The organism is Bifidobacterium felsineum, assembly GCF_002802915.1.
Lineage (GTDB): Bacteria > Actinomycetota > Actinomycetes > Actinomycetales > Bifidobacteriaceae > Bifidobacterium > Bifidobacterium felsineum.
On the sequence record NZ_PEBJ01000002.1, the window covers coordinates 57,672 to 173,014 of the forward strand.

Annotated in this window: 86 protein-coding genes, 1 other RNA gene and 3 pseudogenes (1 of these 90 only partly in view); 65 read left to right on the forward strand and 25 right to left on the reverse strand. The window is 57.1% G+C overall.

Translation table 11 applies throughout. The features are described 5' to 3' along the window. Positions 1 to 777: the 3' portion of a glucosamine-6-phosphate deaminase gene (gene nagB, locus CSQ86_RS03845; protein ID WP_100493818.1), read on the forward strand. Its footprint begins 36 nt before the window's first position; 777 of the gene's 813 nt are visible here — the last part of the coding sequence; its start codon lies off the left edge, out of view; it ends in the stop codon at positions 775 to 777. 114 nt (positions 778 to 891) lie between these two features. Continuing rightward, positions 892 to 2,172, forward strand: coding sequence for an N-acetylglucosamine-6-phosphate deacetylase (locus CSQ86_RS03850; RefSeq protein WP_100493819.1), 1,281 nt, complete (start codon positions 892 to 894; stop codon positions 2,170 to 2,172). Between the two features lie 92 nt (positions 2,173 to 2,264). Here the strand turns inward: CSQ86_RS03850 and CSQ86_RS03855 are convergent, their stop codons facing one another. Further along, entirely contained in the window at positions 2,265 to 2,786 is a 522-nt protein-coding gene (locus CSQ86_RS03855; protein WP_100493820.1) for an NUDIX hydrolase, read from the reverse strand. A gap of 56 nt (positions 2,787 to 2,842) precedes the next feature. Continuing rightward, positions 2,843 to 4,438: an aminopeptidase P family protein gene (locus CSQ86_RS03860; protein WP_100493821.1), complete on the reverse strand. Its 1,596-nt coding sequence runs from the start codon at positions 4,436 to 4,438 to the stop codon at positions 2,843 to 2,845. A gap of 633 nt (positions 4,439 to 5,071) precedes the next feature. Between CSQ86_RS03860 and CSQ86_RS03865 the strand changes: the two genes are divergently transcribed. Next, positions 5,072 to 6,673 carry a bifunctional folylpolyglutamate synthase/dihydrofolate synthase gene (locus CSQ86_RS03865; RefSeq protein ID WP_240542287.1) on the forward strand — a complete coding sequence of 534 codons (1,602 nt, stop codon included), beginning with the start codon at positions 5,072 to 5,074 and terminating at the stop codon, positions 6,671 to 6,673. 12 nt (positions 6,674 to 6,685) lie between these two features. Next, entirely contained in the window at positions 6,686 to 10,351 is a 3,666-nt protein-coding gene (gene smc, locus CSQ86_RS03870; RefSeq protein WP_100493822.1) for a chromosome segregation protein SMC, read from the forward strand. 54 nt (positions 10,352 to 10,405) lie between these two features. On the opposite strand, the gene CSQ86_RS03875 is transcribed toward smc, so the two are convergent. Both CSQ86_RS03875 and CSQ86_RS03880 read right to left on the reverse strand, forming a co-directional pair. Then, a complete protein-coding gene (locus CSQ86_RS03875; RefSeq protein ID WP_100493823.1) occupies positions 10,406 to 11,404 on the reverse strand; it encodes a lipid II:glycine glycyltransferase FemX in 999 nt (332 codons plus the stop codon). A 72-nt stretch (positions 11,405 to 11,476) separates the two neighbouring features. Continuing rightward, the gene (locus CSQ86_RS03880) at positions 11,477 to 13,045 is read right to left on the reverse strand and encodes a UDP-N-acetylmuramoyl-L-alanyl-D-glutamate--2,6-diaminopimelate ligase (protein ID WP_100493824.1); all 1,569 of its coding nucleotides are present in this window, start codon (positions 13,043 to 13,045) and stop codon (positions 11,477 to 11,479) included. 197 nt (positions 13,046 to 13,242) lie between these two features. Here CSQ86_RS03880 and CSQ86_RS03885 point away from each other — a divergent pair, with 197 nt between their 5' ends. Next, positions 13,243 to 13,908 (forward strand): sigma-70 family RNA polymerase sigma factor, encoded by a 666-nt coding sequence (locus CSQ86_RS03885; RefSeq protein ID WP_165773762.1) that lies wholly within the window; start codon positions 13,243 to 13,245, stop codon positions 13,906 to 13,908. 158 nt (positions 13,909 to 14,066) lie between these two features. Continuing rightward, complete coding sequence (locus tag CSQ86_RS10080) at positions 14,067 to 14,261, forward strand: hypothetical protein (protein ID WP_420838151.1); 195 nt, start codon at positions 14,067 to 14,069, stop codon at positions 14,259 to 14,261. Between the two features lie 130 nt (positions 14,262 to 14,391). Here the strand turns inward: CSQ86_RS10080 and CSQ86_RS10085 are convergent, their stop codons facing one another. Both CSQ86_RS10085 and CSQ86_RS03895 read right to left on the reverse strand, forming a co-directional pair. Beyond that, positions 14,392 to 14,466: a 50S ribosomal protein bL37 gene (locus tag CSQ86_RS10085; protein WP_003817083.1), complete on the reverse strand. Its 75-nt coding sequence runs from the start codon at positions 14,464 to 14,466 to the stop codon at positions 14,392 to 14,394. Positions 14,467 to 14,600: 134 nt separating this feature from the next. Next, the gene (locus tag CSQ86_RS03895) at positions 14,601 to 15,548 is read right to left on the reverse strand and encodes an aldose 1-epimerase family protein (RefSeq protein ID WP_100493825.1); all 948 of its coding nucleotides are present in this window, start codon (positions 15,546 to 15,548) and stop codon (positions 14,601 to 14,603) included. A 146-nt stretch (positions 15,549 to 15,694) separates the two neighbouring features. On the opposite strand from CSQ86_RS03895, the pseudogene CSQ86_RS03900 reads away from it, so the two are divergent. After that, a pseudogene (locus CSQ86_RS03900) lies at positions 15,695 to 16,708 on the forward strand (4-hydroxy-3-methylbut-2-enyl diphosphate reductase); the annotation flags it as partial. A 153-nt stretch (positions 16,709 to 16,861) separates the two neighbouring features. Here the strand turns inward: CSQ86_RS03900 and ybaK are convergent. From ybaK to CSQ86_RS03920, 3 genes are all read right to left on the reverse strand, one after another. After that, positions 16,862 to 17,371 carry a Cys-tRNA(Pro) deacylase gene (ybaK, locus tag CSQ86_RS03905; protein WP_100493827.1) on the reverse strand — a complete coding sequence of 170 codons (510 nt, stop codon included), beginning with the start codon at positions 17,369 to 17,371 and terminating at the stop codon, positions 16,862 to 16,864. A 94-nt stretch (positions 17,372 to 17,465) separates the two neighbouring features. Continuing rightward, positions 17,466 to 18,524 (reverse strand): type I glyceraldehyde-3-phosphate dehydrogenase, encoded by a 1,059-nt coding sequence (gap, locus tag CSQ86_RS03910; RefSeq protein WP_100493828.1) that lies wholly within the window; start codon positions 18,522 to 18,524, stop codon positions 17,466 to 17,468. A gap of 287 nt (positions 18,525 to 18,811) precedes the next feature. Then, positions 18,812 to 19,552, reverse strand: a complete 741-nt coding sequence (locus tag CSQ86_RS03920; protein ID WP_100493830.1) for a thiamine diphosphokinase — start codon at positions 19,550 to 19,552, stop codon at positions 18,812 to 18,814. 77 nt (positions 19,553 to 19,629) lie between these two features. Between CSQ86_RS03920 and CSQ86_RS03925 the strand changes: the two genes are divergently transcribed. The 16 genes from CSQ86_RS03925 to CSQ86_RS04000 all read left to right on the forward strand — a co-directional run bounded on the left by CSQ86_RS03925 (position 19,630) and on the right by CSQ86_RS04000 (position 34,990). Further along, positions 19,630 to 21,291 carry a spermidine synthase gene (locus CSQ86_RS03925; protein ID WP_117434549.1) on the forward strand — a complete coding sequence of 554 codons (1,662 nt, stop codon included), beginning with the start codon at positions 19,630 to 19,632 and terminating at the stop codon, positions 21,289 to 21,291. Between the two features lie 288 nt (positions 21,292 to 21,579). Next, on the forward strand, positions 21,580 to 22,314 hold the full coding sequence (infC, locus tag CSQ86_RS03930) for a translation initiation factor IF-3 (RefSeq protein ID WP_100493831.1): 735 nt from the start codon (positions 21,580 to 21,582) through the stop codon (positions 22,312 to 22,314). Further along, on the forward strand, positions 22,295 to 22,489 hold the full coding sequence (gene rpmI, locus CSQ86_RS03935) for a 50S ribosomal protein L35 (RefSeq protein WP_033890065.1): 195 nt from the start codon (positions 22,295 to 22,297) through the stop codon (positions 22,487 to 22,489). Before infC ends, rpmI begins: the two co-directional genes overlap by 20 nt. A gap of 54 nt (positions 22,490 to 22,543) precedes the next feature. After that, a complete protein-coding gene (rplT, locus tag CSQ86_RS03940) occupies positions 22,544 to 22,927 on the forward strand; it encodes a 50S ribosomal protein L20 (RefSeq protein WP_100493832.1) in 384 nt (127 codons plus the stop codon). 226 nt (positions 22,928 to 23,153) lie between these two features. Continuing rightward, positions 23,154 to 24,080, forward strand: a complete 927-nt coding sequence (xerD, locus tag CSQ86_RS03945) for a site-specific tyrosine recombinase XerD (RefSeq protein WP_100493833.1) — start codon at positions 23,154 to 23,156, stop codon at positions 24,078 to 24,080. A 184-nt stretch (positions 24,081 to 24,264) separates the two neighbouring features. After that, a complete protein-coding gene (locus CSQ86_RS03950; RefSeq protein WP_165773733.1) occupies positions 24,265 to 25,104 on the forward strand; it encodes a ParA family protein in 840 nt (279 codons plus the stop codon). Positions 25,105 to 25,133: 29 nt separating this feature from the next. Continuing rightward, positions 25,134 to 26,012 (forward strand): segregation and condensation protein A, encoded by an 879-nt coding sequence (locus CSQ86_RS03955; RefSeq protein WP_165773763.1) that lies wholly within the window; start codon positions 25,134 to 25,136, stop codon positions 26,010 to 26,012. Further along, a complete protein-coding gene (gene scpB / locus CSQ86_RS03960) occupies positions 26,012 to 26,647 on the forward strand; it encodes an SMC-Scp complex subunit ScpB (RefSeq protein WP_100493836.1) in 636 nt (211 codons plus the stop codon). The genes CSQ86_RS03955 and scpB overlap by 1 nt, the downstream gene beginning before the upstream one ends. Positions 26,648 to 26,769: 122 nt before the next feature. Further along, positions 26,770 to 27,609, forward strand: coding sequence for an NUDIX hydrolase (locus CSQ86_RS03965; protein WP_165773734.1), 840 nt, complete (start codon positions 26,770 to 26,772; stop codon positions 27,607 to 27,609). Between the two features lie 76 nt (positions 27,610 to 27,685). Continuing rightward, positions 27,686 to 29,140, forward strand: coding sequence for a purine-cytosine permease family protein (locus CSQ86_RS03970; protein WP_100493837.1), 1,455 nt, complete (start codon positions 27,686 to 27,688; stop codon positions 29,138 to 29,140). 2 nt (positions 29,141 to 29,142) lie between these two features. Continuing rightward, positions 29,143 to 29,706 (forward strand): isochorismatase family protein, encoded by a 564-nt coding sequence (locus tag CSQ86_RS03975; protein ID WP_100493838.1) that lies wholly within the window; start codon positions 29,143 to 29,145, stop codon positions 29,704 to 29,706. Positions 29,707 to 29,966: 260 nt separating this feature from the next. Beyond that, positions 29,967 to 31,892 carry a translational GTPase TypA gene (gene typA / locus CSQ86_RS03980; RefSeq protein ID WP_100493839.1) on the forward strand — a complete coding sequence of 642 codons (1,926 nt, stop codon included), beginning with the start codon at positions 29,967 to 29,969 and terminating at the stop codon, positions 31,890 to 31,892. A gap of 247 nt (positions 31,893 to 32,139) precedes the next feature. Further along, on the forward strand, positions 32,140 to 32,556 hold the full coding sequence (locus CSQ86_RS03985) for an alcohol dehydrogenase (protein WP_100493840.1): 417 nt from the start codon (positions 32,140 to 32,142) through the stop codon (positions 32,554 to 32,556). A 100-nt stretch (positions 32,557 to 32,656) separates the two neighbouring features. Then, on the forward strand, positions 32,657 to 33,637 hold the full coding sequence (locus CSQ86_RS03990) for a prephenate dehydratase (protein WP_100493841.1): 981 nt from the start codon (positions 32,657 to 32,659) through the stop codon (positions 33,635 to 33,637). After that, complete coding sequence (locus tag CSQ86_RS03995; protein ID WP_100493842.1) at positions 33,631 to 34,632, forward strand: prephenate dehydrogenase; 1,002 nt, start codon at positions 33,631 to 33,633, stop codon at positions 34,630 to 34,632. The genes CSQ86_RS03990 and CSQ86_RS03995 overlap by 7 nt, the downstream gene beginning before the upstream one ends. A gap of 100 nt (positions 34,633 to 34,732) precedes the next feature. Further along, positions 34,733 to 34,990 carry a DUF6725 family protein gene (locus CSQ86_RS04000; RefSeq protein WP_100494252.1) on the forward strand — a complete coding sequence of 86 codons (258 nt, stop codon included), beginning with the start codon at positions 34,733 to 34,735 and terminating at the stop codon, positions 34,988 to 34,990. Positions 34,991 to 35,021: 31 nt separating this feature from the next. Here CSQ86_RS04000 and CSQ86_RS04005 read toward each other — a convergent pair whose 3' ends face one another. Continuing rightward, positions 35,022 to 37,916, reverse strand: a complete 2,895-nt coding sequence (locus CSQ86_RS04005; protein WP_100493843.1) for an ABC transporter permease — start codon at positions 37,914 to 37,916, stop codon at positions 35,022 to 35,024. Next, complete coding sequence (locus tag CSQ86_RS04010; RefSeq protein WP_100493844.1) at positions 37,913 to 38,740, reverse strand: ABC transporter ATP-binding protein; 828 nt, start codon at positions 38,738 to 38,740, stop codon at positions 37,913 to 37,915. The genes CSQ86_RS04005 and CSQ86_RS04010 overlap by 4 nt, the downstream gene beginning before the upstream one ends. A 104-nt stretch (positions 38,741 to 38,844) precedes the next feature. On the opposite strand from CSQ86_RS04010, the gene CSQ86_RS04015 reads away from it, so the two are divergent. From CSQ86_RS04015 to CSQ86_RS04035, 5 genes are all read left to right on the forward strand, one after another. Further along, positions 38,845 to 39,858 (forward strand): tyrosine recombinase XerC, encoded by a 1,014-nt coding sequence (locus CSQ86_RS04015; protein ID WP_100493845.1) that lies wholly within the window; start codon positions 38,845 to 38,847, stop codon positions 39,856 to 39,858. A gap of 241 nt (positions 39,859 to 40,099) precedes the next feature. Beyond that, positions 40,100 to 41,737, forward strand: a complete 1,638-nt coding sequence (locus CSQ86_RS04020) for a peptide ABC transporter substrate-binding protein (RefSeq protein ID WP_100493846.1) — start codon at positions 40,100 to 40,102, stop codon at positions 41,735 to 41,737. 326 nt (positions 41,738 to 42,063) lie between these two features. Continuing rightward, a complete protein-coding gene (locus tag CSQ86_RS04025) occupies positions 42,064 to 42,990 on the forward strand; it encodes an ABC transporter permease (protein ID WP_100493847.1) in 927 nt (308 codons plus the stop codon). A 19-nt stretch (positions 42,991 to 43,009) separates the two neighbouring features. Continuing rightward, a complete protein-coding gene (locus CSQ86_RS04030; protein WP_100493848.1) occupies positions 43,010 to 44,014 on the forward strand; it encodes an ABC transporter permease in 1,005 nt (334 codons plus the stop codon). A 21-nt stretch (positions 44,015 to 44,035) separates the two neighbouring features. Further along, complete coding sequence (locus CSQ86_RS04035) at positions 44,036 to 46,051, forward strand: dipeptide ABC transporter ATP-binding protein (protein WP_100493849.1); 2,016 nt, start codon at positions 44,036 to 44,038, stop codon at positions 46,049 to 46,051. A 269-nt stretch (positions 46,052 to 46,320) separates the two neighbouring features. Here the strand turns inward: CSQ86_RS04035 and CSQ86_RS04040 are convergent, their stop codons facing one another. Next, on the reverse strand, positions 46,321 to 47,181 hold the full coding sequence (locus CSQ86_RS04040; RefSeq protein ID WP_100493850.1) for an exodeoxyribonuclease III: 861 nt from the start codon (positions 47,179 to 47,181) through the stop codon (positions 46,321 to 46,323). Between the two features lie 148 nt (positions 47,182 to 47,329). Between CSQ86_RS04040 and CSQ86_RS04045 the strand changes: the two genes are divergently transcribed. The 7 genes and pseudogenes from CSQ86_RS04045 (at position 47,330) to acnA (ending at position 56,163) form a co-directional block, all read left to right on the forward strand. Further along, positions 47,330 to 48,181: a DUF3710 domain-containing protein gene (locus CSQ86_RS04045; RefSeq protein WP_100493851.1), complete on the forward strand. Its 852-nt coding sequence runs from the start codon at positions 47,330 to 47,332 to the stop codon at positions 48,179 to 48,181. Then, entirely contained in the window at positions 48,178 to 48,891 is a 714-nt protein-coding gene (locus CSQ86_RS04050; RefSeq protein ID WP_100493852.1) for a DUF3159 domain-containing protein, read from the forward strand. The genes CSQ86_RS04045 and CSQ86_RS04050 overlap by 4 nt, the downstream gene beginning before the upstream one ends. Next, a complete protein-coding gene (locus CSQ86_RS04055) occupies positions 48,881 to 50,137 on the forward strand; it encodes a class I SAM-dependent RNA methyltransferase (RefSeq protein WP_100493853.1) in 1,257 nt (418 codons plus the stop codon). The genes CSQ86_RS04050 and CSQ86_RS04055 overlap by 11 nt, the downstream gene beginning before the upstream one ends. Positions 50,138 to 50,147: 10 nt before the next feature. Further along, positions 50,148 to 50,726, forward strand: a complete 579-nt coding sequence (locus CSQ86_RS04060) for a type 1 periplasmic-binding domain-containing protein (protein ID WP_240542284.1) — start codon at positions 50,148 to 50,150, stop codon at positions 50,724 to 50,726. 243 nt (positions 50,727 to 50,969) lie between these two features. Beyond that, positions 50,970 to 51,749: pseudogene (locus CSQ86_RS10090) on the forward strand (HAD-IC family P-type ATPase); the annotation flags it as partial. Positions 51,750 to 51,770: 21 nt separating this feature from the next. Continuing rightward, positions 51,771 to 53,339: an HAD-IC family P-type ATPase gene (locus CSQ86_RS10095; RefSeq protein WP_423734808.1), complete on the forward strand. Its 1,569-nt coding sequence runs from the start codon at positions 51,771 to 51,773 to the stop codon at positions 53,337 to 53,339. Between the two features lie 118 nt (positions 53,340 to 53,457). Next, a complete protein-coding gene (acnA, locus tag CSQ86_RS04070) occupies positions 53,458 to 56,163 on the forward strand; it encodes an aconitate hydratase AcnA (RefSeq protein ID WP_100493856.1) in 2,706 nt (901 codons plus the stop codon). 73 nt (positions 56,164 to 56,236) lie between these two features. Here the strand turns inward: acnA and CSQ86_RS04075 are convergent, their stop codons facing one another. The 4 genes from CSQ86_RS04075 to CSQ86_RS04090 are packed head-to-tail and all read right to left on the reverse strand — an operon-like array spanning position 56,237 to position 61,025. After that, on the reverse strand, positions 56,237 to 58,345 hold the full coding sequence (locus CSQ86_RS04075; protein WP_100493857.1) for a GmrSD restriction endonuclease domain-containing protein: 2,109 nt from the start codon (positions 58,343 to 58,345) through the stop codon (positions 56,237 to 56,239). Between the two features lie 59 nt (positions 58,346 to 58,404). Next, on the reverse strand, positions 58,405 to 59,061 hold the full coding sequence (locus tag CSQ86_RS04080) for a GNAT family N-acetyltransferase (protein ID WP_100493858.1): 657 nt from the start codon (positions 59,059 to 59,061) through the stop codon (positions 58,405 to 58,407). A 31-nt stretch (positions 59,062 to 59,092) separates the two neighbouring features. Continuing rightward, positions 59,093 to 59,797: a response regulator transcription factor gene (locus tag CSQ86_RS04085; RefSeq protein WP_100493859.1), complete on the reverse strand. Its 705-nt coding sequence runs from the start codon at positions 59,795 to 59,797 to the stop codon at positions 59,093 to 59,095. A gap of 1 nt (position 59,798) precedes the next feature. Further along, positions 59,799 to 61,025: a sensor histidine kinase gene (locus CSQ86_RS04090; protein WP_165773765.1), complete on the reverse strand. Its 1,227-nt coding sequence runs from the start codon at positions 61,023 to 61,025 to the stop codon at positions 59,799 to 59,801. 311 nt (positions 61,026 to 61,336) lie between these two features. On the opposite strand from CSQ86_RS04090, the gene CSQ86_RS04095 reads away from it, so the two are divergent. The 3 genes from CSQ86_RS04095 (at position 61,337) to CSQ86_RS04105 (ending at position 64,080) form a co-directional block, all read left to right on the forward strand. Then, the gene (locus CSQ86_RS04095; protein WP_100493860.1) at positions 61,337 to 61,939 is read left to right on the forward strand and encodes an Ltp family lipoprotein; all 603 of its coding nucleotides are present in this window, start codon (positions 61,337 to 61,339) and stop codon (positions 61,937 to 61,939) included. A 139-nt stretch (positions 61,940 to 62,078) separates the two neighbouring features. Then, positions 62,079 to 62,993 (forward strand): Bax inhibitor-1/YccA family protein, encoded by a 915-nt coding sequence (locus tag CSQ86_RS04100; protein ID WP_100493861.1) that lies wholly within the window; start codon positions 62,079 to 62,081, stop codon positions 62,991 to 62,993. Positions 62,994 to 63,108: 115 nt separating this feature from the next. Next, on the forward strand, positions 63,109 to 64,080 hold the full coding sequence (locus CSQ86_RS04105) for a DMT family transporter (protein WP_100493862.1): 972 nt from the start codon (positions 63,109 to 63,111) through the stop codon (positions 64,078 to 64,080). A 109-nt stretch (positions 64,081 to 64,189) separates the two neighbouring features. On the opposite strand, the gene CSQ86_RS04110 is transcribed toward CSQ86_RS04105, so the two are convergent. After that, positions 64,190 to 64,990 (reverse strand): GTP pyrophosphokinase, encoded by an 801-nt coding sequence (locus CSQ86_RS04110; protein ID WP_100493863.1) that lies wholly within the window; start codon positions 64,988 to 64,990, stop codon positions 64,190 to 64,192. Positions 64,991 to 65,085: 95 nt separating this feature from the next. Between CSQ86_RS04110 and miaB the strand changes: the two genes are divergently transcribed. Continuing rightward, the gene (gene miaB, locus CSQ86_RS04115; protein ID WP_165773736.1) at positions 65,086 to 66,540 is read left to right on the forward strand and encodes a tRNA (N6-isopentenyl adenosine(37)-C2)-methylthiotransferase MiaB; all 1,455 of its coding nucleotides are present in this window, start codon (positions 65,086 to 65,088) and stop codon (positions 66,538 to 66,540) included. 11 nt (positions 66,541 to 66,551) lie between these two features. Beyond that, the gene (miaA, locus tag CSQ86_RS04120) at positions 66,552 to 67,541 is read left to right on the forward strand and encodes a tRNA (adenosine(37)-N6)-dimethylallyltransferase MiaA (RefSeq protein WP_100493865.1); all 990 of its coding nucleotides are present in this window, start codon (positions 66,552 to 66,554) and stop codon (positions 67,539 to 67,541) included. Between the two features lies 1 nt (position 67,542). Here the strand turns inward: miaA and CSQ86_RS04125 are convergent, their stop codons facing one another. Continuing rightward, a complete protein-coding gene (locus CSQ86_RS04125) occupies positions 67,543 to 68,289 on the reverse strand; it encodes a Fic/DOC family protein (RefSeq protein WP_240542291.1) in 747 nt (248 codons plus the stop codon). Positions 68,290 to 68,391: 102 nt separating this feature from the next. Here CSQ86_RS04125 and CSQ86_RS04130 point away from each other — a divergent pair, with 102 nt between their 5' ends. The 10 genes from CSQ86_RS04130 (at position 68,392) to secA (ending at position 80,480) form a co-directional block, all read left to right on the forward strand. After that, a complete protein-coding gene (locus CSQ86_RS04130) occupies positions 68,392 to 71,400 on the forward strand; it encodes an FtsK/SpoIIIE family DNA translocase (protein ID WP_423734804.1) in 3,009 nt (1,002 codons plus the stop codon). 66 nt (positions 71,401 to 71,466) lie between these two features. Next, positions 71,467 to 72,135, forward strand: coding sequence for a CDP-diacylglycerol--glycerol-3-phosphate 3-phosphatidyltransferase (gene pgsA, locus CSQ86_RS04135; protein ID WP_165773737.1), 669 nt, complete (start codon positions 71,467 to 71,469; stop codon positions 72,133 to 72,135). A 194-nt stretch (positions 72,136 to 72,329) separates the two neighbouring features. Then, entirely contained in the window at positions 72,330 to 72,866 is a 537-nt protein-coding gene (locus CSQ86_RS04140) for a CinA family protein (RefSeq protein WP_165773738.1), read from the forward strand. 112 nt (positions 72,867 to 72,978) lie between these two features. Then, entirely contained in the window at positions 72,979 to 73,491 is a 513-nt protein-coding gene (locus tag CSQ86_RS04145; protein ID WP_100493868.1) for a helix-turn-helix domain-containing protein, read from the forward strand. A 115-nt stretch (positions 73,492 to 73,606) separates the two neighbouring features. Next, a complete protein-coding gene (locus CSQ86_RS04150) occupies positions 73,607 to 73,840 on the forward strand; it encodes a DUF3046 domain-containing protein (RefSeq protein ID WP_100493869.1) in 234 nt (77 codons plus the stop codon). Positions 73,841 to 74,130: 290 nt separating this feature from the next. Next, positions 74,131 to 75,333 (forward strand): recombinase RecA, encoded by a 1,203-nt coding sequence (recA, locus tag CSQ86_RS04155; protein ID WP_100493870.1) that lies wholly within the window; start codon positions 74,131 to 74,133, stop codon positions 75,331 to 75,333. A gap of 2 nt (positions 75,334 to 75,335) precedes the next feature. Beyond that, positions 75,336 to 76,028, forward strand: a complete 693-nt coding sequence (locus CSQ86_RS04160) for a regulatory protein RecX (RefSeq protein WP_100493871.1) — start codon at positions 75,336 to 75,338, stop codon at positions 76,026 to 76,028. 54 nt (positions 76,029 to 76,082) lie between these two features. After that, an RNA gene (gene rnpB / locus CSQ86_RS04165) (RNase P RNA component class A) lies at positions 76,083 to 76,457 on the forward strand. A 202-nt stretch (positions 76,458 to 76,659) separates the two neighbouring features. Then, positions 76,660 to 77,322, forward strand: a complete 663-nt coding sequence (gene hpf, locus CSQ86_RS04170) for a ribosome hibernation-promoting factor, HPF/YfiA family (protein ID WP_033890100.1) — start codon at positions 76,660 to 76,662, stop codon at positions 77,320 to 77,322. Positions 77,323 to 77,534: 212 nt separating this feature from the next. After that, on the forward strand, positions 77,535 to 80,480 hold the full coding sequence (gene secA / locus CSQ86_RS04175) for a preprotein translocase subunit SecA (protein ID WP_100493872.1): 2,946 nt from the start codon (positions 77,535 to 77,537) through the stop codon (positions 80,478 to 80,480). Between the two features lie 90 nt (positions 80,481 to 80,570). On the opposite strand, the gene CSQ86_RS04180 is transcribed toward secA, so the two are convergent. Then, positions 80,571 to 82,826 (reverse strand): extracellular solute-binding protein, encoded by a 2,256-nt coding sequence (locus CSQ86_RS04180; RefSeq protein WP_165773739.1) that lies wholly within the window; start codon positions 82,824 to 82,826, stop codon positions 80,571 to 80,573. A 189-nt stretch (positions 82,827 to 83,015) separates the two neighbouring features. Here CSQ86_RS04180 and CSQ86_RS04185 point away from each other — a divergent pair, with 189 nt between their 5' ends. The 3 genes from CSQ86_RS04185 (at position 83,016) to trpD (ending at position 88,038) form a co-directional block, all read left to right on the forward strand. After that, positions 83,016 to 85,031, forward strand: coding sequence for a glycosyl hydrolase 115 family protein (locus CSQ86_RS04185; protein WP_165773740.1), 2,016 nt, complete (start codon positions 83,016 to 83,018; stop codon positions 85,029 to 85,031). Between the two features lie 190 nt (positions 85,032 to 85,221). After that, the gene (locus tag CSQ86_RS04190) at positions 85,222 to 86,802 is read left to right on the forward strand and encodes an MFS transporter (protein WP_165773741.1); all 1,581 of its coding nucleotides are present in this window, start codon (positions 85,222 to 85,224) and stop codon (positions 86,800 to 86,802) included. A gap of 189 nt (positions 86,803 to 86,991) precedes the next feature. Continuing rightward, on the forward strand, positions 86,992 to 88,038 hold the full coding sequence (gene trpD / locus CSQ86_RS04195) for an anthranilate phosphoribosyltransferase (protein WP_100493876.1): 1,047 nt from the start codon (positions 86,992 to 86,994) through the stop codon (positions 88,036 to 88,038). A gap of 124 nt (positions 88,039 to 88,162) precedes the next feature. On the opposite strand, the gene CSQ86_RS04200 is transcribed toward trpD, so the two are convergent. Continuing rightward, positions 88,163 to 89,032 carry a LacI family DNA-binding transcriptional regulator gene (locus CSQ86_RS04200; protein ID WP_243387609.1) on the reverse strand — a complete coding sequence of 290 codons (870 nt, stop codon included), beginning with the start codon at positions 89,030 to 89,032 and terminating at the stop codon, positions 88,163 to 88,165. Between the two features lie 15 nt (positions 89,033 to 89,047). Beyond that, positions 89,048 to 89,179 (reverse strand): annotated as a pseudogene (locus CSQ86_RS10100) (LacI family DNA-binding transcriptional regulator); the annotation flags it as partial. A gap of 147 nt (positions 89,180 to 89,326) precedes the next feature. Here CSQ86_RS10100 and CSQ86_RS09895 point away from each other — a divergent pair. From CSQ86_RS09895 to CSQ86_RS04225, 5 genes are all read left to right on the forward strand, one after another. After that, on the forward strand, positions 89,327 to 90,874 hold the full coding sequence (locus CSQ86_RS09895) for an MFS transporter (protein ID WP_100493878.1): 1,548 nt from the start codon (positions 89,327 to 89,329) through the stop codon (positions 90,872 to 90,874). A gap of 110 nt (positions 90,875 to 90,984) precedes the next feature. After that, the gene (locus tag CSQ86_RS04210) at positions 90,985 to 92,538 is read left to right on the forward strand and encodes a glycosyl hydrolase family 28 protein (protein ID WP_100493879.1); all 1,554 of its coding nucleotides are present in this window, start codon (positions 90,985 to 90,987) and stop codon (positions 92,536 to 92,538) included. A 186-nt stretch (positions 92,539 to 92,724) separates the two neighbouring features. Beyond that, complete coding sequence (locus tag CSQ86_RS04215; RefSeq protein ID WP_100493880.1) at positions 92,725 to 93,657, forward strand: carbohydrate ABC transporter permease; 933 nt, start codon at positions 92,725 to 92,727, stop codon at positions 93,655 to 93,657. 7 nt (positions 93,658 to 93,664) lie between these two features. Beyond that, entirely contained in the window at positions 93,665 to 94,630 is a 966-nt protein-coding gene (locus CSQ86_RS04220) for a carbohydrate ABC transporter permease (protein ID WP_100493881.1), read from the forward strand. Positions 94,631 to 94,684: 54 nt separating this feature from the next. Then, positions 94,685 to 95,998: an ABC transporter substrate-binding protein gene (locus CSQ86_RS04225; RefSeq protein ID WP_165773742.1), complete on the forward strand. Its 1,314-nt coding sequence runs from the start codon at positions 94,685 to 94,687 to the stop codon at positions 95,996 to 95,998. A 40-nt stretch (positions 95,999 to 96,038) separates the two neighbouring features. Here CSQ86_RS04225 and CSQ86_RS04230 read toward each other — a convergent pair whose 3' ends face one another. Beyond that, positions 96,039 to 96,650, reverse strand: a complete 612-nt coding sequence (locus CSQ86_RS04230; RefSeq protein ID WP_100493883.1) for a hypothetical protein — start codon at positions 96,648 to 96,650, stop codon at positions 96,039 to 96,041. Positions 96,651 to 96,701: 51 nt separating this feature from the next. Here CSQ86_RS04230 and CSQ86_RS04235 point away from each other — a divergent pair, with 51 nt between their 5' ends. Continuing rightward, positions 96,702 to 97,412 carry a lysophospholipid acyltransferase family protein gene (locus tag CSQ86_RS04235; protein ID WP_100493884.1) on the forward strand — a complete coding sequence of 237 codons (711 nt, stop codon included), beginning with the start codon at positions 96,702 to 96,704 and terminating at the stop codon, positions 97,410 to 97,412. A 95-nt stretch (positions 97,413 to 97,507) separates the two neighbouring features. Here CSQ86_RS04235 and CSQ86_RS04240 read toward each other — a convergent pair whose 3' ends face one another. Both CSQ86_RS04240 and CSQ86_RS04245 read right to left on the reverse strand, forming a co-directional pair. Then, positions 97,508 to 99,766: a Stk1 family PASTA domain-containing Ser/Thr kinase gene (locus tag CSQ86_RS04240; protein ID WP_100493885.1), complete on the reverse strand. Its 2,259-nt coding sequence runs from the start codon at positions 99,764 to 99,766 to the stop codon at positions 97,508 to 97,510. Positions 99,767 to 99,852: 86 nt separating this feature from the next. Beyond that, positions 99,853 to 100,938, reverse strand: a complete 1,086-nt coding sequence (locus tag CSQ86_RS04245; protein WP_100493886.1) for a polyprenyl synthetase family protein — start codon at positions 100,936 to 100,938, stop codon at positions 99,853 to 99,855. A gap of 471 nt (positions 100,939 to 101,409) precedes the next feature. Here CSQ86_RS04245 and CSQ86_RS04250 point away from each other — a divergent pair, with 471 nt between their 5' ends. From CSQ86_RS04250 to CSQ86_RS04260, 3 genes are all read left to right on the forward strand, one after another. Further along, positions 101,410 to 102,012 carry a DUF4192 family protein gene (locus tag CSQ86_RS04250; protein ID WP_100494256.1) on the forward strand — a complete coding sequence of 201 codons (603 nt, stop codon included), beginning with the start codon at positions 101,410 to 101,412 and terminating at the stop codon, positions 102,010 to 102,012. Positions 102,013 to 102,212: 200 nt separating this feature from the next. Continuing rightward, entirely contained in the window at positions 102,213 to 103,667 is a 1,455-nt protein-coding gene (locus tag CSQ86_RS04255; protein WP_100493887.1) for an RNA polymerase sigma factor, read from the forward strand. A gap of 62 nt (positions 103,668 to 103,729) precedes the next feature. After that, entirely contained in the window at positions 103,730 to 106,069 is a 2,340-nt protein-coding gene (locus CSQ86_RS04260) for a DNA gyrase/topoisomerase IV subunit B (RefSeq protein WP_100493888.1), read from the forward strand. A 92-nt stretch (positions 106,070 to 106,161) separates the two neighbouring features. Here the strand turns inward: CSQ86_RS04260 and CSQ86_RS04265 are convergent, their stop codons facing one another. Then, positions 106,162 to 107,589: a DUF4153 domain-containing protein gene (locus CSQ86_RS04265; RefSeq protein WP_100493889.1), complete on the reverse strand. Its 1,428-nt coding sequence runs from the start codon at positions 107,587 to 107,589 to the stop codon at positions 106,162 to 106,164. A gap of 207 nt (positions 107,590 to 107,796) precedes the next feature. On the opposite strand from CSQ86_RS04265, the gene CSQ86_RS04270 reads away from it, so the two are divergent. The 3 genes from CSQ86_RS04270 (at position 107,797) to CSQ86_RS04280 (ending at position 115,289) form a co-directional block, all read left to right on the forward strand. Beyond that, positions 107,797 to 108,987: an MFS transporter gene (locus CSQ86_RS04270; RefSeq protein ID WP_165773743.1), complete on the forward strand. Its 1,191-nt coding sequence runs from the start codon at positions 107,797 to 107,799 to the stop codon at positions 108,985 to 108,987. A gap of 160 nt (positions 108,988 to 109,147) precedes the next feature. After that, positions 109,148 to 110,110 carry a ribokinase gene (locus CSQ86_RS04275; protein WP_100493890.1) on the forward strand — a complete coding sequence of 321 codons (963 nt, stop codon included), beginning with the start codon at positions 109,148 to 109,150 and terminating at the stop codon, positions 110,108 to 110,110. Positions 110,111 to 110,426: 316 nt separating this feature from the next. Beyond that, on the forward strand, positions 110,427 to 115,289 hold the full coding sequence (locus tag CSQ86_RS04280; protein WP_100493891.1) for a DEAD/DEAH box helicase: 4,863 nt from the start codon (positions 110,427 to 110,429) through the stop codon (positions 115,287 to 115,289). Positions 115,290 to 115,343: the final 54 nt, after the last annotated feature.

Below are 115,343 nucleotides of genomic sequence, written 5' to 3' on the forward strand. Positions count from 1 at the left end.
GCTGGCGACATCTACGGGCGCTGCGTGGCTGATCTTATCAAGGCCAAGCCGAATGCGGTGTTGGGCCTGGCCACCGGTTCCAGTCCTCTGGCTGCGTACCGTTCACTGGCCCGCATCGTCAAGGACGAATCCATCGACGTTTCCCAGGTTCAAGGCTTTGCGCTGGATGAATACATCGGCCTGCCGCTGACCCATCCCGAGTCCTACCATGCGACCATTCACCGCACCGTGGTGGAGCCACTTGGCCTTGATCCGGCGAAAGTGCATGTTCCCGGCGATGTGTTGAACGGTGCTCCGCTGGAGGATGGCGATAAGGTCGCCGCCGCTGGTCCGGCCTATGATGCTGCCATCGAGGCTGCGGGCGGCATCGACGTGCAGATTCTGGGTATCGGTACGGATGGCCATGTGGGCTTCAACGAGCCGGGTTCTTCGCTGGCTTCCGGTACCCGTGTGAAGACCTTGGCGGAGCAGACCCGCATCGATAACGCGCGCTTCTTCGACAACGACATCAACCAGGTGCCGACTCACTGCATCACGCAGGGCATCGGCACGATCATGAAGGCACGTCATCTGGTGTTGCTGGCGTTTGGCTCAGGCAAGGCCGAGGCCATCGAGGAGACCGTGGAAGGCGGCGTGTCCGCGTTCTGCCCGGCTTCCACATTGCAGATGCACCCGCATGCCACGATTATCGTGGATGAGGAGGCGGCAAGCCGTCTGCGTCACAAGGACTACTACCGTTATGCATACACGCACAAGCCGGCTTGGCAGGGCATCTGATTCGACTGTTGAAGTTCGAGCTCCCCGCATGGAGGCCATGGAGGGGAGCTCTATTATTCGGTGGAACATTGGATCTGCAAGATAATCTGCAGGGATGAATCGAGGAAAGCATACATGGCTGATAGGCAGGAGATCGTATCGCGTGTGACCAAGGCTCTGAAAGGTGAGCCGTCGCCGGTGGCGATTCACAATGCGCGCAAGGTGGACGCACGAGGCGAACAGTCCGGTTATTGGATTGTTTCCGATGCGAATGGTGTTATCACCGCAGCCGGAACCGATGAGCAGGCGTTCGCTAAGGCCTGCGCTGCGGCAGGCATCGCATCGGATAGTGAAGCGGTGCTGGACGCAGCAGGAAGAATCCTCGTTCCAGGCTATGTGGATATTCATGCCCATGGCGCTTGGGAGAAAAGCTTCGACGATGGTCCCGATGGCATCGATGTGGCTCGAGCCGGTCATGCAGTGCATGGCACCACGCGTCAGGTGCTGTCGCTGATCACCAATCCGCTCGACGTGATCTGCCGCAATATCCGTACGGTTCGAGACAAGATGGCTTCCGGCCGGCCGGACATCCTCGGATGCCATTTGGAAGGGCCGTTCCTGGCGCTGGCCCGTAAAGGCGCGCATGACCCGAATTGCCTTAAGGATCCGGTGCCTGAAATCGTCGATGAGATGCTTGAGGCTTCAGACGCCGATGTTGCGCATGGCAAGCGCGGATGCATTCGCCAGATTACGATCGCTCCTGAACTGCCGCATGGTTTGAGCGCGATCAGTCAATTTGCAGATGCCGGTGTGGTGCCGGCGGTCGGTCATTGCGATGCCGATTATGAGACCGCAAAAGCTGGATTCAATGCAGGTGCCGGCATTATGACCCACATGTTCAATGCGATGAACGGTCTGCACCACCGCAACCCGGGTCCGATTCCGGCTGCCGTGGAGGATCCACGCGTCACCATCGAGCTGATCAACGACGGCTTCCACGTGCAGAACCCGATGGTCAAGCTTGGCTTCGGTTTCGCTCCGCATCGCATCGCCTTCGTCACCGATGCCATGGCGGCCACCGATTGCCCGGATGGTGCCTACAAGCTGGGTGCGTTGGATGTGAACGTGATCGACGGCCATGCGCGACTCGTCTCCAATGGGGCTATCGCGGGTTCGACGTTGTTGCTGGAAGTCGCCGTGAGCCGTGCCGTGAACGAGCTTGGCATCAGTCCGGTGGCCGCGGTCGAAGCCGCCACGTTGACGCCGGCCAAGGCGTTCGGCTTCGATAAGCCCAACGAGGTGACCGGCGCGCCTATCGGATTGCTTGCCCCGGGATTCGCCGCTGACCTCAACCTGATCGACCCGGTGAGCTGGAAGGTTGAACGGGTCTGGTGTGCAGGCCGCAATATCAAGTAATGATTGAGCCTATTTGATATGAGGAAGCCTCGGTATGGTCCTTTCCGATGGAGGAGCATACCGAGGCTTTATCATCACATGGAATGCGTTAATCAGTGTTGCACGCCGTCGAAGACGAAGAGCGCGTGTGAATCGCCGTGTTTCTTGTTCTCGAAATAACGGTTGAACAACTGCAGACGCTCGACGGTGCTTGCGGCCAACGGCTGGGGGAGCGCGTCCAAGTCAAACCAACCGACGTTGAGGCTTTCCTCGTCGCCGACGAATGGCTGATCATTGCCGCCAGGTTTCACCTTGCAGAGGAAGGAATGATCCATATACATGGTGTTATCGCCATTGGCGTAGGCCAGGACCTTGTTCGAAGAGGTCACGGCCACCAGGTCGGTGACGATGGCATCCACCCCGGTCTCCTCCTTGATTTCTCGTACCACGGTATCCGCAGGCTGTTCGCCCGGCTCATTGATGCCATAGACCATGGCCCATTCGCCGGTATCCGAGCGCCGGCCTAGCAGCAACTGGCCCTTGTCGTTCAGCACATATCCGGTTACGCCGTTGAGCCACAACAAATCATGGCCAATCTTTTTACGTAGTTCGAGCACGAATTCTGGTGTTGGCATGAAGTCTCCTTTATAAAACAATACGGCTCCCCTCCACGCGGAGAGGAGCCGAAACATCACTTGCCGGCGGCGGCGCGATCGGCCATCCACTGCTCGACTTCGTCGATTTGCTTCGGAATGCCGGCGGAAATCCATTCCGGACCGTTCTCGGTCATCAGCACATCATCCTCGATACGGATGCCGATGCCGCGGTACTCCGGCGGAATCAGCAGATCATCCTCGCGGAAGTACAGGCCGGGCTCAATGGTGAAGATCATGCCCGGGCGAATCGGAGCGCCCTGGTACGCCTCGAATCGAGCCTGGGCGCAATCGTGCACATCAAGACCAAGATGATGGGCAACGCCGCAAGCCAGCCAACGGCGATGCTGCTGGCCTTCGGGAGAGAGCGATTCCTCAACACTTACCGGCAGCAGGCCCCAATCATGCAGACGTTCGGCGATCACGCGCATGCAGGCATGATGGATATCGGAATAGGTGGCACCCGGCTTGGCGGCTTCAAAGCCGGCCTGCTGGGAATCCAGAACTGCCTGGTACAGACGCTTCTGCAGATCGGTGAACTTGCCGTTGGTCGGGAACGTGCGGGTGATATCAGCCGTGTAGAGGGAATCGACTTCCACGCCGGCATCCACAAGCAGCATATCGCCGGTCTTCACCACACCGGTGTTGCGCATCCAGTGCAGAATCGGGGCGTGAGGGCCGGAGGCCACGATGGAGTCATAACCGACAGCGTTGCCGAGCTCACGGGACACCGCGTTGAAAGCGCCTTCGAGAATACGCTCGGAACGCGGCTTATCAATGGCGGCCGGCAGCGTGCTCAGCAGACGGTCGAATCCGTGCTTGGTGGCATCCACAGCCTTGCGCATTTCATTGATTTCATAGGAATCCTTGACCATGCGGGCCTCGGACGTGAACTCATGCAGTTTGTCATCGTTCGCGGCGTTCTTATCGGGGTCCGAGGCGCCATTGGCTTCGCGGATGGATTCGACCAGCGAAGTGATCTGCGGGTCGGTCTCACGCATCACGCGAACGCGAACGGCACCGGCCTCGGAGCCGACATCCTTGCTCAGCGCATCGGCGAGTTGTGCGATGTCATGCGTCTCGATGCCGGTCATGGCCGTCATTTCCTTCAAACCGGCACGCGGACCAACCCAGTACTCGCCGTAATGCGGGTTCATGAAGAAATCGGTGGTGGAGTTATCGGCACGCGGGGCCACGAACAGCTCCGGCGTATGGGTCTTGCCTGCCTTGGCTTCTTCGGAATCCGGGTCGACCGGGTTCAGCACCAGCACGGCGCCGGCCTCGTAATCCACGCCAAGACCGGTGTAGTACGCGAAAGCGGTATCCGGACGGAACATGTAATCGCAGTCATTGTTGCGAACCTTCGGCTGACCGGCCGGAATCACCAGGCGCTCGCCGGGGAAGGCCTTGCCCAAAGCGGCGAGACGTGCCGGAGTGAACTTGGAGGATTCGAGCGGCTTGATTTCCGGCTCATCGTCGGCCCAACCGGACTTCATGAAGTCCTTGAACGCTTCGGAACGCGGGCGTAGCGAACGGTTGTTCACGCGGTCGCTCATGGCCTGATCATTGCCCGGAGCGTTCTTGCGTTCCTCGGCCTCATATTCCTTATCTTTCTCGGTGACTACCTCACCCATCGATACTCCTTATAAATGAAGGCTCATGTTACCGCTCCCATACTAGTCGTTCGAATTCATTTGATGCATGCCGTTCGTGGTTTTGCGGATTTGCAAGTCTGGTGAGAGTTCGCATGTTGCAACAGGCGGAAAATAGGTGTGCAGTCAGTGCGTAGCGTACTGCATGCGATGAGGACTTGCTCGGCTGAGATTCCTTGTGCAAACGCGGAATCGAAGAATGGCAAAGCAAAACGAAAATTGTAGGTACGCGCGCATTCGATGAGTGTGTGAGCTGGAGGTGTGAGCAATAATTCGGTATCTCTACCATTGCATAATGGCATATATCGTGACAGCACACCGTCCTTTGGGCATATCGACATGGCCAGCGAATCCGCTTTTTAGAGGAATTGCGGCAGGCAACAAGCATGCTGTGATTCACCGAGTGCAGAATGAGAGCATGATGGCTGAGTCCTATAGACCCCGGCGATTACTATGGTGGAAGTTTTCGCTTGAAAGTTCATATTCGGCACGGCGGCTGCAGATTATGCTCCTGCTGGTGCCGAAGATGGAACGGGGTAACGCTTCACAAGCCCGGCGGCGGTCAGTACCGAGTCGGGAGTGCAATGCGTCAAAGAATTGAGATGGAGGATGGGTATGTCATTCGAGCATCCGAATAGGAACAACGAGACGATGAGGGACGTCGAGCTGGATATCATGAGCCGGCCTCCTGAGCACAACACCACGAACCTTGATCTGGATCGTATGAATCTGATGCTCGATTTGCTCGGACACCCCGAACAGTCCTTCCGCGTGATTCATGTGACCGGCACCAACGGCAAGGGCTCCACCGCTCGTATGGCCGAGGCCATTTGCCGTGCATACGGCATGCGCACGGGTCTCTACACATCTCCGCATCTGGAGCGCATCAACGAACGCATCTGCATCGATGGCCAGCAGCTTTCCGATGATGATTTCATCGATATTTGGGATCAGACCAAGGACTTGGTGGCTTTGGTTGACGCCAAGATGGAGGAGCAGGGCAAGCCGAAGATGAGCTTCTTCGAAGTGCTCACCGCCATGGCCATTTGGAAGTTCGCCGATGCCCCGGTGGATGTGGCCATCGTGGAGGTTGGTATGGGTGGCGCATGGGATGCCACAAATGTGATTAACGCCGATGCCGCAATCATCGGTCCGGTGGACATGGACCACATGCAGTGGCTGGGGGACACGGTCGAGAAGATCGCCGGTGAGAAGGTCGGCATCATCAAGCCCGGTTGCACCGCGATCATCGGCCCGCAGCCTCATGAGGAAGCAGTCATGCCGATCATCGAGGATGCTGCAGCGCGCAACCACGCCACGCTGGTGCGTGATGGCTATGAGATGACGGTGTCCGACCGTATGCCGGCCGTCGGCGGTCAGGTCGCCACGCTGACCACGCCGAACGGCACATACGAAGGTGTGCCAATCGCCAAGTTTGGCGAACATCAGGCGCATAACGCGCTGGCTGCGCTCGCCGCCGCCGAAGTGGTGATTCCGGTCAATGGACCGTTGGATGGTGATCTGGTGGCCGAGGCGTTGAGCTCGGTTAAGATTCCCGGCCGCATCGAGCAGATCCGCACCTCGCCGACCATCATTCTGGACGGCGGGCACAATGTGAACGCCGCCGAAGCGTTGCGCAAGGCCATCGAGGAAAGCTACGACTTCAAGCAGCTGGTTGGTGTGGTGGCCATGATGCGCGACAAGCAGGTTGAGGAATACCTCGGCGTGCTGGAACCGATCCTGAGCTCCGTGGTGGTCACCGAAAACTCCTGGCGTGACCGTGTGATGTCCGCCGACGATCTTGAGAAGATTGCCGTGGATGTATTCGGCCGTGACCGTGTGATCAAGGAACCGAATCTGCCGGATGCCATTCAGACCGCCGTCAACATGGTCGATGCCGAAGATGAACTGGGCGTTGGCTATGGCCATGGTGTGCTGATCTGCGGCAGCTTTGTCACCGCCGGTGACGCCCGCACGATGCTTGAGGAGCATGCGAGCCCGACCATGAAGCAGGCCATGAACATCCATCAGCCGGTGGTCGATCCTGATGATTCTGATGATTCGAATGCCGATGATGATGCCGCCGATACGCTCGACGACCAGATCAGCCCTGACGACTTCGACGTATTCGATGTGCTTGGCCTTGGCAAATCCGGTCTCGGCGGCAACGCGAACGATACGGATGCTGACGGCACCGATCAGGCTGCAGGTCAGTGACGGGCCTACTCCATGTATCTCAAAGAGCTCACCCTACGCGGCTTCAAATCCTTCGCTTCGGCCACCACCTTGCGGTTCGAGCCTGGGATTACCGCGGTCGTAGGCCCGAACGGGTCAGGTAAGTCGAATATCGTCGACGCGCTGACCTGGGTCATGGGTGAGCAGGGTGCCAAGAACCTGAGGGGCACATCCATGGAGGACGTGATCTTCGCGGGCACGTCCTCCAGACCTCCACTTGGCCGCGCACAGGTGAGCCTGACCATCGATAACTCCGATCACACATTGGATATCGATTACACGGAAGTCACCATCTCCCGCACGATATTCCGCAATGGCGGTTCGGAATACGCCATCAACGGGTCGACATGCCGCCTGCTGGATATCCAGGAGCTGCTTTCAGACACGGGTCTTGGCCAACAAATGCATGTGATTGTCGGCCAAGGACGATTGGACGCGATTCTCAAAGCCGATCCGTCCGGACATCGCGCATTCATCGAGGAAGCCGCAGGCATTCTCAAACATCGCAAGCGCAAGGAACGCGCCTTGCGCAAACTGGCCAATACCGAGACGAATCTGAACCGTTTGGATGACTTGCTCCGAGAATTGCATCGCCAGTTAGGTCCTCTCGGTAGACAGGCCCGCATTTCTCGCAGAGCGGACGCCATTCAGATATCGGTGCGAGACGCGCAGGCCCGACTGTATGCCGAAGATGCGCAGCAGTCGATGACCCGCCGGGAAACCGTGCGCAAGGAACTGGGCGAAGTGCGAATTGATTTGGCTGCCGCCCAACGTGAGCTGGCGCAAGTGAAGGTGCGCATCGAGCAGGTGGAATCCCTGACCTCCCAATCGAGTCCCGCCATCGCGCAAGCCAATCAATACTGGCATGATTTCGCCCAAACCCGGGAACGGCTGCTTGCTCTGGCGCAACTTGCCGACGAACGTGCACAATCGACGGCTCACGGCATCGTCAGCAATATGGGCGAGGATCCCGACTTGCTGCATGCGCGTGCCGATGAGCTTGAGCAACAGGCCGGTGTGCAGAGCCGCATGGTGAGCGATGCCCGACTGGCTTTCGACAAGGCCACGGAACAGCGAGCCGATAATGAAAGACAGTTGGCTTCGGTACGCCAGACGCTGACTGAATTGCGCAAAACCGCGCAGGAGCGCGACTCCGCAATCACCAGGCTTCGTGAATTGATTGCTCGCGAGGAATCCGCAGTGCAATTAGCCCAAAGCAGGGCCAAGGATTATACAGGCCAGCGCAAAACGGCAGTCGAGCAGCGTGACGGCGTACAGCTCCAACTTGATGCCTTGCATAAGGAATCCGAAGCGGTTTCGGACGACAATGGTGCGGCGTTGGATGCCGCCCGTGCAACATTGTCGGAATGCCGCGATGCGCTGAATGATCTGACGGGCACGCAGCGCAATCTGCAATCGCAGATCATCTCCCTGAACGCCAAGGCCGATGCGCTCGCCGACACATTGGCCAGTCGTAACGCATCCGGCGCGTTGGAACATGACGAAGCCGCGCACGTTTTAGGGCGACTCACCGATTTCATCCATGTCGCTGAAGGATGGGAAGAAGCGGTGGCCCATGTGCTCGGCCAATTTTCCAGTGCCATCGTGGTCGCCGAGTCGAGCAACATGCTCCATGCGTTGGAACGTGCCCGCGAAGACAAGCTGGGGAAGGCCGTGATGATTGCGGCAGCGCATGGCTCGACCGCGCGAATGGAACAACATCCGCCAGTGACAGATGCCGACGATGCGGACAGGGGAACCGTTCGTCGGCTTGATTCGCTGGTCACCATCAATCCTCAGGCTGCCAACAACGTTGCGGCACAGGATGTGGTAGCTGCTGTGCGACTGCTGCTGAACGATACGATTGCGGCGGATAGCCTCGAACAGGCACAACATCTGGTGGAATCCGGACAAGCGGAACAGGCAGTGACAGCCCAAGGCGAAATGCTGTGCAGGGGAGTGGCGGCGGTTGGTGGCTCATCGCTCTCCCAATCCGATTTGGCTCTTGCCGCCAAACGCGATAAGGCATTGGCACAGGCATCGCAACTCGAAGTTCAGGAGCAACAGGTTGCCGAACAGGTAGCCCACGCCAAACGGCAGCGGGATGAGGCTGCGCGAGCCGTCGATCAGGAATCCTCCAAGCGCACTGAGCTCAGGCTCAAGATACAGCAAGCGCAGAGAACATTGCAGGCGACGCAACAGCGACTTGCCTCATTGAACAAGCAGGTCGCGCAATTCGATCATCGTATTGCCGAGACGAAATCGCAGGAGCATGACCATCAGCTCAAGCTCGATGATCTCAAGCGTGCTTTGGAATCCGCTCAGCAGTCCGGCGGCACACAGGAACAATGGGATGATCTCGAGGAACGGGAACATGAACTTGAACAGGCATTGTCCCGTGCTCGGGAGCATGAGGTCGAGGCCAAAATCGCTTGGAATGATGCCTCCCGTAAGGCCGAATCATTGCGCAGGCAGGTGGAATTGCTTCGCGATAACGCCAAGGAGGCGACGGAACGACGCATCCGTATCGAAGCATTGAATGCCAAGCGCAGGGTGCAAGTCACACATTTGGAAGGTGTGGCCCAAGATGCGCGCAGTGTGGCTGCGATGGTGGCGGAGACGCTGCAAGGCATAGCAGGCGAGCGTGACCGTCTGCAGGCTGAAGCGTCCAGCCATGATGAAGAGCTGAAGACGTTGCGCGCGCAACGCAATGCCATTGAGCCCCAGGTCACTGATCTGACCGCTCGTGAACACACGTTGGATGTGAATCGTGAACGACTCGCCATGGAGACTGGCCAGCTTACGCAGAAAGTTTCCGACGAACTCGGATTGACGTTGGAGGAATTGGTCCAGGAATATGGTCCTGACCAGCCCGTGCCGGTTCTCGATGATGACGGCAACCCAGTGCCGCTCGACGAGTCGTCGGATGACGATGTTTCACCATCCGGTGACGAGACGGCTTCCGAAGATGAAGCACCGTCGCAACGCTTCCAGACCGTGCCCTATAACCGCGCCGAGCAGAGGAAACGATTGGACAAAGCCCGGCGCGATCTGGCAGCCCTCGGCAAGATCAATCCATTGGCCATGGAAGAATATGAAGCCTTGGAGGAGCGCAATAAATATCTTAACGATCAGCGTAACGATGTGGCGAAGTCCCGTGATGATCTCATGCAATTGATCAAGGACCTTGATTCCACCATGGTCACGGTGTTCAAAGCGGCGTTTGATGATACCGCCAAGGCTTTCGAACAAGTATTCGCGACGTTGTTCCCCGGAGGCACAGGGCGGCTTCGTTTGGAAAACCCGGATGATCTGCTGACCACTGGCGTATTGGTGGAGGCAAGCCCTGCCGGCAAACGCGTCAAACAGCTGAGTCTGCTTTCCGGCGGGGAACGCTCGTTGACGGCATTGGCGCTACTGTTCGCCATCTTCACCGCACGTCCCAGCCCGTTCTATGTGATGGACGAGGTGGAGGCCGCGCTCGATGATGTGAATCTCACCAGATTGATCAATGCGTTGAATGAGCTGCGTGAACATGCGCAGCTCATCATCATCACCCATCAGCAGCGCACGATGAGCATCGCCGATGCGCTCTACGGTGTAACCATGCGCGCCGATGGCGTGACCGCCGTTATCAGCCAGAAACTGAATCGCAAATAAAAATGGCGGGAGACTCGTATGAAGAGCGCTCCCGCCACCGGTATTGTTGCCTTGCTACTTTCGCAGGGACTTGCGCAAATGCTGCAGCATCTGCAGTGCCCAGTAGAAGCTCCTCTTAATCGGAATATCACGAGCTGGAGCTACTGGGGTGATTTCTTCGGTGAACTTGGTCTTGAATTCGTTCAGTCCTTTCAACGAGGGAGCGAAATCCGATCCAATGCCCATCAAATCGTAATCCGTGATGCCCTGTGTGCCGAGGATGCAGCATTCGGAATACAGCAGTTTATCGGTAACATGGAGACGCATAACCTCACTGCGCATTCCCGCATAGTAGCGTACGGCGCGTGAACCATTCACCGTGACGATAGACCAGGCTACGACCTTACCCTCGATGCGTGCGGCAAAGACACGGCAATGATTGGCCCCAAGGGCCTTGATCATATCGGAATAATCGCTCATCGGTGCGGGAGCGAAACCGTCACGTTTGCCGGTCTCGACCATAACGTCGTAGTACTCGGAAAAATCTTTTAGCGCCTGCTGCGTTTCGTCTGCTACCTCAGCCGGGCACTCTCGGAGGGACTTGCGCACATCGCGGCGGCCACGGCGCTTCATGCGGGACAGAATCGCATCATCGCCACCTGTCACGTCAATGACCACAGTAGCATCGTAAGGCACAGTGGACAGCACTGGCTTGGTGCCGGTGCTATACCAAGTGTCTATACGGATGAAGGCTATGTTGCGATCGGTGCGCTTAACCATATCCACGATGGCGGCGATCACCTTCTGTTCATCGGATTCACTTGGTTTGGCAAGCCAAGTCGGGCCGTGAACGGATCGGAGATAGTGATATCCGTGAGTTTCATAATCAATGAACGAAATCACCGCTATGACTGCATCATCTTGAGTGATGAGATAGCTGCCCCACGGTGTGCGGCCATCAATATCCGCCTGATAGTCCGACCAGACTGCCGTCTGCTCAATAGGCAAGGCGATGCCCGCCCGCGCTGCTTCGGATTCGAGTGTGGCTCCATCGACTTTCTTTAAAGTAATCATTGTGATAATCCTATGTTCTCTTGTGCACAAACTGTTGGCGATAAATCAATTGATTGTTGTTCTGATTGCTGATTACTGCGCGATGCCGAGCAGACGGCGTACAACATGCCCGTCTCCTTCGTAGGGAGCGTGCTTGCCTTCCACTTTGATCCACTGCTCCTCGCCCTTGCCGATGACCAGCAGCACGGTCATGCGACCCTCCGCCGCCGTCTGTTCGGCCTCCCGAACGGCCTGTTCGATGGCCTTGGCACGGTCGAGAATGATTTCGCTGGACACATTGGGATTGGTGATGTATCCGCGCATCTCGTTCAAGATATCGAGCATCGGCTCCTTAACGGTGTCTTCCGAGGTTAGGATGATGCGATCGGCTTTTTCCTGAGCTCCGTTGATAATACCCTCGCGACGATCCACGGCTTTGTCTCCGACGGAACCGGTGACCACGATGATGCGGGGATTGCGTTCAGCATACTTATGCGACACGAAATCGATCAGCGTGCGAGTGCTGACGAAATTATGCGCATAATCCACATACGCCACAATCGTGCCATCCTGATTGGCGAAATGCTCCATGCGCCCGGAAATACGGACATGTTCCAGCGCGGCGAATGCGGAGGAATCCTCAGGCACTCCTGCCGCACGGGAAAGCGCGATGGCCGTGGCCGCATTGGCGGCATTGAATCCGCCCTCAAGTTCCAGAGAGAAGTCGCCGATGGCTTGGCCATGTTCTCGGAATATGTATCGCGATGCATTATTCGGGTCAGGCAACGCAATGAAATCGCTGTCTTGCGCGACGCTGCCTGTATCTCCATCACGGAGCGCGAATGTGACGACCGGCACTTGAGCGTTATGGGCGTCTTCGCGAATCAGATCGGCGTGATCGCAATCGGTGCCGAGCACCAGCAACTTGCAGTTATTGGTAATCTGACGCTTGCAGTACAGGTAGTCCTCGAACGTTGGGTGCTCGATGGGGCTGATGTGATCGGGAGAGATGTTCAGGAACGCCGCCACATCGAATGTGAGTCCATAGACTCGGTTGACCTTGTAAGCCTGGGAAGACACCTCCATGACGAGGTATCGCATGCCATTGCTCACGGCCTCATGCATCATGCGGAAGGCGTCGAGGCTTTCCGGGGTGGTCAGGGCCGATTCGACGTAGGTGTGGCCATCGAGACAGTTGTCCACCGAGGAGAACAACGCGCATTTGCCATCGGAATAGGCGTTGAGTACGGCCTGCGTGAAATAGGCGGTCGTGGTCTTGCCTTTGGTGCCGGTGATGCCGATTACCGTGAGCTTGTCTTGCGGGCGGCCGAAGAACTCGGCGGATAGCAGGCTCATGGCCTTGCGCACATCGGTCACGATCAGGCCGGGAGCGGAGGTCTCCTGGCTGTAATCCGTCTGGGCGACGTATGCGGCCAGACCGCGTTCGTCGATGTTCCGAAGGAATGAAGACTTGAAATTGCCTTTGCAGAACAGCAAGGTGCCATCGGCTACTTCACGTGTGTCATAGGTGATGTTGCCGAACGGATGATCGTGTTCGGCGATTCTCCCGGCATCAAGAGTCCAGCAATCGCCTGCGATGATTTCGCGTAACAGATGATGGTGTTCAAGCAGCTGTGCCGCCGAGGCCAAAGTCAAAGCCATAAATCGTTTCTCCCTGTTTCTTACCGAAAGATATTCTACAGTCCGTTTGCGCCACGGCATGGCAGCGGTGGCATCGGCCACGATATGAGCACACGAGTTGGCTACAATGAGCAATCGTGACCACAACGAACCAAGTACCAGATCAAATCGCTCCAGGCGATACGAACACGGGCAAGCACATGGTTTTGGGGGAGACCATGGCGTCCAAACGCGCCCGGTTCGAGCAGCTGGCCATGCCTGCTGTCAATGCGCTGTATCGGCAGGCGATGCGTTTGACCAACAATCCCGAGGATGCCCAGGATTTGGTTCAGGATACCTTCGAGCGTGGTTTCAAGGCCTTCGACACCTTCCAGCCCGGCTCCAATTTCGAGGCGTGGATGACCACCATCGAACGCAATGCCTACTTCAACCAGTACGCCAAAGCCAAGCGTCGCCCTCAGCGCGCCAATGATTCAACCGGCGAATATGATGACTGGGATATCTATGACGCCGCGGAGCATTCATCGGATGGGCTGAAATCCGCTGAAGAGGAATATCTGGACGCTTTCGCTCCTGAAGAGATTATGCAGGCGCTTGCCAAGCTTTCCCCCGAGCGCCGCCAGGTGTTTATCGATGCTGCTATCGATGGCAAGTCATACCAGCAGGTGGCGGATGAGCAGGGGGTAAAAATCGGTACGGTGATGAGTCGTTTGAACCGTGCGCGAGCCCAGCTCAAACGTGAATTGGCAGCATATGCGCGCGAACGTGGGTATGTAGCAGATGAAACGGCGAAATCAGCCGGTTCACCATCCGCGAAGTTGCGGAAAAACGCGAGTGAGCGCCACGAAACCGTTCATAATGGAAATGATGGAAAGGAGATGTGATGATGAACGATCATAGCGTTGAACAGACACGTCATATCTCCATTACCAGTGCGACATCCGATGGTGTGGTGAGCAGAACCGAAGTGCATATCACCACCCGGCAGTGCTGCTCGGGCGATGGGTCTGCGGCATGCAACTGCCAGTCTGAACAAGGCGGGATTGCGCAGGATGCTCAGGAATACGGCCAGTATGGGCGGCCGGAGGATTGCTTTGATCCCTCAACATGCTGCGATGCGCGTGAACAGGCGTTGATTGCGGCGCTACGTGCCTATCTGCGCCCGGATGTTGCTCCGGAATGCCTCATGGCAAAGCTTAAGGCCACGCTCGATCATTGTTGTGGCGAAGATCAGTGACCACGTGACGTGTAGCTCCGGAAACTGAATAGCTACTCTATTGCCGCTGCCGGAATGAGAAGAAAAACAATGAAGCCCGTCTGATTGCTCAGGCGGGCTTCATGCATATTCCAATGGAATACGTCAAGAATCAGGCGTTAGGACGCTTGCCGTGGTTAGCGGCCTTCTTACGACGATCCTTACGCTTACGTCCGCGCATGCCCATGATGGACTCCTTTACTTAAAGAAAAAATAAGCCTTCGGAATTATGCCACATCGCTCCGACGACATGCAACACGTGTGTCATTGTCGTGCATCGCGACGTGGCGTGATTCCGAAGACCTCTGTGACTGATTGGACTCAGTGCTGTTCGGCCTTGATGAACAGCTTCGTGGTGCTGGATTCACCAGGCTTGATCACGATGAGATCCTTACCGGTGTTGAATGCGTTGGCATACGCGGTCTGCGGTTCCACAGCGGTGCCGGCCGGATGCTGGAAGGCAGGGAAGCCGGTGCCGGTGCACACCTGGAAGGAGGTGACGGTTTCGTCGCCGCCGACCTTGATGACCAGGCCATCGGGGCGGGTGAAGATGGCGGTGACGGAGCCGTCGGCGTCGCGCTTCAGGTCGGTCCATGCGTCATCGAACGGCTGGTTGACCAGCAGCGGGTTGTCGTTGAGGTCGTACTTGGTGCCCTCCACCGGCTCGGTGCCGGTTGGAATCAGATTGTCATCCACGGTGACGTGGGTGGCGGCCGGGACGGTCAGACGGCACTGTGCGTTGTGGCCGTCGATTTCGTCGCCGTAGCCGTTGAAGCCATTGTCCAGCCATGGGTGGATGGCCAGGGCCCACGGGGCGTCCACATCGCCATAGTTTTCGGCCTTGACGGTGATTTTCATGCCGTCCTCGGTCAGTTCGTGAGTGGCGTACACCTTGATGGCGAACGGGTAGCCGAGCAGGAACGGAGAGCGCCAGGACTGGGTGACGGAGCTTTCGGTCAAGGACTCGAGCTTCCAGAAGGAGCGGTAGCCATAGCCGTGGATGGCGGTGTTGCGGTCATGCTCATCAATCGGCAGCGTGTAGGTCTTGCCTTCGAACTCGTAAGTGCCTGCGGCGATACGGTTCGGGAACGGGATGAGCAGCTGGCCGTGGCAGCAGGTGATGGGGTCATCGGCGCCGAGCGGCACAATTACATTCTTGCCCTTGTAGGTGATCTTGCGCATATTGGCGCCAAGTTCGGTAATCACGGCTTTGTAATCGCCATAAGAAATGCTGTACTGCTGGCCGGTGCGCGGCGTTGTGTTCGTCATGGAATCACTCCCGTAGTGAGATTGTGTTGGGTTCGATAACCATTGTTATCGCTAACAGTCAGTGTAGCGCGTTTTTTGTGCTTACTCGCCTTATTAGTCCGGGCTTTGCCGAGAACCTGCTCTAGACTGAAGGGCAGTGTGCGAACAAGGAGAAACGAATGACCAAATGTGTGGTGCTGGCCGATCCCCGAGGCTTCTGCGCGGGTGTGGATCGTGCGATTCTTACGGTGCAGACGATTTTGAAGGCGGCTGCATCATCGGGCAAGCTGGTGCGTGACGATGGCTTGCCGCCGGTGTATGTGCGCAGACAAATCGTGCACAACAAGCATGTGGTCGAGGATTTGGCGAATCAGGGTGCCGTATTCGTCCAGGAATTAGGAGAGATTCCTGATGCCGCGGCCGCCGCGGGCATTCCGGTGGTGTTTTCAGCCCATGGTGTGTCTCCGTTGGTCAAAGAGGAAGCCAAACGCCGTGGCATGCATGTGGTGGATGCCACTTGCCCATTGGTGGGCAAGGTGCATCGTGAGGTTCTCCGTTTCGTGCGCGAGGGCTACGAAATCATATATATCGGGCATAAAGGCCATGATGAGGCGGTCGGCGTGGTGGGGGAGAGTCCGGAGCATGTGCATTTGATTGAGCATGCGGACGATGTGGCGTCGCTGGATTTCGCTCCGGAAACGAAGCTTGTGCTGCTTTCGCAGACCACGTTGAGCGTGGATGAGACCGCCGGCACAATCGCCGCGCTGAAGGCTCGATTCCCGTGGATTGAGGAGCCTCCGAGCTCGGATATCTGCTATGCCACTTCGAATCGTCAGGCTGCGGTGAAGTTGGTGGCTCAGCAGTCCGATTGCGTGGTGATTGTGGGCTCTGCGAATTCCTCGAATTCCGTGCGTCTGATGGAAGTGGCGCAGGAAGGTTTGGGGGAGCGAGGCAAGGCCTACCGTGTGGATGATGCCAGTGAATTGAAGCCAGAATGGTTTACCGGTGTTGAGGTCGTGGGGATTTCCTCAGGTGCTTCCGTGCCGGACGAATTGGTATCCGGCGTTATCGAAGCCTTGCAATCCCAAGGTTTTACAGGCATGAAATCCGTGGAGACGATTAAGGAGAACATGCATTTCGTGCTACCCGCAGAGCTCCGCGGGAAGCCGTCGCGAGCATAGCTCGCTCACTTCGCCTATGAAGAGTCCACTGAACTCTTCATTTTACGGCTCAGTCGGCTGAGCTTCGCCGCCGGTAGCTTCGCGAGCCTAGGCTCGGGTTGTTATGGCTCCTCTCGTTGAGGGGAGCCAATACAAATATCGGGAGCCCTGCAATCACCATGTGCCGATCGGTGCCGCAGTACCATCCAGCACCTTCAAAAGGTCGTTTGGATTGACGCCGACGGATAACCCGCGTTTGCCTCCGGAGACCAAAATTTTATCGAATTGTAATGCGCTTTCGTCCAAAACGGTTTTGTGATGGGTCTTTTGGCCCAGCGGGGAGATGCCCCCCACCACATATCCGGATTCACGCATGGCGACCTTCGGATCGGCCATAGTAGCCTTCTTCGCTCCGACCGCCGCAGCCAACGCCTTCAAATCCATGTGGCCGCTGACCGGCACCACGCCGACCACACGTTCGGTGCCCGTGTCGGCCATTAGTGTCTTGAATACCTGATGCTCGTCGAAACCGAGTTTGGTGGCGGCCTCTATACCGTAGCCATCGTCCATATGGTCGTTGGAATGTTCATATTCATAGAGTTGGAATTCCACGCCGGCTTTCTCCAACTGCACTGTGGCAGGAGTGGAGCCAGTACCTTTGCCGTGTTTGTTCTTCTTTGCCATGGTCTCTGTTGTACTACAAAGAAACCCCCGCACACAGCGGGGGTTTCATGAGCTTAGTTCTTAAGCGAACCTATGCGGGTAGACCCGCGCGGATTCACTCGGAGATCTCAGCGAAGTACAGCAGGGTACGGATCATGTTGGAGGTGAAGCCGTACTCGTTGTCGTAGAAGGAGACGGTGCGAGCCAGGGTCAGGCCGTCGATGTTGTTCACATCGGTCTGAGTCGGGTCGAACACACCACCGTGGGTGTCGCCGAGGATATCGGAGGAGACGATGCCCTCATCGTTGTAGCCGTAGTAATCGGTGTTGGAGAAGGCTTCCTTGAAGGCGGCGTTGATCTCGTCAGCGGTGGTTTCCTTGTTCAGAACGGTGGTCAGCTCGGTGACGGAGCCGTCCGGAACCTGAACGCGCTGAGCGTGACCCTGCAGCTTGCCGTTCACGGACGGAACGACCTTGCCGATGGCCTTGGCAGCACCGGTGGAGTGAGCGATGGTGTTGATGCCAGCAGCACGCAGGTTGCGGCCGGACTTGGTGCCACGCGGGCCATCAAGCAGCATCTGGGTGCCGGTGTAAGCGTGGATGGTGGTCATGAAGCCGGCCTTGATGCCGAACTTCTCGTCCAGCAGCTTGACCATGGCGGCCATGGAGTTGGTGGTGCAGGAGCCAGCGGACACGATGTTGTCGGTCGGCTTCAGGATAGTGTGGTTCACGCCGAACACGACGGTCGGGGTGACGTCATCCTTGGCCGGAGCGGAGATCAGAACCTTCTTGGCACCGGCGTTCAGGTGAGCCTGGGACTTCTCAGCGGAGGTGTAGAAGCCGGTGCACTCGAGCACGAACTCAACACCGTCGTTCTTGACCCACGGAATGTTGTTGGCGTCCTTCTCGGCGTAGACCTTGTATTCCTTGCCGTCCACCACGATGGAGTCCTCGGTGGCCTTCACGTCAACCGGGGTGCCGTCGTCGTGACGGAAGGTGCCGTGGGTGGAATCGTACTTCAGCAGGTAAGCCAGGGTGGCCGGAGTGGTCAGATCGTTGATGGCGGCAACTTCGATGTCACCAGCCTGGCCGCCGCGAGCCTGCAGCTCGAAGATGCGACGGAAGGCGAGACGACCAATGCGACCGAAGCCGTTGATACCAATCTTAACTGTCATGTAATTCTCCCTTGTAGGGTGGCGGTAATGTGCCTTGACACACCACGCCATTGTTTACCAACAGTTGTTACTGTAATGCCGACTGTGTACACAAAGCAACGTTTGAACGTGTGTTTTGGGCAAAAAATTCCATTTTTTTGTGAGCGTTCACATCACTGTTTGCATGAGGTTCTTCATTCGTTCATTCGCTGCGAAGCCGGTCTTATGCAAGGCAGTGCGCCAGCCTTGCCTTACGCGGTGCGAAGAAGAGATTGAGCGCTTGCACGCTGTTGCTCGGCGTTGATGTTTCAGCGCACTAGCAGTGCGGAAACTTCAGTATCCAATTCGCCGATGCCTCCCTCGAAATCATGGACATGTTCGATTGAGGGTAATGCCACTTCAATGGGGAATGTGACGATCAGCGTGCCTTGCGCCACACTGATCGAAGCGGGTACGTTATCGCGGAATTCATTGCTCACACCCTGTACCACCGTATTGGTCAAGGTGCCGTGTTCGAGCTCGTATTTAAGCCCCGGTTCGTTCACGTCAAGCGAAACATCAGACAGTGAGAAGACGGAAACCATATGGCCCGCTTCCGGAACCGGATGGGCGGCGAAAGACAGTGACCCATCGCAGATGGCAGTGACCACGGTGCCGTCTCCGAAGAGATAACCGCTTGCGCCATGCTGGGCCAACAGCGCCATCAGCTGAATATTGGAAAGCGTGTGGTCCACCCGGCCGCCAAGACCGCCCCAGATGCGGAACTCGCGGCATCCGGCGGCCCAGCCGATTTTCAGCGCCGAGAGCATATCCGGATCATCCTTCAACGGCGGCAGCACCACGGTTCGCAGTCCATCGGCTGCCGCTGGTCGAGCGCCTTCAAGCGAATCAAAATCACCTACCACCACGTTCGGTGTGATGCCCAGGGCCCGAGTGTGGTCAAGTCCGCCATCGGCGGCTACAACATAAGCGTCTGATGGAATCAATGCCGGATCAGGATCTCCGTAATATTCGCCAGCGCCGAAAATCGCACATACTTTAGTCGTCATGACGTCAACTGTAGCCCGTCTGCTGCTAGGCTGGCTGAGCAGCGCATCACCTGTGAGCGGATGGATGGGAGTAAGACATGGCGCATATCACTGAGGCAAGCGAAAGACCCATCCTCAGATCCAAAGTGTTCCTGTATATCACCGAATTCTTCTCCGGCATGTCCGTGATGGCAGCCGAATTAGGTGCCTCGCGACTGCTGGCACCGTATTTCTCCAGTTCGCAGATCGTGTGGACCATCATCATCGGCACCATCATGATCGCGCTGGCATTGGGCGCTGTCTTCGGCGGGCGCTGGGCGGACAAGGATCCGAACCCGGACAAGCTCTACATGCGCATCATGGTCGCGGCCGTATGGATCGCGCTGATTCCACTGGTCGGTAAATACCTGATTCTGATTATCTCCGGATTGCTGATCGTCACCGTGTCGACGAACTTCTTGATTATCGCCGCGTTCATTTCCTGTGCCATCATCTTCGTGCCGCCGCTGTTCCTGCTAGGCACGGTGACCGCCGGACTCAATAAATTCGCCACCACATCGCTGGAAGACAATGCCTCCGTGGTGGGCAGGCTTTCGGCCTGCAATACCATCGGTTCGATTCTCGGCACCTTCCTGCCCACATTTGTCACGATTCCGGCTGTCGGTACATTTGTCAGCTTCCTGATATTCTCCGGCGCTCTGCTGCTGATTCCGCTGATCTACTTCATCTCCATCAAAGCGCATCGCGTGGCATGCGCGGTGTCCGCAGCGGTTTTCGTAGTCACCAGCTGCGTCTCCCCGCTTACCGGATTCGCATTCTGGGAAACCAACCTGGCCTACGAAGGGGAGTCCATATACAACTATCTGCAGGTCAAAAACCTCTCCGATCGCACGATTCTGTCCACCAATGTGCTGTTCGGTGTGCAATCGGTCACGATGAAGGAACCCGGATTAACCGGCATGTACTACGACACAGCGCTCGCCGCTCCGGCGCTCGCGGACAAGGCGGATTCCGCGCTGATTCTCGGCATGGGCACCGGCACCTACGCACGCCAGCTCAAGCAGTACTATCCAAAGATGAACATCACCGGCGTGGAGATCGATCGGAAGATCACAAACCTCGCCGGGCGATATTTCTCCGAGCCAAGTGATGTGCCGGTCAGCACGTACGATGGCCGTGCATGGCTTGCCGCCTCGCATGATTCCTACGATGTGATCATGGTCGACGCCTATCAGGACATCACTATCCCGTTCCAGATGAGTTCCACCGAATTCTTTTCCATGGTTCGGGAACACCTCAATCCCGGTGGCGTGATGGTGGTCAATATAAATATGGTCTCGGATGGCGAGGGATCCATCAACGAAGCGCTGAGCGGCACGATTGCCAGTGTGTTCGGTGCCGGGAACATGCTCACGGCCGACGTGCCGAATACCACGAATCGTGAACTATTCGCCAAAAAACCGGCCGACAATCAATCGACAAGCGATATGAAGCAGATCGCCCAGGCGGATAGTCTGCGGCAACGGACCTATGCGCGCACTTCTAGCAGCGAGCTGGAATGGTATATGGAAGAGGTAGCCGGTCGATTCACCGCCGTGAGCGAGCCGGATTCCTCCTCGACCATCTTGACCGATGACAAGGCTCCGGTGGAGGTGCTGGGCATGCGCGCCATTGATCAGATCATCGCCCAGGAGGCAGGCCCGTACCGCGAAATCCTGCAGAAGGAAGGCATTGGCGGTCTGCTGCGTGCAGTGCAATAGAACATGCGCTGAGATATGAGTTGCGACACGCTCGAAGGTAATGTCCGGGCGTATGGTACACTTTCCATTTGGCTTGAGAAATCAAGAAAGCGGGGTAACCCCACCTGGAAACCTTTCAAGGTCTCGGGTTCAAGGCAACAGCCTAGTGATTGCGGATGATAAAGCAATCAATGATGTGATGCTATGTGACATGCGTCAGCATTGCGGATGAGCGGCCAGCGTGAGCATGGCTTGTGTTGCTATGAATCCGATGCTTTGTTGGGATTTTCAGTGGACCCGTGTAGGAACATGCAGAGGATTGGAGTCATCATCAGCGACGAACCACGTATTAACGACGAGATTCGCGTCCCGCAGGTGCGCCTGATCGGCCCGAAGGGCGAGCAGGTGGGCGTCATCGCGACCACTGTCGCGCTGAACCTGGCCAAGGAGGCAAACCTCGATCTCGTCGAGGTGGCACCGAACGCGAAGCCTCCGGTCGCCAAGCTCATCGATTACGGCAAGTTCAAGTACAACGAGAAGATCAAGGCTCGTGAAGCTCGCCGCAACCAGAGCACCGCGGAAATCAAGGAGATTCGTTTCCGCCTCAAGATCGACGATCACGACTTCGAAGTGAAGAAGGGTCATGTGACCCGATTCCTGAACGGCGGCGACAAGGTCAAGGTGACCATTATGCTGCGCGGTCGTGAGATCTCCCGCCCGATCGGCGGTGTCGAGCTGCTGCAGCGCTTGGCTGACGATGTCGAGGAATTCGGCACCGTGGAATCCAAGCCGAAGCAGGAGGGGCGCAACATCATCATGACCCTCGCCCCGAAGGGCAAGAAGGTGCACACGCAGTCCGAGCAGCGCCGCCGTGGAGCAGAATCCCGCGCTGAGCGTCAGGCTCGCCAGGCTGCACGTCTTGCCGCCAAGCAGGAGGCTCAGGCACAGGCCGTTGCCGATGCCAAGGCCTCGATTTCTCCCCAGACTTCCGATATGAAGAAGCAAACCAGCAAGGAGGGCAGCAATGCCGAAGATGAAAACTAATTCCGCCGCTTCCAAGCGCGCTCGTATCACCGGCTCCGGCAAGGTGATGCAGGTCGGTTCCGCTATGCGCCACAACCTCGAGCACAAGTCCGCTCGCAAGCGTCGCGCTCTGTCCGCTGACGCTGTGCTGCGCGGTGGCCAGGCCAAGAAGCTGAAGCAGCTTCTGCAGAAGTGAGCTTCAAGGCTTACACGAATAATTAAGACTTTTTAGAAAGCTGAGGAATAGATTATGGCACGTGTCAAGCGCGCAGTGAGCGCCCACAAGAAGCGTCGCGTTGTTCTCGAGAGGGCTTCCGGCTACCGCGGCCAGCGCTCCCGCCTGTACCGCAAGGCCAAGGAACAGCTGCTGCACTCCTTTAACTACAACTTCCGCGACCGCAAGGCTCGCAAGGGTGACTTCCGCAAGCTGTGGATCCAGCGTATCAACGCTGCCGTCCGCGCTGAAGGCATCACCTACAACCGCTTCATCCAGGGCCTGCACCTTGCTGGCATCGAACTGGATCGTCGCGCTCTTGCCGAGCTGGCCGTCTCCGATCCTGAGACCTTCAAGACCATCGTCGAGGCCGCCAAGGCTGCTCTGCCTGAGGACGTCAACGCTCCGGTCGAGGCCTGAGACAGGCAATCCACCGGATTGTCTGCAGCCGAGGTGAGCAGCTGTGCTGCGAAGGACGCGTGAAACAAACGGTCCGTTGGACTGAGATTGTGATGGAAACCCCGCTATTCGGCGGGGTTTCGTCGTTGTACGCCGTTTTTCCGCCCTTTTGTTTTTCATTACACGTACGCTGACTGATGCTCAACGTACGTTTAGCGAGAAAAGAATTGGCTTACGATAGAGCATCATGAATAGTAGCTTCGACAGACTCACCGAGCAGTTCCTTGTGCACATCGGCGTAGAACGAGGACTAGCGAAAGCCACCGTGTCGGCATATGAATCCGACGTCAACAAGTATGTTGACTGGCTTGAGTCCAGAGGCATTGAAAATGCGGATGCCATTACCTCCCGGGACGTCGAGGACTACGTCGTATCTTTGGATGCTGCGGGGGAGTCCGCGCGATCCAAAGCCAGACGGTTGGCTTCCCTTCATGAGTTCCACCGTTTCGCACTGGCCCAGCACGTGGTCGCCAATGATGTTTCCGCGGCAATCAAAGCGCCGAAAGGTGCATCCACATTGCCCGATGTGCTGAATATCGATGAGGTGACCAAGCTCCTGGATGCGGCCGCAGTTGGTGGATCGGACGATCCTGTGGTACTGCGCAACAAAGCATTGCTGGAATTCATGTATGCCACTGGCTGCCGCGTCTCCGAGGCTGCAGGAGCGAATCTTGACGATATCGACTTGGATGAGCACGTGGCACGCCTTATGGGCAAAGGCTCCAAACAGCGTCTGGTGCCGATTGGCAGTTATGCATGCGAGGCATTGACCGCATATCTCAATATGGCTCGAGGTGAGCTTGAGCGCCGGTCGTCGGCTGCCATACCGGAGCGACGGGCGCTGTTCCTCAATAAAAGAGGTCGCCGCATTTCTCGGCAGTCGATTTGGGAAGTGGTCAAGGATGCAGGGAAACGTGCCGGTATCACGCGACCGTTGCATCCGCATACGCTGCGTCATTCGTTCGCCACGCATCTCATTCAAGGCGGCGCTGATGTGCGCACCGTGCAGGAACTGCTGGGGCATGCCAGTGTGACCACCACACAGATTTACACACATGTGAGCCCTGAGCACTTGATTGAAGCGTATCTGTCGTCCCATCCGCGCGCCAGATGAGGCGGGTATCCCTCACAGAGTAGGCTATAGACAGTTGCGATTGCGATGAAGGGTGCGGGCGGCGATGGAAGATTGGCGCGATGACCGGGAAACGGTCAATGGTTTCAAACAAGGAACTTTGCCTATGGCCGGAACGTATGTCGTTGCACCACAGACAGTGGAAGATGTTGATAAGGTAAACAGTATGCCTACCGATCTGCTTGGACGTGAATATGAAACTTTCCCCGCTCCTCAGCCGCTGCAACAGCATGGCCCGGCCAGGGTCATCGCCATGTGCAACCAAAAGGGAGGCGTAGGTAAAACCACCAGTTCGATCAATATCGCAGGAGCACTTGCCCAGTATGGCCGCCGTGTTCTGATCGTGGATTTCGACCCGCAGGGCGCTGCCACCGTGGGCCTCGGCATCAATGCGAACGCGGTGGACAATACGATTTACACGGCACTGTTCGATATTTCCGTGGATCCGCATGACGTAGTCCAGCACACAGCATTTGAAAACATCGACATCATCCCCGCGAACATCGACCTGTCTGCCGCGGAAGTGCAGCTGGTCACCGAAGTGGGGCGTGAACAGATTCTGAACGGTGTATTGCGCAAGCTGAAGAACGAATACGATCTGATCATCGTCGATTGCCAACCGTCGCTCGGCTTGCTGACCGTTAATGCTTTGACCGCTGCGGATGGCGTAATCATCCCTGTGGCTGCCGAATTCTTCGCCCTGCGTGGTGTGGCGTTGTTGATGCAATCCATCGAAAAAGTGCAGTCGCGCATCAATCCAGCTCTTGAAGTCGATGGCGTGCTGGTGACCATGTATACCAACACCTTGCATTGTGAGGAAGTCTGCCAGCGCATCTACGAGGCGTTCAAAGACAAGGTGTTCCACACCTGCATCTCTCGTTCCATCAAACTGCCGGATTCCACAGTGGCCGCAGCTCCGATTGTGATTTATGCACCTGGGCACAAGACCGCGAAAGAATATCGTGAAGTGGCGCGCGAAATGGTGGCGCGCGGCGTGGTGGCATAAACGGACGTCGTACCTCGAACCAGTCGATGATGAGCGATGCCGATTTTGAGACGGCGAGCAATATAGTGCAGGAAACAGCTGCTGCCGTTGATGAAGCTGGTACTGAAGGATTCCATGTGAATCTGGAGGTGTATTCCGGTCCTTTTGATGTGCTGCTTGGACTGATCGCCAATAATAAGCTTGAGCTCACCGAGGTTTCGCTCTCCTCGATTACCGAGGAATTCCTGGCATATGTGCGCGCAATCGACTTCACCGCAAACATGGATGAAGCCAGTGCCTTTCTTGACGTTGCTTCGATATTGGTGGAGGCCAAAAGCGCGGCGATTCTGCCGGGCGCTGACGAAGAAGGCGCTGACGAGCAAAGCCTTGAGGCGCTGCGTGAGCGTGACTTGCTATTCGCTCGATTGATCCAATACCGCGCGTATAAGCAGGCGGCATCCGATTTCCGTGCGCGCTTGGCTGCCAATGCCGGGCGTTTCCCGCATCCGGCATATATGGATGATGCGCTATCGGCTATGCTGCCTGAGCTGGTATGGACGATAACGCCTACTGATCTGGCCCAACTGGCAGCCCGAGTGATTGCCAATGCGCCGGCATCCGAAGTCTTCGTGCACCAACTCCATGTGCCCCTGGTCGATTTGCGCGCGCAATCCGCATTGGTTCGCAATCGTCTGATGAATGCATTGAAGAATAGCGCCAAGCAGTCAATGTCATTCGCCGAATTAACCGAAGACTGTACTTCCAAGCTGGAAGTGGTTGCACGATTCATGGCGATACTGATTTTCTTCAAGCAGGGAGCGTTGCAATACCGGCAGGGCGGACCGTTCGAGGAACTAGAACTGCGTTGGGTTGCCGGTGTTGATGATGCCATGAGCGACGTGAATATATCCGAAGGAGACTTTGCCTGATGAGTGATACAACGCGTCAACCTCAAGACGGTTTTACGGTAGAGGATTTTCCGGGCGGGCTGCCCTCATGCTTGGAAGCGTTATTGATTGTTGCCGATCAGCCGCAGACTACTGCGGACATTGCGCGAATCCTTCATCTTGATATATCAGTAGCCGAACAGGCGCTTCAAGCCTTGCAGTGTGAATATGAAGGGGATGCAGGCGCTGGCATTCGCCCGCGTGGATTCGAGCTGCGCCATACCGCCCGCGGATGGCAATTCACCAGTCGAGCGGTATTCGAATCCATTGCCGCAACGGTTGCGACGGACGGGCAGACCGCTCGTCTCAGCCAAGCCGCTTTGGAGGCGCTTGCCATCGTGGCATACAGGCAGCCGGTCACGCGCGCGCAGGTGGCGGCGATTCGAGGCGTCAACTCGGACGGCGTGATTCGTTCGCTGAGCATTCACGGGCTCATTAAGGAGAGCGGTGCCGATCCTGAAACGCGCGCCGCATTGCTAGTCACCTCTGAACTCTTCCTTGAGCGCATGGGCCTGGATTCGTTGGATCAGTTGCCGTCATTGGCGCCATTCCTGCCATCGGAGGCGGAAGTGGCACATTTGGCCCAATCGGATGAGGCGGATTATTCCGAGGGGTGACCGTTTTTTATTAGTTATAGTCATTCTGACTAAAAGTAGTGCTATGCTGAGCAGCTAGGGGAAGGCTCCTACGGGATTTGCCGATGGCTGCAATCTCTCGATAGTGAAGAAAGAAGCATGGCATGGGATTTGGCAACGTATCAGAACGCCGTAACGCGCCGCCGCAGGTCGGTGTCTCGGTGGTAATTCTTGCGCTTGGTCCCAGAGATGCCGATAACACTGATGGCGAGTCCAATGCCGCGCGTTCGCAACTGTGGATGCCGTTGGTGAAGCGTGTGCGTCAGCCATTCATGGGGTCCTGGGCCTTGCCGGGTGGCCATTTGAGGGCTGACCGTTCTCTGGAGCAGTCGGCGTTCGAAGCATTGGAATCCACGACGGCGCTGCATCCGCGCTATTTGGAACAGCTGTATACGTTCGGCGATCCCGATCGGTCTCACGGTGGATTGCCGATGGTGTCCATCGTGTACTGGGCGCTGGTGGAGCAAAGCGAAGCCGTGGCTTTCGAAGATGGTCACAATGTGCGCTGGTTCCCGGAAGATGATTTGCCTCAATTGGCATTCGATCATCAGACCATCATCGAATATGCATTGGAGCGGTTGCGCTCCAAAATCGAGTATTCCGATGTGGCGACTCGTTTGCTTGGCCCAACGTTCACTTTGCGCCAGCTACATGACGTGTATGAAGCCATCGCCGGGCAGAGCATCGATTTGGCGAACTTCCGCCGCAAGATGCTTGCTTCGGGGGATTTGGAAGACACCGGGTCAAAACGTCGTGAAGGTCGCCAGCGGCCTGCCACGGTATACCGGTATGTTCCCCAAGAGCCGATTGACGATATTGCGCAAGGAACTTTTAGCGTTCCGAGTGCTTATTCCGCCAGCCGATCATCCATCAATGCGGAGCATCAACATGCCGCTACACACGATGATGCGCTGGCTCCGCTTATCCCTTCCGCGCAACGATAACAGGATAGGAAGCGCACATATTTTTTCGATTCACATCGAATGAATCAATGATCAAATCAAGAGAAGAAGGTTCACTATGAGTGATACCAAGGAGAAGAGCTCTGCGCTCTCCGTGGAGGAACAGGGCATCGACACCATTGCCGAGTCCGACCGCCACGGCAGCCCGAAGGACCTGTTCTGGCCCTGGTTCGCCGCCAATATTTCTGTGCTCGCCATGTCGTACGGCGCATGGGCGCTGGGATTCGGCATCTCGTTCTGGCAGGCGACGCTTGCCTCGATCCTGGGCATTGTCGTCTCATTCCTGCTGGTGGGCATCGTATCCATCGCAGGCAAGCGCGCCAACGCCCCGACGATGGTCATCACCCGTGCCACCTTTGGCGTGGAGGGTGCCAAGGTGCCGTCCGTGCTGAGCTGGATTGCTACGCTCGGTTGGGAGATCTCCCTGACCACCACCGCCGTGCTGGCGCTCGCTTCCACCTTCCAGCGTCTTGGCTGGGGCTCCGGTGCCGCGCCGAAGATCATCTCCACCATCATCGTGGTCGGTCTGGTGGTTGTGGCCGGCATCTTCGGCTACGACCTCATCATGAAGGCGCAGCAGGCCATCACCATCATCAGCGGCGTGGTGACCATCGGCTTCCTGATTCTCGGCTGGTCGCACATCGATTTCGCCGCCGTTGGCGCCTCGCAGGCCGGCTCGGCTCCATCCGTACTCGGTGCCTTCCTGTTTGTGATGACCGGTTTCGGCTTGGGCTGGGTGAATGTGGCCGCTGATTACTCCCGCTATCTGCCGCGCAAGTCCTCCAATTCCGGCATCGTGTTCTGGTCCACGTTCGGTGCGTCGCTCGCTCCGGTGCTGCTCGTGATTTACGGTGGTCTGCTCGCCGTCTCCAACCAGAAGCTCTCCGACGCTGTGGGCAATGATCCGATCGGCGCCATGGCTTCCATCCTGCCGACCTGGTATCTCGTGCCATTCACGCTCGTGGCTGTGCTCGGCCTCATGTCCGGCGCCATCATGGACAACTACTCCAACGGTCTGGCGCTGTTGAGCTTCGGCATCAAACTGCCTCGCGTGGCCGCCGCTGGTTTGACCGCAGCCTTGACTGTGCTTGGCGTGGTCTATGTGACCTTCTTCTCCGATACCTTCATCGGCCCGTTCCAAGGCTTCCTGATTACCCTCGGTGTGCCGATGGCCGTGTGGACTGGTCTGTTCATCGCCGATGTGCTGCTGCGCAAGCAGGACTACAACACAGAAGACCTGTACAAGGCTGATGGTCGCTACGGTGCATGGAATGTGAAGTCTCTGGTGATTCTCGTGGTCGGCACGCTGCTCGGCTGGGGTCTCGTGGTCAACACGTCCGCCAGCTGGCTCGAATGGCAGGGCTACTTCCTTGGCCTCTTCGGCGGCAAGGATGGCGCTTGGGCATCCGCCAACCTTGGTGTGATTGTGGCATTGGTCATCGGCTTCGTGGGTGCGCTGATTTTCCAGCGTGGTGACATCGCCGCCCAGGAATCTCAGGACAAGGAGGACTGATTATGACTGTTCCATCTGATGAATGGCTGGTCGTCATCGACCGCCAAAAAGTGTTCGCTGAATCCGATTGGTCCGACTGGGCTTGCCCGGACGGTTCCTTCCATACTACGGATGCGGCGTTTGAGGCATTGGCCAAGGCCTACGGCGACCGTGTGGTATACACCCGTTATGTGGCACCAACGCCTGCCAAGGATGCTTGGGTGGATTACTTCAAGGACTGGCCGCAGTTCCTGGTACCGCCGGACGATCCGATGTACGACCTGACCGAGGATACCGCGGCTCTGGCCGGCGGCCATCCTATTGTCAGCCTTGCCACGTTCGGCAAGTGGGGGAGTGAACTTGCTCAAGCCATTGGCGGTGCCAAGAAAATCGCTGTGTGCGGTGTGGCCACCGATTGCTGCGTGATCACCACTGCGCTTGCCGCAGCCGATGCGGGCATTGCTGTGCGTGTGGCCGCAGACGCCTGCCAAGGCTCCAGCCCGGAGAACCACCAGCGTGCTCTCGACACGATGGCCCTGTTCGCGCCCCTCATCACCATCACCGATTCCGCGGAAATCCTCGGCTGATTAATCGCGCGTGATGATGATTTCAGAGCCTGTACTGCCTATGAGGCAAGTGCAGGCTTTCCTTATGCGTCGGGGATCTCAAGAAAACCAAGAAAGAGGAAGTGCGTAAAGTGCTGGCACTATGCGCAAGGTCAAGCCATGTCGGTACACTCGTGACGGTTTGTGTGTAAGTACAGGGAAAACAAAACCCAATAGATAAGTACATAAGTACGCAAGTACCGAACGATTACGCAAAAGAATCAGTATTAAGAGAGGTTTCGATGGCGGTTCGTGGAGATATCCGTAATGTGGCGATTGTGGCTCACGTCGATCACGGCAAGACCACGCTGGTCAATGCCATGCTTCAGCAGTCCCACGTGTTCAACGAGCGTGAGGAAGTCCCGGATCGTGTGATGGATTCCAACGATCTCGAGCGTGAGAAGGGCATCACCATCCTCGCCAAGAACACGGCCGTGGAATACACCGGTCCGCTGGCTGCCAAGTACGGTCACCCGGACGGCATCACCCTGAACATCATCGACACCCCTGGCCACGCTGACTTCGGTGGCGAGGTGGAGCGCGGCATCTCCATGGTCGATGGCGTCGTGCTACTCGTGGACGCATCCGAAGGCCCGCTGCCGCAGACCCGTTTCGTGCTGCGCAAGGCTCTCGAAGCCAAGCTGCCGGTCATCCTGTGCGTGAACAAGGTCGATCGCCCGGATGCCCGTATCGATGAGGTCGTCTCCGAATCCACCGATCTGCTGCTGGGCCTTGCCCAGGACGTTGTCGAGGAAGGCATCGACCTCGATCTCGACCACCTGCTCGATCTGCCGGTTGTCTACTGCGCCGCCAAGGCCGGCTACGCCTCCACCAACCAGCCGGAGAACGGCGCTCTGCCGGACAACGACAACCTCGAGCCGCTGTTCGAAGACATCATCAAGTACATCCCGGCTCCGGAATATGAGGAAGGCGCACCGCTGCAGGCACACGTGGCCAACATCGACTCCTCCGACTTCCTTGGCCGACTCGGCCTGGTCCGCATCTACAACGGCACCCTCGAGAAGGGCAAGACCTACGGTCTGAGCCGTGTGGACGGCTCCATCGAAAACTTCCGCGTGGCCGAACTGCTGCGCACCCAGGGCCTCGAGCGCACTCCTGTGGCCTCCGCCGGCCCTGGCGACATCGTGGCAGTCGCCGGTGTGAACGACATCATGATCGGCGAAACCATCGTCGACCCCAATGACCCGAAGCCGCTGCCGCTGATTCACGTCGACGATCCGGCCATTTCCATGACCTTCGGCGTCAACGATTCCCCGCTGGCTGGCACTGAGGGCAAGGACCACAAGCTCACCGCTCGTATGATCAAGGACCGTCTGGACCGCGAGCTCATCGGTAACGTGTCCATCAAGGTGCTGCCGACCGACCGTCCTGACGCTTGGGAAGTGCAGGGCCGCGGCGAGCTGGCACTGGCCGTGCTGGCCGAGCAGATGCGCCGCGAAGGCTATGAGCTGACCGTCGGCCGCCCGCAGGTGGTCACCAAGAAGATCGACGGTGTGGTCAACGAGCCTATGGAAAGCACCACCATCGACGTGCCGGAAGAGTACATGGGTACCGTCACTCAGCTCATGGCCGACCGTAAGGGCCGTATGGATTCCATGTCCAACCACGGCTCCGGTTGGGTGCGTCTGCAGTTCACCGTGCCGTCCCGCGGCCTGATCGGCTTCCGTACCGCTCTGCTGTCCGCCACCCGCGGCACCGGCATCGCATCCTCCATCTCCGCCGGCTACGCTCCGTGGGCCGGTCAGATCGTGACCCGCCAGAACGGCTCCATGGTCTCCGACCGTCAGGGTGTCGCCACCCCGTACGCTATGCAGCGTCTGCAGGCTCGTGGCAACTTCTTCGTCGAACCGCAGTCCCCGGTCTACGAAGGCCAGGTTGTGGGCGTGAACAACAAGCCCGATGAGCTGGATGTGAACATCACTCTAGCCAAGCACATGACCAACATGCGTTCTTCCACCGCCGACGTGCTGGAAACCCTGACCCCGCCGATCAAGATGAGCCTCGAGGAGTCCCTGGACTTCGCCAACGAGGACGAGTGCGTGGAAGTGACTCCGGAGTCCATCCGTGTGCGCAAGATTATCCTCGGCCGCGAAGATTGGTACAAGTGGCGCGCCAAGCAGCGTCGCCAGAATAACCAGACTAAGTAGTCTGATTATTCAGCCGACGCTGCCTTCGCGGATGCCCTGTGGTGGCATCCGCTCGCCTCGGCTACGAACAGTCCACTGGACTGTTCGTTTAACGCCTCGGCATCGTCAGAATAACCAAGCTAAGTAGTTTGGTTGTTCTGACGACCTTCGCGGGCGCTTGTGGTGCGCCCGCTCACTTCGCCTATGGAAAGCCCACTGGGCTTTCCATTTAACGGCTCAGCAGAACAATCAGACTAAGTAAGGCAACATGAAACCTTGGTCTCATAGGCAAAGCGCGTTGGTCAGAGCGGTAATTACGATCTTGGCCGGCGCGCTTGCCGCGTTTGTGGGCACGTTCGCGCATCGCATGGGCGCGGACATGAATATTCCATATGGATTGGTGCTGGCCTTCGTGCTGATCATTCTCTCCACATGGTGTGCTCGTGCCCGTATGGGTGTCATCGGATTGGCGTTGCACCTTATTGCCTCCTCGATGACCGCATGGGGGCTTGCCCTGACCACGACATCCGGCAATGCATTGATTGTGGCCGGGTTCCAAGGCGATATGCCATATTTCACACAGCATGCCGGGTACATATGGCTCTATGGTCTGGTTCTGGTGCAAGTGGTCATGCTGATATTGCCTACACGCTGGTTCACCATCCCGGCACAACGCGACGTATAGAGCACTTTTCGCACGAAACGGACGTTCGAGGGCTGAAAATCGGTCCATCCACGTACTTTTCGCGCGAAAAGTGTGTGGAACGCCGCTACGATAGAACGTTATGGCGCGTATACAACTCTTTTACCTCGGTCCGGAAGGCACCTTCACCCATCAGGCGGCAATGACAGCTGCCGAGCAGTTTGCCCCGCTGGGGGATTTTGACCTCGTGCCGTTGCCTGACGTTCCGGCGATTATGAACGCTGTGCAATCGCGTCAAGGTTGGGGAGTAATCGCTTGGGAAAACAATGTCGAAGGCTACGTGGTCCCAAACCTGGATGCTCTAATTGATGCCACTGATGTGGCGGGCTTCGCTAGAGTCAGCGTGGACGTGGCATTCAACGCGTTCACGGTGAAAGGACACGCCATTTACGACTGCACCGGCCAGCCGGTAAGTGCACATCCACATGGCCTTGCCCAATGCACGAAATTCATCACCGAACATCATCTCAGGCCCAAAGCGGCATCATCCAATGCCGCCGCCTGCCGTGACCTGCAACCTGGTCAAGTGGCGCTGGGCCCGAGCATCTGCGGCAAGCTCTACGATCTTGACGTGCTTGGCGAGCGGGTGCAGGATTTCGATGGTGCCAGAACCGATTTTCTGGTTATCGCCCCTCGCGATGTCGTTCAGGAATTGAACGCCCGCGCCCAGCACGGCGACGCCAATGACTTCGAAACCATCATCACATTCATTCCCCTAGCCACAGGACCGGGAGTTGTAGCTAATATTCTCGACATTCTGCGCGTCGCCGGACTGAATATGACCAGCTTCATGTCCCGTCCCATCAAAGGCCATGACGGCACCTATAGCTTCATCGATACCTTGGATGCGGCGCCTTGGGAACCTCGATTCCAAAAAGTATTGGAAATATTGGCTATGAAAGGCATCTGGATGAAGACCTTGGCCGTATACCCCCGCCGTGAACGTCCGAACCCGCCGGTGGACGCATGGATGTTGCCGAAGGGCGGCATCCATATTGATACGGAACATATGTCTGATGGTTGGCAGCACACCGAGAGCGTACGAAAGGAACTGTTGTGGTAGATACGGTTGGCATTGTAGGGCTTGGCCTCATCGGTGGATCGTTGGCCAGGCGTCTAGCCCAACGCGGCATCAAGGTCGTGGCGTGGAATCATCGCCCTCATCCTTATGCTCAGGCCGAAGCGGACGGTATCTATTGCAAGAGCACGATTGCCGAGCTGATGAGCGCTGATCCGGACGTGGTAGTGCTGTGTAATCCGCTCAAAGCCATGCCCGCTATTCTCGCTGAACTGAAGCCGTTGTTGGCCAAATCTCCGCGCACCACACTTACCGACGTTGGTTCGGTCAAAGGTATGGTCCGCGATCAAGTCAAAGCAGCTGGTCTGGGGGAGTGCTATGTGGGCGCCCATCCGATGGCGGGCAATGAGCTTTCCGGTTGGCGGGCCGCCGACCCGCATCTCTATGATGATGCACTCTGGGCCGTGACTGTGGATGAGGATACCGCATACAACCGCTTCTTCAGTGTTGCTTCCATGATTACCCATGACGTAGGCAACAGGATTATTGTGCTCGATGATGAAACACACGACAAAGGTGCTGCGATGATTTCGCACATGCCTCATGTAGTGTCCACCGCGTTGATTAACGAGCTCACCGCCAACCCGGACCGTAACGTCGCCGCAGCGCTTTCCGCAGGCTGCTGGCGAGATATGACTCGTGTGGCGCTCACCGACCCCGACCGCACACGAGCCATGGTTGAGGAAGATGCTTTGAACGTGGAAGTATTGCTCCGCCGCATGGCTTCACGTCTCACCGCCATGGCCGATCAGCTCCACAATGCTGATGCCTCTGCGATTGGGCGGTTCTTCGCTGAGGGGGATCCGTTCCGCCGGTATAAGGCCGAAATGTCCTCAACGGACGCTTTCACACGTCAGGAACTTGAAATTCCGGAACAAGGATGGCAGCAGACGTTGCTGTTCTCGGCCAGGCGTGGTGAAGCCATCACCGGTTTCGTGAATCTGCGGCAGGCGATTATCGAACTACGACCCGCAATCTAACAGCGGTGCATGCCATAAAGGCGTACAGTGGAAATTATTGAGATGACCTGTTTCGCCAAAGAAGACGAAGCACACCACACAGATTTAGGGGATGATTGATATGACGCTACCTCGGCAGATTCCCGTAGGCGCTCGCGTAGTGGTCCGCATCACAGATGGCATCGATCCGGCAGATGGACGTATGAAATTCCGCGATTACGTAGGGCATGTGACCTCATGGGACGGTTACACACTGGAGATGGTGAGAGATGCAGCCGCCAACGGTTCGCGCCCGGCTCAGAACGTGACCATTCACCAGGAGCAGATTGCCACTCTGAAGCCGGTTCCAGAGCGTCCGAAGCACCAGCCTCGCCCCTGACCGCTACCAGCCCGGGATGAGGCTCTACGCGTCACTCCGCTGCCACGGCATCAAGCACTGGTTGTTTCAGCGCGCGGGAAGCGGGGGAGACCGAAGCCACCAGTCCTATCAGAATTGCCAGGGCGAGGAAGACTCCCAACTGGTTCCATGGAATGCTGAGCACCGAAAGTCCATTCGCCTGATAGACCACCCGAATCACCACTCCGGCCGCGACGCCGACCACCATACCCATCATGGTGCCGAACACTGCGATGATGGCCGCCTCGATACCGAGCATGCCGCGCACCTGTGCTCGCGAGGTGCCAATGGCGCGAAGCAATCCGATTTCCTTGGTGCGTTCGGATACCGACAATGCCAGCGTGTTCACAATGCCGAAAATTGCGATCACAATCGACAATGCCAGTAGGGCATACAAGACCAACAGAATTTGATCGACCATCGAACTCATCGTGGACTTGAATTCGTCACGGTCCTGCACATTCACCACATAATATGATTTCACGGCCTTGATCAACCGTGTTTTCAGAGCATCGATATCGGTGCCATGCTTGGCATTGATGAACAACATGATGGTGAACATCGTGTATTGGTTCGCGATCTTGTTCGCGGCATCGTCGTTCATCAGCACCATCGAACGGTAGATGGAATTCTCGATAATCGCGCCGACCTTCATCGTGACGTGCGTGGTTTCGGTCTTGGTCTTCACCAGTGTGGTAGGGTCGACGTTCTTCGCATCTTCGGCGGCCTGTTGCGCTTCAGCGGATTTCGACTGAGCCCCCGATACATCCCCGGAAGCCAGCAACTGCTGCGCTTCAGCGGTAAGACCGTCGATTTTTGCCTTGACCTGCGCTTGATAATCGGTTTGTGCTTTGGCAGTGGCTTCCTCATCGACCACGACTTGCCGGCCATTGACCTTGACGGTATCGCCGACCTTCCAGCCATTGTCTTTCGCCACCTGCAAACCGACGACCAGCTCGCCATTGCGTAACGCTGCGTTTGCATCACCGGAATTGGTCACTGGCGCGAACACCTTCGTGAAGAGCGAGGGTTGCTCGGCGAAGGTCATCGCCGCAGCCGCATCATCGCCGGAGCCATAGGTCACGCCCATAAGCATGCGACTTTGGGAAACCGTATCCACACCATTGGTTTTCCTGATTGCGTTGATTGCCTCATCCGGAATTTGCCCGTTGGATACCGACATGGCAGAGAAGTCAGACTTGAGACCGGAGTCCACGATGCCCGCCACTGAGGCCTTTGCCGAGGCGGCCACTACACCCAAACAGCTGACGATGGCCACGCCTACGAACAGTGCAGCCGCCGTGTTCGCCGTGCGTCGCTTGCTTCGTGAGAGATTACGCGTCGCCAATCGGCCGGTTACCGTGAATACATGTGCGGGAATCCAGCCAAGTACTGCGCTGGTAGGCGTCACCAGGGCAGGAGCAAGGACAATGACACCGATGACCACCAAACCTGCGCCAATGCCTAAAGGCCAGCCCGTGCCCAGCGACTTGAGCCAATCATTGAACCCATTCCAAGGCGATACGGCGACGCCGGTGTCATCGGCCAATGCGATGCGCCAGCATAACAGCCATGCCAATGCACCCAAAATGAGCATGACCGTACCAATGACGCCGCGGGGCCACACCGGCTTCTCAGGATTCACCGTCTCATTCATCGCCTGAATCGGCGGTGCCGTAGCCGCACGGCGAGCCGGCAATGCGGCACCGATAAACGTGACCAGAACGCCTACGATCAAGCCGACCAGCATATCGGACACACTGGGGTCCACCGCTCCGGTCATTGGCGTACCCAGCCGGTCCATCAACATTACGATGCCCCTGACCATGATCCACCCCAGACCTATGCCGATGCCGGAGCCGACAAGGCCTAACAGGATGGCCTGAACAGCCACCGTGACGAACACTTGGACGGGGGATGCGCCGATGGAACGCAGCAATGCATACCCGCGCATCGACTCGCGCACAATCATCGAGAACGTATTCGTGATGATGAACGAACCAACGAATAAGGCGATGACCGCGAAAATGAGAATCAACGGTTGGATGAAGCCCAGAGCCTTCTTGGTGCTTGCGGCATTATCATCGCGCACACTTTGACCGGTTACCGCTACCGCATGAGCATCGGACGGCAGAGCAGCATTGATGCTGTCCGCCAACGTCTGCTGCTGGGCCACAGTCAGCGGTTGGCCATCGGCAGCTGAGCCATATACGGTCAGGTATCGGGCAGTGCCCACCTGACCGGACTGCTGCTGGAAATACTCTTTCGCGGTTTGTGGATTAAGGCCGATGATAATGGCTCCGGCCTGGGATGACGCGGTGGAGAATATGCCGACCACACGCACGTCTGCAGGCCCATCCGGATACACGATTTTCGTGGTGTCGCCGACTTTGAGCCCTGCACTTTGTGCCGCAAATGTGTGCAGTGTGATTTCATCTTTGGCCTTGGCCCAACGCCCTTGTGTAAGCGTGGCCGAGCGCCAAGTGCCTTTCGTCAATCCCATGCCAACGGTCATTCCGCCGGTGGTGGAGACTGCGTTGTCATCTTTGCCGACCAGTACCAGGCCATTCACCTCATACACGGCCTCAGCTGTATCCACACCTTTGACGCCATTGATAGTGTCTACCAGCGATATGTCGATGCGGTTGTAGCTCTTTGACTCCGCTGACGTCGAATCCGAACTCGAGCTCGAACTGAAGCTTGATGAGGAATCCTTTTGCTCCTTATTGCCACGCACATAGACGTCGGCATCGGAATTCGAGGCCATCATCTGATCGACCTGATTGTTCATCATTTCGCGGAAGCAGAACGAACCCACCACAAAGCTCACGCCAAGTGCGATGGCGATGATGGACATGACGAATCGCCCGAAATGCGCCCGGGCATCGCGCAAGCCGATTCTGATCATGCGCTTGGCTCCTCGCCTTCATCCGCGAAGACCTCGAGTATCTGGTCATAGGTGGGGTGCACAAGATCCTGGGTGATATTGCCGTCCGCTAGCACCAGCACGCGGTCGGCATAGGAGGCTGCACGCGGGTCGTGCGTCACCATCACGATGGACTGGCCATATTCATGCACGGATTGCTTCAAAAAGCCGAGGACCTCACGGCTGGAATGCGAATCAAGATTACCGGTCGGCTCGTCGGCGAAGATCACGGACGGGCGTGCCATCATGGCTCGTGCACAGGCTACGCGTTGCTGCTGGCCTCCGGAAAGCTGACTTGGCCGGTGAGTCAGTCGCTGCTCAAGGCCCACGACTTTGACGATTTGCCTAAACCAATCGCGATCGATTGGCTTTTTGGCGATTTGCAATGGTAGGAGGATGTTTTCCTCGGCGGAGAGCGTGGGCACCAGATTAAAGGACTGGAAGATGAACCCGATTTGTTCGCGGCGTAATTTGGTCAGTTGCCGTTGGTTCATAGCCGAGACCTCCAGACCTTCCACGATGACCTGGCCGCTGGTCGGCTGGTCAAGCCCGGCCATGCAATGCATCAATGTGGATTTGCCTGAGCCGGACGGTCCCATGATCGCCGTCATCTGGCCACGCTCGAACTCCACGTTCACATGGTTCAATGCCACGACCTGGTTATCCGCGTCGCCATAGACTTTCGTCAGATCGATGGCCTCGGCCACCACATGATCCGGCTGGTTGCGTTGTTGCGCACCGTTCGTGCCGGCATTCGTGCTGTGCTCGCTATGCTGCCTGATGTTTTGCTTGCTGTGCCGTGCCATAGCACCCCGATCGTCTGCTTCAATTGCCTGCTGGGCTTCGATTCACTGGACTTAGCCTATAGTGTAACGAAAGGTTGATGCAGCGGTAAGGGGAGGCCTGATATATGCAATTCGAGCAGCATGTCGACGCCTTCATCCGCTATTTGAAGGCCAACCGCGGTCTTTCCGAAAATACGCTCAAAGCGTATCGTGGCGATATCGAATCCTGTCTGGCGCTGTTTGCACGCCGCGGCATCGAAGATCTGAATGAAATCACATTGGATGATTTGCGTAGCTGGATGGCTGTGGAATCCCGCGATCATGCCAGGAGTAGCATGGCTCGCAAAACCGTGGCGGTGCGCGGATTCTTTTCGTGGGGATATGAGCATGGAATGGTCCGTACGAACCAGGCCGCAACGTTGCTCACCCCATCCATACCGAATACGCTGCCGGCGGTGCTCACCGAAATTCAGGCCGAACAGCTGATGGATCAAGCTGATGATGATTCGAATGCCACGAGTACTGCAAATAATGCCAATGATGTGGGCGACCATGCGGATGCTCAGAATGAGGATACCGAGAAGGCTTTCGATGATGCCACGCGGCATAGCGAGCATATGGCCGGAAGGATGCATGCCGAGACGCTGCGCAATACGGCTGTTCTTGAATTACTGTATGCCACCGGTATCCGTGTGGCGGAGCTGATTGCCTTGAACATCGACGATATCGATTTTCTCAATCACACCATCAAAGTCACGGGCAAAGGAAATAAACAGCGTGTTGTTCCGTTTGGTATTCCTGCGATGAAGGCACTGCAGGCATGGCTCGAACACGGACGCCCAAAATTGCAGAATCTCAATTCCGCCAACGCCCTGTTTCTCGGCGCGCGTGGCGGTCGGCTCAATCAACGTGTTGCTCGTGAAGTGGTGCATAAGGCCGCGCGTGAGGCAGGTGTGCCGGATATCAGTCCACATGCGTTGCGCCATTCGGCGGCGACGCATATGTTGGACGGGGGAGCAGATCTCAGGGAAGTGCAGGAGCTGCTTGGTCATGCGTCGCTGAAAACCACGCAACGGTACACCCATGTATCAATCGAACAGTTGAAGAACCGGTATACACAGGCATTCCCTCGGGCCTGACCAAAATGTGGACACTACCGAATGAAGCTGTGATAAGGCTGAATGACGGCATAGAGAGGCCTTCGATTTAACACATACGTAACATGGAATTTGCTTCTTGTCTCCAAAGTGCGAGACAATGCAATCAATCAGCAACGGGGTTGGTTTGCCGGCAGACGCGCACAATGCGTCGCTAGTAGCCAACCCCGTTCGCGTGAAAGTAGGGCTTCGGCCCTGCGACCTTATGAATAGGAGAAAACATATGAAGAAGAAAGCTCTTGCTTTCGCTGCCGTGGCTTGCTCCATGGCTATGCTGCTGAGCGCCTGCGGCGGCTCCAGCTCCAACACCGCATCCAGCACTGCTGGTGCGAACATCATCACCGCTTACAACTCCGAGCCGCAGAACCCGCTGATCCCGTCCAACACCAACGAAACCGGTGGCGGCAAGCCGGGCGACCTGCTGTTCTCCCGTCTGGTCTCCTTCGACAAGGATGGCAAGGCTTCCAACGAAGTGGCTGAGTCCATCACCCCGAACGATGACGCCACTCAGTACACCATCAAGCTGAAGTCCGGCTGGAAGTTCACCGATGGCACCCCGGTCACCGCTGAGTCCTTCACCAAGGCTTGGTCCTACGCTGCTAACGCCAAGAACGCTCAGAAGGCTTCTTCCTTCTTCTCCACCATCAAGGGCTACGACGAGCTGCAGGCTGATGGCCTCAAGGGCACTGAGCAGCTTTCCGGCCTGAAGGTTGTGGACGACACCACCTTCACCGTTGATCTGAACCAGTCTGATTCCGTGTTCCCGATCAAGGTCGGCTACCTGGCCTTCGCTCCGCTGCCGGAGTCCTTCTACAAGGATCCGAAGGCCTTTGGCCAGAAGCCGGTCGGTAACGGCCCGTACAAGCTGGATCACTGGGATCACAACAAGGAAATCGCCCTCGTCAAGAACCCTGACTACAAGGGCAACGAGCAGGTCAAGAACGACGGCGTGACCTTCAAGGTCTACACCGACGACTCTGCCGCTTACCGCGACATTCAGGCTGGCAACCTCGACGTGATGGAATCCGTCCCGGCCGCCTTCACCAAGACCTTCAAGACCGACAAGAAGGTCCAGGCTTACTCCGAGGCCGGCTCTGTCATCCAGACCTTCACCATTCCGTCCACCCTTGATCACTTCAAGAACGACGAAGAAGGCCAGCTGCGTCGTCAGGCCATCTCCATGGCCATCGATCGTCAGCAGATCATCGACAAGGTGCTCAACGGCATCGGCACCCCGGCCACCGACTTCACCTCTCCGAAGACCCCGGGCTACTCCGACTCCCTGACTGGCTCCGACAACCTGAAGTTCAACGCCAAGAAGGCCAAGGAACTGTGGGCCAAGGCCGACGCCATCTCCAAGTACGATGGCCCGCTGACCTTCTCCTACAACGCTGATGGTGGTGCCAAGCCGATCTACGACGCTGTTGTGAACCAGCTGAAGAACAACCTCGGCATCGACGCTTCCACCAACCCGATCCCGACCTTCCAGGAATTCCGTGACGCTATCATCAACCGTCAGATGACTGGTGCCTTCCGTACCGGTTGGCAGCCTGATTACCCGTCCGCTGAGAACTACCTGTGGCAGCTGTACTCCTCTGCCGCTGCTGACGGCAAGGGCTCCAACGATGGCGATTACAAGAACCCTGACTTCGACGCCCTGTGCCTGCAGGCCGCCGCTGCCAAGGACACCGACTCTGCAAACAAGCTGTACCAGCAGGCTCAGGAGATTCTCTTGAAGGATCTGCCGGCTATCCCGCTGTACTACTCCAACGCTTCCGGTGTTGCTTCTCTGAATGTCAAGTCCGGCTACGCTTTCGACTGGCAGAACCTCCCGACCTACACTGAGATGTCCAAGAAGTGAGTTGAAACTCACCTGACATCGAGCGAGTAGTTTGGTAATTCAAGGGGCGAGGATCGTATGATCCCCGCCCCTTTTTATACCTTCTTAGACCTTCCCCGCAGGGGAACGGCATCGAAATCGACTGAGGGGCAGTCCTATATACCTATATAACTATGTTGTCGAGCCTTAAAAGCAACACGTATACGGTATTACGTCCAATAATCGGGCGAGTTAACGTGAGTTTACATACTGCCGTCAAGGCATGCGGTAAACTATCGACGTATTTGCCGACCGGCAAGGGCAACGCATACCCTTCCGCAGCCGGTCATGGAATAAGGAGCAACCGTATGGGTAAGTATCTTCTGCGACGCATTCTGCAGATGATCCCCGTGGTTCTCGGCACGACGCTGTTGGTGTACGCGCTTGTCTTCCTGCTGCCTGGCGATCCCGTCAAGGCCATGTTCGGTGACAAGCCCATCAACGAGGCAGTCGCAGCCCAGATCCGCGCAGAGTACCATCTCGATCAGCCGTTCATCGTTCAGTACTTCATCTATCTGAAGAACGCGCTGACCCTCGACTTCGGCAACACCTTCGCCGGCCAGCCTGTTATCGACGAAATCACCCGCGCTTTCCCGGTCACCATCAAGCTGGGCCTGATGGCATTCGCCTTCGAAGCAATTTTCGGTGTGGTATTCGGTATCATTTCCGGTCTCAAGAAGGGCAAGTGGTACGACACGGTTATCCTGATCGTCTCCCTGCTGCTCATCTCCGTGCCGACCTTCGTCACCGGTTTCGTGCTGCAGTACCTGCTCGGCATCCAGTGGTCCATCCTGCCGGTGACCGCAGGTGCCGACCCGACCTTCCTTGACCTGCTCATGCCGGCCATGGTGCTCGGCTCGGTCTCGATGGCATATATCATTCGACTTACCCGCGCTGAAATCTCCTCCAACATCGCCGAGGACTACGTGCGCACCGCACGCGCCAAGGGTATGTCCAACGGCCAGGTGATGCTGCGTCACGTGCTGCGCAACTCCCTCATTCCGGTCGTCACCTACCTGGGCCAGGACATCGGCGCGCTGATGGGTGGCGCAATGATTACCGAACAGATCTTCAACATCCACGGCATCGGCTTCCTCACCTACCAGTCCATTCTGAAGGGTGAAGCAAACCTCGTGGTGTCCATCGTCACGTTGCTCATGCTGATCTTCGTGGTGTGCAACCTCATCGTCGACCTGCTGTACGCGGCTCTCGATCCGCGCATCCGCTACGCGTGATAAGAGAGGAGTGAACAACATGACTAACGAAACGCTTGACAACCAGCTTGATAACTCCGGCGAGCCGACTCCTGACTACTTCATGGAGACGCTGCCTGGCCAGGACCGTTACGTGGCTCCCCTTGATGAGACTCCGTTGCAGGATGTCGACTCCGTGGACGAGTCCGCTCCGGCCACCAGCATGTGGGCCGACGCATGGCGAACCCTGCGCCGCAACCCGCTGTTCATCATCTCCGGCCTCGTCATCATCTTTATTATCGTCGTGGCCATCGCTCCCGGCCTGTTCACCAAGCAGGACCCGAACGCTTGCGATTTGGCCAACTCCTTGAGCCCTGCTTCCAGCGGTCATCCGCTCGGATTCGATCTTCAGGGCTGCGACGTGTACACTCGCGTGGTGTACGGCACCCGCACTTCTCTGTCCGTCGGTGTGCTCTCCACCCTGCTCGTGGTGCTTCTCGGCACCCTGATTGGTGCCATCGCCGGCTTCTGCGGTGGCTGGGTTGATGCCGTACTGAGCCGTATCACCGACATCTTCTTCGCACTGCCGATGCTGCTCGGCGCCATCGTCGTGCTCCAGATGTTCAAGACCTCCAAGTCCATCTGGAAGATTGTGCTCGTGCTGGCGCTCTTCGGCTGGGTCGGTGTCTGCCGTATCGCGCGAAGCGCTGTGCTTGAGGCCAAGAACCTCGAGTTCAACACCGCTTCCACCGCACTGGGCTCCACGCCTATGCGCAACCTGTTCCGCCACATCCTGCCGAACTCCCTGGCTCCGATCATCGTGATCGGCACTACGTCGCTCGCTTCCTACATTGTGGCTGAAGCAACGCTGAGCTTCCTTGGCGTGGGTCTGCCCACCACCACTGTGAGCTGGGGCGGTGACATCTCCAGCGCCCAGACCAACCTGCAGACCGATCCGCTTGTGCTGTTCTACCCGTCTGCCGCACTGGCCATCACCGTGCTCGCATTCATCATGATGGGCGATGCCGTCAAGGATGCCCTTGATCCGAAGAGCCGTACGGCCTGAGCAAGGGAGTAGAGGAATATTATGACTACCAACTCCAACGCACAGATGCTGGCCATGCAGAAGGAGCACGGCCCGCTGCTCGAAGTCAAGAATCTCGCCGTCGACTTCACCACGGACACCGGTAAGCCGGTGCACGCCGTGCGCAACTCCTCCTTTACCGTCTACCCGGGCCAGTGGGTGGCCATCGTGGGCGAGTCCGGTTCCGGTAAGTCCACCTCCGCCATGGCTGTCTTGGGTCTGCTGCCGGGCACTGGTCATGTGGTCGGTGGTTCCATCAAGCTCGACGGCCAGGAGATCGCAGGCGCCAAGCAGTCCGAATTCGACAAGCTGCGCGGCACCAAGATGGGTCTGGTCCCGCAGGACCCGATGAGCAACCTGAACCCGGTGTGGCGTATCGGCACCCAGGTCAAGGAAGCGCTGAAGGCCAACAACATGGACGTGGCCCACGAGAAGCGCTCCGCTCTCGCCAAGGCTCTGGCCGGCGAAGACGCAGCTGTGGAACTCAAGGGCAGCGATGATGAGACCTTCCTCGGTTCCAAGGAGATGCCGGCCCTGATGGACGAAGCCAAGAAGGCTTTGACTGAAGCTGGCGTCACCGGCGAAGCATTCGATAAGGCCGTGGCACGCTTCGAAAGCGAATGGGTTCCGGGCTCCGAAACCCGTTGGCGTGTGGCCGATGACCTCATCAAGGCTGGTGTGTCCGACGATCAGGCTTGGTACCTGGCCAAGAAGTATGTCACCGGTTCCAGCATGGACGATCGCATCGCAGGCCTGCTTTCCGAAGCCGGTCTGCCGGATGCCGCCACCCGTGCCCGTCAGTTCCCGCACGAGTTCTCCGGTGGTATGCGCCAGCGTGCGCTCATCGCCATCGGTCTGGCTTGCCGCCCTGATCTGCTCATCGCCGACGAGCCGACCTCTGCACTGGACGTGACCGTGCAGAAGCGCATCCTCGACCACCTGCACTACCTGACCGACTCTCTCGGCACCGCAGTGCTGTTCATCACCCACGATCTGGGCCTCGCCGCCGAGCGTGCCCAGCACATCGTTGTGATGTACAAGGGTCAGGTCGTCGAGTCCGGTCCGTCTCTGGAAGTGCTCCAGCACCCGCAGCACCCGTACACCAAGCGACTGGTGGCTGCTGCTCCGTCTCTGGCTTCCCAGCGCATCATCTCCGCCAAGGAGCGCGGTGAGAACGCCGATGCTCTGCTGGACCACAAGGTGGCTGATGAGAACGAGCTTGAAAAGAGCGAGCACATCATCACCGTTGACCACCTGACCAAGGAGTTCAAGCTTCCGCGTAAGAAGGAAATGTTCAAGGCTGTCGATGACGTGTCCTTCTCCGTCAAGCGTGGCACCACTCTGGCCATCGTGGGTGAATCCGGTTCCGGTAAGTCCACTGTGGCGAACATGGTGCTCCACCTGCTGAAGCCCACCTCTGGCAAGGTGTTCTACGAAGGCCGCGACACCTCGACGTTCAATGCCAAGGATTTGCTGGACTTCCGCCGCCATGTGCAGCCGGTGTTCCAGAACCCGTACGGCTCCCTGGATCCGATGTACTCCATCTACCGTTCCATCGAAGAGCCGCTGCGTATCCACAAGATCGGCGACCAGAAGTGGCGTGCCAACCGTGTCAAGGAACTGCTTGACATGGTGGAAATGCCGCAGTCGGTGATGGGTCGTTACCCGAACGAGCTTTCCGGTGGCCAGCGCCAGCGTATCGCCATCGCACGTGCTATGGCCCTCGACCCGGATGTCATCGTGTGCGATGAGGCTGTCTCCGCCCTTGACGTGCTGGTTCAGGATCAGGTGCTGCATCTGCTCAACGATCTGCAGGCCGAAAAGGGCTTGAGCTACCTGTTCATCACCCACGATTTGGCTGTGGTTCGTCAGATCGCCGACGAAGTCGTGGTGATGCAGCACGGCAAGCTCGTCGAACACGCCACCACCGATGAAGTGTTCGACCACCCGCAGAAGCAGTACACCCGAGACCTGCTCGACGCCATTCCAGGCGGCAAGCTCCAGCTCGGTCTGGACTGATTGTAAAACTCAAAGCAGTTGCCGGCGAAGCTCGGCATACATAGTGCCCGACACACTCAAGGCCGTTTGGCCAAGCTTACAGTCGGTCACTATGTATGCCGGGCTTCGCCTTATTGAATTACAAAATGCCTCAGTAATTGTTTATATGGTTGATACGGAGGTGATGGTTGGGATATGCGTTGCTGGACCGTAGGCTTGGCCGAACGGCCTTGAGTGTGTCCAGCAACGCATATCCCAACCATCACCGGCCTCACGGCCAGAGTAATTAATCACACGTCATAGGTGATGGTTAGGGGAGCATGGTCGGACCAGCGTAGGTCGTAGGTGGGGGCTTTGTCGATGACGAATCCGCGGGCGGTCTCCGCAAGCTCGGGCGTGGCGAACTGATAATCAATGCGCCAGCCGACATTGTTGTCGAAAGCGCGGCCACGTTGACTCCACCATGTATATGGGCCTTGGATATCGCCGGCAAGGTTGCGCATCACATCAACGAATTCATATTCGTTCAGCCATTTGTCAACGTACGCGCGTTCTTCAGGCAGGAATCCGGCATGCTTCTCGTTGGCCTTGGCGTTCTTGATATCCAACGGCGTATGCGCGATATTGAAGTCGCCGCAAAGCACGGCCTGCTTACCACCACGCGCTGCTTCATCTCGCAGCTCGCCCATACGAATCAGCATCGTGTCCAAGAATCGGTATTTCTGTTCCATCTTGAGCGGGTCATCGGTATTGCCGGCATGCACATACACGCATACCACGGTGATCACATAGCCTTGCGGCGTGCGGATATCCGTTTCAATCCAACGGCCGGAATCCACATCGTCGTTCAATCCCGGCAAACCGTATCGCTGCTCGACAACCGGCAAATCAGAGAGCAACGCCACACCTGCACGACCCTTCACCCGGCAGATTTCATTGGTGAGCGTGAAATCCTCGGCCGATTCTATGACGCCTGCCTGAGCGTATTCAAATGCGAGCTTGCCGTAAATCTTGTCGATATCCGGCTGCGGGGCACGAACCTCCTGCATGCACCAAACATTCGGCGTATGTCTGCCCGCCCATGTGGTAATGCCCTTGCGATCGGCGGCTCGCAAACCATTGACATTGGAAGTGGTAATAGTGATGGTCATGCGGCCATAGTATTCACTTCCGCCTACCAATCCACGTCAATGGATTTGCTGAACGCTGCCGGCAAATCAATAACATCAATGTTCAGCTTTCTTTGAGCCGGGGTGCTAGGCTTAGCAGGGTTGCAACCGTTACATGAAACGAGGAATTATGGGACTGTTCGGATTCGGTAAGAAGAAGGACAAGAAGGAAGCCAAGCCGGCTGAAACCGTCGATGAAGACAAGGTAGCCGCCGAGGCTGCTAATGCCGCGGCCAAGGCGGAGAGCGCCGAAACCGTGCTGGCCGAGCCGTCCAATGAATATGAGGGCCGTGGCGAAGAGCGAGGCCCGTGGGACGTGAACGATGAAGACGTTCCGGATTACGACGATTATCTGGACCTCGGCGCCTACTATCTACCGTTCCTGCAGGGCATCGAACTGCGAATCAAGGCCAGCCGCGCCACCCAGCAGGTGCTGGGTTCCACCATTACCTATGGTGCCTCCAGCTTGGAAATCGAAGCGTTTGCCGCTCCGAAGACCATGGGTTTGTGGGATGATGTGCGCGCTGATCTGCTCGAGGCTAATAAGAACGCTTCTGAGACCGAAGGTGTGTTTGGCACTGAGCTGAAGCTGCCGGTCAACGTCAAGGGCGGCAAGACCGTGAACACTCGTATTGTCGGTGTGGACGGTCCGCGCTGGATGTTGCGTGGCATCTTCTCCGGCAAGGCCGCCGTGGATCCGGACAGCCCGGAGACTCGCGCGCTGAACAAGTTCTTCGCAGACATTGTGGTGGAGCGCGGCGAGGAGCCGCTCGCTCCACGCGATCTCATTCCGATGCACCCGCCGGTCGCCCCGGCGGAGCGCAAGGCCGCCAAGGCTGCTGCCGAGGCCGAAGGCCAGGACGGCAAGGAGCACTTCAAGGACATCCCGGACAACAAGCCGAAGGGCCCGCTGAGCCAGGATCAGACCACCGAGGTTAAGACCACGCTCGCCCGTGGCCCGATGTTCTCCGAAGTCCGCTGACCTTGGCAGAGCAGAAGAAACGCACTGGTCTATCCGCACTGGCCGACGCTGGCAGCGATGCGGAGGATTTCTCCGTTATCGATGCCATCGGCGGTCCGCGCGGAGTCATTGAATCCATGCTGCCCGGCGTGGTGTTCGTCGTGCTGTTCGTGGCTACCAGCAATCTGAACCTGACCATCGCGGTATCCGCGGTGCTAGCAGTATTGCAGGTCATTGTTCGACTGATTCAGCGGCAGTCGGTTATGGGTGCATTGTCTGGCTTGATTGCTGTAGGCGTCTGCCTTGTCTGGGCATGGCAGACGCATGAGGCGCGCAATTATTACGTATTCGGATTCATCACCAATGCTGCTTATGCCGTATTGCTTACGGTTTCGCTGATTGCTCGCGTGCCGGGACTCGGCTTGGTAATCGAATTCATCCGCAGCTTGCCGACCGAACAGTTCAAAGCATGGTTCGATGATTGGATGGGTGATAAGCCGCTCAAACGCGCCTATATGATTGTCACTGGATTGTGGACCGGATTGTTCGTGCTGCGTCTTATTGTGCAGGTTCCTCTGTATGTGACTGATCATGTGGCGGCCCTCGGCATCACACGGTTACTGATGGGCATCCCATTCTGGGCTCTTGCCATTTGGGTAAGCTATCTGATTATCGCCACTCCTATGCATAAACATAAAGCCCTTGCCAGAAAGGACAGTGATGCAAGCTGAGGTTCGCATCGAACGATACGCCGATCAAGGCCGCTGCGTGGCACATATCGATGGCCGCGTGGTATTCGTGCGCTTCGCTCTACCAGGCGAACTGCTGCGCATTGAATTGGATGAGCCTCATGATCGCGACGACCGTTTCTGGACTGGCGAAGTGGTGGAAGTGCTTGAGCCTTCACCTGATCGTGTTGCCCCGGCATGGCCTCTTGCCGGCCCATTGGCTATGGGTGGAGGAGTAGGCGGAGCCGACCTTGTGCATGTGTCGTTGCCCGGGCAGATTCGGTGGAAAGCCATTACCGTTTCCGAGCAGATGAGCCGTCTCGGTCATGTGGATGTTGCGGTTCCTGTGGAGCGTATTGCCGGTGACGAGGAGTTGGGCGGACTTCACTGGCGCACACGCATTGAGATGATTGTCGATGAGCAGGGGCGCCCATCCATGCGTCGCCGTGGCACGCATCATCGTGTGGCCATCGATACCATGCCGTTGGCCAGCCAGGCTCTGTTGCATATTGCCGATCAGGAACATATCTGGGATGGTGGATTCGAGCCGGGCTCGCAAATCAGACTTTCTGTTCCTGAACCTCGCGGTAGTGAGGCGCTACCCAATGATTATGCGGTGCTGGTCGATGGCGAATTGCGTTCGGGCAACCAGCTGCTGACCGAGCAGATGCCGGTCAACGGGTCTATGTTCACCTATCATGTGGATGCCGGCGGATTCTGGCAGATGCATCGTGGAGCGCCAATCGCGCTCGTATCCCATGTGATTGATGTGGCCAATAATCAGCTTCAGGGCAAACTGGACCCGGTGATTTGGGATCTCTACTCCGGTTCCGGCCTGTTTACGTTGCCGCTGGCCACATTGACCGGCGAACATACGCGTATGTTCAGCGTGGAAGGCGCAACCGTGGCTGTTAAGAACGCGCAGCGCAACCTACGCGCCATGGGACTGACCAATGTCGACGCGCGCACCGGCGACGTCTCCCGCACGTTGAATCACGTTCCTGCCAATCTTGCCAAGCCGGATGTGGTAGTGCTAGATCCGCCTCGTGCGGGAGCCAAAGCCAAGGTTTGCCGCCAGATAGCAGCCTCTGGTGCTCCCAATGTGATTTACATTGCCTGTGATCCGACCTCGCTCGCCCGTGATACGGCCACGCTCATCGCCGAAGGTTACCGGTTGCAGGATATTCGAGCATTCGACATCTATCCGATGACCCACCATGTGGAAACCGTGGCCCTGTTCACCCGCTAATATGCGAACCATGAGCCATCGAATCAGAGCGGTCATAAGCGCAGTGATTTGCGCGATGACTGTACTATCGTTGTCCGCCTGCACGCCGGTCAATCGAGCTGTGGGCGACACTCAGGATACGACATCTGAAGTTGCCCATGACTCCGTACATGCCTCAGATGCTGAAGTAGGATTCGTGGGCTCTGAGGATTCCGCTGCGGATAAGCTTGCCATTGATGCACTTGTCGATGCGGATATCAACGTCTATTACGCGGCCTTCAATGCCGCAGATGATGGGGGAGCGAGTACCGCGCAGCAGTCGGTTACCGATTTCGTGGCACGATCCGTCGATTTTATTGTCATCAGCGGATTCAATATTACGGATACGAATCGTGATGCTTGGGTTCAAACGCTTACTAATGCTCGTGAGGCGGGAATACCGGTGGCATTGTTGAACCCCAACAATCTGCCGGACGATAATGTGCTGTACGCGGCCGCATTGACCGTAAATGATCGTGATGCCAATGCCTCGCGCATATCGGATGCGGTGATGACAATCATCCACGATGAACCGCATGAACGCTCCATCGTCGTATCGACGGTTTCATGAAACCTTCTCTTCGCCTTCAGCGCAGGTAAGGCATAACGCGCTAGTCTTGCAACCATGAGTGCAACAGCAACCGTGAACATGCCTGATATCAGCGAAACCGGCCTTAGTGCGCAGGAAGTGTCGCAGCGTATCGAAAGTGGCCAATCGAACGCGGTGAAGACCTCCACGTCGCGATCGGTCAAAGACATCGTTCGAGCCAACGTGTTCACGTTGTTCAATGGTCTTATTTTCGTGGCGATGGTGATGGTGTTGCTCACCGGATCGTGGAAGGATTCGGTATTCGGTTTCGTCATCATCATCAACACCGGCATCGGTATCGTCACTGAGCTGAAGGCCAAGCGAACGTTGGACAAGCTTTCCATTCTGGTGGCCTCGGATTTTTTGGTGCGACGTGACGGCAACGACGTCGAAGTACCGCACAACGAAATCGTGCTCGGCGATCTGCTGTGGATTCGCTCCGGCGAACAAGTGCCCGCAGACGGTCAAATCGTTGAAACTTGGGGATTGGAACTCGATGAATCGATGCTCACCGGCGAATCACGTACGGTGAGGCATAAGGCGGGGGAGCAGGTGTACTCCGGTGCGACCGCCGTCTCCGGCATGGCGTTGGTCAGGGTCAACGCCGTAGGTAGCCATTCGTATGCCGCCACACTTACCGCTCAGGCGAAGGTCTACAAGAAAACCGTGTCTGACCTGAACAAGGGCATCAATACGATCTTGAAATTCATGACCTTTTTGGTGGTGCCGTTATGTGTGCTGCTGATTCTCTCGCAGGTACATGCGGTAGGCGGATGGAATCATGCGATCGCCACGGGAGAATGGCGTGCGGCCGTGGTCGCCGCCGTAGCAGGTGTGGTCGGCATGATTCCCGAAGGTCTGGTGTTGCTGACTTCTCTGAATTTTGCCGTAGCAGCGATGCGACTTGCCCGACACAATACGTTAGTGCAGGAATTGGAATCAGTGGAGACGCTCGCCCGCGTGGATGCATTGAATTTGGATAAAACCGGCACGATTACGAATGGTTCTATAGCTTTCCATCAGCTGATCATGCTTGACGCTACGGCTAATGCGGATGCTGAGAAGGAAACGACGCAGGCACTCTACGATTGCTGCAATGAAGAGCAGCCGAACGGTACTGGCAAGGCGGTACTGGCTGGATTGCAGTCTCAAGGCTATGAGCCAGGGCAAATTACTGATCGAGTGCCATTCTCGTCCGCCCGCAAGTGGAGCGCAGTGGTTAAACCTGATGGCATCTGGACCATGGGTGCTCCGGAAGTGATGATTTCGGCGCTTGACGGGGATTATGCGGATGTGCTGGACCAGGTCAACGCATACGCCAATGATGGCAATCGCGTGCTGCTGGTCGCAAGGTCTCTCCCTCAGTCGGCTACGCCGACAGCTCCCTCATCAGAGGGAGCCGATGAGATGGATTCTCTGGTGAGCGGCAAGGTCTCATCTGAGGGAGCCGATATTGCCGATAGTCTTCGGCTCGACCCACATGCCAAGCCGATTGCATTGGTACTGTGCGCCGAACAGATTCGCGTTGACGCCGAGCAAACACTCGCATGGTTCCGCGAACAGGGCGTGCGTTGCCGCGTGATTTCCGGCGATAATCCAGTTACCGTTGGTGCAATTGCCCGAAAAGTGAAGCTCACTGGCGAGCGTGAACCAGTGGCGATGGACGCGCGCAAACTTCCTGACGATGTGAACGAACTGGCGCGCGTACTGGAAAACGTGGACGTGCTCGGCCGAGTGCTGCCGAATCAGAAGAAGGCGATTGTCGAGGCGTTGCATGCGCAAGGCCATGTGGTGGCCATGACCGGCGACGGCGTCAATGACGCGCTCGCCATCAAAGAGGCCGATCTGGGTATCGCTATGGGCAATGCAGCCCCTGCCACCAAAGCCGTGGCGCAAGTGGTGCTCGTTGATTCCAAATTCTCCCATCTGCCGGATGTGGTGGCTCGGGGCCGTCAGGTGATGGCCAATATGGAGCGTGTGGCCAGCCTGTTTTTGGTCAAAACCGTGTACTCGGCTCTGATTTCGCTCGGCGTGGTGCTGACTCAGATTCCATACCCGTATCTGCCGAGGCATATCACCTACATCGGTGCGCTCACCATTGGTATGCCGGCATTCATTCTGGCGCTGGCGCCTAATACCCGCCGCTATATTCCGGGATTCCTGAAACGCGTGGTGAAATTCGCGTTGCCTGGCGGCATCGCCACCGCACTGTCTGTGCTTATGGCGGCATGGGTGCTCCCGAACATCATGGGGTGGAATGTGATTTCCAATGATGCGGATCTCGCTGCACAGCGAGCCACAAGCGCCATCATTCTATTTGTGATGGGTGTGTTTGTGCTGGCTCGCGTGGCACGGCCGCTCAACAGCTGGCGCGGTGCATTGGTCGCCGTGTTCGCCGCTGCGGGTGTGATTGGCGCGTTCATTCCATTCGTTGCACAGTTCTTCGCACTGATGATTCCAACAGGTGCTACATTGCTGGCCACCGTGATTGCGTTGGCGAGTGCTGCCGTGATTTTCGCGTTGTGCCTGTGGCTGGTCCCGCTTGTCGGTCATGCTGCGGCCAGTATGTTGCGCAGACACGGCTTCACCATCTGAAAAATCGCATATTGTCTCACGTTTTAATCCGACACGCCAGAGGCAAAGTAACGTACCCGTACCATTTGAAGCGGATAATCAGCGGCATCAACAGCCGATACATGATTTCGGAGGCAATATGTCCTTACGTGACGCTCAACTGGCGACGCTCAAAGCCGCTGGCAAGGACTTCGATTACTACAACATCGCCAATCTCGACGGTATCGATCACCTGCCTTACTCGTTGAAGGTACTCGTAGAGAATCTGGTACGTAACATCGATGGTGCGAACATCACCGATGAGCATGTCAAGACCTTGCTGAATTGGGATCCTGCAGCCCAGCCCAGCCACGAGATTCAGTTCACCCCGTCACGAGTCATCATGCAGGACTTCACCGGCGTGCCCTGCATTGTGGATCTTGCCACCATGCGTGATGCGGTGAAGGACCTTGGCGGCGATCCTGAGGTTATCAACCCGCAGGTTCAATCCGACATGGTCATCGATCACTCCGTGCAGATCGACAAGTATGGCATCGCCGACGCCGTGCAGCAGAACATGGATATCGAATACCAGCGCAACGGTGAACGCTACCAGTTCCTGCGTTGGGGCCAGCAGGCGTTCAAGAACTTCCGCGTGGTGCCACCGGGAACCGGTATCATCCACCAGGTCAACATCGAATACCTCGCCAAAGTGGTGATGAGCAAAGACTCCGGCCTGAATGATGGCCGACAGCTCGCCTACCTTGATTCCTGCGTAGGCACCGACTCCCATACCACCACCGAAAACGGTCTCGGCGTACTCGGCTGGGGCGTTGGTGGTATCGAAGCCGAAGCCGCCATGCTCGGACAGCCGATTTCCATGCTTGTGCCGCGCGTGGTCGGTTTCAAGCTCACCGGTTCCATCCCGGAAGGCGTCACCGCCACCGACGTGGTGCTGACCATCACCGATATGCTGCGCAAGCATGGCGTGGTCGGCAAGTTCGTGGAATTCTACGGCGAAGGCATCGCCTCCGTGCCGCTCGCCAACCGTGCCACCATCGGCAACATGGGCCCTGAATTCGGCTCCACTTGCGGCATCTTCCCGATTGACCAGGTTACCCTCGACTACCTGAAGCTCACCGGCCGCTCCGACGAACAGGTGGCCCTTGTCGAAGCCTACGCCAAGGCCAACAAGCTGTGGGGCGACGCCTCCGACCCGGATTACGTCGAGCCGCAGTACTCCGAATACGAGGAGCTCGACCTTTCCACTGTCAAGCCGTCCATCGCCGGCCCGAAGCGCCCGCAGGATCGCATCCTGCTCTCCGAATCCAAGAGCATGTTCGAAAAGACCCTGCCCGCCTACGAAACCGAGAAAACGGTCAAGGAGCCGGTTGCCGTTTCCACCGATTTCCGCGGCGACTTCGATCTGACCAACGGTGATGTGGCCATCGCATCCATCACCTCCTGCACCAACACCTCCAACCCATCCGTGATGATCGCCGCCGGCCTGATCGCCCGCAACGCTCACGCGCTGGGTCTGAAGCCGAAGCCATGGGTCAAGACCTCACTGGCTCCGGGCTCCCAGGTGGTGGCCGACTACCTGAAGGCCGCAGGCCTGCAGGATGATCTCGATGCATTGGGATATCAGTTGGTCGGCTTTGGCTGCGCCACCTGCATCGGCAACTCCGGCCCTCTGCTGCCCGAGATCTCCAAGGCCATCAATGAAAACGACCTGACCGTCACCGCCGTGCTCTCCGGCAACCGCAACTTCGAAGGTCGCATCAGCCCGGACGTCAAGATGAACTATCTGGCATCCCCGCCGCTCGTCATCGCCTATGCGCTCGCCGGCACGATGGACTTCGACTTCGCCACCCAGCCGCTCGGCAAGGATAAGAACGGTAATGATATCTACCTGAAGGACATCTGGCCCACTAACGCCGAAGTCGCAGCCGTGGTGGACGGAACGGTCAGCCGTGAAATGTTCCTGAAGGATTACGCCTCCGTATTCGACGGCGACCACCGTTGGAAGGGTCTGGATGTGCCGGAAGGCGAACTCTTCCAATGGGATGAGAACTCCACCTACGTGCGTAAGCAGACCTTCTTCGATGGCATGAAGGCCCAACCGGATCCGGTCAAGGACATTCATGGCGCCCGTGTGCTGGCTCTGCTCGGCGACTCGGTGACCACCGACCACATCTCCCCGGCAGGCGCATTCAAGGCCTCCAGCCCGGCCGGCAAGTACCTGACCGAGCATGGTGTGGCGCCAAAGAACTTCAACTCCTACGGTTCACGCCGAGGCAACCACGAAGTCATGGTGCGCGGTACGTTCGGCAACATCCGTCTGCGTAACCAGCTGCTTGCTTCTGTTGGCGAGGAGGTCACGCCCGGTGGTTTCACCTACGATTTCACCACTGGCAAGCCATCCACGATTTTCGACGCCTCGCTGAACTACAAGGCCGCGAGCACGCCGCTGGTGGTACTCGCCGGCAAGGAATACGGCACCGGCTCCTCCCGCGACTGGGCGGCTAAGGGCACGCTGATGCTCGGCGTCAAAGCCGTGATTACCGAAAGCTTCGAACGCATCCACCGTTCCAACCTAATCGGCATGGGCGTGCTGCCGCTGCAGTTCCCTGAAGGCGAATCCTACGAGACGCTGGGATTGAACGGCACGGAAACCTATGACATCGATGGGGTGGAGGAGCTGAATTCCGGCAAGACACCGAAGACCGTTCACATCACTGCCACGCACACCGACGGTTCCAAGACCGAGTTCGATGCCGTGGTGCGTATCGACACCCCCGGTGAAGCGGACTACTACCGCAATGGAGGCATCCTCCAATACGTGCTGCGCAACCTGATGAAGTAGGGATATCAGTAGTGTCAAAAGGTCGGCATCCCACTCGAGATGCCGACCTTTTTGCTATCGTCAACGTGTTGTGTCACCGAGTCTGCAAACGGCATTGCTTCCAGATATCGCTGAGCTTTTCTCCGTTGGACGTACGTTTCCATACTTCAAGGCCACCGCTGCGACGGCCGCCCGCAGCCGCGCGTGCGGCCGCAGTCGGCGTCGGATATTCTGAGCCATCATCCAAACGGAACCGTCCGTTTTCAGTAACCGTGGCATACCAACGCTCGCCCTTGCGCGGACGCTCCCAGACCAGTCGCTCGCCCGGCACCAAGAGCCCGGCCTGAATCACCTGGCGGATGGTCACACGCTTCGAGCTGCGGGTGGTGTGAGACACCGAGGACTGCGGAAGAGCCTCAATGTTTTGTGCCGTCAGATCATTGTGATTACGGTCATAGCGAATACCCCAATATTCCACGATAAGACGAATCGTCTCCTCCTGACGCTTCTCCAACAGGGTGGGCGTGCAGGCATTGAAATCCTTCAATTCGTTCGTCAATGGGAAGCGACGGGAATTCGGCCGTAACAGCATGGCATCGCGTCGGGCGGGAAATTCGCTGAATTTATCCAGTTGATTATCCTGACCCTGCACCAATGCCATGTTTCCCAAACGGTACAGCCAAAAGTCATGCTGTTCAGGCGACCAGTCAGCAAATGATTGCGATCGTTCGATATCCAACGGCATGATTGGCAGTGCGCTGAACCGACGCGGCCTATCGAGATGACCGCCTGCCTTCTGCTCATTGGCGCGCAATAACAGCAGACGCACCAGTGCGCTATCCGTTTGCATTTCCCCATGCAAGCGCACAATAGCGTTTTCCCGGTCATCATCGCTGATTTTGAGCCCATTGCTGCGCTCCACCAGATATCCTTTATCAAGGTCGCGGATTGCGGCATTCGCATATCCACGCCGGTCGATGGCATCGGTTCGAAGCAGCGTGCGAATGCCGGTTACCCGTTCAAGGGCTGAAAGAATCTCCAACAGACGTCGCTCATCATGCGGTTCCAACGATGCGAGCGTCACCGAGGATTTCGAAGCCCGGGACGCGCGCTGCACAAACGGTGAGCAGTCAGGGTTGCCAAGCTGACGATACGAGTTGACCAGCGCCCACATGGCCACCGGCTTCCACTCATGATTGCGGTAATCGTTGAGATTTTCCAGCCGATACCGTACTTCGTCCGGCAGTATCGTCTCACTTGGCCGGGTGAGAATCTGCCACGCCATCGCATATGGTGCAAGTACCGTATTGATGAATGTGGGCACCGTGCCGTTGCTGACATACGGCTTAAGCACATTGGCGAGGAAGTCCTCAATCAGCTTGTCGGTATCGGGCTGATGGGCGAGGATGAGATACAGATAAGCGAAGAACTCTTCGCTGTCACGCGGGTCATCGCCGATCGGGTCGATGATGTCATCCCATCGGGCGGTGTACATCTCAAGTTCCGCATCGCTTAGACCGGAGGTTGCACGCGCTTTGAACACATCGGATGGGGTGAGGGGAAGACCACGCATATTCATCACATCGAAGATGCGGTGCGCACCATCGAGATCATCGGTGGTAACGATGACCAAAGTCACTTGGTTGACCAGATATTGCGCGAATTGCTGCCGTGTGGAAGTGCTCCACGTGGATATCTCGTCATATACTTTGCGGATGTTGTTCACCATATTGCGTTGCGCTGCCGTGGCCAAATCATCGTTATCCATGTCGAACACGGATTCGAGATTGTCTTCCTGCACATGTTCGCGAAAGAATGCCGCATCTCGTTCGCGCAACGTCAATCGTGGCTCGTTCGCAATGCCACGCAGCTTGTCACCGGGCTCCACCAGCAGCGCGTCGAGCTGACGCATCAGATCCGCATCCTGCTCCAGATCACGCAGCACGGCGATGATGATGGACAGGGACACCAGACGCTGCTGCCCATCAATCACGTCGTATTGGCTATCGTCTTTGCGCACCAGAATCAACGAACCGAGGAAATACGGCGTATGGGGCGATTTGGAGGCATCCTTCAAATCACTGACCAGCTGCAGAATATTCTCCGGTTTCCATATGTATGCACGCTGGAAGGAGGGGATGGTGAATCGATAATCCGGAGTGAACACCCTGCCCAAAGGAAGTTCTTTTGCACTGATTGCCATACTGCATCCCCCTTAATGATCCTTTATTTCCGCATATGCTTGCGAATCCCCACTGGTGATTAGCCTACCAGCGTTTGCTGGGAGTCGATCGTGCCCTCATACAGGTAGAAGGACATGCTTTCCTGATGGACTCGGGATGCCGGCAGGGTTATGGATTCGATTTGCTTGAGGCCGGTGTGCTCGTAGAAGCCCACGTTGCAAGTGGTATCGGTGTACAGGAAGTACTTGCTGAGACCAGCGGTACGGAAATCGGCAATCATTCTGCGGAACATGCGCTTGCCGAGTCCCAGACCGCGTGCCTCGGGATCGAGCACGAACAGCACCACTTCCGCACCATAATCATGGCCTGATTTGCGTGCTCGGTGCGTAAGCTGATGGTCAATGGCCAGAATGCCAACGATTTCATGGATAGCCTTGATGCCCTCTGGAGCCGTCAGCAAACGACGCAGGCCATTGAGATAGTTGCGCTTATGCCGATTCCACGTGCCGCGCGTGTCGTGAGCATCGATACGGCCGAGAATCAAAGCCACCGGCTTGCCGTCTTTCACAGCGGCATAGGCATTGGTGGTACGCGCCAGACAATTCTCCCAATCGGCTTCCGCGGCAATCAAGCCGGTACACTCATCGAATTCGGCATACCAAGTACGGCGCACCAAATCAATCAATTGAGGGTAGTCATCACGTTGCAAAGGGCGTATGGTCACGGTTTCATTCATGCGTTCCATTATGCCCTGTATGCTTCGTCATCTATAACCGTGATGGTAAATCGGCCCGTTCCACCAATCGAGCCATCTGCACACGTCCCATATTGAGCTTGTCCGCTGCCGAGGAAAGATGCGCCTTTGCGGTACGCTCCGAAATAAACATACGACTGGCTATTTCGGCATTGGTATAGCCTTCCGCTGCCAATAATACGGCTTCGCGCTCGCGTTCAGGAAGCATATTGAGCAGGTCGCGTGCCTCGTCATGACGGTAATGTGGTCGTGACGCGTTGAGATCGGAGATAAGTTGTTTCTGGCTGGCGATATTGAATTGTGGAGCACCCTTACATACCGCGATAATACGTTGAAGAATCTCGTCCGGAGCATCGGTTTTCGAAACAAATCCTTCCGCGCCGGCTTCCACCGCGCGCTCCACTGTGCCGGACGGGCTCAGCGACGTCAGAATCAACACATGCGGGGCAGGGGAGAGGCTGCGCAGCTGGCGGGTTGCCTCGATGCCATCCGTTCCGGGCATAGCGATATCCATCAGCACCACATCAGGATGCTCTTTGCGTGCTCGCTCCACACAGGACGAGCCGTCAAGTGATGTGGAGACCACGGTGATGCGTCCATGCGAATAATCATTGAGGATCAAACTCATGGCTTGACAGATCATAGGGTCATCATCAATGATGCTCACACGAATGGTCGGGGATTCGCCGTCGTTGTTCTTCTCGCTCACGGTAGCCATCTTAGCTGCGCCATGGAAGCAGCACATCGACATGGAACAACCGTCGATCATCCATACCATAACGGCACTGCCCGCCTACGGACTGCACCCGCGCTACCAAACCGGATAGGCCCGCACCGGTTCGAGAAGTGGGCGCATCGTTGGTCAGAGGATTGCTGATATGAATATGCACACCTGATTGTTCGGATACGGTGATCTCCAAAGAAACCGGAGCTCCGGGCGCATGCCTACGTGCGTTGGTCAGTCCTTCTTGAACGGCTCGGTAGGCGATTTTGCTCATAGACTCATCCAGCTCGCTCAGTTGGTGAATATCAATCCAAGTGCTTAATGACGTACCGGAATTACGTACATCCGCGATAAGCGCGTCCAAGGATTCGCGGGTCAGTGAAGTACTGTCGGAAGGCCCCAGTTGCTCCCACGCTTGCTGCGGATTACGCAGCATATCAATGATTGAATGAGCCTCATCCAAAGCTCCAGCCGATTGACGGCGAATGTCTTCGGCCTTATCGGCCAAGGCCTGCGCTTCAGAGGAATCGCCGAGCTTGGATGCTTCCGCTTTAAGTGCACTGGCATTCAGCGCAAGGAGCGATAGGGAATGCGCAAGCGTGTCATGTGCCTCTGCGGCGATGGCGTCAGCCAGTTGTTGATTATTGAGATCGGTTTGCAGATTTTCCGCATGGCTTGTTGCGGCGTTCGCCAAAGCGTTCGCCGTACGTAGACGTGCCCGTGAACGAATATGCAAGCCAAGCAATGTGGCGATGGCTGATGCTGCCAGTGCGGTGATAATTGCGGTGAGGATGATGGTTGGCTCTTCGACCAGCATCACTATCGGTTTGCCTGAATCGCCGCCCGTATACGGCTTGGCGAAGATAAGATGCCAGAGTGAACCTTTTGCGGGTTGAGTGGCATCTCGTAATTGCGACCATAGCGTAATGGCGGTGCCTGCAATTACGGTTCGAATGCTGATGTTGCGCTGGGAGCGTCGTGCCAGAAGAGCGGTCATCGCCATCAAGACAAGCATGGAATCAAATGGAAACACCGCCACCATAATGCAGGCAATCCAGAACGTAGGTTCAGGATATTCGCTTCGAGCTAGCAGAAGAAAACCGGCGGGCAGCGAAATCAGTACGCATACGATGGCGAAAACGTAGCCTGGGGAATCTTCAGTGTAGTTCTGCGCGAAGAAGGCCGTTTGCATAAGACACATCAGACTTGCGAGCGGAATCATGACAACGGAACACCATACGCGAGTATGCACTGGCACATCATCACTGTGAGATGACGGCACAGTCGAGCCTGAGAGCATAGGCATGCGAAAGATGTTCTTCAAGTTCGTCATGACTTTCACTCTATGGCGTGCTTCATTGCCACGCTACTGGACATGCGGCATAGCAAATGATGCAAAACTGCCCGGGTGGGCAATAAGAAATGTCCGTTGGTCCACTGATGGTTACCGTCAAATCCCGGTAGCGTCGAAATAGTCAAAGCAACGTTTCCATTCGGTTTTGACCGATTCGAGCGAAGAGAAAGAAGCATGACATGACCAACAATAATTTCGCGCCTCAGCAGCCGGTGCAACCGACTTCGCAACAACCCATTCAGCCGCCCGCACAGCATAGTAAAAACAAGAAATCGCTATGGAAACGATGGTGGTTCTGGCTTATTATCATACTTGTGGTATTTGCCATTGCTGGTCAAGGAGCGGCAAAGAACAATAGCTCTGCAGGGAATACGCAGTCTTCTTCTTCTACTACTTCACAGCAAAGTTCAGCTGATGCCGATAGTCCAGATGAGAATACGCAGAATCAGCAAAAAGAATCAGAGAAATCTGATGTGCCAGCAGATTACAAATCAGCTTTACGCCAGGCTGATACCTATGCCAATACGATGCATATGTCAAAAGCAGGGGTATATGACCAGCTGACAAGTGAATACGGGGGCAAATTCTCAGCTGAAGCAGCGCAGTATGCAGTGGATAACGTGAAAACGGATTGGAATGCAAATGCGCTGGCAAAGGCGAAGACGTATCAGGAAACTATGGCTATGTCTCCCGAAGCGATTCGTGATCAATTGACGAGCCAGGCCGGTGAAAAATTCACGCCGGAAGAAGCAGACTATGCAATTGAGCACCTTAATGATTGATTAAATCGGTGAACTGACGGCGGATGGACGGTTGACGTATGACTGTCTACCCGCCGTTTCGCTGTTGGCCGAGCATATTCATGGAACGTTCAGGTTATCTCCTCTAGTATTGGTGGTGGAACACAACAAAGGAGCGATTATGACATTCGGTCAGCAGCCCCAGCACAACGGGCAGTACAACCCGCAATACAATACCCCAGACTACAACGCTGCCCAGCAGGCAGGCTACGGTCAGCAGTACATGCAGAACGGATACAACCAGCAGAACTACGGCCAACAGTATGCACAGCAGCCGTATGGGCAGAACCAGAACTTCCAGTACGCACAGCCGCAGGGCGCAGGTGCAGGCACCGCCGCCATCAACACGACGATGACCTACAACTATGAGCAGGCGCAGCGCGTCTCCGTGACGCGGGCCTACGGCGAAATGACCATCGGCCTGATCGTCACCGCAGTGGTGGCCGTACTTGGGCAGGTCACCGGCGCCTACTACAGCTTCCTGATGGCCACCGGCATGATCGGCCTGATTGGCCTGTGCGTGGCTCAGGTGGCGCTCGCCGTGATTCTCGGTGCACGCGTAATGAAGATGAGCACCACATCGGCCCGCGTCATGTTCTACGTGTACGCCGCGCTGATGGGCTTCACCTTGAGCTCTATTTTCATGGTCTATGATCTTGGCTCAATCGGTATGGCGCTTGGCATTACCGCGGCCTTCTTCTTCGCACTCACGATGTTCGGCATGACCACCAAGTTCAACATGCTCAAGGCCGGCCCGATTCTGATGGTCGGTCTGATTGTGCTCATCATCTCGCAGGTGGTGCTGATGTTCATGCAGGTTGATGGCATGACCCAGATCGTGTGCGCGATCGGTCTGATTCTCTTTGCCGGCATGACCATTTACGATGCCCAGTCCACGCGAGCATTGTTCGCCGCATACGAAGCACAGGGACCGGAGATGATCAAGAAGGTCTCCATCCTGTGCGCGCTGAACCTGTACTTGGACTTCGTGAACATGTTCCTGTACATCCTGCAGCTGTTCGGCAACAGGGACTAAGCCTCGATTCTGAGCAATATAATAATTGCCCGACCACATTGTGGCCGGGCTTTTTCATACCCGTCATAAGCGCGCATTAGGCTGGCTCACCGTGAAGAGACAAGAAATCATGGGTATGTTCGCCCTTGTGCTGACCGCATTAATCTGGGGATTCGCGTTTGTGGCGCAGGTGCAGGGCATGGATTCCATGTCTCCGCTGTTCTTCAACGCCTGCCGATTTACGCTTGGCGCGTTGTCTCTGGTGCCTATTCTTATCTGGCAGCGCGGCCAGAAGGCTCGTGGCCGCCAGGGGGGTGATACTACGGAAAGTGTCGCTGCGCAATCTGCTGCTGCATTGGACAATTCTCATGGCCGGCAAGGCGCGACGTCTTTTTGGCGGTCACTGCTCGCAAATCCTGTGGTCATTTCCGTGCTGTGCGGCATCATATTGTTCACCGCAAGCACTTTGCAGCAATACGGCATTCTCTATGGCAAATCAGCCGGTCGTGCCGGATTCCTGACCGCGCTTTACATTGTGATGGTGCCGTTGCTGGCATTTGTGTTCCTGCACCGGCGCATCGGCCTGCCGGTATTTGTCGCGGTGACAATGTCCATCATCGGTTTTTACTTCCTATGCATCACCGATGGTTTCGGCTCCATTGGGCTCGCGGATATTCTGCTGGTATTCACTGCGGCGCTGTTCGCCGCGCACATTCTGGTGATTGATGAATTAGGTGCGAAAGTCGATGCGATTGTGCTGTCATTTGGCCAGTTCTGCACCACCGCAGTACTGAGCTGGGTGGGCTCCCTGATGGAGGGCTCGGTGAACTGGACAGGTGCGCTCCACGCGTGGACGCCAATCGTGTACGCCGGCATCGGTTCGGTGGGCATCGCCTATACATTGCAAGTGGTGGGTCAACAGTGGGTGCCGCCCACCCGAGCCAGCCTGCTAATGAGCTTGGAATCGTTCTTCTCAGCTGTCGGCGGAGCAATATTCTTAGGCGAAATCATGACGCCACGCGGCTACCTTGGTTGCGCGCTGATCTTCTTCGGTACGTTGCTTGCGCAGGCTCCTGCCAAGCTGCCAAAATTCCTGCGCAAAGAATAACGATTCTCGTATAAGAACAGGTGCTGCAAAAAGCTCCCTTCCGGGGAAGGGAGCTGATATTGAGGGTCACGGAGCAAGGCAGTGCTTCCGGTGCGGATGAGTCGCTGCTCTAGTCCGTGGTCTTTGGCGCTTCGCCGACCTGTGGAGCACCATTGATATCACGATGGATGTTTTGCATCTGCACTTCGATGTTCTGCAGGCTGCGCGAGCAATCCAGCAGCGTCTGCGAATGCTCATTGAGCTTGGCATCCGGCAGATCGGTCTTGTAACGCAACGCATGCTCCAGGGAAGCCCAGTAATCCATGGCGATGGTGCGGAACTGTACCTCAACCGGTGTGTAATGCGCGCCAGAAGACAGAAACACCGGCACTGCGTAGATCACATGCAGCGAGCGATAGCCGTTCTGCTTCGGATTCTTGATGTAATCCTTCACGCGCAACACCTGGATATCCGATTGCGAAGACAGATAGTTCGAGACGGAATACACGTCATCGCGGTAATTACAGATCACCCGGATGCCTGCCACGTCGAACAGGTTGTCTTTGATGGAATTCACGCTGATCGGCAGACCCTTGCGCTCGAGTTTGCCGATGATGGAATTCACCGATTTCAGACGGCGCTCCATATGATGAATCGGGTCATGGCTGAATCGCACCTGGAACTCATCGTCGAGAATCTCCAGTTTGGTGCTGATCTCATACATGGCGCCTTCATACACCTGCATCTGATCGATGAATTCGGTAATTTCATCAGCGCTGAAGCGGCCTTCCGGCAAGTCCAGCATCTTCAGACGGGCGTTGAGGTCTGCGGTGTTGAGTCGATTATGTCGGTCAAGTATCACGTCAATTAATATACCCGGCCCATCCTGCCGAAACTGGATGAAGCCGGGGAATCTTCTACAATGCTTCATCGTTCACAGGGCAGCAGATGCCGACGCATGGCTGTAGGCTGTGATGATTGCATGACGCGCCCCATGACGAACCCGGCAGTTAGAATCTAGAACTTATGAACGAAGACATGATGACCGAGGCGGAGCGCGCCTCGATTGAAACCAGCGGAGCTGAAGCCGCAGCAGGGGAGCGAGGCAAGGGCGTATTCCATATCCATACGCTGGGCTGCCAGATGAACGTGCACGATTCCGAACGCATCGCCGGTGTATTGGAAGCGGATGGTTATGTGCCAGCCACACAAGAGCAGATCGACGCCCATGATTTTGATGTGATCGTGCTCAACACCTGCGCTGTACGTGAGAATGCTGCCGAGCGCATGTACGGTACCATCGGTCTGTTTAACCGTATTAAAATGCAGCGCCCGAATCTGCAGATTGCCGTCGGTGGTTGCATGGCACAGCTTGATCGCGAACGCATCGCCAAGCGTAAGCCATGGGTTGCCGCTGTATTCGGCACCAAGAACATCGAGGATTTGCCGAAGCTGCTCGATCAGAATCGCCTCACCGACAAGCCGCAGGTGAGGGTCAGCGACCAGTTGCAGGAGTTCCCGAGCCAGTTGCCTGCGGCTCGTGCCTCCCGCGTGAGCTCATGGGTGGCGATCTCCGTAGGATGCAACAACACGTGCACGTTCTGCATCGTGCCTACCACGCGCGGCAAGGAGAAGGATCGTCGACCGGGCGATGTGCTCGCGGAAATCCGCAAATGTGTGGCCGACGGAGCCAAGGAAGTGACGCTGCTCGGCCAAAACGTGAACTCCTACGGCTACGGTATCGGTGATCGTTATGCGTTCAGCAAACTGCTGCGTGCCTGTGGCGAAATTGAGGGACTGGAGCGTGTGCGATTCACATCGCCGCATCCGGCTGCGTTCACCGATGACGTGATTGCCGCGATGGCCGAAACACCGAACGTGATGCATCAGCTGCATTTCCCTTTGCAATCAGGCTCCGACCGTATTCTGCGTGCGATGCGTCGTTCCTACCGTTCCGCCAAGTTCCTGGATATTCTGGGGCGTATTCGTGCCGCCATGCCGGACGCTCAGATTTCCACCGACATCATCGTCGGTTTCCCCGGTGAGACGGAAGAAGATTTCCAGGCCACGCTGGACGTGGTGCGCAAGGCGCGCTTCTCCACGGCGTTCATGTTCATCTATTCGCCGCGCCCGGGCACTCCGGCCGCATCGATGGAACAGATTCCGCGTGATGTGGTGCAGGAACGATTCGACCGCTTGGTGGCCCTGCAGGAAGAAATCACGCAGGAGAATATGGAAAGCTTTGTTGGTCGTGATGTCGAGGTGATGATCACCGGCAAGCTTGGCAAGAAGGATTCCGATACGCACCGCGTCTCCGGCCGTGAAAAAACCGGCGTACTGGTGCATATCGGTGTGCCGGAAGGGCAGCCGGTGCCGGAGGTCGGTGATTTCGTGACCGTGACCGTGACACATGCCGGCCGTCATAACCTCCTTGCCGACCCGGATATCGCCGCCGGCCAAACCTATTCGGTCCGTCACTGAAGGAAGTCATTATGACTCAACGCGTCGTTTCCATCGTCGGCCCAACCGCATCCGGCAAAACCGGCCTCGGCATCGCCATCGCCAAGCGTTTGGCAGAGCAGGGCGAACGCGCCGAAATCGTGAATGCCGACGCTTACCAGATGTATCGCGGCATGGATATCGGCACTGCCAAGCCAACTGCCGAAGAACAGGCGGCTGTGCCACATCATCTGATCGATATCATCGACCCGGAGGAATCGATGAGCGTGGCCCGCTTCCAGGAGCTGGCTCGTGAAACCATCGCGGATTTGCAGTCGCGTGGCATTCGCCCGATCCTCGTCGGCGGTTCGGGTCTCTACGCGCGTGCGGCCATCGACGATATCTCCTTTCCCGGTACCGATCCTGAAATCCGCAAGAAATACGAGGAGCGGGAAAAAATCGAAGGTGCCGGAGCATTGTTCGAAGAGCTCAAGGCCAAGGATCCCGAAGCTGCCGCCCGTATGGACCCGCATAATCCACGCCGTACCATCCGCGCGCTAGAGGTTATCGAACTGACCGGTCGCCCATATTCGGCAAGCCTGCCACGTTACAAGTATGTGATTCCCTCAGTGCAGATCGGCTTGGATTTAAGCCGCGAGGAATTGGACCATCGCATCGACATACGCACCAAGCAGATGATGACCAACGGTTTCGTTGAAGAGGTGGAACGCCTACGCCCGCGCCTTGGCGCCACAGCCGTGCGTGCGCTCGGCTACCAGCAGATCATTGATCTGTTGGATGGCATCTGGGACGAATATGATGCCTTTGCTGACATTGCGCAGAAAACCAAGCGTCTCGCGCGCAAACAGATGGGATGGTTCGGCCGCGATCCACGCATCCACTGGCTGCAGGCGTTGAATCCGAAGCTGGTGGACAATGCGATGGCCATCATCGCGCACGCGGACGCCGGCGACTACGACCCCATCGACGCCCAAGCTGATGCCTATGTGCAGCATCACCTCGGCGACATCGTCGCAGCGTAAATCAGTGTGCAGGCCCCTGATCCCATCCGGCGATCAGGAACACGCGTGTCGGATTCGCAGGGCGTAGCATCGATTCGAACATGCGCTCGAACGCGGCAATATCCCCGCGATATGCCGTGTGCTTGGCCGTGCGATAGGCTTCACGCGTCACCAAGCCCCAGTCCAGATCCCAGCCGGCATCATGCGCGAGCCGGGAACCGAACATGCGCAGCACCATCGCGTTGCCTCCGCGGAACGGGTGCAAATAGCCAAGTTCGTCATACACAACGGCGAACTTGTGGATGAACACGTCCCTGTCCAACGCATGAAGATTACGGTTCTCCGCCAATTCCATCGCGATGTTATGCGCGCCCGTCTCAATCAAACCCGCTGGGAAGAATGCCTCCGGATTATTGGCTCGCGCCCGATCATTGGTCACTTCACGCGTGGTGTTCGACGTGCGTAGCTTTCCGGCGTCATCGAACACGCCCTCAAACAATCCGCGATGAATCGCCACCAACTCATCCAAGTCGCCGGACGGATTCCAACGGCGCTCAGCCAACAGTACTGTGCGCGCGAATACGGCATCCGCGCGATTCGTGGCGTGATCGTCCAAAGAGCCATCCGAAAGACGATTCTCCCCGGTCGGTCCCACGGCATGAATGCGCATGGAGGTTTGCTCATCGGCGATATCGATGAGCTGGCTTACATCCTGGCTGCCCTGTTCATAAGCCGCCGCGGCTCGCATCGTTGCCTCGCCCGGCGTCATGGCCTCCAGTGCGCAGTTCTTGAGTGCAAATGCGACTGCGCTCGCACGCTCTGCGGGTGTCATGCCACCCATGATAAGCCATGAATCGTGTCTGATGTGGTCATGAGACCCCATACATGTAGAATCAGACGCGATATGGCACGTACAGCATCTTCAAACAGCACTCGATCACGCAAGTCCGCAAACGGCGATTATGGTTCTACACATGATGGAGAAACCAGAATCCAGCCGGAAATTGATCTTGAACCCGAGCCGCTATGGCATAAGGTTCTGCTTGCTATTCCACGCGCATTCGGCTCCGGCGTGCGCGCGGTGACCGGCGTGGGCGAATACGACCCCGCATACCGGCGTGATGGGCTGTGCTTCCTGCTCCTGATACTCGCAATCTTGTTCTGCGCGTCCGAATGGTTCCGGGTGAATGGGCCGTTCGGTCAATTGCTCCACGCCATGGCATCCGGAGTACTCGGAGTCATGAGTGTGGTACTGCCAGTGTTGCTTGCCGCCGTGGCCTTCCGACTGATGCGCAACTCTGGTCGCGGATCCAGCAACCCAAGAGTCATCACCGGCTGGGTGCTGCTCATGTGGTCGATTTGCTCGATCATCGATGTAGCGGTCGCCTCCAGCCACACCACATTCGACATCACCGTTCTGCAATCCGCCGGTGGACTCTTCGGATTCTTTCTGGGCTCTCCACTGGCTTGGGGCCTTTCCGCCGCTTTTGCCATCGTGGTGTTCGTGGTATTCGGTCTGTTTTCGCTGCTTATGATTACCGGCACCCACGTGACCGATTTGCCTGAGGATGCGCACAAACTGATGGCATTCGTACAGCGCAAGCCTTATGCGCCTAAAGGTGAGGCTTCGGATGCTGCCGGTGACGAGCGCTCGCAATTCCCCAATGAGGTGCGTTTGGGCGACGCCACGATTGCGTTCGCCGATGGGGTGCCGGCGCACGATGGCACGGATGATGAGAGCGCTGACGAGGAGCAGGCCAGTGGCAAGCCCAGCTGGCTCTCCCGTCTGTTCGGACATAAGTCCAAGACTGAAGATGATAAGAGGCTTGACCGATATGCCGCCGACGATCCGTTCGACCGCGCGGCAAGCCAGCATGGTGCCACCGCCGAGACGCCGGTGGTGGATTCCTCGACTGGTGAGATTCTTGATGGTACAGATGCCTCTGGCGCAGGCGGACGCACGATTGTCTCATCCTCCTACGATGGCCGCCCGCATGTGGCAGGTAATGCTCCATTCGCCGATGATACGGCTGGTGCCGCCACCACGGCCCTGGGTGGGGGAGCGGGTGCCGTTGCTGGTGCTGCTGGAGCTGGCCTGCCGCGCGTTATCTCCGGCGGAACGACCGTGGCTATGCCTTCAGGATCCGGCCCCGATGGCACTACAGTAATGCCGTCGGGCAATGCCGCCAACGATCCGTGGGCGCCGAGCGCGGCTGCTGCTGCGGCTGCCGTGGCTGGAAATGCCACGGCACCATACGCGGGCGCCGATGCGGACGGCAGCGGTGTAGGCCAGTCCGGAGCGGTCGCTGATGGTGATGCTGACGCTGCGGGTGCCGATGATGATGCGAACCGCCCGTATCAGCTGCCCGACTTGAACCTGTTGACCAAGGGGCAGCCGCATGCGATGCGTACCCCGGCCAATGATCGTGTCATCCGAGCGTTGACCTCCACGTTCGAACAATTCAACGTGGATGCCAAGGTGGTAGGCTTCCTACGCGGCCCGTCCGTCACCCAGTATGAGGTGGAGCTCGGTCCCGGCGTCAAAGTGGAGAAGGTCACCAATTTGCAGCGCAATATCGCGTATGCAGTGGCCAGCTCCGACGTACGAATCCTTTCCCCGATTCCCGGCAAATCCGCCATCGGCATCGAAATTCCGAACGAGGATCGTGAAATCGTGCATTTGGGCGATGTACTGCGTTCCGACAAGGCGGTCAATGACCCGAACCCGATGCTTTCCGGCATCGGCAAGGATGTGGAAGGTCACTTCGTCACCGCTGATCTGACCAAGATGCCGCATCTGCTGGTGGCCGGTGCCACCGGTTCCGGTAAGTCGAGTTTCATCAACTCGATGCTGACCTCCATCATCATGCGCGCCACACCTGAGCAGGTACGTTTGATTATGGTCGATCCGAAGCGCGTGGAACTTTCCGCCTACGCTGGCATTCCACACCTGTTGACGCCGATTATCACCGATCCGAAGAAGGCCGCGCAGGCGCTGGAGTGGGTGGTCAAGGAGATGGATGCCCGCTACTCCGATTTGGAATACTTCGGTTTCCGTCACGTCAAGGATTTCAACGAGGCCGTACGCGCCGGCAAGGTGCATGCGCCGCTCGGCTCCAAGCGCAAGGTGGCTCCATACCCGTACATCCTCGTGGTGGTGGACGAGATGGCTGATTTGATGATGGTGGCCAAGAATGATGTGGAAAGCTCCATCCAGCGCATCACCCAGCTCGCACGAGCCGCAGGCGTGCATCTGGTGCTTGCCACGCAGCGCCCGTCCGTGGACGTGGTGACGGGCCTTATCAAGGCCAACATTCCTTCCCGACTGGCGTTCGCCACCTCTTCGGCCACTGACTCCCGAGTCATTCTGGACACGGTGGGTGCGGAAACCCTGATTGGTCAGGGTGACGCCCTGTTCCTGCCGATGGGCTCAGCGAAGCCAATCCGTGTGCAGGGTTCGTGGGTGTCCGAATCCGAGATTCGTAAGGCTGTGGAATTCGTGCGAACCCAGCGTAAGCCGAAGTATCGCGAAGACATTGAGGAGATGGCCAAGGAAGCCGAAAAGAAGGGTGGCGCCGAGATAGACGAGGAGATCGGTGACGATATGGACGTACTGCTGCAGGCCGCAGAGCTCGTGGTCACCTCGCAATTCGGTTCCACTTCCATGCTGCAGCGCAAGCTCCGTGTCGGTTTCGCCAAGGCCGGCCGCCTCATGGATTTACTGGAATCCCGTGGTGTTGTGGGTCCGTCTGAAGGCTCGAAGGCACGCGAAGTACTCGTCCAGCCGCAGGATCTCCCGCAGGTGCTTGCCTTTATCCGAGGCGAAACCAGCTCGTTGACGCCATCCGCTCCGGCGCAAGGCGAACTCGGTGGGGAATAGACGTTTTTCAGCTGACAGTCAGCTTACTGTTACCCAAGGTAGAAGTGTGGGGGTAACGTGAACAGTATGAGTAGTGAATCAACGGATAAGCAGGCTGAGGTAAAAGCCAATCCCAAGGCATCGATTTTCGATGGTTGGAATGCGCCGCCGAACCTGGTCACATATTCGCGCATCGTACTGGTGATTATTTTCCTGGTGCTGGATGTTATGGCTGGCGAATGGGGAGCAGACAATCTCACACTGCGCTGGGTGGCTGCGGTACTGTTCATCATCGCCGCCTCCACCGATAAGATCGACGGCTGGATGGCACGCAAGTACAATCAGGTCACCGAAATGGGCAAGCTCATGGACCCGATCGCGGACAAGCTGCTGACTTGCGGTGCGATGATCGTATGCTCCGTATTCGGCGAGCTCGGCTGGTGGGTCACTGCCTTGTTCCTGATTCGTGAGATCGGCATCACCGTTATGCGTTTCTTCGTGATGGAGCGTCCGGGCGGCAAAGTGATCGCCGCCGCTTGGCCGGGCAAGCTCAAGACCGTATTCCAGTGTGTGGGCCTTTCGATGCTTCTGCTGCCGATGTGGACGTTGGATAACAGTGCCACCACGCCAATGTGGCTCACAGGTTATTACTTCCTGACCTACACCATCATCTACGTGGCGTTGGTACTGTGCCTATACTCCGGCGGCGTGTATCTATATAACACGTTCGTGGCGCCGAAGAAGGCCGAGCAGTAAAGCGGCAAGGTTCATCTTCGGCTTCAGCCAGAGATGAAATCGGGGTGGGATGCGGCTAAGGTCGCATCCCATTTTCATAACATGATGTTCATGATGTACAGGGATAGGTTGCATGAACGGATTACTTGCGGTGGATGATCGGAAAAGAATCGTTTGAAAGGGTTGTGACAATGTGCGCGGTAAACACTGGGGATATGGATTTGAATCAACTGCGTCAAGCCTGTGATGATGCGGCCGCGCGGATTCTGAAGATCTGCGAGGTTCGTGGGGCGAAGATCTCTTGCGCGGAATCGCTGACCGGGGGATTGCTTGCGGATGCTTTTGTGCGCATTCCCGGTGCTTCGAATGTGTTCCTTGGCTCGGCGGTCACCTATGACATCAAAGCCAAAGCATCCGTGCTCGGCGTCGATCGTGATCTGCTCGCTCGCGAGGGTGCCGTGCATCCCGAGGTCGCGCGGCAGATGGCGGCTGCAACGGCGAGGCTCTACGATCAGCCGGAATATAAGAGTCGTATCATCGGTCTTTCCACCACCGGCGTGGCGGGCCCCGGCCCGGATGGAGATAAACCTGCCGGACTGGTTTATACCGGTTTCCGTATTCCTTCGAGCCTTCGAGCTAACGGCAATGAGCTTATCGAAGCCATTGAATTGCGCCTTTCCGGCACGCGTGAAGCGGTGCGATTGCAAACCGTGTTCAACGTGCTTATCCGTTTGGAACGGCTACTTCATTAGTGCATCAGCCAAACTTGAGTCTATTTTCAGCAACTTTTCAGGAATAAAACCGTGGGTATGTGGTGTTGAACCTTATGGAAACAGTGAACAGGCCTGGAAGGGGGCTAAGGCGATGGAAACGATGACGCCAGTGAATGAGCAAATGGATGTTACCGTCAAGACTCCGATGAGAGTGCAACCAGGTGTTGCACGTATGCGTGAACTCACTCCGGCCCAGCGCCGTGCAGTGGTTTTTGCCCAGCAGCAGGTCTTGAAGGCTCAGGCGGCCAAGCGGGCCAAGGATGAGCGCGAGGCCGCTCGTGCTCGTATGCGTCAGGAAGAAGACAATGAAGTACAGCCGCGTGCGGCTGTGGTGAAGAGCGTGACCGCCGAGGCCGCTCCTCACGATGTGTCTCTGCGCGAGGCAATCGGTCATGTGTTGCGCGACTTGCGCACGCGCGATCGTCGCACATTGCGCGAAGTGTCCGAGAAGGCAGGGGTGTCTTTGGGGTATCTCTCCGAAGTCGAGCGTGGCCAGAAGGAGGCCAGCTCCGAGCTGCTCAGCTCGATCGCGGATTCGCTTGGTGTAAGCACCGCGCAGATGCTGCGTATGGTCGCGGATTACCTCGACTCGGTTGCTGAATAATGATTCTCGGTTGCGCGAATTATGCGCAACGGGTGAGCCTGTAGCTGCTATGGCTACAGGCTCTTTTTGTTGATGCCATCTGCCGTGTTCGCCAGGGTGTGGCACACTGTCGGGTATGCGTGAACGTGAATTTTGGGAGTTGCTGGAAGAAGTGTTCGGCCGCAGCTATGGCCGCTCACTGGCGCAAGATCAGAGGATGCCCAAATTGGCGAATATGACGGCAGTCGAGGCGCTTGATGCCGGTGAGGAACCACGCGTGGTCTGGAATGTGCTGTGCGACCAGATGGAGATACCGGATTCCAGGCGTTGGGGGCATGATCATAATGCGCCTCCGATGCCGGCGGCATGATTCATGTCTGGATACGATGCCGTTTTGCGGCAATTCGGGCGTGTTGTTCGCTGATTTCGAACAAATGTTCGTGTGTTGTTCTATAGTTATCCACAGCGAGATGAAGCCACATACATGGTTGCGGTAGCGCTTTGAACTCGGCAAAGCCTTATGGCAGTAGGGTTTGATGGTGTTCGTGCAGCGTATGAGGGCAAGCTCGAACCACATAGGTCGTTCGAGCTTGCTCCTAGGGGCGATGCCCGCATACGGTGGAATAATCAACCGCACGCGACTTCGATAAGGAGAAGATCATGGCACAGGAAACCAAGTCGGCTCAGAAACCGGCAGGTGCGGCCGAACACGAGCTCGATCCCAAGCGCAAGGCTGCGCTGGACGCCGCATTGGCTCAAGTGGAGAAGAGCTTCGGCAAAGGCTCGGCAATGCGGCTGGGGGACAGGCCGGAGCAGAACGTTGAGGTGATTTCCACTGGGTCCTTGGCGCTGGATATGGCCCTCGGCATTGGTGGTCTGCCCAAGGGACGCATTGTCGAAATCTATGGTCCTGAGTCATCGGGTAAGACCACGCTGGCATTGCATGTGGTGGCCAATGCCCAAAAGAAAGGCGGTGTCGCCGCTTATATCGATGCCGAACATGCGCTGGACCCGGCATATGCGCGAAAGCTCGGCGTGGATACGGATTCGCTGATTGTCTCTCAGCCGGACAATGGCGAACAGGCATTGGAAATCGCCGATATGCTGATTCGCTCGGGTGCCTTGGATGTGATTGTCATTGATTCGGTGGCCGCGCTGGTGCCGAAGGCTGAAATCGATGGCGATATGGGAGACAGTCATGTCGGTCTGCAGGCACGACTGATGAGCCAGGCATTGCGCAAGATGACCGGTGCGTTGGCGCAGGCTGGCACCACTGCGATTTTCATCAACCAGTTGCGTGAGAAGATCGGCGTGTTCTTCGGCAACCCGGAAACCACCACTGGCGGTAAGGCGCTGAAGTTCTATGCGTCCGTGCGAATGGATATTCGCCGCATTCAGACCATCAAGAATGGCGATGAGGCTGTCGGCAACCGAACGCGCGTCAAGGTGGTGAAGAATAAGATGGCTCCGCCGTTCAAATCCGCTGAATTCGACATGCTCTATGGCGAAGGCATCTCCCGCGAGGGCTCGGTTATCGATATGGCCCAGCAAGTCGGTGTGGTCAAGAAGTCTGGTTCCTGGTTCACCTATGAGGGCGATCAGCTTGGCCAAGGCCGTGAGAAGGTCCGCCAGTTCCTGAAAGACAACCCGGCCATCACCGAGGAAATTGAGAACAAAGTCAAGGCCCAATTCGGTCTCATTGCACCGTCCGATCAGTTCGCGGAGGATGAGGAGGCTGCTGCCAAGGCAGCTGCCAGCGAAGCTGCCGCAGCGGATGCAGCCAAAGACAGCAAGGCCGCTGCAGTCAAAACCGCGCGTGCGGCTAAGGCCGAGCCGGTCAAAGATGCCGCTGCTAAGGCCTGAACGTGATTAGTGCGGAAGCATTCCTGCAGCACAATCCGGTTGTGCTGCAGGATGGTGAGAGTCAGGGACCTCAAGATGATCGCCTATCGTATGTCGAGGCCGGTGAGTCCCGGTCTCGGTGCGAGGAACATCCTCACGCCTTCAAACGAGGTGGCAGGACCACGCGCGTGAAGGCAAATAAGGGGAAGACCTCCCTGTGGAATTCACGGTCGGCCGGATCTGCAACCGTTGAAAATCCCGATGATGGTGATGCCTGCCGTGAAGCGGCGTTGCGTTTGCTTGATGCTGCGCCGCGCTCGTCAGGTGCGTTGCGCGATCGTTTGATTGGCAAGGGATATGCTGAGCATACGGTCGATGGTGTAATTGACCGTTTGATTGCGGTACATCTGATCAATGACCTCGATTATGCGCAATCGGTGGTTCGTATATGCGCGAATCGCATGATGGGCCGCCGCGGCACCATGATGGAGCTTGCCCGTAAGGGTGTTGATCATGCGCTAGCTACTCAAGTCGCGGATGAAGCCGAGCGGAACGGTGTGTTTGAGGAAGCCGCATGGGAACTGGGCCGACGTGTGGCACATAAGACCGAGGGCTTGGAACGGCAGGTGCGGCAGCGCCGGTTTTGGTCGGCAGGTGGCCGCAAGGGCCACAATCCTGCAACTCTGCGGGAAGTCGCCGAAGCGTTGCTAGTGTGATTGCCGAGCTTCCTGGTGCTGCTCTTCTCCACACCATATGTATAATTGCACCCTTGAGACCTCTTGATGGCCGCGGCCGTGAACTTCATTGGAATCGGCTGAGGAACTTCCGGGCTCCATAGAGCACGATGGCGGATAACGTCCGCCCAGGGTGACCTGAGAGATAGCGCAGCAGAGAACAGACCGCCCGTCCTCGACGGGTAAGGGTGAAACGGCGGTGTAAGAGACCACCGGGCCTCTGGTAACAGCAGGCCGCATGGCAAGCCTCATCGGGAGCAAGGCCAAGCAGATGGCGGTAAGGGCTGCTCGCCCGTGCCATCGGGTAGGCTGCTAGAGCTTGGCGGTAACGTCAGGTCGAGATGGATGGCCATCCGTGTTGTGCGTTCACGCGCAACACGACAGAACCCGGGGTATAAGAGGTCTCAATCAACTTCTTTCCAAACCCTCAGTCTATGTGCTGTGATGTTTCGTAATCGGGCCAGCAAAGAAACATATTGCTTTAAGCAAGTTACCGGGCGAGTTGCCAAGGATTCACGCATTGTTCGTCTACAATGAAACTTACCCAAGCGGTGATGATGCCGTTTGGACCACATATAGCGGGTAACACCGCTTGAGTCACTAGGAGGTCAACATGGAAATCGTCGTTACCGGACGTCACACGCAGATCAAGCAAAGGTTCCGTGATGTTGTTGAGTCCAAGATGAATCGTGTGACCGCTATCGCCCCGGATGCTCAGCGCGCGCAGATTGTGCTGACCCATGAGGGCAATCCGCGTCAGGCCGATACCGCCAAGCGCGTGGAAATCACCGTTATCGCGGGCCGCACTGTGGTGCGTGCCGAAGCTTCCAGCACGGATGAGTTCAGTGCGCTGGACATGGCGCTCGATAAGCTGACGCTTCGTCTGCGCCGTACCCGCGATCGCCGCAAGGATCATCGTCGTGGATACACCAACCCGGTGCCGGTTGATTTGGGCGTCGCCGCTCCGGAGCCCGAGGTCGAGGAGGCTGAGGAAGAGCCGAACAACAGCCCTGCAGCCGCAGTCGCTTCCGATCTTGGTCCTGGCGAATCCGTGGAGGTCCAGGTTGGCGATACGCCGATCGTCATCCGTCGTAAGCTGCACATCGCGGAGCCGATGAGCATCGACGAGGCCCTGTACGAGATGGAACTCATCGGACATGACTTCTTCCTGTTCGTCAACAAGGAGACCGGTCGCCCGTCCGTCGTCTATCACCGTCATGGTTGGAGCTACGGTGTCTTCGAGATTGATACTCCGGAGAATGTCAAGAAGGATTGATTGATTACCGCTGTAGTGCGCTAATTCAATAGTCGATAGGCCGCTTTCCGAAAAGGGAAGCGGCCTTTTTCATTGCAGATTTCTCATGGCTGTTGATGACTTCTTTATTGCGATTCTATTTTTTCGTAATTTGGTCGAAAAAAACATGCAAGCTGGAAAGGGAGCGGTATTCTGGTACGCGGAACCACCGAAATCAATCAAGGGAGAACCCAGTGGTCGATATTGTTGACAAAGCCCTTCGCATGGGCGAAGGTCGTCAGATCAAGAAACTCGAGAATGTCGCCAAGGCCGTGAACGCCCTGGAGGATGAAATCTCCGCCCTGTCCGACGAGGACCTCAAGGCCCAGACCCCGAAGTTCAAGCAGCAGCTGGACAACGGCAAGAGCCTGGATGAAATCATGCCTGAAGCATTCGCCACTGTGCGTGAAGTCTCCAAGCGCACCCTCGGCCAGCGTCATTTCGACGTGCAGCTCATGGGCGGTGCCGCTCTGCACTGGGGCAACATCGCCGAAATGAAGACCGGTGAAGGCAAGACCCTGGTGGCTACCCTGCCGAGCTACCTGAACGCGCTCGAAGGCAAGGGCGTGCATGTGGTCACCGTCAACGACTACCTGGCCAGCTACCAGAGCGAGCTGATGGGCCGTATCTACCGCTTCCTCGGCATGTCCGTCGGCTGCATCATCACTGAGCAGAAGCCGCCGGAGCGCCGCAAGCAGTACAACGCTGACATCACCTACGGCACCAACAACGAGTTCGGCTTCGACTACCTGCGCGACAACATGGCCTGGGAGAAGGCCGACCTTGTGCAGCGTGGCCATCATTACGCCATCGTCGATGAGGTCGACTCCATCCTGATTGATGAAGCCCGTACCCCGTTGATCATCTCCGGCCCGGCCGAAGGTGACGTGACCCGTTGGTACCGCCAGTTTGCCAAGCTGGTGCTGAAGCTCACCCGTGACGAGGATTACGAGGTCGACGAAAAGAAGAAGGTCGTCGGCATTCTGGACCCGGGCATCACCAAGGTCGAAGACTTCCTCGGCATCGACAACCTGTATGAGCCTGCCAACACCGCCCTGATCGGCTACCTCAACAACGCCATTAAGGCCAAGGAACTGTTCATTAGGGATAAGGATTACGTCGTCACCCAGGGCGAAGTCCTCATCGTCGATGAGCACACCGGCCGTATCCTGCCGGGCCGCCGTTACAATGAGGGCCTGCACCAGGCCATCGAGGCCAAGGAAGGCGTGGAAGTCAAGGCCGAAAACCAGACCTTCGCCACCATCACCTTGCAGAACTACTTCCGCATGTACGACAAGCTCGCGGGCATGACCGGTACCGCAGAAACCGAAGCCGCCGAGTTCATGAACACCTACAAGCTGGGCGTGCTGCCAATTCCGACCAACAAGCCGATGATCCGCAAGGATCAGGACGATCTCATCTTCCGTACGAAGAAGGAAAAGCTCGCCGCCATCGTCAAGGACGTCGCCAAGCGTCACGCCAAGGGCCAGCCGGTGCTGCTCGGTACCGCTTCCGTGGAAAGCTCCGAAGTGGTCTCCACGCTGCTCGATGTGGCCAAGATTCCTCACCAGGTTCTGAACGCCAAGCAGCATGAGAAGGAAGCCGCCGTTGTGGCTGTGGCAGGCCGCAAGGGTGCCGTGACCGTGGCCACCAACATGGCCGGTCGTGGTACCGATATCATGCTCGGCGGCAACGTCGAGTTCCTCGCCGATGCCAAGCTCAAGTCCGAGGGGTATTCGCCGGAAGACACCCCGGAGGAGTACGAGAAGCGTTGGCCGGGCACTCTGAATGAAATCAAGGCCCAGGTCAAGGACGAGCATGAGGAAGTCAAGAAGCTTGGCGGCCTGTACGTGCTCGGCACCGAGCGCCACGAATCCCGCCGTATCGACAACCAGCTGCGTGGTCGTTCCGGCCGTCAGGGTGATCCAGGCGAATCCCGCTTCTACCTGTCCCTCGAAGACGATCTGATGCGTCTGTTCAACACCCAGCTCGTGGCCCAGGTTATGGCCAAGGGTATGGAGGAAGGCCAGCCCATCGAATCCAAGTCCGTGACCAAGGGCGTGCGCACCGCACAGAAGGCCGTGGAATCCCGCAACTACGAGATTCGTAAGAACGTGCTGAAGTACGACGACGTGATGAACAAGCAGCGTACTGTCATCTACTCTGAGCGTCAGGCCGTGCTCAAGGGTGAGGATATTCACGAGGATGTCGAGCGCTTCATCGCCGACACCGTGGAATCCTATGTCAAGGGTGCTGAAAAGGGCTCCGATAAGCCGAAGGATTGGGATTGGGAAGGCCTGTTCAAGGCGCTCAACACCGTGGTGCCCACCAAGGTGACCATCGATGAGGCCAAGGAAGCCGCCGGCAAGCTCAAGGGCGAAAAGGCCGTTGAAGCCGTGCGTGATCTGATCGTCAAGGACGCCAAGGAGAAGTACGACGAGTTGGAGAAGACCATCGGCGAAAAGGGTCTGCGTGACCTCGAGCGTCGTGTGGTGCTCGCCGTGCTCGATCGCAAGTGGCGCGAACACCTCTACGAGATGGACTACCTGAAGGACGGCATCGGTCTGCGTGGCATGGGCCAGCGCGATCCGCTGGTCGAATACCAGCGTGAAGGCTACCAGATGTACAACTCCATGATCGAAGCCATCAAGGAGGAGTCCGTCCAGCTGCTGTTCCACATTGACGTCAAGCAGGTAGCCGCCACCCAGGATGACAGCACCACTGATGATGAGGATGCCGCCGTAGCCGCCGCCGAAGGCGCAACCGGTGTCTCCGAGTCTGCTGACGGTGCTGATTCCGCCGCAACCGTGGCCGCAGGCCCGGATGAAGACGGTGAAAGCGAGGAGGAGGCCGCTGAAGGCGAAACCGAGGAGGAATCCGAGGAAGATGCCGAGGAGAAGCAGGCCATTGCCGATTCAGCCGCTGCATCCGCTGCCGGCGATGCCACCCTTCCGGTGGCGGGCCCGGCTCCAATCAGCCACGCTGAAGGCAAGGTTCCGGTTTCCAAGCGCCCGAAGAGCGACGAGCTGAAGACCCCGTGGGCCGATGGCCGTACCTTCCCGGGTACCAGCAAGAACGCTCCGTGCCCGTGCGGTTCCGGTCGTAAGTACAAGATGTGCCACGGCCAGAACGAGAAGTGATCTGATTCGTCTGCAATAGTTCACTAGCAAATGGGGGACTGCCTGAAGAGGTGGTCCCCCATTGGTGTCTTTGAGCGCGTCTTGTTGTGTTTATTTCACTGCGAACCCTTGGGAGACCGCATAGATCTTCAAACGCCGCTCCCACTCGTCGAACAGGTCTTGACTGCGACCGCCCGGTCGCAATGCCGGAACAATCAGTCGCGCGAATTCCGCATCAAGCTGGCTGTAGAACGGCAGGTTATCCCAATCCCTATTGACGCGTTCTGCTGACTTGGCATAGACGTCATAAATCGGCTGATCGAAATACGGGTCGATGGTACCGCGGCGAGTCAAATCCTCCACATAGCCAGCGGCAGCGGACACGCCACCAGGCGCGCGCAATTCCACTGAAACCGGATCAAGTTGGAACCATTTGAGGAACGTCATCGCGGCTTCCAAACGCTTAGGTGGCAATCCAGCGCTGACCGCCAATGTCGAACCGCCGATTTCCGCCGTGGTCACTTGGCTGGGATCCGCAAATGCCGGCGGCAATGTGACCTTCCATAATCCTCGATCCGCAGGATACGACATCGAAAGAATCTTGCCAAGCCAATTCGCATAGGTCACTGTGAGATAGGTTCCAGATTTGGCACGCATATACCGGTTATCCCACATAGGCTCTGCATTCAACGCGCCATCGTCAATGCACTGCTGAATGAATGTAGCCACGCTGCGTACCAGATCGCTGCGCATATGGAAGATGATGGTGGAGTCATTCTCCACCGTCCACGGTCGGACGCATGCCGAACGGAAGAACGAGAGATAGTGCTGTACGTCTGTGGTGTCAAGAACTCCCATGTACCTGTTGGGATTGCGAGCATGCAGCGCCACGCCGGTCTCGTAGAAGGCGTCCCACGTATCAGGCACCTTGATGTGGTAGTGGTCGAACAAATCAGCCCGATAAAACATGACGGTTTGCGACTGATCGCCCGGAATGCCATAGAGTTTGCCGGCGTAATGGGCCGATTGCCATGCCGCACGATCCACCTTGGGGGCAAGCTCCTGTTCTATCGCCTTGCTGGATAGATCCTGCAACGCACCCGATGCGGCAAGCTGGGGGAGCGCGGTCCGTTCAAGATTGATCAGATCCGGAACCGAACGATGATTGATCACACGCTCCCAGTACAGCGATAGCGTGTTCTCCTGCGTGCGTCCTTCGATGGGATCGATGACGATATGCGGATGCGTACGCATGAACTCGTTGATTCGCGGCATGGTTTCGTTGAACGCATTCGACAGCATGGTCAGCACGATGGTATCGCTTGAGCGTCTGATCTCCGCATATGGGCCCAGTTTCATCGTGGAACGCTTATGGGTGTTCAGCGAATCGCGCTTGACGAATTCGGCGGCTAGTGTGATTGGCTCGGGACGTATGCCAGCTGGGTTGCGGATGGTCTGCACCAATGCATCCGCAGCTCGTTCGGCCACCTGATCGCTCTTCAAATCGATGGTGCTTAATGTAGGCGTCAGCAGCGAAGCCATTTGCGTATTGTCGAAGCCGATTACCGACACATCTTCCGGAATACGCAGTCCATTGCGGCGTGCGGCGATGATGAACCCGGCTGCGAGCGCATCATTGAATGCAAACACGGCATCGGTGGGGCGAATGAGGTACTGTTCCATGGCGGCGCTGCCGCCTGCGACACTGGGCTCGCATTCGCGCACCACACGATAGGTCATGTCATAGCGAAAAGCCGCGGACCGAATATAGCGCCGGCGATATTCATTGGACCATGAACTGGCGGGGCCCGCCAAATAAGTGATGGAGGAATGGCCGCTTTCTTTGAGCGCGTGTACGGCGTCATCGATGGCCCTGGCCACATCCACAACCACACTGTTTAACCCAGGAGCTGTGCGATTGATCAGTATGATCGGTCGCACCATCATGATGCGTCGAATGTCCGGTTCGCTTAACCTCGAGGAGATCAGTACCACGCCGTCCACATTGCGCATCACATATGACATGGCCTTACGCTCCATGGACGGTTTTTGATCGGTGTCCAATGTGATCAGACCGTATCCTCTGGCGTCAAGTTCCCGCTGCAGGGTATTGATGATGCCGGCATACAGCGGGTTGGTCAGCGTCGGCACAATGGCGGCGATCATGCCGGTTGAGGGGAGAGCTTCGCCATCCGACTGCTCCGTCTGCGTCAGATAGCCGAGTTGTTCGGCGATGCGGCGAATGCGGAATTCGGTTTTGGCCGCCACTCTGCCTGGCTGGCTCAGCGCGCGGGATACGGTGGAGGGATTGACTCCGGCCTGTCGGGCGATGTCGTAAATGGTGGCTTTATGCTGCGACTGCGCCATGATTTGACTTCCTTTCAGCGGCATTGCCCAAGCGAACAAGAACGTTCGGCAATATTATGGCAACCTTTGGCAACAAATGCAACGGGCTTGCCGGAATGCACGAATATGAATCATGTCAGCGATGCGCGGCACGTGGAAGCGCCCAACATCGCGGAAAGCAACCAACAGACAAGTTCACCTGGAGGAACCATGTCTATTTCCATCACAGCCACCACAACAGTGACTGGTGCGACGCCATCCAAGTCCGTGGCATACGCGGTCGAGGACATCGAGCGTGATTTGAAAGCCACGGTGACGCCGTCCGATCAGGAGGGTGCGAATATCGTGCTGGTCGAGGGCCCGCACAATCCGGAAACCTATGAAGTGCGTGTGGCGGACGGCAATCTTGAAATCCATGCCGGTGATGACTTCGGTTTTATCTACGGCCTGTACGCGGTCAGCCGTGAAGTGCTTGGCGTCAAGGACTTCTGGTTCTGGAATGACCAGCATTTCGAACCGGTGCCGTCCATCGAAGTCGCCGACGATTTCGCTTTGACCAGCAAGCCGACCGCCGTCAAATACAAGGGCTTCTTCATCAACGATGAGGTACTGCTCGAAGACTGGAAGTACGACAACGATTCCGACAAGACCTGGCGACTGGCCTTCGAAACCGTCTACCGTCTCGGCGGCAACATGGTCATTCCCGGTTCCGGCCAGCGCGGTGAGCCGCACTTGAAGCTCGCTCAGGATATGGGCTTCTATATCAACCAGCATCATGCCTGCCCACTTGGTGCCCGTATGTTCGCGGCAGCCTATCCGGGTGTGCAGCCGAAGTGGCCGGAGGAGGAGCCTCGTTTCGAAGCCCTATGGCGTGAAGCCATCGAAGCGCAGAAGGGCAAGCGCACCGTATGGACCCTCGGCTTCCGTGGGCAGGGCGATCAGCCGTTCTGGAACTTCGATCCGCGGTATGCCACCGATGAGGCGCGTGGCAAGCTGCTCTCCGAAATCATTCAACGGCAGTACGACATGGTGCAGGCCGCCGATCCGGGTGCGCAGTGCTGCATCTACCTGTACGGCGAAGCCATGGAACTCTACCGTGCCGGCGTGCTGACCTACCCGAAGCAGGTGGCCAAGATCTGGGCCGACAACGGATTCGGACGCATGGTTTCCCGCCGTCAGGAAAACAACAATCCGCGCGTGCCCGCCATGCCTACCAACGATGGCGACAACGGCATCTACTACCACGCCAGCTTCTACGACCTGCAGGCCGCCAACCACACCACCGACATCACCAATGACCCACGTCTCGTGGCCAAGGAACTGGAGGATGTGATTGTCAACGGCGGCGACGACGTGTGGATTGTCAACGCCTCCAACATCAAGCCGCATGTCTACTTCCTGAACTTCATCGCCGCCATCTGGCGTGAAGGCAAGATTGACTTCGAGAAGGTAGCCAAGCAGTACATCGCCGACTACTACGGCGAAAGCAATGTGGATGCCGTCTTCGATCTGTACGAGGAGTACTGGAAGTCCGCGGTACAGTACGGCCCCAACTGGGATGACCACGCCGGCGAACAGTACTTCAACCATGTGCCACGCATGCTCATCACCCAGTGGCTGCGCGACAAGCAGGCTCCGGCACAGGATCTGCGCTGGATGCACGACGGCAAGAACCTCAAGGAACAGATTGACTTCTACCGCAATCTCATCGCTCCGGCCGTCAAGCGTTACGCCGATCTGACCGACAAAGTGGAACTTGCCGCCATCTCCGCCGAACTGCGCGGCGAGGAGGATGCCGCCGAACTCATCCGCGACTCCATCGGCGTGGAAGTCGGCATCTACGAGCATTCGGTGGCCGCATCGGTACATGTGTGCGACGCGCTGCTCGCCGGATACGACGAGGACTGGCAGCACGCGTTCTACAATGCCGGACTCGCCTCCGACGAGTTCACCGCCGGCGACCATGCGATGCGCGACCGCGAACACGGCAAGTGGGAAGGCTTCTGGCGTAACGACTGCCTGACCGACATCAAGCAATCCGCCTGGGTGTGCGAGCAGCTCATGGGTTACTTGCGTTGCGTGGGCGATGGTCCGCACTATTTCCAGTGGCTGCGTGACTTCATGTACCCAGCTTGGGAGAAGGACGTGTTCGTGATCATGAACATGGAGAACCACCCAACCGACCGTGAGATTTTCGCCGCCATGAAGGCTAAGTGGGGCAAATAAATCTCAATGTCGTGGCCTCTTCTGAATGAGGAGGCTCCCGCGCAGCGAGTGGGGAAGCGACCCATACAGCAATGTCAGACTTCCCCTAGTCACACTTCTCTCTCCAGCTTCCTGCATACAGAAGCGGAGGGGTAAGAAAAAGAAAAACCGTGCTTGGCTTCCAAGCACGGATGGAGAAAGGAATGCTGTAATGTCACAGCAGACAGCAGCTCCCGAGGCTAAGGTGCCTCAGGGACGCAAAATTACAATGAAGAACGCTTTCGGCTTCGCCTTGGGCGACTTCTATGGTGGTGGCTTCGGCCAGATTGCCACGTACCTGCCGGTGTTCTGGGTTACCTTTGCTGGACTTGCCATCGATCAGTCCACCGCCATCATGGGTATCGCCACGATTCTGTCGGCATTTGCGGCACTGGTCATCGGTTCTTTGTCCGATAACTTCTACCGCTACCGTATCGGACGTAAGTTCGGTCGTCGTCGCTTCTTCCTGATTGCCGGCATCCCAGTATTGCTGGTCACCATGATCGTATGGGTCCCGGGTCTGCCGGTGTGGCTGTACTTCATCGGCTACGCACTGTGGATCATCGCCAACCAGCTGATTATGACCCCGTACTCGACGCTGCCGACCGAGATGACCACCGACTTCAACGGCCGTACCAAGCTGTCGACCGTCCGTATGTTCATCTCCGGTGTGACCACCGCCATCATCCCGCTCATCATGGCCGCTGCGCTTAAGGGCTTCGGTGAGCAGCACTCGTACTCCTACCAGATCTCGATGGTCGGCCTAATCCTCGTCTTCTGCATCGCATTGTTCGTGTGCTACAAGTCCACTTGGGAGCTCACTCCGGAAGAAGCCGGTTTCGACGTTGCCAAGCTTGAGGCGGAAGCTAAGCAGCCGTTCAACTTCGGCAAGTGGCTCAAGGGCTTCGGCCAGGTGTTCGTGGACTACTTCTCCACCCTTCGTATCAAGTCCTTCCGTAAGCACGTGCTCATCTACCTGCTTGGCCAGACCTTCATGGATGTGTTCGGCCAGACCTGGCTGTTCTTCGTGATCTACAACTGGAACAAGACCGCAGCCTTCGCGTCCCTGCTGCTCAGCTGCGCTCTGATCGGCGAGCCGCTCAAGCCGGTGTTCGGCTGGCTGTTCACTAAGTTGGGACCGCGCAAGATGTTCTCCCTGAACTTCGCGGGCGGCATCCTCGGCCTTGTTGGTCTGTTCGGTCTGTGGAAGGCACAAGGCACGATGGCGGACAGCACCTGGACCATTCTGGCCTTCGTGGTGACCATCTGGTGGCTGATCTTCCGCGCTATGGTCTGGTTCATTCCGTGGAACGTGTTCCCGTTCATCCCGGATGTTGATGAAATCGTCACCGGTAAGAACCGCACTGGTGTGTTCGTTGGTTTCCAGCTCTTCCTGCGCAAGCTGACCTCCGGCTTCGCTACCACCTTCATCGGCATGTACCTGGCCTCCACTGGCTTCGTCAAGCCGGCCAAGGATGCCAGCGGCGTGATGCAGTACCCGGACCAGCCGCTTTCCGCACAGAACGGTATTGCCTTCGTGTGCATTGGCTGGGTCATCATTGGTTTGCTTATCGCTTGGGGCATCGCGCTGACCTTCAAGCTTGACAAGCGCACGGACGGCATTCTGCTCGCTGAGATTGAACGTTTGAAGAACGGCGGTAGCAAGGCGGACGTCACGCCTGAAACCAAGAAGGTTGTCGAGCAGCTCACCGGTGTCAAGTACGAGAAGTGCTGGCCGCAAAAGGCTGAGTGATCTGATAGTAGCTCGGCAATGAGAACCGACTCATCGAGAACGGTTCATCGGCGAGAGGCTCCCTTTGTAACAAGGGAGCCTCTCGCGTCATATTCTGCAATATGGAAGTTTGCATCTCATGAAACGCGAGGCCATTACAATGAGCCGCGTTACTAGCTATCGGGCGCAAACGTGCGTCAAGGAGGAACAATGGCAGAGATCACATGGAAGTCGATTCTCACCAAGCTGGTTGGGGGAGACCACCTGAGCGCCGAGGAATCCGAGTGGTTCGTTGATGATTTGATGAAGGGCAACGCGAATCCCGCAGCAGTGGGTGCGGCGCTTGCCATGCAGCAGCAGCTGGGATTGACCGCCGAAGAAGTGTCCGGTGCGGCCAAGGCCATGGTGTCGCACGCAATTCCGCTGAACGTTTCCGGTGAAACCACCGATATCGTGGGCACCGGTGGCGACGGCTTCGCCACTGTGAACCTCTCCACCATGGGTTCCGTGGTTGCAGCCGCTGCCGGTGTGAAGATCGTCAAGCACGGCAATCGTGCCGCATCCTCAAAGTGCGGTGCCGCCGATGTGCTCGAAGCATTGGGCTTGCCGCTCGATTTGAAGCCAGAAGCCGTAGGCGAGGTCGGTGACGAAGTGGGTATCACCTTCGCGTTCGCTCGCACCTTCCATCCAGCCATGCGCTTCGTAGGACCGATTCGTGCGGCCCTCGGCATTCCTTGCGTGTTCAACGTGCTGGGACCGCTGACCAACCCGGCCAAGCCGGCGCACGTGGCCATCGGCTGCGCCAATCGCGCCATGAGTCCGATTATGGCAGGCGCCTATGCTGCTGCAGGCCAGTCCGGCATGGTCTACACCTCGCATGAGGGCATGGATGAGCTCGCTCCCACCGGTCCGGTCTCCGTCTGGGAGATTCGCGACGGCAAGGTCACCGAGACCGACTTCGACCCGACCGTTGATTTGGGCTTGAAGAAGATCGACGTCGCCGATCTGAAGGGCGGTGAGCCGGAGGTCAACGCCGCCGCCTTCCGTGACTTCGTGGCCGGCAAGGACGTTCCGTCCCGCTCCACCGCATTGCTCAACGCCGCTTCCGCCATCGTGGCAGACGGTCATCTGGTGGGCAATGGCTCGCTGGCCGAGCGCTTCGCTGAAGCCTACAAGATCGCCGAGGATGCCGTTGATTCCGGCAAGGCCGAGACCCTGCTGAACAAGTGGATCGAAACCGCCAAGTCCAAGGCGTGATTGACCAGCTAAGACATTGACAGGCTTATTCCTGCACATGAGATGTAGGAATAAGCCTGTTTCGTTTCGTGGCTATGGAGTGTCCACGTCGCACTGTCTGACGCTGATGCCAGCGTGCTTGTACTCATGGCTTTGTGGCGTGGACGCTGCCACGCTCGATGAACATCGCTTGCTCCATCACGGTTTGTGCCCCACCCATGTTGGAGCGTCGTATTCTATGTAGCAGTAACTGGGCGGCGTTGTGGGCGTTCTGCTCCACCGGCAGATGGATCGTGGACAATGTTGGATTGGTGAATGCGGACATAGGAATGTCGTCGAATCCAATCACTTTTACATCGGCTGGTATATGAATGTCATTGCCTTGCGCGGCAGCCATGAATCCGATGGCCATGATGTCGTTGAAAGCGAACAATGCGTCTGTGGGATGTCTGAGGAATTTGCCGATGGCTTTGAATCCGCTTTCCATGGTGGGTTGAGTTGCTCGAATCTGCGTTACCGACATGCCGAGCCGTTTCGCCTCATGAACGATAAGGCTATGTCGATTGCTGTCGGACCAGGACGATGAGGGCCCGGCCAGATATGTAATGGTGGATACGCCTGCAACCTGCAGAGAAAGCACCGCCTGGCGTACGGCATTCCGCGTATCGGAAAGCACCTGATCGATGCCTGGCACGGATCTGTTGATTATCGCCAGCGGCATGGTATCGGCGATTTTGCGCAGTTCCGCTTCTCCAGTTCTTGGGGCGATGAGCACGGCTCCGTCGATCTGTTGCATCCACACGTTGCTCAGAAGTTTATGCGCAAGCATGTTCTCCATGGTGTCCGAAACGATGACTGTGTATCCATGGGAAGCCATTACGTTCTGCACCACTTTGATGCAGGTTGATTGGAATGGATTGGCGATATCCGGTGCAACGACCGCGACCAAACCGGTACGTTGCGTTGATATGGTTGCGGCGGCCGACTCATCGAGTTGCCTGATTTTCTTAGGCATGTCGTATCCAAGCTGTTCCGCGACCGATCGGACGTTCGCGATGGTGACGGAGGATACGAGTCCCGGTCTGGATAATGCCCGTGATACAGTCGCCGGACTGACCCCGGCTTCCTTGGCGATGTCGTATATTGTCACTTTCTTGTGCATCACTGATTGATTATGATTCGTAATGAAACTTTTTGCAACAAGAATTGCAGGTGTGCGATTCTTGCGAGACTAATCGTGTTCTGATTCACAGATGATTCCACACAGTGTCAATGGAGTTGTGGGGAATCGAAAAAGAAAGAAGCAATCATGTCTCAGGCAATAAGTGCGACCTTAACGCGAAAGCGCAAGGTCACTATCGGTAGCGCACTCGGATACGCCATCGGCGATTTCTACGGCGGCGGTTCCACCACCCTTACCGGTACGTATCTGGCCTTGTTCTGGACCACATTCGCCGGATTGGACATCGCCCAGGCTCAGAGCATCATCGGTGTCGCCACCATCGTCAGCGCCGTGTCTTCCATCATCTTCGGATCCCTGTCCGATAACTTCTACCGTTACAAGCTTGGACGCAAGTTCGGCCGTCGTCGTTTCTTCCTGCTGCTCGCCTCCCCGCTGGTGCTGATCACCTCGCTGATGTGGATTCCGAGCCTGCCGTTCGTGGTGTACTTCGCGCTGTACACGCTGTTCATTGTCGTGCTGCAGATGTTCCTGGTCTCCTACTCGTCGCTGCCTACTGAGATGACCAGCGATTACAATGGACGCACACTGCTCTCCACCGTGCGTATGATCGTATCCGGCGTGTCCACCGTGGCCATTCCTGCTGTCGGCGGTTGGATGCTGTCAACGATTGGCGAAGACAAGGCCATTTCCTATCAGTCTTTCGCCATCGGCATCACGGTTCTGTTCGCCATCGTCCTGTTCATCGTCTCCCGCACCACGTGGGAGATGACCCCGGAGGAAGCCGGATACGATGTGAACAAGATTGAGGCAGAGCAGAAGCAGCCGTTCAGCTTCTCCCGCTGGTGCAAGAACGTTGGCAAACTCGCTGCGGACTACATCTCCACCTTCCGCATCTCCTCGTTCCGCAAGTTCATGGGCATCTACCTGCTGAGCCACTGCATGATGGACATCTTCGGACAGACCTTCGTGTTCTTCGCGATCTTCTGCTGGGGCAAGAACACGGCTTTCGCCTCCATGCTGCTGTCGTTCGCCGTCATCGCGGAATTCTTCAAGCCGGTGTGGGGCCTGCTGTTCGCCAAGATCGGACCGCGCAATATCTTCCAGCTCGCCTTCGGACTGGGCATTCTCGCACTCGGTGGGCTGTTCGTCACATGGAAGTTGCAGCCCACAATGGATGACGGACAGTTCGTCATGGTGGCAATCGCCGCCTGCATCTTCTGGTTCATCGCCCGTGGCCTCATCTGGTTCCCTTGCTGGACGGTCTTCCCGTTCATCCCGGATGTCGATGAGCTCGTTTCCGGCAAGAACCGCACCTCCATTTTCACTGGCTCCACCTACTTCATCGCTCGTATCCTGAAGGGATTCGTGTCCATGGCCATCGGTGCCTACCTGGCATATGTAGGTTTCGATTCCAAGGCCGCCACCGCCAGCGCCGGTGTACAGAACGGCATCGTGTTCGTGATGATCGGTTGGACCGTCATCGGCCTCGTGCTCTCCTGGATCATCGCCCTGACCTTCAAACTTGACAAGCGCACCGACGGCATTCTGAACGACGAGATCAACCGTCTCAAGAACGGCGGTAACAAGGCTGACGTCACCAGTGAGACCAAGAAGGTTGTGGAAAGCCTCACCGGCGTGCCGTACGAGAAGTGCTGGCCCCAGGCACAGGCCTGATCCGATATTCAGGTGACGGGACCTTTGAGCCTTGGCGGTATATCCCTCAGAGCAGATGGTCCCGCCACCTTCCTTGTATGATTGACCGCTTGTGATGAAGGAATGAAATCATGACAATCAATACCCATGAATTTGACCACGACGTACTGGTCACGGACACCACGCTGACCATTTGGTGGCTACTGCCCGACGACGCCACTCCTGTCCGTCGTTTCCGTGTGTCTCTCGACGGCGGCAAACCGGTGGAACTTACTTTGACCCATTACACATTTGAGGATCTCGAACCTTCCAGCACGCATACGGTGGAGGTCGACTACGACGCCGACGGCTCCGGAGAATTCGTGCCGCTGCTGACGGAGCACGCCGCCACCGCTCCGGTGAAGAAGCGCCTCGATGTGAGCTTGCCGCCATACAATGCCGTGGGCGATGGAGCCACGCTTAACACCGATGCCATCCAACGTGCACTGGACGACTGCGATGCCGATCATCAGGTCGTCATTCCCAAGGGTGTCTTTCTCTCCGGCGCCCTTCGTCTGCACTCCAATACCGAACTGGTCATCGAACATGGGGGCGTGCTGCAGGGCAGCTCCAAGCCGGCTGACTATGAGCCGCGTATATGGAGCCGATTCGAGGGCATAGAGGGCGAACGGTATTCCAGTCTGCTCAACATTGGCGAGCTTGACCATTCCTCGTCATTCAACTGCGAGAACATCGTCATTCGCGGGCATGGTTCCATCCTCGGAGGCGGCGTGGAACTCATGCAATCCACCATCGACCAGGAGATGGAGCGGCTCAAGGACAAGTTGATTGCGTTGGGCGACAGGATCGCGGAGTTCGAGAAGCCCACCACGTTGGCCGGTCGAGTTCGAGGACGACTGATCAACGTGTCCAACGGGCGCAACATCGTCATCAGTGGTCTGACCGTCGGCATGGGACCGGCATGGAATCTGCATTTTGTATACAGCGATCACGTCACGGTTTCGGATTGCACCTTCGTGTCGCGAGCTGTTTGGAATGGTGATGGCTGCGATCCTGATTCATCCACGAACGTCGCCGTATTCGGCTGCGCGTTCGAAACCGGCGATGATATGGTGGCCATCAAGTCGGGCCGTAACCCGGAGGGGAACGTCATCAACCGGCCTACTGAACACGTACGCATCTTTGACTGCAATTCGTTGTTCGGCTGGGGCATTGCCATCGGTAGTGAAATGTCCGGTGGCGTGAGCGATGTTGAAGTATGGGACTGCGACATGTCTCGCACCGCCTATGGTCTGGAAGTCAAAGCTACGAAGAAGCGTGGCGGATACGTGCGTGATGTGCGTATGCGCCAATGCAAGACATCCCGCATTATGATTCATTCGGTGGGATACAACGATGACGGCGAAGGCTCCGACGTGCCGCCGGTGTTCGAGAACATGGAGTTTCGTGATGTGCGTCTTATCGATCGGTTCGATCCGAGCACGGTATCCGGTGGTTCGATAGGCGATATCGATTGTGACATCGACGTGCAGGGCTTCGACGTGCCTGGATATGAAGTGCGTGATGTTGCATTCCATAACATCGGCTTCACCATCGCGCCGGATCGCAAGACGTCGGATGAGGATCATATGAGTATCCGTCTTCGTCATACCCGGAATGTTGTGTTTGATGGCATTGAGTCATGAATAGTGAAGCGAAGCCGCTTTAGATCAAATGCCAACGATGCCATGATTGTAGGGGAAGCGATCATGGCATCGTTGGCATGGCCATATGAATGCAACTTTGGCAACAAGTGGCAACGACAGGTCGCACGCCGATATGCTGGGGCATATATCCGACCGATGAAGGTCTGAAATCATTGGAGGAACACTGTGAGTTCGTTTGCGGAATTCGGCACGCTGGTCAAAAACCGGCATAAACCGAAAGACAAGCCGAAGGATACCAAGGTGGCACTGGGATTTCTTGCCCCTTGGCTGGTCGGTGCCATATTCCTAAGTCTGATTCCAATGCTGTACTCGTTGGGCATCTCATTCACCAAGTACAACATGATCAAGCCGCCGCAGTTCGTAGGGCTTATGAATTACCGGCATATGCTCGCCGATCCCAGATTCATCAATTCTCTTACTGTCACGCTGACTTACGTGGTCGTCTCCGTGCCATTGCAGCTTGTTGCCGCCCTTGCACTTGCGGTGATGCTGGACCACGGCATGAGAGGACTTGCCTTCTATCGCTCCGCTTTCTACCTGCCTTCCATGCTTGGCGGCTCGGTGGCTGTAGCCGTACTGTGGAAAATGGTGTTTGGCTCGGACGGCTTGTTCAATGCGTTCCTCGGCCTGTTCGGCATCGACACCTCTATGAGCTGGATAGCGAACCCCGACACCGCTAATTGGACGTTGATGGCCCTGCACATCTGGCAGTTCGGCTCGCCGATGGTCATCTTCCTCGCCGGTCTTCGCCAGATTCCACGTGAATTATACGAGGCGGCCAGTGTGGACGGCGCCGGCAAATGGCGCCAGTTCCGTTCCATCACTTTGCCGATGCTTTCGCCGATCATCTTCTTCAACCTCGTGATGAGCGTGATCAACTCGTTCCAGACCTTCACGCAGGCATACGTGGTCTCTGGCGGCACCGGCGGCCCGTCCGACTCCACGTTGTTCTACACGTTGTATCTCTACCAGCAGGGTTTCGCGTCCCTTCGCATGGGATACGCCTCCGCATTGGCATGGGTCATGGTGCTGATTGTGGCCTTGCTGACCGGTATCAACTTCGCTCTTTCCAAGTTCTGGGTGCATTACGATGATTGATGTTTCGATGAAGAACGCCGCGACCAATCCCGGCGAATCCCTGAAAGATCGCACTGCAAGCGAAATGCGTGCCGTTTACCGCAGACAGGCCTATGATGAGCTCGGTTCCGGTGCGGGCATGCAGGCCAATCGCGGTCGACGTATCGGCCGTGTGATTGTAGCCGTGGTCAAACAGATTGTGGTGTTGCTGCTGGCGATCCTCATGCTGTATCCGATTCTGTGGATGATTGCCAGCTCTTTGCGCCCGCAAAGCGAGATTTTCACCAATATGGGACTGGTGGTCACCCATCCGGTTTGGCAGAACTACGTGGCCGGATGGAACGCGCTGAGCTACCCGTTCGGCCGGTATATCCTCAACTCGCTGATCATCGTGGTGTTCGCCATCATCGGTAACATCCTCACCTGCTCGATGGCCGCCTATGCCTTCGCCCGGCTCAACTTCCGGTTCCGTGGAGTGCTGTTCGGATTCATGCTCCTGATGTTGATGATTCCAATTCATGTGATTGTGATTCCGCAGTACATCATGTGGAACTCTCTGCACATGATCAACACCTTCGTGCCTCTGATTGTGCCGAAGTTCCTCGCCATGGACGGGTTCTTCACCTTCCTGTTCTATCAGTTCCTGCGTGGTTTGCCTCATGATCTCGATGAGGCGGCCAAGCTGGATGGTGCCGGCCACGTGCGCATCTTCTTCCAGATCTTGCTGCCGTTGATGAAACCCGCCATCGGCACCTGTGCGGTGTTCACGTTCATCTGGACGTGGAACGACTTCTTCAGCCAGCTGCTCTATCTCACCAAGCCGGATATGGCCACTGTGCCGATAGCGTTGCGTACGTTTATCGACTCGCAATCCCAGTCCAGCTACGGTCCGATGTTCGCGATGAGCGTGGTCTCGCTTATTCCATTATTCCTGGTATTCACGTTCGGACAGAAGTACTTGGTGCAAGGCATCGCCACCACCGGCGGCAAGTGATGACGGAAAACATGGATGGAGCGTTATCTGCTCCCATACAGAGGAAGAACTGATATGAAGCGTATATGGAAGAAAGCCATGGCAGCTGGATTGGCTGCGATGACGCTATGGACGACCGCTGCGTGCGGCAGCTCGGTCGGTGCCTCCAACGTGCCAGTCGAGCCCGCCGACAGTGACGTGACGATCCGTCTGAGCTGGTGGGGTGGCGACGCCCGTATCAAGGCCACCGAGGAGGCGATTGCCGGGTTCGAAAAGGAACACCCAAACATCCATGTGGAGACCGAATACTCCGATTGGACCGGCTACTGGGACAAGCTCGCCGTGCAATCCGCTGGCGGCAACGCGCCGGATGTCATGCAGATGGATGAGCTGTATCTGGCATTCTATGGGTCAATGGATGCATTGCTCGACCTGAACAAAGCTTCGGACTATCTGGATCTCAGTACGATGGACCCGTCGTTGAAGGCCATGGGACAGGTGGACGGCAAACAGGTGGCCGCGCCGATGGCGACTTCGCAGTATGGCGTCATTATCAATAACGATGTGCTGAACGACTTGGGACTTACGCTGCCGAACACCGATACATGGACTTGGGATGAGTTTTCGGCCTTCGCTAAGCAGGTCACCCATAAGTCAGACGGCAAGACAATAGGCGCCATTGCGCCGAACAATGGATACGGCCTGCAATTGTGGGCTCGCCAACATGGGGAGAATCTGTTCAAGGACAATGCTGTTACCATCTCGCCTGAGACATTGGCCTCGTTCCTCCAACTGCCTGCGGATTGGGCCAAGAACGGCATTGAAGGCAATGCCGAGCGATGGAGCGAGAATACCGCGGCCACGTTGAACGACACTGATTTCGGCAAAGGCAGGCAGGCGATGATGATCACGCAGGCCACGCAAATCACCCCTTACGCGCAGGCGGCCGGCACGACCAATATGACGTTGGCGCCAATGCCGCAAGTAACGCCGGGGGAGAAGACCATGTATCTGAAGCCCGGTATGTATTGGGCGGTGTCTTCCGGTAGCCAGCACCCAGCCGAAGCGGCCATGTTGGTGGATTATCTGGTCAACGACAAGAACGCCGGCACGATTCTGGGCACCGAGCGTGGCATCCCCGCCAACAACGATATCCGCAGGATGCTCGCCAAGGATGCGGCCGGCACCGACCGCACGGCATTGGACTTCATGGACAAGATTCAGCCAACATTGGGGAATCCGCCGTCGATCACGCCCAACGGCGCCTCCGAACTGGACAAGATCATCGTGCGATATCAGCAGGATGTGGTCTTCGGCAAGCGTAAGGCTTTGGACGCCGCCAAGGACATGATTGCCGAATTGCAGGAGTCCATCGACTTCGCGTCATGATGCCGTTTTCTGGCTTTCCTTGCCCAAGAAAGCCAGAAAACTACACCCTTGCGCCATCGTCGTAATAGCCGCCCTTATCGCCGGGATGGTTCTTTCGATTGAGGATTTTTACCACCAGGCCGCCTAATCCGAGCACTGTGCACGTGCCGAACGCAATGTTCAGTATCGAGCTCAACACAGGAATGCTGTATAGCGCAGGCACCAGAATCATGGCCAGTGTGCCTACCAGACCAATGATCAATAGCGCAGTCAGCAGAACGGTCGAAGCGTGTATCGGGCCCAAATCCGGATTCGGGGGAGTGAAGCCGCCGTCATCGTAACGGTCCATCACATCGTCGGTGTCCAGCCAGCTGGAGCCGGTGAAATCCCGCGGGCCATGGCTTTTCTTCGTGCGTTCGTGGAATGGGCGCACGCCATCGGTGAAGGCGGCGGCATCCAAATCATCTACGGAAAGCAACGCCTCCTTCTCGCGCTTCTTGGCCTGCTTCTCGAATTTCTTGGCTTGCCGAGACGAGGCCACATCATTGAGATCCTCTTTGTGCTCGGCTTCAAATGCTGCCCAAGCGGCGTCGAGATCGTTGGTTTTGCCGTTATCATCCGGCGTGGGTGTTGTCGGCTCGTCGGCTGCGTTGGTATTGTTGAGGTCAGTCATATAGTCCACTTTAATCTGATGCCCCAAACCGCGTAGGGAGGGAAACGCCAAGTGCTGTACTGGTTCTTCGTTAAAGTCTTTGGTCCCATTGCTCGCCATCGTCTCGGTCCCACCGTTTCCGGTCTGAACAATGTGCCACGTTCCGGCGGTGCCATTATCGCCGCCAATCATCTGGCGGTGATCGATGATGCGTTGATTCCGATTACCTGCCCGCGCATGGTGCATTTCATGGGCAAAGCCGAATATTTTGAAGGCAAGGGATTGAAGGGCAAGTTCAAGAAGTGGTGGTTCACGTCCGTGGGTGTGTTCCCGGTGGATCGCTCCGGCGGCAACAAGTCGCTTGGTGCGCTTGAGCATGCGCGCGAGATCATCGAGGATGGTCACCTGTTCGGCATTCATATCGAAGGCACACGCAGTCCGGACGGCCGCATGTACAAGGGGCACACCGGTGTGGCGCGTCTTGCTTTGGAAACCGGCTGCCCGATTGTGCCCGTTGCCCTGATCGGATCGGATCTGCTGCAGCCCATCGGCACTACGATCCCGAAAAAGGGCAGGACCCAGGTCAAGTATGGCAAGCCGATCGAGGTCACCAAGAAGTCTGCTGACGAGATCACGCACGCCGAACTTCGTGAACTGACCGATCGTGTGTCCGCTGCCATCCGTGAGATGAGTGGCCAGGAATACGTGGATGAATACGCGCAGAAGGTCAAGGCCGAGCTGAAAGCCGCCAAGGAAGCTGAGGCCGCTAAAATCGCTGAATAATTAGCGAGGCAAGCTTTACATAATAAGCCGGGAATGATTCTTACCGATGGAATCATTCCCGGCTTTGTTGTACGCGCAATTCATGCTGAGCACGATCACACCACAGTCAATGTGATGACGGTAGGAGTGCCGTTTTCGTCGCGCAAACGCACGGTCTCGCCAGCCTTGGGGCTCTGGATGCGAACCTCATGGGTCAAGTCCCCGAGGGGAGCGGATTTCTTGACGGTGAAGCCGAGCTTTTCCAGTTGCTTGGCCGCATCATCGTAGGTCATCCCAACCACATTGGGCAGCACAGTGGTTTCCGGCCCTTTGGAAATCACTACATCCACGCTATCGCCCCACTTCAACTGCGTACCGGCTTTCTGAGACGCGGACATTACGGTGCCGGCCGCAATCTTATCGTCGTACTCCTCGGTGATATTGGCGGTGAGTTTGAGCTGATCGAACGATTCGAGCATCTCATCCTTGGTTTTACCGACGATATCCGGCATGCTTACCGGCATCGGCCCCTTGCTCAAGGTGATGGTCACTTCGGCGTCATGCTTCATCGTGGTGCCGGGATCAGGGGAGATGGTCAAGGCTGCGCCCTCGGGGACATCCATCGAATACTGATCCTGGGATTCGTCATGCGTGATTTTGCTGAAACCGGCGTTCTTCAGCGCGGCGAGCGGATCCTTGCCGTTCGCGGATGACGAGTCCAGGATGTCATCCGGAATAGTGACCATCTGCGTGCCCTTGGATACCGTGATCTCCAGTTGCTGGTTGTTGCGCTTACCTACATGGGTATTGACGAATGCTTCAGCCTTATCGAGGGATGCGGAGATGATCTTGCCCTTGGCGACATTATCGTTGTATTCCTGCTTGACCTGATATGGAATGCCTGCGGCCTTCAGCAGGCTCTCATAGGTGGACCAGTCCGCTCCGGAAAGCGAGCACTGGGTATCGTTTTCCGCGCAAGAGACATCCTCAGGCTGTGGCACACTCCAATAGCTGCCGGGACCCGCATACCACCACCATCCGAACCCGCCACCTACACTGGCCAGCAGTAGCGCCACGACCAGCGCGATGATGAGTCCGGTTTTGGTTCGCTTCGACATGCCATGAGGCTGTTGCATCGCAGCCGTGGCTGCTTCGGTATCCTCAGCTGCGGAAACGGTCCCATTATTGGTGTGAAGCGCCTGTGTAGGCTCACCAGCCATTGCCGGCAAGGCCTGAGTCTGATCGTCCGTGGCCCCCGATGGTTGAGGCATTACTCTGGTTCGCCCATAATCCTGCCCATAATTAAGAGCGCCGGCAGTCGTAGAAGACGACGAATCAATGGCGGTGGTGGGCGCATTGGACTCGTCTTCCGCAGACGCCGCAGGCGGCTCAGGAGGAGCGGGTGGTGCCGGTTGTGTGGCTGTCAGACGTTCTGCGGCTTTGCCGATCGTACCCACTAAGGCCGGGGCCGTGGCATCATTGCGATTGACATTTGTCGGCTCGGCATGCAGACGATACTGCCATGCGTCCAACGGCAATCGCGCCCCCAACTGGCGAAGCTCAGAGGCGGCTTCAAAACCATCTTTCGGCCGGGCATCGACGGATCGCGCGGTCAGATGTGAGATGAATGCCGCCACAGCTGGATTGATGCCGGGGCAGACCGTGGTGAGGGAAGGCACGTCCTCGTGAACATGCTTGAATACAAGAGTGACCGGATTATCGGAGTCGAATGGCACTTTGCCTGCCAGCATCTCCCACGCCATAATGCCCACGGAATACAAGTCACCCTGCGGGGTGGCCAGATTGTTTTCAATCATTTCCGGCGCGAGATAGGCGGCCGTGCCCAGCAACATGCCGGTGGAGCTTAACGTGGCTTGGCTGGCGGCCTTGGCCAGACCGAAATCGGTGATCTGTACATGGCCGCGATCATTGATGAGAATGTTCTCCGGCTTGATATCGCGATGCACCACGCCGGCTCTATGTGCCGAAGACAGCCCATCCAGCGTCTCCGCCACGATGCGCAGCGTCTCACGCACCGAAAACGTGCCTTGTACGTTCATTTCATGGCGCAGATTGATGCCATGAACATACTCCATGACCAGAAAATCAAGCCCGTTGAATTCGCCGGTGTCATATACCTGCACGATATGCGGGTTGGCGATGGCGGCGGCGGAATTGGCCTCGCGGCGGAATCGTTCCACGAATTGAGCACGATGTGGTCCTTGCGCCAACTGCGTGTGCATCACCTTAATGGCCACAGTGCGGCCCAGACGCTCATCAACCGCCTCATACACCGTGGCCATGCCGCCTTCGGCGATGTTGCGCACAATGCGGTAGCGTCCCTCAATCATCTGTGCGGGCTCGTTCTCACTCATCAACTCGTACGGTTCCTTTGAATTCAGCTGAACATGGTTCAGTGTACCTTGCCCGGGCTACGCGCGGGGGGCGGCGGAAAAGCCGGCTAGCGCAAATCAGCTGGAATGAATCGTGCGCATGCATCCACAAGACGCTGCTCATACTGATCGGGCAGCCCTAACGTCGAAATCGCCGTTTGGGATTGCCGCCACAAAGCTGTGATGCGCTCGCGGGAACGATCAATGGCTCCAGTACTCTCGAACAGTGCGATGGCTCGCATCACTTGTTGCTCATCGCGATGAGGAGCCTCGAACATACCGCGCAATTCCCGCTGTTCATCGGCATTCGCGGACTGCAGGGCGTCGGCCAATAGTACGGTCCGTTTGCCCTCGCGGATATCGCCTCCCACGGGTTTGCCAGTGTTGCGGCTGGAACCGATGACATCCAGCAAATCGTCCGCAAGCTGGAACGCCAAGCCCAGCGGTTCACCTACCGCGAGCGCCTGCTGCTTCGCCGTGGCCGGTTCGGTGCCGGCAGCCAACAATGCGAACAGCAGGGGAGCGATGGTGGTGTAACTGGCGGTTTTCCAACGGAATACGTTCAATGAGGCTTCTGCGAGCGCCTGCGGGTCATTCAACGGCGTCATCTCCACGCCCAAATCCAGCACCTGACCGATTTCCACTTCGCGTTGCATGGTAAGGAAGGCTTCGACGATGGCGTCGCCGTTATTGAGTTGTTTGGCGGCTCTACGTGCGATTTCAATGCATGCTGTGGCTAGGATGTCTCCCAACATCAGGCCCAGGCCGCGGCCGATGGAAGCATTATGCACAGTGGCTTCCAACGCCCGATGGGCAGATGGCTTGCCGCGGCGCAGATCGGATTCGTCGATGATGTCGTCGTGCACCAATGCCGCGGTCTGGAATACTTCGATGGCACATGCCAGGTCGAGCATGGCTTCGCGTCGGCTCTCCGCATATTGGGCGGGGGCCAGCAGGCCGAAAGCATCAAGACTGAGGAGCGCACGCAGTCGTTTGCCGCCCTGACTTGAGGTGACTGCCTGATCGACCACTTCCGCCATCACTGGTTTCAGGGCGTTGGCCACCTTGCCGGTGGAAGGAGCATCGGTCAGTTCTCGAACCAGCTTACTGATGCGCGGTTCGATGGTGGAAAGGTCATTCGCGGTTGTGCACATGCCTAATAACTTATCCACAGGTTGTGATGAATACAAGAACGTTGGAAACATTGGGTTTTGAAGCTCGAACCACATAAGTGGATTTTCGGCTGATTTCCAACGGGTTTCATGCATAGTAGACACACGCCCATCCCGGAACCGGTTCTGGGTGGTGAAAGGCATTGAATCTTCAACGACGAGGAGGAACCCATGGCAAACAAAGATGATACGCGTAGCAGAAAAGAGGGTCGCGCAAAGGGCCGGCGTCGTACACCCGCCTCGCAAGGCCGGAGCGATGTACGGCCCGACAGCCGGCGCGACGGGCGATCCGGTCATAAGGCTTATGACAAAGCCAGGAATCGTGGCAAACACAGCGTTCGTGAATCTGATGTTTCTCAGAACGGCATCTTCGAGAACATATATGACTATGACGATGTGTTCGATGAGCAATGCTGTGACGTCTTCGGCGACATCTGCGTTGACGCATTCGATATGGAGGATCTGGAGATGATGGCCAATGCGTTCCACGCCGACCGGCGTGAGCGTGGGCCTCAGCAAGCCAATGCGGATTGGGTGTGCGATCCGTTGGATGAATGGCTAGCCTCGCTGGATGATGGCATTGCGGTTCTGGATGCCGAGACCATGGCGGCATTCGCTGTGGGCATGAATGAGACATTGTCTATCCGTGACGCTCTGATCTTGTCGCTTATTGCGGATGAACGGGAGTGTCCGAAATCGTTGCTGATGGAATTCGCATCCAAACCGCATAGCGGAAAGGCGAAACGGAGAATGAGCGAGCTGCTGACCCGCGCATTCGAAGACGAGCGGATAACGCCTGATGAGGAACGATGCCGAACAGGGGTGACCATGCTGCTGAATATTGCCACGGTATCGCCGGTCCCTTACTGCATCCAGCCACTGGCCGTGGCTGCCTATACGCTGTGGTGGCTTGGAGATGTCAGCTCCGCCGCGCTGGCCATGCAATGCCTGGTCCTTGATGAGGATTGTTCGCTGGCGGCGATGGTGTTTTCCGCAGCCGACCGAGGCGTATTCCCCGCATGGTGCGCATGCAAGAACCGGGAAACGGCGTCATAGCAGGGTTTCCGGCCGATGCGAAAGAACATGGTTGTGCAAGCGTGCATCCATGAGCCATTCATGGATGCAACACATTTTCCTCGCGAATGGGAATAATCGTCCGTGGAAGGTGATTTACTCTCATAGTTGACGATTTGCCCTTGCCAGAAGTGTGCCCATGTGGTATGAGAGCTTCCGGCGAGAGATCAGGAGGAGCAGTTTTGGCCACGAAGGAAACGACGGCAACCAAGCAAACGGAAGACTCCGGCGAGGAGACCGAGACCAAGAAGAAGGCCAGCTCTACGACCACCGCCCGCAAGACCTCTACGCGTAAACCCCGCGCCGCGAAGTCCGCCAAGGCCGCCGCGGAGGAGAGCGGTGAAAAGACCCCGAAGAAGACGACGCGTCGTACCTCGGCCAAGAAGAAGGCCGCCGCGAAGAGCGTTGAAGACGAGGATTCGACCCAGAACGCAGACGATCAGAACGATGATCTCGACGACGTGGTGGATGACGACGATCTGGACGTCGACGATCTGGATGAGGACCTGGATGACGTTGACGCAGATGGCTCTGATGACCTCGATGATGATCTCGATGAAGACGACGTCGATGATGAGGATGACGAAGATGACGAGGACGCCAAGCCCAAGGCTCCGGAAAAGCCGAAGGAAAAGGGTGCCTACGTGGTTTCCGACACCGATGACGATGATGAGAACATCATCCCGGCCGGTAATCCGAAGCGTCGTGTGATCGCCGCAGGCGCCACCGCCGATCCGGTCAAGGACTACTTGAAGCAGATCGGCCGTGTGAGCCTGCTGAACGCCGAGCAGGAAGTCGACCTGTCCGAACGTATCGAAGCCGGTTTGTATGCCCAGCACTTGCTGGATACCCAGTCTGAAGGCATGGAGTTCAAGCGTAAGCGTGAGCTCAAGTGGGCCGCCGCCGATGGCAAGAAGGCCAAGGACCATCTGCTGGAGGCCAACCTGAGACTCGTGGTCTCGCTCGCCAAGCGCTACACGGGCCGTGGCATGCTGTTCCTTGATTTGATTCAGGAAGGCAACCTGGGTCTTATCCGCGCCGTGGAGAAGTTCGACTGGAAGAAGGGCTTCAAGTTCTCCACCTACGCCACGTGGTGGATTCGCCAGGCCATCACCCGCGCCATGGCCGATCAGGCCCGTACGATTCGTGTGCCTGTGCACATGGTGGAAGTCATCAACAAGCTTTCCCGCGTGCAGCGCCAGATGTTGCAGGATCTGGGCCGTGAACCTACGCCGGACGAACTGGCTCGCGAGCTGGATATGCCGGTGGAGAAGGTGCAGGAAGTGCAGAAGTACGGCCGCGAGCCGATTTCCCTGCACACCCCGCTGGGCGAGGACGGCGATTCCGAGTTCGGCGATCTGATTGAGGATACCGATGCTATTGCGCCGTCCGACGCCGTGGCCTTCTCCCTGCTGCAGGAACAGTTCAAGCAGGTGCTTGAGACACTGTCCCCGCGTGAAGCAGGCGTGATCAAGATGCGTTATGGCCTCGAAGACGGCCAGCCCAAGACCTTGGACGATATTGGACGCGTCTACGGTGTGACCCGTGAACGCATCCGTCAGATTGAGTCGAAGACCATGTCCAAGCTGCGCCACCCGTCTCGTTCCCAGACGCTGCGCGACTTCCTGGATCAGTGATCGATCACTTGGCTCTCCTCGCTGCGAGGGGAGCCAAGTTGTAAGAGAGAAATAAAGGATTTATGGCCACAGAAGAATATGGCGCGAAGGATCTTGCCGTCCTTGAAGGCCTTGACGCGGTACGCAAGCGTCCGGGCATGTACATCGGCACCACCGACTCGCAAGGCCTCATGCACTGCTTGTGGGAGATCATCGATAACTCCGTCGACGAGGCTCTGGCCGGGTTCTGCACAGATATCACGGTGACGCTGCACGCCGACGGCTCGGTGGAGGTAGCGGATAACGGCCGAGGCATTCCTGTTGATAAAGAGCCGAAAACCGGCCTTTCTGGTGTGGAAGTAGTGCTCACCAAGCTGCACGCCGGTGCAAAATTCGGTAATTCCTCCTACAACGCCGTCGGCGGTCTGCATGGTGTGGGCTCCTCCGTGGTGAATGCGTTGAGCTCCCGATTGGATGTGGAAGTCGACCGCGATGGCAAAACCCATCACATGGCCTTCCATCAAGGCCATCCCGGCGTCTACGCCGATGCCGATCCCGCGAACCCGTCGCCGGACGCACCGTTCAAGCGCACCCGTAAGAACAGACCCACCGAGTTGGAGATCATCGGCAAAGTAAGCCCGAAGACCACCGGTACACGAATTCGTTATTGGGCGGATCCGGAGATTTTCAATAAGACCGCGGAATTCTCCTATGAACAGCTGGTGGATCGTGTCCGCCAGACCAGTTTCCTGGTGCCTGGACTCAAAATCACCATTGTTGATGAGAATGTGCCGGAAAACCCGGATACCGCATCCGGCACGCTTGGCCTACCTACGGCATCGAAACTGAAAGAGGATTCCGCACACGAGGATAATTCCCTGTTGGCAGGTTTTGCCGAGTTCTCTACGGACACTGCGGATGGCGCTGATTCCGAAAGCGACGCGTTGACCGTAAGTGACCGGGATCGTGATGCGGACTTCTCACTGAGCGCATCGGACGAGGTTTTGGATGGCGCGTTCGGCGAGCAGCCGGCGCATCCCCGCGTGGTCGAATTCCGCCATACCGGCGGTGTCAAGGATTTCGTGGACTTCCTCTCTAAAGGCGAGCCGGTTTCCGACATTTGGCGTATTCAAGGTGAAGGCACCTACAAGGAGGAAACCCAGGCGGTATGCGAGGGCGGCGAATTGCACGCCCAGGAAATCGAACGCACCTGCGGCATCGACATCGCGCTTCGCTGGGTGAACGGTTACGACACCACGATCCGCAGCTTCGTGAACATCGTGGAGACGCCGGGCGGCGGCACCCACGTTGATGGTTTCATGAACGGTATCACCAAGCAGATTCGCAAAGCCGTGGAAGACAACGCCCGCAAACTCAAGGTGAATCTCAAAGACTCCGCCATGAAGGTGGAGCGCGATGACATCCAGGCCGGTCTCGTGGCCGTGGTCACCGCCCGCGTGGCCGAACCACAGTTCCAGGGCCAGACCAAGGATGTGCTCGGCACCGCACAGGTCAAGCCGATCGTCACCAGACTCACGGATAAGCAGTTCGGCGAGATGATCACCGGCTCCAAGCGCGGCTACAAGGAGCAATCCGGCCGCGTACTGGAGAAAATCGTGGGGGAGATGCATGCCCGCATCCAATCCCGCAAGGCCAAGGAAGTCACCCGTCGCAAGAACGCGTTGGAATCCGCTTCGATGCCGGCCAAGCTCTCCGACTGCCAGCCAGGCAATGACGACATCGCCGAACTGTTCATCGTGGAGGGCGATTCCGCACTCGGTACCGCCAAAGCCGCGCGCAACGCTGGATTCCAGGCGCTACTGCCGATTCGAGGCAAGATCCTCAACGTGCAGAAGGCATCGATCACGCAGATGCTTTCCAATAAGGAATGTGCCGCGATCATTCAGGTGGTCGGCGCCGGCTCCGGCCAGAGTTTCGACATCGAGCAATCCCGGTACCACAAGATCATCATGATGACGGATGCCGATGTGGATGGCGCGCACATCCGTATCCTGCTGCTCACCCTCTTCTACCGGTATATGCGCCCGCTGATCGAACATGGCTACGTGTATGCGGCCGTGCCGCCACTGCATCGCATTGCTCTGACCGGTTCGCATAAGGGCGAATACATCTACACGTATTCCGACGACGAGCTGGCCGGTAAACTTGCCGACCTGGACAAGAAGCACATCGGCTACAACGACGACATCCAGCGCTACAAGGGTTTGGGTGAGATGGACGCCGACCAGCTGGCCGACACCACCATGGATCCACGCACCCGTATGTTGCGCCGCATTCGCATGGAGGACGCCGCACAGGCTTCCGAGATCTTCAGCCTGCTGATGGGCGATGACGTGCCGCCGCGCAAGCAGTTCATCGTGGATAACGCCGACGATTTCGATCGCTCCAAGATCGACACCTGATGGATTACTCCGATGCCTTTAATTACCCCTTGCCGAGCCAACATCATTTCGGTTCGGCAAGGGGTAATTTATTGGAGCCGTTTGAAGAGCGATTACCAATCACTGACTACAGTTCCGAAATACGTATTCCACGTATTGACTACCCGATCCGGATTGCTTAATCCCAAAGCCAGCCACCACAGCAGGAGCAATATTAAGGCCGCGGTCATCAATGGCAATCGAGCGACGAACAGTCGGATCAGCGACAGCATAAGCACCGCTGCCAGCAGGACGATGAAGGTCAACGACAACCATCTGAGCCACGTCAGACCATAGGCGTCGATATACAGCCATAGACGCATGGCTGACGATGCGAGCATAACGCCGGTTGCGGCGAGGAGACCGATCTGCAGCGCCACGATGAGCTTGGTGCGTGACGTGAACGTAAGCACGAGACCAAAGCCGGCGAGATTCAATGTGGCTACAAACAGAAGTTGGAAGAATCCCTGTCGCGCATATTCGGCATATGTATATCCTGCGGGCAGACCGGCGCCGGCGAAAAGGAATGTGAACTGTACGGTGCAGAAGACGGCATACAGCGCCAGAACGATCATCATCACCGTAGTGGTAATGGTGGGGTCGAAGGCTCCTCGCTTCTCCGCATTGCGAAGAGTGGTGAGTTCCGGCTCTGTATTGCGCATCTCCACGCTGGCCAATAGTGAGGCTAGGAACGGAAATGGAATAAGTACAACTATCGTATGCCAAAGCATCACAGTGAGATCGATGTGGTCGAACATATGTGTCACCCCGTAGGAGAATATTGCATCCGCCTGCATAAGCAGAGGGATCAGCAGACACAGAATCGGCAGACTGATAAGCAGCGCTATGCCTATTTTCCGTAAGACGCCGTTTCTCGCGGCGATGACATCGTTGTCAGCATCGTGTGGGCTGTGCAGGTATTGCGAACAAGTCTGTGCCAACATGCGCCAATGGGTGAACAGGTTGATGGTCCAACCTTGCAGCCAGCGAAGAACGATATTGGCTGGTCGGTGCACCGCGAAATTCGTGGCGGACAATTGCAATGTCAGCATCAACAGCGCGGGGAGCACGATGGTGCTGGTCAACGTCGCATACCAATAATTAGGTGACGGCAGTGCAATGAACATATTGCTGTGATTGGGAACGTCATAGGTGAAGGAATCGTCGTTGACGATGAGCCATATGCTGAGCACACCGATGACGGATGCGCTGAGCCACCAAACCGGATTGCGATACGCGCGTTTGACGAATAATGCAACGATTGCGGTCAGGCAGATGATGCACAGGAGTGACCAGCGAGCCCATATTGATAACCATATGGGCAGAACGTGCGAAAGCGCCTTTGGCCATGTATCGCAAAGCATGAGACGATCGAAGGCGAAGGGAATGAGCAGCGCGACGGTGAGCAGTGTGAGGCGACGTTTGATTGGAGGCAGTGTGCGCGATTGGGGCATGGGGTGTGTAGGCGGCGCGAGTTGCGTGGCAGGGTGTTCGGTGTTCATACCCGCATCGTAAGATATCGAAAAACAATATATCTATATCGAAATACAATTCTTCACTGATTGTGCATATTGATATTCGATATGCGGGTTTGCCGCATGGGGGTCGGCTCTGCGGTGTTCGGCGTGTTGTTTACTTACCGTTCGGTAAGCTGGATGACATCGTTATCACAAACAATGTCGTTTCGATGCTTTGAAAGGTGGTCATTGATGGCCAGTCTGTTGCTTGCCGTGATTTATGTGGCGTTCGTCAGCCTCGGATTGCCTGATGCGTTGCTTGGTGCCGCCTGGCCTACGATGAGCCAGGATCTGGCAGTGCCGGTCTCGTGGGCTGGCGGCATTTCGGCGGTGATCTCCATGTTCACCATCGTGTCCGCTTTGATGTCGGATCGCATGACTTTGAAATTCGGTGCCGGGCGCGTCACGGCGGTCTCCGTGGCGTTGACCGCAGCGGCATTGGCGGGCTTCTCCCTCGCGCCGAATTATTGGGTGTTGATGTTGATCGCAATCCCTTATGGTCTCGGCGCAGGCGGTGTGGATGCCGCACTGAACAACTACGTGGCCGTGCATTACGAAAGCCGCCACATGAGCTGGCTGCACTGCATGTGGGGTGTTGGCGCATCCATCGGCCCCTACATCATGGGCTTCGCTCTCTCCCGCGGACAAGGCTGGCCTTGGGGATACCGGTACATCGCCATTCTGCAGGTGGTGCTCACCGTGATTCTGGTGATGAGCCTGCCGTTGTGGAAATCCCGCAAGCGCACCGCAGCCGAGCGGAAGGCGGTCGATGGCTATGCTTCATCTGAAGCCGCCGAACATAAGCCCCTGGGCGTTGCCGGCGTACTGGCCATTCGCGGCGCCAAGGAAATCCTCATCATGTTCTTCTGCTATTGCGCCATCGAAACCACAGCCGGCTTATGGGCCTCAAGCTACATGGTGCTGCATGGCGGCGTGGATAAGATCACCGCCGCAAGCTGGGCAAGCCTGTTCTACGTGGGTATCACCGTGGGGCGTGGGTTGTCCGGATTCATCACCATGAAGCTTTCCGATCCCGCGATGATCCGTCTGGGGCAGGTTCTGGTTTTGACTGGCATCGTTGTCATGTTTGTGCCATTGCCGCAGCATTTGGGCATTGTCATCGGTCTCGTGGTCGTTGGCCTCGGCTGTGCGCCGATCTATCCGTGCGTCATCCATTCCACGCCCACATACTTCGGCGAAGAGAACTCCCAAGCCATCGTCGGTGTGCAGATGGCATGCGCATACATGGGTTCACTGCTGATGCCGCCGGTATTCGGTGTTATCGCGCAATACATCAGCATCTCGCTCTACCCGTGGTATCTGCTGTTGTTCCTGGTTCTGATGACGGTGATGCACGAGCGCCTGCGCAAAATCCGCGGATAGCCATTTGCATCGATATCCCGGTATGTTAACGGCTGTATTGAGATGCTTGTAATGGCGGAATGTAGCCGTTTCGTTACCTTGCACGCTCTCTTGATTCGACCTTTGGGCCGTGGGCCTACTATGCTGTGCAACCATGGAGAAAAGTGAAGAACATGAGCAGATGCCCGAACCGGTGCGTGATCGACTGGAAGCATTGGGTAAGGCGCAGGGTTCTGTGATCGTAGTCGGTTCCATGAATGCCGATTACACGGTAAGCACGAAACGACTGCCCAAGCCGGGCGAAACCGTCAACGGCGGCGCCATGAAGGTGCTGCCGGGCGGTAAGGGAGCGAATCAAGCGTCCGCTGCGGCGCGACTGGGCGCCAACGTCCAGCTGCTGGGCGCAGTGGGAGAAGACGCCAACGCGGATTTCCTACTGAGCAAGTTGGATGAGGCTGGAGTCGATACCGCCGATATCCTTCATGTGGAAGGTCCGAGCGGCACCACGCTGATTACCGTAAGCGCCGAAGGTGAGAACACCATCGTCTACTCGCCGGGTTCCAACTCCAAGGCGAGTGCCGGATATGTGCAATCGCATCGTGATACCATCGCACAATGTGCGGTGCTGGGTCTATGCCTGGAAAGCCCGATCTCCACTGTCATCGCCGCCGCGCAAACCGCGCATGACGCTGGCGTGACCGTGCTGCTCAACGATTCGCCGTTTATGGACGAATTGCCGCACGAGCTGGTGGAAGCCACCGACATTCTGCTCGTCAACCAGCATGAAGTCGCCCAGCTGCTGGGATTGCCCGATGACGGTGCCGCTGAATACGACTGGTATGAAGTGGTGTCCCGCTTCACCGATTACGGGTTCGATCGCGCCATCGTGACGCTCGGAGCTTCCGGATCCATCGTGATCGAAGACGGCCGTTGGCATCGTGTGTCCGCCGCCCAAGTGGATGCCGTGGATACCACCGGTTGTGGCGACTCCTTCATGGGTACCGTGCTTGCTGGTCTGGCCGCGAAGTTCACGCTATTGCAGTCCGCTCAGATCGGCTCCTATGTGTCCGCATATGCGGCCACCAAGCTCGGTGCGCAAAGCGCCTATGGTACGGCTGAAGAGGTTATCGAATACTTCAGCTGATGATGCTTATGTGCGGGATTGCGGTGTTGCCGCGTTAGTGCCTGCTGATTTCAGTACTGGTCTCTGCTGTCTCAGTGCGGCAAATCCTCGAATGACCCGATAATGCGCCCTACTGACAACCCGTCAGTGGGGTGCATTTGCTATTGGTTCGAGGATTTGCCCCGCTGGCGGTCCGTTAGTGTGGCGAATTGCCGGTCGAACCGAGGATTTGCTCCGTTGAGGTGCTAATAGCCGGGCAAAAACACGAGTGGCCCGAGATTTTGCCCCGCTGAGCAGTGTCTTGCCATTGTTCACGTACCCGACTAGGCTCGAACATATGTGCGAAAGTCTGAATCTGTTTGCCGAACCCACCCGACAATGGTTCACGCACGCGTTCGGAAACCCCACCGAGGCACAGAATCAGGCTTGGCCAGCCATCAAATCCGGCAAGAATGTACTCGTCATCGCGCCCACCGGTTCCGGCAAAACGCTGGCGGCATTCCTGGCCGCCATTGACCGGCTCATGGGACACGGTGAACAGCGCACGCAGTCGAAACGCGCCGGTGTACGCGTATTGTATATTTCGCCGCTGAAGGCGCTCGCCGTCGATGTCGCCAAAAACCTTGAACGACCACTTGAAGGCATCGCTGCGCAATGCGAAGCGGAGGGGCTCTCCGCTCCCACAATCACCATCGCCAATCGTTCGGGAGATACGACTGCTCAGGAACGCCGACGCATTGCCTCCCATCCGCCGGATATTCTGGTCACGACCCCGGAATCCCTTTATCTGTTGTTGACTTCGAAGGCTGGTCGCATTCTCTCCACGGTGGAGACGGTAATCGTGGATGAGATTCATGCCATGGCCGGCACGAAACGTGGCGCACATCTGGCGTTGAGTCTCGAACGTCTGGAGAATCTGGTCGCGGAAAGCCATAAGCGCGAGACGATGGATACTGCGGATTCCAGCATCGAGAATAGCGATCAAGGTGTTCATATCCAACGCATCGGGCTTTCCGCCACGGTGAATCCGCCGGAAGAAGCAGCCCGATTTCTAGGCGGTGGCAGGCCCGTGACCATCATCAATCCCGGCGGCAGACCGGCTATGGATTTGAAAATGGTCGAACCGCTGGAAAACATGCGGGATTTGCAGTCCGTAAACGCCAAGCATCGTGCCGGTGGCGTAGATGCCGAACCCATGTCGCATATCAGTGGCGTCACTCCAGCCATGCAACGGTTGGCCGAACACAAGGGGATCGTCGAATCCGATTCGACTGCGATTACTGGCGCTCGTGGCGATCGCACGTCCGGCTCGATATGGCCCGTGGTGGAGCGCAGCATATTGGATGAGATTCTGGCGCATCACACCACACTGGTGTTTGTAAACTCGCGTGGCGTTGCTGAAAAGCTTACGGCCCGGCTGAATGATATGTATGCCGAACAGCGAAGCGGTGCGCCGACACAGCACAATGCCGCCGATGATGATTCATGGGCCGTAGGCCCTGGTTCTCCTGAAGGGCGTGAAGGATTCTCTGCGCATTATGACGCCGTAGTGGGTTCCACCACCATGCTGGTCGGTTCGCATGATGGTGACGATGTAATCGCCATGGCTCATCATGGCTCGGTTTCCAAAGACCGCCGCAAAATGATCGAGGAACGGTTGAAGCGTGGCGAACTTCGTTGTGTGGTGGCCACCTCCAGCTTGGAACTCGGTATTGATATGGGTTCCGTGGATTTGGTGATCCAAGTGGATACGCCGCTATCCGTTTCCTCGGGGTTACAGCGTGTGGGGCGTGCCGACCATCAGGTCGGGGGAGTCTCTCATGCATTGTTCTACCCTCTGACCCGCCAACAGATCGTCACGTCGGCGGCGAGCTTGGAATCGATGATGGCCGGAGATATCGAGCCTCTTTCCATACCGCGTAATCCGCTCGATGTCCTCGCTCAGCAGACGGTGGCCGAAGCATCCATGCATAATCTCAAAGTGGATGAATGGTATGCCACAGTATGTCGCAGCGCGCCGTTCGCCGAGCTGCCGCGCGACATGTTCGACGCGGTGATTGGCATGATGTCCGGTGCGTACAACACTGAGGAATTTTCCGCATTCAAGCCGCGACTCATGTGGAATAAGGAAGCAGGCGTGATTTCCGCCCGCCCAGGAGCGCAAAAGATCGCCGTAACCTCAGGAGGCACAATCCCCGACCGCGGACTCTACACCGTGGTGCTGCCTGAAGCGGACGCCGGCAAAGGGCAGCGGCGTGTAGGCGAACTGGACGAGGAGATGGTCTACGAGTCGCGCGTCGGAGACGTGATCACACTTGGTACCTCGTCTTGGCAGATTCAGGAGATTACACGCGACCGTGTGGTGGTGACGCCTGCCCCGGGACGTACGGCACGACTGCCATTCTGGCATGGCGAAGGCGCCGGACGTGATTATGGCTTCAGTGCAACCATAGGCCGATTCCTGCGCGAAACTGCCGCCGGATTAGAACTGCCTTCCGGGGCACCTCTGGAGGGAAATTGTCGTCATACCGCGACAGAGGAGAGATTCCAGCCGTATTTCGCCCCAGCCATCATGCACCGTCTCCAACATGACGGTCTCGACGCGAACGCTATCGCCAACCTTGCGGGCCTGCTCTCCGAACAGCAAGCTGCTACTGGCGTAGTCCCAGATGACAAGACGCTCATAGTGGAGCGTACGCGTGACGAGGATGGCGGTTGGCGCATCGTATTGCTGAGTCCTTTTGGCCGCCGCGTGCACGAACCATGGGCCATGGCCATCAGCCGTAGACTTGCCACTCGATATGGATTCGATGGTCAGGCCTATGCCGCGGACGATGGCATTGTGATTCAACTGCCGGACGGCGAAGGCCATATTCCGGTAGCCGACCTGTTTCTGTTCGACCCCGAGGATTTGAGGTCGGATGTGGAACGGCAGGTAGGCGAATCCGTGCTGTTTGCCGCACGATTCCGCGAATGCGCGGCGCGTTCCCTGTTCATGCCACGCTCCGAACCCGGTCGCCGTGTTCCTCTATGGCAGCAGCGACTGCGGGCCGCGCAACTATTGCAATCGGCACGGATCGCGAAGAACTTCCCATTGTTACTGGAGACCGCACGTGAATGCCTGCAGGATGTCTACGACATGCCTGCTTTGCATGAGGTGATGACAGGAATCAATGCCGGCGACATCGTCATCAAGGATGTGGAAACCGAGACACCTTCGCCGTTTGCGGAGAACATCCTGTTCGGTTTTGTGGGCGCGGTGATGTACCAGTATGACCAACCCCAGGCCGAACGCAATGCGCAACTACTGTCGCTTGACCCGCAAGTACTTGAACGCTTGCTCGGTGGCACGAATATGGCCCAGATCTTGGATCCTGAAGTCATTCGTACTATGGAACGGGAACTGAGTGAGCGCACATTCTGGAACGAGCTTGCCGCAGATGATATCACTGGCAGAGTCACCCGATATGCGAAAACCCATGGTCCTTTCACCACTGGGCAAATCATCGATGACCTCGCCATTAATGCAGATGATGCGGTACATGAACTGGACAGAATGGCCAATGCCGGTGAACTGCTCAAAGGGCATTTCATTGATAACGATTCCACTGCCGATTCGGCTTCTGGTGCTCGAAACGACGCCCATGCTCCCGAACAATGGCTGCATAAGGACGTATTCCGCCGCATCCGCCAGCGTTCGCTTGCCAAAGCGCGCAAGGCCATCAAACCGGTGGAACCTGCTGCCTATCAGATGTTCCTCATCGACCGTCAAGGCGTAGGCCTTGTTGGTGGTGAACTATATGAGGGCGTGGACGGTTTGATGCGTGTTATCGAACAGTTGGAAGGCTTGGCTTTGCCTGCCGCGTTATGGGAATCATCCATATTCCCTGCTCGCGTGCGCGATTATCAGCCAGCGCTATTGGATGAACTACTCACCTCAGGGGATGCGATATGGGTGGGCTCCAAAGCCGGTGCGACAAGTGCAATGGAGGCAGGGGAGATCAGTTTCCATCCAGCGGATTCAGTGCTGTTGCCGGCTGAATCAGATGTTTCGAGTTCCATGCAGGGTGATGACACTACTGGCGAGTCGGCCACGATGCCGCAAGCAGTTCTTTCGGCTCTTTCGACAGGAGGTGCGTTCCACGCGCGTCAGATGATGGATGCCGCCAAACGTATCTGGAATGAAACCGCCGAACCGGATATCAATCCGGAAACCGGCGAAATCATTCCTCAGGAATGGAGCGAACAACAGTTCAAGGATGCGTTGTGGAGCCTGGTTTGGCAAGGCCGAATTACCAATTCAAGTTTCGCTCCTGTGCGTGCACTGACATCGGTGGGGCAGAGCGGCCGGCGCAAAACAACGGTCTCTCGCAGGCGGGGCAGGGTTGCGCCGATACGCCGCGCGACCACCGATATGGCATTGTCTGGACTGTGGTCTCTGACAGCTGCGGAGATGAATGCTGATGATGCCCAAGTGCCGGAACTCATGCAATCCATGCAAACGGAGCGTGCGCTCGTCACGGTGGAAGTATTGTTTGACCGATACGGTATTATTGCGCAGCCGCTGGTGGATCAGGAGAAATTGCCGGGTGGATTCTCGGCGTTGTATCCGGTGTTGAAACGCATGGAGGAACATGGCCGACTGGTTCGTGGCATGTTCGTACGCGGATTTGGCGCAGCCCAATTCGCCGAACGGGAGACCGTGGATGCATTGCGTCACCCGTTGGAGAGCCGCGAACAAACCGTAGTGGCGCTCAGCGTATTGGATCCCGCGAACTTGAGCGGCGCGGCAGTCGACTGGCCCGAAGTGAGTCATACGGCTACAAAACCGATACGGCGAGCCGGTTCGCTTGTGGTGCTGGGTGCGCAAGGGCCACTGCTGTATGCCGCGGTGAAGTCCAAGCATCTGACGGCGTTCCGAAAAACATGGTCGCAAACCGCGGCTTCACATGATGAGCAAAGCGCCGATACCGGCATAGCCGATATGTCAACCGACGTCATGATGCGCAAAGCCGCCTCAGAACTGGCCTATGCACTGCAGCGCGCAAGCAACGGCGCAGGATTTGGCGTCGGCAGCGGGCAAGCAACGGTGACGTTCAGCGATGTGAATGGCGAACCATTAAACGCCCGTCATCCGTTCGCGCGCACGCTTCATCAAGCCGGCTTCGTGCCAGTGCCCCAAGGTATGCGATTGTATTAGCGCCATTAACGGCGTCGTGAAATTCGTGACGCTGGGAAAAAGAGGCAGGCCTGT

Excerpts from the sequence above, each read along its gene's own strand:
- CSQ86_RS04055 (WP_100493853.1), top strand. The coding sequence starts at position 48,881 with ATGCAAGCTGAGGTTCGCATCGAACGATACGCCGATCAAGGCCGCTGC.
- CSQ86_RS04075 (WP_100493857.1), bottom strand. The coding sequence starts at position 58,345 with ATGGCAATCAGTGCAAAAGAACTTCCTTTGGGCAGGGTGTTCACTCCG.
- pgsA (WP_165773737.1), top strand. The coding sequence starts at position 71,467 with ATGAGTAGTGAATCAACGGATAAGCAGGCTGAGGTAAAAGCCAATCCC.
- CSQ86_RS04030 (WP_100493848.1), top strand. The coding sequence starts at position 43,010 with ATGACTAACGAAACGCTTGACAACCAGCTTGATAACTCCGGCGAGCCG.
- smc (WP_100493822.1), top strand. The coding sequence starts at position 6,686 with ATGTATCTCAAAGAGCTCACCCTACGCGGCTTCAAATCCTTCGCTTCG.
- CSQ86_RS03965 (WP_165773734.1), top strand. The coding sequence starts at position 26,770 with ATGGGATTTGGCAACGTATCAGAACGCCGTAACGCGCCGCCGCAGGTC.
- CSQ86_RS03990 (WP_100493841.1), top strand. The coding sequence starts at position 32,657 with ATGGCGCGTATACAACTCTTTTACCTCGGTCCGGAAGGCACCTTCACC.
- CSQ86_RS04210 (WP_100493879.1), top strand. The coding sequence starts at position 90,985 with ATGACAATCAATACCCATGAATTTGACCACGACGTACTGGTCACGGAC.
- CSQ86_RS04035 (WP_100493849.1), top strand. The coding sequence starts at position 44,036 with ATGACTACCAACTCCAACGCACAGATGCTGGCCATGCAGAAGGAGCAC.
- gap (WP_100493828.1), bottom strand. The coding sequence starts at position 18,524 with ATGACAGTTAAGATTGGTATCAACGGCTTCGGTCGCATTGGTCGTCTC.
- CSQ86_RS04265 (WP_100493889.1), bottom strand. The coding sequence starts at position 107,589 with ATGAACACCGAACACCCTGCCACGCAACTCGCGCCGCCTACACACCCC.
- CSQ86_RS04200 (WP_243387609.1), bottom strand. The coding sequence starts at position 89,032 with ATGCCTAAGAAAATCAGGCAACTCGATGAGTCGGCCGCCGCAACCATA.
- hpf (WP_033890100.1), top strand. The coding sequence starts at position 76,660 with ATGGAAATCGTCGTTACCGGACGTCACACGCAGATCAAGCAAAGGTTC.
- ybaK (WP_100493827.1), bottom strand. The coding sequence starts at position 17,371 with ATGGCAAAGAAGAACAAACACGGCAAAGGTACTGGCTCCACTCCTGCC.
- CSQ86_RS04090 (WP_165773765.1), bottom strand. The coding sequence starts at position 61,025 with ATGATTCCGCTCGCAAGTCTGATGTGTCTTATGCAAACGGCCTTCTTC.
- miaA (WP_100493865.1), top strand. The coding sequence starts at position 66,552 with ATGACTCAACGCGTCGTTTCCATCGTCGGCCCAACCGCATCCGGCAAA.
- CSQ86_RS03880 (WP_100493824.1), bottom strand. The coding sequence starts at position 13,045 with ATGGCTTTGACTTTGGCCTCGGCGGCACAGCTGCTTGAACACCATCAT.
- CSQ86_RS03950 (WP_165773733.1), top strand. The coding sequence starts at position 24,265 with ATGCCTACCGATCTGCTTGGACGTGAATATGAAACTTTCCCCGCTCCT.
- scpB (WP_100493836.1), top strand. The coding sequence starts at position 26,012 with ATGAGTGATACAACGCGTCAACCTCAAGACGGTTTTACGGTAGAGGAT.
- rpmI (WP_033890065.1), top strand. The coding sequence starts at position 22,295 with ATGCCGAAGATGAAAACTAATTCCGCCGCTTCCAAGCGCGCTCGTATC.
- CSQ86_RS03975 (WP_100493838.1), top strand. The coding sequence starts at position 29,143 with ATGACTGTTCCATCTGATGAATGGCTGGTCGTCATCGACCGCCAAAAA.
- CSQ86_RS03865 (WP_240542287.1), top strand. The coding sequence starts at position 5,072 with ATGTCATTCGAGCATCCGAATAGGAACAACGAGACGATGAGGGACGTC.
- CSQ86_RS04185 (WP_165773740.1), top strand. The coding sequence starts at position 83,016 with ATGTCTATTTCCATCACAGCCACCACAACAGTGACTGGTGCGACGCCA.
- CSQ86_RS03885 (WP_165773762.1), top strand. The coding sequence starts at position 13,243 with ATGGCGTCCAAACGCGCCCGGTTCGAGCAGCTGGCCATGCCTGCTGTC.
- CSQ86_RS04025 (WP_100493847.1), top strand. The coding sequence starts at position 42,064 with ATGGGTAAGTATCTTCTGCGACGCATTCTGCAGATGATCCCCGTGGTT.
- CSQ86_RS03985 (WP_100493840.1), top strand. The coding sequence starts at position 32,140 with ATGAAACCTTGGTCTCATAGGCAAAGCGCGTTGGTCAGAGCGGTAATT.
- CSQ86_RS04240 (WP_100493885.1), bottom strand. The coding sequence starts at position 99,766 with ATGAGTGAGAACGAGCCCGCACAGATGATTGAGGGACGCTACCGCATT.
- rplT (WP_100493832.1), top strand. The coding sequence starts at position 22,544 with ATGGCACGTGTCAAGCGCGCAGTGAGCGCCCACAAGAAGCGTCGCGTT.
- infC (WP_100493831.1), top strand. The coding sequence starts at position 21,580 with ATGCAGAGGATTGGAGTCATCATCAGCGACGAACCACGTATTAACGAC.
- CSQ86_RS04245 (WP_100493886.1), bottom strand. The coding sequence starts at position 100,938 with ATGTGCACAACCGCGAATGACCTTTCCACCATCGAACCGCGCATCAGT.
- CSQ86_RS04190 (WP_165773741.1), top strand. The coding sequence starts at position 85,222 with ATGTCACAGCAGACAGCAGCTCCCGAGGCTAAGGTGCCTCAGGGACGC.
- CSQ86_RS04100 (WP_100493861.1), top strand. The coding sequence starts at position 62,079 with ATGACATTCGGTCAGCAGCCCCAGCACAACGGGCAGTACAACCCGCAA.
- CSQ86_RS04045 (WP_100493851.1), top strand. The coding sequence starts at position 47,330 with ATGGGACTGTTCGGATTCGGTAAGAAGAAGGACAAGAAGGAAGCCAAG.
- CSQ86_RS04125 (WP_240542291.1), bottom strand. The coding sequence starts at position 68,289 with ATGACGCCGGGCGAGGCAACGATGCGAGCCGCGGCGGCTTATGAACAG.
- CSQ86_RS04130 (WP_423734804.1), top strand. The coding sequence starts at position 68,392 with ATGAGACCCCATACATGTAGAATCAGACGCGATATGGCACGTACAGCA.
- CSQ86_RS03920 (WP_100493830.1), bottom strand. The coding sequence starts at position 19,552 with ATGACGACTAAAGTATGTGCGATTTTCGGCGCTGGCGAATATTACGGA.
- CSQ86_RS04110 (WP_100493863.1), bottom strand. The coding sequence starts at position 64,990 with ATGAAGCATTGTAGAAGATTCCCCGGCTTCATCCAGTTTCGGCAGGAT.
- recA (WP_100493870.1), top strand. The coding sequence starts at position 74,131 with ATGGCACAGGAAACCAAGTCGGCTCAGAAACCGGCAGGTGCGGCCGAA.
- CSQ86_RS04260 (WP_100493888.1), top strand. The coding sequence starts at position 103,730 with ATGGCCACAGAAGAATATGGCGCGAAGGATCTTGCCGTCCTTGAAGGC.
- CSQ86_RS04220 (WP_100493881.1), top strand. The coding sequence starts at position 93,665 with ATGAAGAACGCCGCGACCAATCCCGGCGAATCCCTGAAAGATCGCACT.
- CSQ86_RS03850 (WP_100493819.1), top strand. The coding sequence starts at position 892 with ATGGCTGATAGGCAGGAGATCGTATCGCGTGTGACCAAGGCTCTGAAA.
- xerD (WP_100493833.1), top strand. The coding sequence starts at position 23,154 with ATGAATAGTAGCTTCGACAGACTCACCGAGCAGTTCCTTGTGCACATC.
- CSQ86_RS03855 (WP_100493820.1), bottom strand. The coding sequence starts at position 2,786 with ATGCCAACACCAGAATTCGTGCTCGAACTACGTAAAAAGATTGGCCAT.
- CSQ86_RS04005 (WP_100493843.1), bottom strand. The coding sequence starts at position 37,916 with ATGATCAGAATCGGCTTGCGCGATGCCCGGGCGCATTTCGGGCGATTC.
- miaB (WP_165773736.1), top strand. The coding sequence starts at position 65,086 with ATGAACGAAGACATGATGACCGAGGCGGAGCGCGCCTCGATTGAAACC.
- CSQ86_RS03925 (WP_117434549.1), top strand. The coding sequence starts at position 19,630 with ATGGCGCATATCACTGAGGCAAGCGAAAGACCCATCCTCAGATCCAAA.
- CSQ86_RS04105 (WP_100493862.1), top strand. The coding sequence starts at position 63,109 with ATGTTCGCCCTTGTGCTGACCGCATTAATCTGGGGATTCGCGTTTGTG.
- CSQ86_RS04000 (WP_100494252.1), top strand. The coding sequence starts at position 34,733 with ATGACGCTACCTCGGCAGATTCCCGTAGGCGCTCGCGTAGTGGTCCGC.
- CSQ86_RS04280 (WP_100493891.1), top strand. The coding sequence starts at position 110,427 with ATGTGCGAAAGTCTGAATCTGTTTGCCGAACCCACCCGACAATGGTTC.
- CSQ86_RS04150 (WP_100493869.1), top strand. The coding sequence starts at position 73,607 with ATGCGTGAACGTGAATTTTGGGAGTTGCTGGAAGAAGTGTTCGGCCGC.
- CSQ86_RS04020 (WP_100493846.1), top strand. The coding sequence starts at position 40,100 with ATGAAGAAGAAAGCTCTTGCTTTCGCTGCCGTGGCTTGCTCCATGGCT.
- typA (WP_100493839.1), top strand. The coding sequence starts at position 29,967 with ATGGCGGTTCGTGGAGATATCCGTAATGTGGCGATTGTGGCTCACGTC.
- CSQ86_RS04095 (WP_100493860.1), top strand. The coding sequence starts at position 61,337 with ATGACCAACAATAATTTCGCGCCTCAGCAGCCGGTGCAACCGACTTCG.
- trpD (WP_100493876.1), top strand. The coding sequence starts at position 86,992 with ATGGCAGAGATCACATGGAAGTCGATTCTCACCAAGCTGGTTGGGGGA.
- CSQ86_RS04140 (WP_165773738.1), top strand. The coding sequence starts at position 72,330 with ATGGATTTGAATCAACTGCGTCAAGCCTGTGATGATGCGGCCGCGCGG.
- CSQ86_RS04180 (WP_165773739.1), bottom strand. The coding sequence starts at position 82,826 with ATGGCGCAGTCGCAGCATAAAGCCACCATTTACGACATCGCCCGACAG.
- CSQ86_RS03970 (WP_100493837.1), top strand. The coding sequence starts at position 27,686 with ATGAGTGATACCAAGGAGAAGAGCTCTGCGCTCTCCGTGGAGGAACAG.
- CSQ86_RS04270 (WP_165773743.1), top strand. The coding sequence starts at position 107,797 with ATGGCCAGTCTGTTGCTTGCCGTGATTTATGTGGCGTTCGTCAGCCTC.
- CSQ86_RS04275 (WP_100493890.1), top strand. The coding sequence starts at position 109,148 with ATGCCCGAACCGGTGCGTGATCGACTGGAAGCATTGGGTAAGGCGCAG.
- CSQ86_RS04230 (WP_100493883.1), bottom strand. The coding sequence starts at position 96,650 with ATGACTGACCTCAACAATACCAACGCAGCCGACGAGCCGACAACACCC.
- CSQ86_RS04060 (WP_240542284.1), top strand. The coding sequence starts at position 50,148 with ATGAGCCATCGAATCAGAGCGGTCATAAGCGCAGTGATTTGCGCGATG.
- CSQ86_RS03895 (WP_100493825.1), bottom strand. The coding sequence starts at position 15,548 with ATGACGAACACAACGCCGCGCACCGGCCAGCAGTACAGCATTTCTTAT.
- CSQ86_RS03875 (WP_100493823.1), bottom strand. The coding sequence starts at position 11,404 with ATGATTACTTTAAAGAAAGTCGATGGAGCCACACTCGAATCCGAAGCA.
- CSQ86_RS04085 (WP_100493859.1), bottom strand. The coding sequence starts at position 59,797 with ATGGCTACCGTGAGCGAGAAGAACAACGACGGCGAATCCCCGACCATT.
- CSQ86_RS04080 (WP_100493858.1), bottom strand. The coding sequence starts at position 59,061 with ATGAATGAAACCGTGACCATACGCCCTTTGCAACGTGATGACTACCCT.
- CSQ86_RS09895 (WP_100493878.1), top strand. The coding sequence starts at position 89,327 with ATGTCTCAGGCAATAAGTGCGACCTTAACGCGAAAGCGCAAGGTCACT.
- CSQ86_RS04250 (WP_100494256.1), top strand. The coding sequence starts at position 101,410 with ATGGAGGATCTGGAGATGATGGCCAATGCGTTCCACGCCGACCGGCGT.
- CSQ86_RS04015 (WP_100493845.1), top strand. The coding sequence starts at position 38,845 with ATGCAATTCGAGCAGCATGTCGACGCCTTCATCCGCTATTTGAAGGCC.
- CSQ86_RS04145 (WP_100493868.1), top strand. The coding sequence starts at position 72,979 with ATGGAAACGATGACGCCAGTGAATGAGCAAATGGATGTTACCGTCAAG.
- CSQ86_RS03955 (WP_165773763.1), top strand. The coding sequence starts at position 25,134 with ATGAGCGATGCCGATTTTGAGACGGCGAGCAATATAGTGCAGGAAACA.
- acnA (WP_100493856.1), top strand. The coding sequence starts at position 53,458 with ATGTCCTTACGTGACGCTCAACTGGCGACGCTCAAAGCCGCTGGCAAG.
- CSQ86_RS04010 (WP_100493844.1), bottom strand. The coding sequence starts at position 38,740 with ATGGCACGGCACAGCAAGCAAAACATCAGGCAGCATAGCGAGCACAGC.
- CSQ86_RS04225 (WP_165773742.1), top strand. The coding sequence starts at position 94,685 with ATGAAGCGTATATGGAAGAAAGCCATGGCAGCTGGATTGGCTGCGATG.
- CSQ86_RS03860 (WP_100493821.1), bottom strand. The coding sequence starts at position 4,438 with ATGGGTGAGGTAGTCACCGAGAAAGATAAGGAATATGAGGCCGAGGAA.
- CSQ86_RS04040 (WP_100493850.1), bottom strand. The coding sequence starts at position 47,181 with ATGACCATCACTATTACCACTTCCAATGTCAATGGTTTGCGAGCCGCC.